The following is a 115,343-nucleotide window of genomic DNA, read 5'->3' as shown; positions in this document are numbered from 1 at the left end:
GTGTGAAGCGTATGAATGAATATTATTTTTTTTGAGCCGGGAATTGCCTTTTTGATAAAAAGAAAAACTCACTAACATTGTTAGTGAGTTGCATGCTATTTGGCTACGCCGAGGGCGATGGCTTTATCCCCTAAGTGGGTACCGATGACAGGCCCGAATGTTCCAATGTCAATCGTTGCATCTGGATACTTTTCACGTAGCTTTTCATATTCCTGTTGAGCAAGTTCTGGATTATTTCCGTGAATGACATAAATTCTTAACTCAGATTCGTTTTCTTGACGGCGTTCCTCGATGATTTCTTCAGTACGCTGCAACGCTTTCTTTAATGAACGGATCTTTTCAGCTAAAACAATCTTTCCATCTTCAAAGGTTAGGATTGGTTTAATTTTCAATAAACCGCCGATGATCGCAGCGCCATTGGTTAAACGACCTCCACGGACCAAATTATCTAAATCATCAACAATGATATACGCATTTGTAGTATCACGAATTTGATCAACTGCTGCTAATACATCGTCTAATGGTTTTCCTTGATCACTCATTTCCAAAGCTTTTTCTACCATATACCCCATTGGGACACTTGTAATCTTTGAATCATAAGGGATAACCTGCAGTCCTTCAATGTCATCTTTGATCGCTGTCAAAGTACGGACAAAACCAGAGATACCCTCTGATAAATGAATACTAATTACCGTGTCGTATCCTTGTTCCTTAATTGAGCGATACAATTCGTAGACTTCACCTAAAACGGGTTGTGATGTTTTTGGGAAATCCTTGCTATTTTTTAGTTTCTGATAAAATTCCTCATAGCCAATATCTACGCCTTCTTCAAATGGCTCACCATCGATGATGACAGGAATTGGAATGATGAATAAATCTTTATGATTGCGCGTGCGTTCATTCAGATAAGCAGTGCTATCTGTCACGATCGCTAATTTCATAGTCGCTTCCTCGTTTCAATCAAAATTTACAATAATTATAATATAGCATATTCATAGATTGATGGGAATCAAAATCCGATTACTTCCCTAAAAACTCTTGAGCTGCTTGTGCATTTTGGTTTGTATCAACTGCTAAGGCACTGCCGGCATTAGCGGTATCGATATAAGACCATGAACCATCCACTGGTAAGGTCAAGCGATCGATTCCGACCACAGCTTTACCGAAATTGAATAGATGCGTCAAAACGTATGTGTTGGGCATATCGGTTGAAAGATAGCCCCAAATTTTTCCTGCAGCATAAGGACCGCGTAGTAAAACCAAAGGATTGATCAGCTGTCCAAAAACAGATTGCATTACTTGCTGTTGCCTGCGTACGCGTCCGAAGTCACCTTCTTCATCCATTCGGAAACGAGCATAGTTCAATAAGGTATGACCGTCCATTCGTTGCGGACCTTTACTAATAGGTGCATCAATATATGAGCTCATGTCCTTTTCAGCATCAATTTGAACACCGCGAGGGAACAAGGCATCTACGCCTTTTTCAAACGTCTGAAAGTCCACCATGGCATAATAGCGACAATCGATTCCAAAATTCTCTTTTAAGGTTTGACGGACGAGATCCGCTCCCCCATAAGCATAAGCTGCATTCAACTTGTTTTGACCAACACCAGGAATATTGACATACATGTCTCGCATAAATGAGACAAGCTTGGCTTTTCCGAAGCCATCAACTTGCAGCACCATCATTGAATCAGAGCGCCCACTGATGTTATCACGGGTATCACTACCCAAAAGCAAAATATTGCGTTTCCCATTTTCCGATGTCGCGCCATTAAACTCTTGTGTCTCAATTTTTGGCATTGAGGAATCGTGCTTTGCAGCGAAATTCCCGATACCGAAAGAAATGACAGAATACCCTAAAAGAACAACCAAAATCATAATTACCCTTCGGCGCCAACTTCGCTTTTTCTTTGGTTTCTGTTCATAAGGATTTTTGGGCTTTCGTTTAAAAGGATTCTTAAGGGGATTTCTAAATGTCGGGAATTTGACGTTGAATCCTTTTTTCTTTGGCTCTTGATAATGATCCTCATAGTAAAACTCTTCTTCTGGTTCTCTATAGGATTCTTGTGGCTCTTCATAGTGTAACGGTTCTTGGTCTGCTTTTTCGTTCTTCTTCATTTCACGACGAAAGCCAAAAGGTTTTTTCTCCTCCTTCTGACTTTCCTCATGAATCTTCTTATATTTATCCATTCGGCTCATAGTGCACCTCTTCATCTCATTACTATTATTAATAAAATAGCAAATCATCTGCACTTTGTCTTATTTTTCCCAAAAAAAATTAGAAAACCTTAACTACTAAGATTTTCTAACCTTTGGAAGATATGTTGGATAATCGCCGATCAATGTGACTGCGAAGTTTTTCTCTTTTAATTGAAGCAATACTCTGCTGAGTTTTTCTGTTTCGGGCGTTTCCAAGTCAATAATGAAAAAATATTCTCCTAGCTTTGTCTTTTGTGTGCGAGATTCAATTTTGGTTAAATTAATGCTCTCTGCTGCAAAAATAGCTAAGCATTGATACAATGCGCCCGGATGATCCGAAGCTAAATCAAATAGAAGAGTAGCCTTATTTTTCCCTTGAGGTAAATCTCCTGTTAGGGGGTGTTCCCCGAGTACCCAAAAACGCGTTTCATTTTCACTGATGGATTGAATGTTTTCTTGGACAATCGTTAACCCAAACTGTTCCGCTGCGTCACGGGACCCGATTGCTGCATAGCGCTGGTTCGGATGATCAGCGACCTTTTGAGCTCCTTGTGCTGTAGAACCGATCTGCTCAATGTCTACAGTAGGAAAGTGCTTCATCAGAAATACTTGAGATTGTGCTAAGGCTTGCTGATGGCTACAAATAAGCTCAGTTTTCTCCCAAGTTTCAGCATGCGCAGGATGGACCATTAACTGCTGCTGGATAGGAAGCACGATCTCTGCTTGAATTGTCGGCAGCGTTTGGAAAATTAGGTCAAGAGTCGGTAACACAGAACCTTCAATCGTATTTTCAATGGGAACGACACAATAGTCTAATGCTCCTTTACGTTGCTCTTCCAATAATGCTGTAAGGGATTCATAGGGCAGGAGGACTTCATCATTGAAAAAATTTCCTGCCGCGCTATAGGTAAATGAGCCCCTAGGTCCCAAATAACCAACTTTCATTATGATGCAACCTCAACCTGCTGAATGATTTCACTAACAATATCCTTTGGCAGTTTTTCTGAAGTATCTACAGTAATTTTGGCAAGTTTTTCGTAAAGCTTTTCTCTTGAAAAGAATAAACGCTTCAAATCTCCATCATCATTTTTAATCGCTAGTGGTCGAACATTCACCTTGTCTTCCCGAATTCTTTTGACCAGTACATTTGCATCTGCTTTTAGATAAACAACTAATTTATCGGACAAAACTTTTTGATTTTCCTTTTGAAGAATCACGCCGCCGCCTGTAGCAATGACAGATTCTTCATTCAACGCTTCCTTTAAAAGATTTGTTTCATGTTCTCGGAAAGAAGCTTCTCCGTGTTCTTCAAAATATTCGCTGATCGGCTGACCGATCCGTTCAACTAAAACATCATCCATGTCTACCACACGGGCATTTAACGTCGTTGCAAGTTCTTTACTAATCGTAGTTTTTCCAGCTCCCATAAAGCCGATCAAGACAATTGATTCCATTAGGCATTCTCCATTCATTTTGAGTACTTTATAATTAAAAACATCAACCTTCATTTTTTACTAAAGCTATATCAATGACGCTAGATCATTAAAAAAGTTTGGATAAGAGATATTAATCGCTTCAGGATTATTGAGTTCTACGATATCATCTGTCAATAAAGCGGCGATTTGAAGCATCATACCGATGCGGTGATCCCCGTGACTATCAACAGTGCCGCCATGCAATGGTGTTGGACCATGAATAATCAGGCCATCCTCTGTTGTTTCGATGTTTGCTCCTAATTTGTTTAATTCTTGAGCCGTTGCGTCGATCCGATTGGTTTCCTTTACTTTTAATTCTTCCGCGTCTCGGATGACTGTCGTTCCCTCTGCTTGAGTTGCTGCTAATGCGATTACTGGAAGCTCATCAATCAAGCGGGGAATAATTTCTCCCTTAATCTCCACAGCCTTTAACGGTGCTGCTTTGATTTGTAAGTCTGCTGCCTGATTTTGCGAATCAACCGAGCCTTCTTGAATATCTGCACCCATTTCTTGTAGCACATCTAAAATTCCTGTTCGTGTAGGATTGATTCCCACGTGCTTCAATTGAAGGTCGCTATCGGCTAACAAAGTAGCAGCGACTAGATAGAAAGCAGCCGACGAAATGTCTCCAGGAACAGTTACTTCCTGCCCGACAAGCTGTTGTCCGCCTGACACAGTAATTGTTTTATCCTCTACCGAAATGTTTCCGCCGAATTGTTTGATCATTTCTTCTGTATGATTGCGTGATTTTTCTTTTTCAATAATAGTAGTCAAACCTTCAGCCTGTAATGCTGCGAAAAGAATCGCAGATTTTACTTGTGCACTCGCGATGGGCATTTCGTAGGTGATCGCTGATAATGGACCTCCTTCAATTTCAATCGGAGGAAATTCACTGCCTTGTTCTCCTTGAAGATTGCCTCCCATCATTCTCAACGGTCCCATGACACGTTCCATCGGTCGACGATTCAAGGATGCATCGCCAGCGATTTTCGAATGAAAAGTTTGGCCGGCCAATATTCCTAAGACCAAGCGCATTGTCGTGCCGGAGTTTCCAGCGTCTAAAATCTGCTGGGGTGCTTGTAGATGCTTAAAGCCTTTTCCTTCAATGCTTATCACTTCGCCGTCATCGTCGATCGTAACACCTAAGGCTTTAAAGACAGCGACGGTGCTCAGACAATCCTCCGCTCTTAAAAAATTATGAATTGTTGTCTTCCCATGACTGATTGCGCCAAACATAATGCTGCGATGTGAAATAGATTTATCTGCTGGTACAGTCAATGTACCACTTAGCCCTGATTTATTTTTCAATAGTTTCATTTGTTCAACTCCTTCTGCGACAACGAAAATCTGCTTCCTCGATTAATAATTGTCCCTTTTCCAGATCTGCTTGATTTTTGAAAGAAAGTTCTAAAACACCGAAGATATCTTCACGTGTTTCTTGAATTTTCAGATTAATGATGGAAATGTCTGCATTACTAATGATCGTCATGACTTTGGCAATTGCCCCAGCGATATCAGGAATATCGATATAAAGGTCATAGAACGCTGGAATTACACCACGATCTTTTGATGGTAAATGATCCCGCGAATGCTTTGCCTGACTAAAGAAGTCATAAATGGCCGGTTGGTCCTCTTGAACCAAGCTTTCTCTGATTTTGGACATTTCCTCTTGCCAGCTGCTGATTAAATCTAATAGGATCGTGCGATTTGTGAGCAAAATATCTGTCCACATCTGTGGATCAGAGGAAGCGATACGTGTAATATCTCGGAACCCGCCTGCTGCGAGCTGAGTGGCGCGAGGATGCTCCTCTGTCAGTTGATCGCTCATTTTTACTAGACCTGACGCGACAATGTGTGGTAGATGGCTCAAAACGCCAACAATTTCATCGTGAGACTCAGGCTCAATCACAACGAACTTCGCTCTGGTCGGTTCTAGTACCGCCATTAGCGGTTCAACGTTTGCCCCTTCAGGCGGTGTCAAAATGTAATAAGCCTCTTCGAAAAGATTTGGATTTCCAGCCTTCACCCCTGACTTATGAGAACCAGCCATCGGATGTCCTCCGATAAAGGTAAATGGCAGGCTTTTCGCTAACTTCATGACTTCATTTTTTGTACTGCCTGTGTCTGTTACGATCACGGTTTCTTTTAGCGGCAAACGTGCCAGCTCGTGCAAATAATGCAAGGTGGATAAAACGGGTACGGCTAAAATAATAATATCCATCTCAGGTGCTCTTTCAATAGAAGCAATTTCATCAACTAATCCAACTTCATTCGCAATTTGCCGAGTCTCTTCCGAATAATCCCAGCCAAACAGCTCAATTGTTGGTTGTTTGATTGCTCTGCAAAGCGAAGCGCCGATTAGACCAAGACCTAAGACGAACACTTTTTTTCTCATAGACGTACCCTCTCTCTTAAAAGTTTTTGATTTCCTTTCGGTATTCTGCTACCGCATGTTGTAATTCATCTATGGTATCTGATGAGAATTTTTCTAGAATTTCTTCAGCCAATACAGTTGCGACTACATGCTCCGCAACTACAGAAGCAGCTGGTACCGCAGTGCTATCAGAACGCTCCACACTTGCTTTATAAGGTTCCTTCGTATCAATATCTACACTCATGAGTGGTTTGTATAACGTTGGAATGGGCTTCATGACTCCTCGGACAATAATCTGTTCTCCATTAGTCATTCCGCCTTCAAAGCCACCAAGATGATTCGTTGTTCGGCTGTAGCCTTCATTCCATACGATTTCATCCATGACCTTGGAGCCTGGTTGATGAGCTGCTTCGAATCCGATACCGAACTCTACTCCTTTGAAAGCATTGATGCTCATCATGATTTGGGCGATCTTTCCATCTAATTTTCGATCCCATTGAACATAGCTGCCTAATCCTGCAGGAACGTTGTCTGTTCGCACTTCAACGACACCACCAATGGTATCTCCTGCCTTTTTCGTTTGGTCAATCAATGCCTTGACCGATTCCTCTACTGATTCATCGACCATATTGACTTCTGAAGCAGCTGTTTTTGCTTTGATCTCGTCAACACTTAATTCTGCTGGGATGGCAGCTTCGATCCCACCTAAAATGGCTACGTGACTGGCGATCTCGATATCTACTGCCGCTAGAATTTGCTTAGCAAGGGCGCCAATCGCTACTCGCATCGTTGTTTCACGAGCGGATGAGCGTTCTAGCACATTTCTTAAATCACTGTGATGGTATTTCATTCCGCCAACAAGGTCCGCGTGTCCTGGTCGTGGTTTTGAGACCCGACGCAATTTTTCTTCTTTTTCAGCCACTGGCTCAACAGACATAACCTTCTGCCAATTTTTCCAATCACGATTTTCAACGATCATGGTAATTGGAGAACCTAATGTTTTGCCGTGACGGACCCCAGAAGTGATCCGAACTTGGTCTTTTTCGATCTTCATTCGTCCGCCGCGTCCATATCCGCCTTGCCTTCTAGCTAAATCTTGGTTTATTGCTTCAACAGAAAGTGTTAGTCCTGCTGGAACACCTTCGATGATCGTAGTTAATTCTGGTCCATGAGATTCTCCAGCTGTTAAGTAACGCATAAACTACTTCCCTTCTATTAGATACTCTTTAAATTCTGTTAGTTTTATTTTTTGGATGTACGCTTTTCCTATCTCTTTTAGCAATACGATATTCAAGCTGTCCCCTCGTGCCTTCTTATCATGAGTGATGGCTGTATAGAACTTCTCAGCATCCCAAGGCTGATAGGCAACCGGTAATTGATACTTTCGATTCATAGCAATAATTTGGTCTGTAATACCGGTAGGAGAAAGGTTCTTTTCCTCAGCGGTTTCTGAAATTTTAACCATTCCGATTGCTACCGCTTCGCCATGACTGATTTCTCCATATCCTGCGGTGTTTTCAATCGCATGACCAATTGTATGACCAAAGTTCAGCAACAATCGAGAGCCATTATCAAATTCGTCTTCTTCTACAACAGTCTTCTTGACGTTCAAGGCTTTAAGAATGATGGCTTCACTATGAACGAGAAGGTCTTGGATTCCTGTTAGTTCTTCAAGATCTTTCCATAATGAAGCATCACTGATCGCACCGCATTTTATAATTTCTGCTATCCCTTCACGTACGCGAAGCTCAGGCAAAGTGGTCAATGTTTCTGGATCAATCAATACTCCGTCAGGCTGAGCAAAGGTACCAATCATATTTTTTGCTTTGCTTGAGTTAACCGCCGTTTTACCTCCAATACTAGAATCTACCTGTGCCAATAACGAAGTAGGTATTTGGACAAAGGCGATTCCTCGCATGTAAGTGGAGGCGACAAAGCTAGCTAAATCACCAACAACACCTCCACCTAACGCGATCACCGCATCGCTGCGAGTAAACTGTTCATCGGCTAGAAATTCATAAAGTTTGTTTGCCATATCCAATGATTTACTGTTCTCTCCAGCTGGTACAGCGTAATGACAGACTTCATAGTTCTTTAACTGCTGAAGGATTTTTTCACCATAAATAGGAAAAACATGCTCGTCACTAATAATTGCGATCTTTTTATTTTTCCAAAGAGAAGCGATCCAGTCTCCGACTGACTCTAATCCATGACGCTTGACGATAATCTCATAACTTTTTTCCGGTAAAACTATCTCCATCAATGGTTCCCCCTATTTAATGAGTGAAGGTTCTTTGGTTAAGTCTTTGATTTTTTGCATTGCTTCTACTAGTATCTCTACTTCGCTCATCATCGTTAAGTAATTCTTCTCATTTAATGATTGTTCACCGTCAGACCAAGCATGCAGTGGGTCTGGATGAATCTCTACGATCATCCCATCTGCCCCACTGGCAACGCCTGCACGAGCCATTGGTGCAACAAGATCCCAAACACCTGTACCATGACTTGGATCAACAATGATCGGGAAATGACTCAATTTTTTAATCAAAGGAACCGCACTTAAATCAAATGTATTCCGTGTTGCTGTTTCGTACGTTCGAATCCCACGTTCGATGAAAATAATTTTTGAGTTTCCTTGAACAGCGATGTATTCCGCAGCGTTCAACCATTCTTGAATGGTTCCTGAAATCCCGCGTTTCAAGCCGATTGGTTTGCCGGTTTTTCCGACTGCCTCTAACAAGCGGAAGTTTTGCATATTGCGAGCACCGATTTGAATGATATCTGCGTATTGGCAAACAACATCAATATGTGCTTCATCCATAACCTCTGTGATGACTTTTAATCCATGAGCATCAGCGGCTTTACGCATAATCTTCAAGCCTTCTTCTCCCAAGCCTTGGAAAGCGTATGGAGAAGTCCGAGGTTTGTAAGCACCACCTCGCAGGATTTTTGCCCCACCGGCTTTTGCCATGCGAGCTGTTTCCATGATTTGTTCTTCACCTTCAACGGAACAAGGGCCTGCCATTGTTACAAAACTACCGTCACCGATTTTCACTCCATCAACGTCTACTACTGTATCTTGCGGATGAAATTCTCTTGAAGTTAGCTTGTAGGTGTTCGAAATAGCGACGGCCCGTTCAACGACACTGTATGCTTGAAACGGAACATTTTGAATAATCTTTGGATCTCCTAGCAGCCCCAATACTAGGCGGTCTTTTCCGTGATTGATTTGTACACCTAATCCTTCTTCTTTAATACGGGATAAAATAGGAGATAATTCTGCTTCTTGAATACCTTTTTTTATAATTAAGATCATAGTAATAACTTCCTTCACTTTTTATTTTTTGATTGTTTCTTCCAATAACGGTTGGATTTGTTTAACAGGCATTTCCTTGCCTGTCCATAATTTGAAAGCGGCGGCTCCTTGATACAACAGCATTCCTAAGCCGTTCACTGCTTTTGCACCGGTGGCCTTCGCAGCTTTTAATAACTGGGTTTCAGCTGGATGATAAATGACATCAAAAACTGGCAGGTCTTTTCTTAATAATGACGGATCGGGTAACGGCATTTGCTCTGTCTTTGGTGCCATCCCAATATTCGTCGCATTGATCAATAGATTGCTTGCGGCTAATGATTCACTTAATTGTTTTTCATCGGCTAAATCATGCAGTTGGATCTGACAGTGGGTCTCCTCCGCTATCATCGCCAATTTCGGCTCAATTTTTTGATAGAAGTCATCTTTAATGTTAAAAACATCAATGGCCTCTACCCCATCAATCGCGGCTTGTGTGATAATTGCTGTTGCTGCTCCACCAGCTCCGAGAATCGTCATTCTCTTGCCAATGATCTTTATCCCGTTTTGTTTCAAGCTTTCCATGCAGCCGATACCGTCTGTGATATGACCAATTAATTTGCCGTTTTGATTCACAATGGTATTGATCGCTCCAATCAATCGTGCGGCTTGGCTTAACTCATCGACGTACTTGACTGCTTCCATCTTGTGAGGCATCGATAAATTGATTCCCAGCATGTCAAGATCGCGAATGGCTTGAATACTTTGGCCAAGTCGTTCTGGCTGAACATCAAAGCTCAAATAGACTGCGTCAACCCCCGTTGCTTGGAACGCTGTTGTATGCATCATTGGTGAAAAGCTATGTCTTGCTGGTAATGCATACAAACCGGCTAACCGCGTTCTTCCTGAAATTTCATTTTCCATCTTCCCTCACTCCTATTCCTAAATAATTTTTTTGACGTAAACACGTTACCGATCGTCCTTCGAATACGATTCCTTTACTCTGTTAAAAGAGAAAGTGTTCCTTGTATCCTTCATAATAAAGATTGCTTAACCTTCAATCAGCGATTTTAAAAAAACGAAAAAGGCCCACTGTAGAAAATCTACAATGCGCCTAGTCTCCCATAAAAGATACCAAAGAAAAAGCCACTATAGATTTTCATCTATGTGGCGTTAAGTCGAACTTAAAATCCTTAGCCATCATAGATACAAACTTGTTGTCGTTTGCATCCATGAATCATGAATACAAACCTATCTAAAATAGCTAAAGTAATAATTATTCAGTTGTGTGTGCGTACTCTTATTCGTATTCATAAAAATCGCTCCAAACTGATTTAAGATTGAACTTAGTATAGATTTGTTTTTCTAATAAGTCAACCCATTATTTTAATTTTCTGTAAAAAAAGTTTATTTACATTACTTCAGCTACTGTCTCGCTCTCTTCAAATAGCAGGAATAAATCTGCCAACGTCATTCGTTTTTTCTCTTCCCCATGAATATCTTTAATGATCTCTCCCTTTTCCATCACGATCACGCGATCGCCGTAATGTAGAGCATCCTCCATTTTATGGGTGACCATTAAACAGGTGAGGTTTTCTTCTTTGATTCGTTGGTCTGTCAGCAGCATCAATTGTTTGGCTGTTTTAGGATCAAGCGCAGCTGTATGTTCATCTAATAGCAATAAGTCCGGTTTTGTGATCGTCGCCATCAGTAAGCTTAAGGCTTGCCGTTGACCACCAGAAAGAAATCCGGTTGGTGTATCTAAATGGTTTTCTAGTCCATTCCCAACTAATTTACACAATTCGCGATACATATCTTTCTTTTGATTCAATTGTCGCTGACGTAAGCGTCTTTTTTGTCCGCGTTTTTCAGCTAAACCTAGATTTTCTGCGACTGTTAAGCGGGGTGCTGTCCCCATCTTAGGGTCCTGGAACACGCGAGAAATCGAGGTAGCTCGTTGTTCTTCTGAAAGCTTAGTCAAATCTTTCCCCATAACAGAAACCGTTCCGCTATCTAATTGCAGGCTACCAGAAATACTATTGAAAAGGGTACTTTTCCCAGCGCCATTTCCGCCTAAAACCGTAACGAACTCACCCGGGGCAATCGACAAGTCCACATTATTTAGAATTTTTCGTTTATCGTTTACACCATTACTAATTGTTTTGCTGGCTTTTTTTACCTCTAATGCATTCATCCGATCACTCCTCCTTCTCCAAGCCGGTTTTTAAATTCAATGTTTCTTTTAAACGCGGGATCATCAAACACAAAGCCAAAATGATTGAAGAGAAAATCTTCAAGTACGTAGTATCTAATCCAGCTTTGATAATGATCAAGATCAATAGTTGATAAATAATACTTCCTAAAACAATAGCCACTAATCGTTCAATAAATGTGACTTCGCCGTATAGAACTTCACCGATGATGATCGAAGCTAATCCGATAACGATCACCCCAACACCTTTTCCAATATCCGCATAGCCGTCATTTTGAGCAATAAGTGCTCCTGAAAGTGCAATGACACCATTTGATAGGGTTAAACCGATCACTTTCATGCGATTCGTATTGATACCGATGGAACGAGCCATGTTTTCGTTATCACCGGTGGCGATGTAGGCTTGTCCGAAATCTGTAAAGAAGAAGAACAATAATAAAGCAACGATGATCACAATTGCGATCAAACCTAACAGAACAACATCAAAATGGTCGGGTAAATTTAAATTGGTAAAAAAATCTTGAATCTTCGGCTGTTTTAAAAGAGACAAGTTCGGTGTCTGCATGATAAACAGCATAACTGAGTTCAATCCAGACATCACTAGAATTCCAGCTAAAATGACCGGGATTTTCCCTTTTGTATACAGCATACCGGTAACAAATCCGGCACACATTCCAGCAACGATCCCTAAAAGAGTTGCGAGAATGGGAGACACACCATTCGTGATCGCGGTCACACAAACGGCACCGCCTAATGGAAATGATCCCTCAGTTGTCATATCTGGGAAATTTAAAATTCGGTAGGTCATAAAAATGCCTAAACCTAAAATTCCCCATAAAAATCCTTGTCCTATTGCTGAAATTACCATTTGTCTACTCCCCTTTAACTACTTCTGCTTGTTCTTTGATTTTCTCTGGAATCGTAATTCCTAATTCTTTTGCTTTGTCTTCATTAATGATCATGTCTCCATAATCAATCACATTCACTGGTGTATCAGCTGGTTTTGCTTTGCCGCTTAAAACATCTGCCGCCATTTTTCCAGTTTCCACTCCTAAGTCAAATTGATTTTGTCCTACTGTCGCGATACCACCTTCTTTTGCCATATTGTCCACCGAAACAAAGACAGGTTTTTTCGCTTTATCGGATTCATTGATCAAAGTCTGGAAGGCACTAGCGATCGTGTTGTCTTGTGGAATATAAAGATAGTCTGTTTCTTGGCAAGCCTGTTGTGTAATCTGTGCAATATCATTGCTTGAGCTGATCGCATATTTTTTTACCGTCAATCCGTCTTTTGTTGCACGTTTTTCCGCCCGTTCAATTTGTGACTTAGAATTTTCTTCAGAAGATGAATAAATCATCCCGACTGTTTTAGCATCGGGGAACATTTCTTTTGCCATATCCAACTGTTGATCTACTGGAGTTAAATTGTTAACCCCTGTCACATTGCCGCCTGGTTTCTTTAAATCGGTGACTAATCCAGCACCAATCGGGTCACTGATTGCTCCCATAATGATCGGTTTATCGCTGGTTGCATTTGCTAGTGCTTTTGCGGCCGGTGTTGCGATACCAACTAGGACGTCAGAATTCTTTTCTAATAGCTGCTGACTCATGCTGTTCAACTTGCTTTGATCGCCTTGACCGTTTAAAAATTCGATTTTGATGTTCTTCCCGTCTTCATAGCCTTCTTCCTTTAGTCCTTCAATCACGCCATCCTTGATTTGATCAAGAGATGGATGACTGATAAATTGCAGGATGCCTACTGTCTGCATTTCTTCTTTTTCTTCACTCGCATTCGTCTGGCGCGACCCCATTTGATAAGCGAATACTCCGATTAATACGACAGCTAATGCGATAATTGATCCAATAATTCCTTTATTTTTCATTCTTTATTCCTCCGATTTTTTGTTTTTTGTTCGTAAATGGTAATACTGCGAAGAGCAGAAATGACAAAAAAGACAACTACCCAAAAGTCCACGGTAGTTGTCTTAGAAAAAACAAAAACCGCATAGATGGTCTCTATGCGGGAATAAGCATCAGAAAATATCCAGCATAGATACAAAATTTAGAAGTTGTCTAAACGTTGTATCTATGAGTGAATTCATAAATACAACTTATCTACGCCAGTTTTGCCAGCTATTCAATTGATTAGATAAGTTTGCGTGTCTCATGAATGTCACTCCTTTTTTTATGTTGAGGTTAGTTTATCGGAAATAAAAACAGCTGTCAACTCTTTTTATTAAAAAAAGCTCATTTATTTTATTTGAATTCTCATTTTATTTTTTAAGATCCCACATAGGTAATCGATTCAATTCTGGGATAAACTCATTGTTTAAGTCTTTTAAGCTTTCAACGACAAAGCGATTTTTCTCTTTGCCATTATGGAAAAAAATAAACGTGACTTGACGTGGGTCTAACTGATAGTTCTTGGCAATGGTTTCACTGTCATACACAATTGGGTAATAATAGAATTTGCGATTTAGCATGGTCTGTTGAGTTGGGTCATCAAGAACTGTCATAACATTTTCAAAAGAGGTTCCCTTTGGTTGACTGAACATGATGGAGATCGCTTTGGTATCCTTGATTTTCTGATCAACGGTTTGGTAGTTTAACGGAATCAAGTGATCTGACTTCAAAGAATCAAAGACCAATTCGTCTAATTGATCTTGTCGAATCGTTTTTTGAGCAAAGGCTGCAGAGGCAGAAAAAATGAGCGCAAAAATAACCAAGCTTATGGCGATCATTAAGGAACGACGCTCATTTTCTGAAACAATAATGATAAATTTACGCCAAAAAGTAAGTGTTTTATCTTTAGTTTTTGCTAAAAATCGGTCCATGAGTCGCCCTCCTTGCTTATCATTATATTATTTTTCTCTTAAAACCGCTACCATCAAGGACAGATTTTGTTTTTTTCTTTCTTCGATCAGATTTTTCGTGTTCTATATTGGATTGTTAGCGTTTTATTTTAATGCTATTATAATAATGACAACTTAAATTGAGGAGGTTTTTTGATGAGCAGTATTGAACATTTTTCACGTAAAGAGATCACGAAAAGTAATCGTCTATTTTCTAGTATTCGCAGTGTCATCGAGACAGCGTTTTATGGGAATAATGTCACACGTATTCGCCATCTTACAGATGCGTATGCGTTAGCAAAATCAAGCCCGGGTACCATCACTACCGATCTTGATGTCGCTTATACGAGTAGATTGCAGCTGCCGACTGATGCAAAAGTCCTTGTGACAAATGACGGTAAAATTGTTGGACGAACGGCTGCAGCGCGTCGTATTATTGGTCAGCAGGGAATCGATAATGCCTTTTACAGTGAATTGCTGAGAGAAGCCGTCTTCAAAGCACGTTCGAAAAAGTTTTATTCTGGCGAAGTCATTGTGGGGCTGGATGAAGAATTCACCGTAAAATCACACCTAATGGTCCCGGCTGACTATAGTCCAAATCTTTACTCTTATTTACTGAATTTTCAAATTGGTGATGCTAAGCATCTGTTCTATCAACAATCTGATGAGATTCATACAGGAGATATTTTTATCTTTGCTGATCCTGATTGGGAGCATCCTGATTTTCCCGATGGCGTGGTTGTTATTGACCCTCTCCATAATTGCGCTGGAGTGCTAGGGTTACGCTATTTTGGAGAATTGAAAAAAGCGACTTTGACCTTAGCTTGGGCAACCGCTCATCGAAATGGTTTTATCGCCTGTCATGGCGGTATGAAGCAATATTTGCTAGAGGATAAAAAATATACGATGGCGGCATTTGGCTTGTCAGGTTCTGGTAAGTCTACCATCACACTAGCAAAACCTAAAAATAAAGGTGAAGTACATGTTCTTCACGATGATGCTTTTGTCATTTCGAAAAAGAAAGGTTCAACGACTGCTTTGGAGCCAGCCTATTTTGATAAGACTCAAGATTATCCAATGACGAGCGAACAAATAAAATATATAGTAACGGCACAGAATGTTGGCGTTACCTTAGACGAACAAAACAAGAAGGTTCTAGTCACAGAAGATATTCGCAATGGGAATGGCCGCAGTATAAAAAGTCGGTATGCTACACCGAATCGGGTCGATCATATCGCTGAAAAAGTAGATGGCCTTTTCTGGATCATGAAGGATGATAGTCTGCCGCCAGTAATAAAAATTGAAGATCCTTCCCTTGCGGCTGTTTTTGGTGCGACTCTTGCCACGAAACGTTCAACGGCTGAAAATGTTGTTGGTGAAGTTACAGATCAATTAGTGATTGAACCATTTGCCAACCCTTTCCGCTGCTATCCGTTGCAGGAAGATTATCAAGACTTTAAGGACTTGTTCCAAAAACAAAAAACAGCTTGCTTTATTTTAAATACTGGTGATTTTAAAGGACGGAAAGTGACACCGGATGAAACCCTCGGCAGTATCGAAAAAATCGTTGATGGAACTGCGGAATTTAAGCCATTCGGCCCTCTGAAAAAAATCAGCTATTTGCCAGTCAAAAAACATGAGCCAGATTTTAACAGCCATCATTACTTGATTCATTTAATGACAAGGCTTGAGACGAGACTCGCCTTTGTTCAATCTCGTAAAACCTATCAGGGTGGCTATGATCGTTTGCCTAATGAAGCAGAACAACTACTCCTTCAGCTACTTGACGAACTTCATAGTTATAAGGAATCAATAAGCGTTTAAGAGAACAGGGATTACGCCAATGACTTATTTGGTCATTGGCGTTTTTTTGTTTATAATAGATATACTATGAATAGAAATGAGGGATAAAAAATGTCCTTTGATGGAGTTTTTACCCACGCAATGGTCCGAGAGCTGAAAGAACAGCTTGTTTCCGGAAGAATCTCCAAGATTCACCAGCCTTATGAAAATGAAGTTGTCCTAGTGATTCGTGCACGTGGAAAGAATCGACGCTTATTACTTTCAGCTCACCCTAGTTATGCACGTATCCAATTGACAGAGATTGCTTATACGAATCCCGACAATCCACCCAATTTCGTTATGATGCTACGGAAGCATTTGGAAGGAGCAATTCTAGAAGATATTCATCAGGTTGATAACGACCGCGTGGTTCATTTTACTTTTAGTAAGCGAGATGAATTAGGTGACTTGCAAAACATCGTCCTCATTGTAGAATTGATGGGACGTCATTCAACCATCGTCTTACTAAACAAACAAACTGGCAAAATTTTAGATGCGATCAAACATATTGGGCATTCCCAAAATACTTATCGTTCCATTCTGCCTGGCAGTGAATACGTTGAACCGCCTAAACAAGAGCAGCTAAATCCTTTCCATGCGTCTAAGGAACAGGTCTTCACCCTTCTGTCTACAGCAGAAACACTGGATAGTCGATATTTACAGCAGAATTTTCAAGGCCTGGGCAGAGATACTGCAGAGGAATTGATCTATCAATTTTCCGAAAGACCTAATGAAAAAATGGCGGTATGGGAGACTTTTTGGCTGAAAATCCAAAAAGAGATTCAGCCGACGTTAGGTGTGAAAAATAACAAAGAATTCTTTGCCCCTCTAGTCTTTGAAACGTTTGAAAAAACGGAAACATTCTCTAGTTTGAGTGAGTTGCTCGATGCCTTTTATGGAGAAAAAGCGGAAAAAGATCGGGTTAAACAGCTAGGAAATGATCTGATTCGTAAAGTAGATAATGAAATCAAACGCAATCAGACTAAACTCACAAAACGTGAAAAAACGCTGAAGGATTCTGAAAATGCAGAAGAATATCGTCGTGACGGAGAGTTATTGACCACCTTCATGGCACAGGTACCACGAGGTGCTGAAAGTGTTGAGTTAGAAAACTATTATGAAGAGAACACACCCATTACGATTAAGCTGAATCCAGCATTAACACCGAACCAAAATGCGCAGAAATACTTCCAAAAATATCAAAAGTTGAAAAACGCAGTCAAACTGATCTACGATCAAATAGCGGAAGCAAAAGATGAGATCGCCTATTTAGAGACTGTCCTTTCTCAGTTAGAAATTGCTGGTCCGATGGATATCGAGGTCATCAAGGAAGAACTTGTCGCCAGCGGCTACCTGAAGAAAAAACGCAGTAAGAAAAATCGGAAGCAAGCCCCTTCCAAACCTGAACGCTTCGTTGCCAGTGACGGAACAGAAATATTAGTAGGAAAAAATAACCTTCAAAATGATCAACTAACGTTAAAACAAGCACGTAAAACCGATGTTTGGCTTCATGCGAAAAATATTCCAGGCTCTCATGTCATTGTAAAAAGTGAGAATCCTAGTGAAGAAACCCTGCTAGAGGCTGCTGAGTTAGCCGCTTATTTTTCCAAATTCCGGCAATCTGCGCAAGTACCGGTGGATTATGTCGCAGTAAAGCATGTTCATAAGCCGAATGGCGCAAAACCCGGGTTTGTCATCTATGAAAATCAAAAAACATTGTTCGTTACACCTGAGGAAGCGGTCGTTGAGCAATTGCGAAAAAACGGAACAGCCTAGCTTGGCTGCTCCGTTTTCTTTGTTTTCTTCGTTGTAATTTTTACCCCTAAAATCTCTAGGAAAAAATTGAAAATCGGAATACCGACGATCAATCCCCAAACACCTAAGAATTTTTCACTGAACAATAAAATAACGAATGTATAGAATATTGGTAACTTCGTCCGGCTGGACATAAACTTCGGATTCAAAATATACGCTTCAATGCAATGCACTACAACAATTAGGAGCAGTACATAGATGACTGTCTGGAGACCACCTGTTGAATAGGCAATCAACGTTAGCGGAATACAAGAGAAAATTACTCCTGCGACTGGAATCAGACTCAAAAAGAAAATCATAATAGCCAGCGTAGGCAATTGAGTGAAACCAATTAATCCAAGTCCTATGGTCGTAATAACTGTGTTCACTATTGCAATCAATAATTGAACCTCTACGACAACACCAAACGTTTCAACGAATACCTTCGCAAAGTAATACAAGTCTTGGAAAAACCAAGCGTACTCACTACTCAAAAAGTTTCTTGAAAATAGAATTGTTTTCTCCTTTTCTACCATAAAAAAGAAGCTCAAGATGAAGGACATGATAAAGGCAATCGCCAAACGACCAACATTTTGCAATTGTTCAAGTAGAATCCCTGCACCGCTTTCTACCTTATCTTGCCAATTGTGATTCTTGAAGTAATTCGAGATAAAGTTCGTTACGACGTCTGAATTAAATTCCTTATGCTGATAAAAATGTACGATGGAATTATAGGTTGATACGACTTGATTGATCAGGATTGTCGAGTATTTAGAAACCAATAAATACAATAGCCACAACTCAATCAAGTAAAGCACTGTAGCCAATAAGAAAGTTGGTGCCTTGATGTAGCGCTGAATAAATTTGACAATTTTTACAGAGATCAAGGTGAAAATGAATGTCAGCAAAATGGGCGTCATAAAGTCCCTGACTAAAAACAATACTAAGATCACTAACGCCAGTACAGTGAACCTACGCAATCGGGTGTTGTTTAAAAATTTTTCATACATTAGATCCCCTCTTATTCTTAATGATATATTTAGTTTCATAAGAAAAAATCGATCTGATATCTTTTCAGAAACTACTGAAAATAATATACCATTAAACTTCATTTTCGGCTTCTAATATACTTAGAAAAGAGGCTTTCGCAAAACAGTGTTGTGTAAGAGGCGTAAAAGTTTACGAATGCACAAAAAAAGCATCGTTGGATGCTTTTTTTTGTATTCATTAATTCAACCAGTTTTCTGGATCTTTACGCCATTTCTTCAATAATTCAAGCTGTTCATGATTGATGTATTTTTCTTGAAGCGCACTTTCGATCAAAGTAGAATAATTGGTCAAGGTAACTAATGGCATCTCTGCCGCTTCAAAATTATTTTTTCCTTTAGCTAATTCATAAGTGAAGATCGCTGCCACTCCTAGAACATCTGCGCCTTCTCTTTTAGCTGCCGCCGCTGCTTCTAAGACGCTTCCACCAGTTGAAATCAAATCTTCAATCACGACCATCTTCTGGCCTTCTTTGATGCGTCCTTCAATCTGATTTCCGCGTCCGTGATCTTTGGCTTTGCTGCGAATATAAACCATTGGTAGATCTAAAATCTCAGCGACCCATGCAGCGTGAGGAATTCCTGCTGTTGCTGTTCCTGCGATTACCTCGACATCTGGAAATACTTTTTTAATTTTTGCTGCTAATCCTTGAGCGATCGCGCGACGAACTTCTGGATAGCTCATCGTTACACGATTGTCACAGTAAATTGGCGATTTTAGTCCGCTTGCCCATGTAAAAGGTTCATCAGGACTTAAGGACACTGCTTCAATTGATAATAAATCTTTGGCGATTTGTTCTGCGATCATCTATGCTTCACCGTTCCATTCTTTTTTGATTTGTAAATAACTTTGATAAGGATCTTCTGCTTGCGTAATCGGTCTTCCAACAACAATATAATTAGAACCAATCTTTCGCGCTTTTTCGGGTGTCATCACGCGTTTTTGATCCCCCACACTGGCTCCTTGTGGACGAATCCCCGGTGTTAAGCAGATAAAATCATTGTTTGTCGCTTCATGGATTTTTTTTACTTCATGTGCGGAGCAAACAACCCCGTTTAGTCCTGCTTTTTCTGTGCACTTTGCATAATGCAAGACACTTTCTTCTAGGCTAACCGAAATTAGCTGATCCTCATGCATTTGCCCTTCACTAGTTGAAGTCAACTGCGTCACTGCGATCAATTCCGGTACGTTTTGATTTTCTTTTGTTCCCTCGATCAAGCCCTGCTTAGCCGCCTGCATCATTTCTATGCCGCCAGCCGCATGAACATTCGTGATTTTTACCCCCATTTTTGCGATTCCGCGCATCGCTTTTTGTACAGTGTTAGGGATATCATGAAGCTTCAAATCAAGGAAGATATCATGTCCCTGCAGACGTAAAAATTTAACGATTGCTGGACCTTCTTGATAGAAAAGCTCCATGCCGATTTTTACGAATAATTTTTCGTCAAGCGGAAAGTGAGTCAAGAATTTCTCGATTTCCTGCTTCGAAGCAAAGTCAAAAGCGATAATCGGTCGTTGTTCCATCAGAACCCTCCCTTTCTCATTTTAATGTATTTACTTTTCTTTGCAGAAAAATAAGTCTGATTTTCGATCCGCATACCATTCAACTAGATTTCTGTCGCTGATCTTGGATAAACGAATCGTTGGATTTCGCTCTATGTTAACTGCGAAAAGTTGAACTGGCAACTTCTTGTCTTAGCTGCTCTAAGGATTCAATTCCCAGCTCCGCCATACGGATTGGCAACTCTTCGATTAGTTTCGGGCAAATATATGGGTCAGTAAAGTTAGCAGTTCCAACTGCGACCGCACTAGCACCTGCCATAAACATTTCCAGCACATCATCCACTGTTTGAACACCGCCCATTCCGATGATCGGCAACTCGCTGACTGCGGCCACTTGATTAATCAGGCGGATCGCTACAGGTTTGATTGCAGGACCTGACAAGCCACCCGTCCGATTCGCCAAAATTGGCTGACGAGTTTTCAGATCAATGCGCATACCCAATAACGTATTGATCATAGTAAAGCCATCTGCGCCGCCTTTTTCAATCGCTTTTGCAATAGGTACGATATCTGTAACATTTGGACTTAGCTTGACATAAACAGGAACCGTCGCCACTTCTTTAACTGCCTTCGTTAAACGATAAGCCACTTCTGGATCTGTTCCAAAAGCAATTCCTCCGTGTTTAACATTTGGACAAGAAATATTTAATTCGATCGCTTTGACATTAGGAGCATCACCGATTTTGGCGCACACCTCTACATAGTCCTCTTCACAAGCACCTGCTACATTTGCAATGATTGGCAGCTCTTGGTATTTTTCCAAACTCGGTAAAATATCCTTCAGCACGACCTCCATGCCAGGATTTTGCAGACCAATAGCATTCAACATGCCGCTTGGTGTTTCTGCAACTCGAGGTGTCGCGTTTCCAAAGCGTTCTTTGGGCGTGGTTGCCTTGATCATGATGGCGCCTAATTGATTCAAATCGTAATAATCTGCATACTCTTTACCGAATCCAAAGCAGCCGCTTGCCGGCATAATTGGATTTTTCAAGTCTAGTCCAGGTAATTTGACTGCAATACTCATTAAAAGATGACCTCCCCTGCTTGGAAAACGGGACCGTCTTCACATACTTTGACACTTTTATTTTCATCTTCAGGTACATGACAGACACACGCGTAGCATGCGCCCATCCCGCAGGCCATACGAGATTCTAGCGAAAGTTGTACATTCCCGACGTTTGAATATAATTGTTCCACTGTTTTTAACAAGCCGTTATTTCCACAGGCAAAGACAGCATCTGGCTGCTTAGACTCTGCCATTAAAAGATTTCCAACATTCCCCTGAACACCAAAGGTTCCGTCATCCGTTGAAAAGTGTGTCTCACCAAGCAGCTGAAATTCCTCATCATAATACACGACTTCCTGTGTACCAAAACCTAGAAAGTGTACCACCTTCACGCCTTTTGCCTTTAACTCTTTAGAAAGCTGATACAAGGGTGGAACGCCAATCCCTCCACCGACAACGAATGCTGTATCCCCGGCCTTCAGCTCGTCGATCTCAAAGCCATGACCTAATGGCCCCATGACATCTAGCTTTTCTCCAGCCGACATTTCAGCAAAATATTTCGTTCCATCTCCTTCAACACGATAAATGATCGTACAGGTTCCCGCTTCTTGATCGTATTGATTAATGCTGATTGGGCGACGTAATAACAAATCACTTCTCGGTACACGAATATGCAAGAACTGCCCTGGCATAGTCATTTGTTGAACCATTTCTCCAGTTAAAACCAACTCATAGATTCTCGGTGCTAACTCTTGTTGACGAACAATCGTCATCATTTCCTGCTTCATAACGGCCTCCCTATAAATCGACAGAGTGAAGCGTGCTTCACTCTGCAAAAATTAAATTTCTTGAATTGAAAACGCCCGTGATTCCATCACTCGTAAAATTGCGTCCGCTGTGTCTAGTGAGGTGAACAACGGTACGCCATGCTCAACGGCCTCACGACGAATGATAAAGCCGTCTTCTGACGCGTTTTGGCGATTTTTATCCATCGTATTGATTACAACTTGTGCTTCGCCGCTGCGAATCAAATCAATGACATTGTTTTCGTCTGATTCGGAAATTTTGGCGATTGTTTTTGCATTTAAACCATTTTCTTCTAAGAATTTAGCGGTGCCTGCGGTAGCACTTAAGCTATAGCCCACATCTTTGAAGCGTTTCGCTAAGTCTAAGGCCTCTTCTTTGTTTTCGTCGGCGACAGTAAATAAGACAGCGCCGAAATCAGGTAAGTGTAAGCCTGCCGCAGCAAATGCTTTATAAAGAGCTTTAGCCAAACTTCGATCAGTTCCCATGACTTCACCAGTGGACTTCATTTCAGGTCCTAAGTAAGTATCAACCTTCTGTAATTTCGTGAAGCTGAAGACTGGTGCTTTGACATGTACCATCTCGCTTTCAGGATACAATCCGTCTTGATAGCCTAATTCCTTCAAGCTTTGACCAAGGATGGCTTTCGTTGCGATTTGAGCCATCGGAATATTTGTAATTTTACTTAAAAATGGTACTGTACGGCTAGCTCGCGGATTGACTTCAATCACAAAGACTTCATCGTTGTGGATGACGAATTGAATATTCATCATACCGATACAGTTCATACCAAGTGCTAGACGACGAGTATAATCTTCGATGGTCGCTTTCAACTCATCTGAAAAAGTTTGTGGTGGATAGACGGCCATTGAATCGCCAGAGTGAACCCCAGCACGTTCGATATGTTCCATAATCCCTGGAATCAGAACCGTTTCACCGTCACAAATCGCATCGACTTCACATTCCTTTCCGATTAAGTAGCGATCCACTAAAACTGGGTGCTCTGGTGAGGCTTTCACAGCATTCGCCATGTAATCTTCTAAGTCTGATTGGTTCTCAACGATTTCCATTGCTCGTCCACCTAGTACATAGCTGGGACGTACTAAAACTGGGTAGCCGATTTTTTCAGCGATCTTCACTGCTTCTTCAGCACTTGTCGCCGTGTCACCTGGCGGCTGCGGAATTGATAAGCTTTGAAGAACTTGCTCGAATTGATCCCGATCTTCTGCTCGGTCCAAGTCCTCGATGGTTGTCCCTAGAATTTTAACCCCGCTGTTTACGAGCGGCTCTGCCAAGTTAATCGCCGTTTGTCCGCCAAATTGGACGATAACACCGATTGGCTGCTCCAACTCCACAACATTCATTACGTCTTCTAGCGTCAAGGGTTCGAAGTACAGCTTGTCTGAAACTGAGAAGTCTGTTGAAACTGTCTCAGGGTTGCTGTTCATAATGATCGCTTCGTAGCCAGCTGCTTGAATGGCTTTTACTGAATGGACTGTCGCGTAATCAAACTCCACTCCTTGTCCGATTCGAATGGGGCCTGATCCTAGAACTAGGACTGATTCCTTATCCGAACGAACACTTTCATTTTCGAACTCGTATGTGCTGTAGAAGTAAGGCGTTTGTGATTCAAACTCAGCTGCGCAGGTATCAACCATTTTATACACTGGAACAATCTTTTCAGCGATTCGGAAATCGCGAACTTCTGTTGCAGTCATGTTCCAAAGCTGGGCGATTTTCACATCGGCAAAGCCATTTTGTTTTGCTTGCTTCAGCAGGTCGATGTCCTTCTTATTTTGCGCTAATGCCGTTTCAAGCTCAACCACGTGGAGCAGTTTGTCTAAGAAGAACAAATCAACTTTAGTCAGCTCATTGATTTCTTCGATGGAATAGCCGCGGCGAATTGCTTCGGTTAAGTAGAACAGTCGATCATCCTGGGCTTTGACCATTTTTTCTGTCAATTCATCGTCGGTAACGTCGCTTAACTCTGGTAATTCCGCATGGTAGGTGCCGATTTCCAGTGAACGAACAGCCTTCAGCAAGGATTCTTCAATGTTACGACCGATCGCCATGACTTCCCCGGTGGCTTTCATTTGTGTACCGAGCACTCGTTCACCGCTTTCGAACTTATCGAAAGGCCAGCGAGGAATCTTTGCAACTACGTAATCTAATGCTGGTTCGAATTCTGCGTAGGTCGTTTCAGTTACTGGATTTTTCATTTCATCTAAAGTCAGCCCAACTGCAATTTTCGCAGCCAGCTTCGCGATTGGATAACCAGTCGCTTTACTTGCTAGGGCAGACGAACGGGAAACTCGTGGATTTACTTCAATGACATAATAATTGAAGCTATGTGGATCGAGCGCTAGCTGCACATTACAGCCGCCTTCGATTTTCAATGCGCGGATGATCGATAATGACGCATCTCGAAGCATTTGATATTCATAATCCGACAAGGTTTGACTTGGTGCAAAGACGATCGAGTCACCAGTATGAACCCCCACTGGGTCGAAGTTTTCCATATTACAAACGACGATTGCATTATCTGCGGAGTCTCTCATTACTTCGTATTCAATTTCTTTAAAGCCAGCGATTGATTTTTCAATCAAGCATTGAGTGGCTGGGGAAAGTTTTAAGCCATTTTCAGCGACTGTACGAAGTTCTTCTTCATTGTCGCACATACCGCCGCCGGTTCCGCCTAAAGTAAAGGCTGGGCGCACGATGATCGGATAGCCGATCGTATTGGCGAAAGCCACTGCCTCTTCGACTGTGTTGACAATCTCAGATTCAGGAATTGGCTGGTTCAATTCTTCCATCAGCTGTTTGAATAAGTCGCGATCTTCCGCTTGATCAATTGCCGATAATTTTGTTCCTAGCAATTCGATCTTCAACTCATCTAAAATACCTGAATCGGCTAATTCCATCGCCATGTTCAAGCCTGTTTGTCCGCCAAGTGTTGGTAGAATCGCATCTGGCAGTTCCTTGCGCAGGATGCGGGAAACAAATTCTAAAGTAATGGGCTCGATATAAACGGTATCCGCGATTTCTTGGTCGGTCATGATCGTCGCAGGGTTTGAATTCACTAAGACAACTTCATAGCCTTCCTCTTTTAACGCTAAGCAAGCTTGTGTGCCGGCGTAATCAAATTCCGCGGCTTGTCCGATCACGATCGGTCCAGAACCGATCACCATGATCTTTTTAATATCTGTACGTTTTGGCATTTATGCTTGCTCCTTCCATGCATCCATCATTTCCATAAATTCGTCAAATAGGTGAACCCCATCATGAGGACCTGGTGCAGCGTCTGGATGATACTGCACGCTGAAAGCTGGATAATTGCGGTGTCGAACACCTTCAATGGTTCCATCATTGACCTCTACGTGTGTGACCATTAATTTCTCTGGATCGATCGTTGCTTCATCGACTGCAAAACCATGGTTCTGTGAGGTGAAGTCGATTCGTCCTGTTGCGATTTCTCGTACTGGATGATTCAATCCGCGATGGCCAAATTTCATCTTGTAAGTATCCGCGCCGTTTGCCAATGAGAACAGCTGGTGACCAAGACAGATACCAAAGATCGGAACCTTTCCTTGAATTTGCTTGATCATTTCGATTGCCTCCGGAACATCTTTTGGATCGCCAGGGCCATTCGTCAGCATGACGCCGTCAGGGCAAAGATCCAAAATTGTTTGCGCATCCGTGTTGTAAGGCATCACCGTCAAATTACATTCGCGACGTGATAGTTCCCGCAGGATACTATGTTTTAGACCGAAGTCAATGACTACTACATTGCGTCCAACACCTGGGCTGGGATAAGGCGTCACTGTTGAGACTTGTGCAACCTGATTGGTCGGTAAGACGGTCGCTTTTAGTTGATCAAAGGAGTGCTCGAATTGATCGGCTGGGTCTACGATACTGCCTTTCATTGTTCCCACACTGCGTAATTTTTTTGTTAAAGCTCGTGTATCGATCCCAGCAATACCAGGAATCCCTTTACGTTTCAAAAATTCATCAAGAGTCATTTGATTCCGCCAGTTGCTAGCTAATCGTGCATGCTCTTTAACGATTACGCCCTTACAGGTCGGCGCGATTGACTCATAGTCATCACGATTGACTCCGTAATTTCCCACCATTGGATAGGTGAATGTGATAATTTGCCCATTGAAACTTTGATCGGTAATGGTTTCCTGATAGCCTGTCATACTTGTTGTGAAGACAACTTCACCTACGACATTCGCTTCAGCGCCAAAGCCTTCCCCTTCAAATACCGTGCCATCTTCTAAAATTAAAAGTCTTTTCAACGTTTTAGTCCTCCTTGTTGTATACCAACTGACCATCCACGAAGGTCATCAGTGTCGCACCCTTGACTGACCAGCCAGTGAAAGGTGTATTCACTCCTAGTGATGCAAATTTTTTATCATCAATTTTTTCTTCATGATTTAGATCAAATACCGCGATATCCGCTGGCTGACCGATATTTAAGGTGCCAACAGCTAATCCGAAGATTTCCGCAGGCTTAACTGCCATCCAATCAATCACTTGTTCTAATGTAAAGCGTCCTGTTTCAACAAAGTGAGTGTAAATCAATTGAAAAGCTGTTTCACTGCCGACGATCCCGAATGGCGATTTCAAAAAGCTTTGGTTTTTTTCTTCAAAGCCGTGTGGGGCATGATCCGTGGCGATGCAATCAATGGTTCCATCAAGCAGTCCTTCGATCAAAGCTTCACGGTCTTCAACTCCCCGCAGTGGCGGATTCATCTTCCAATACCCGTGATCCTCAGGGATATTTTCATCGACTAAGATCAAATGATGTGGAGATACTTCAGCGGTCACATGTACGCCAGCTTTTTTTGCATCTCGGATCACACGAACACTTTCTTTCGTAGATACGTGACACACGTGATAATGAACGCCTGTTTCTTCTGCTAGGATCAAATCTCTTGCGATTTGTGAGGACTCTGTTGCACTTAAGATACCAGGTAGATCCAGCTTCTCACTGACTTCTCCTTTGTGCATTACCCCGCCGAATAATAAGGATTCATCTTCTGTGTGGGCAACCAATGCCATATTGTTTTCTGCTGCTTCCTTCATTGCTAGATACATGGTTCCTGCTGTCTGTACACCCACTCCGTCATTGGTAAAGGCGAAGGCCCCTGCGGCTTTCAGACCTTTTTGATCGGTCAAGGTCTCGCTGCGAAGCTCTTCTGTAATCGGAGCATATTGGTGAACTTTTACCACAGCATCCTTTTCAATGATTGCTTTTACATCGTTAAACTTTTCTACTGTATCAGGAACTGGGTTCAGGTTAGGCATTGCGCAAACGGTAGTATAGCCGCCGCGAGCCGCTGCTTTTGAACCATCCTTGATTGTTTCTTTATAGGTAAAGCCGGGTTCTCTTAAATGAACATGAACATCAACTAAACCTGGTGTAATCAACTGATTGTTTGCGTCGTATGTTTGATCAAACGTGATGTTCGAAAAATCTTTCCCGATTCCAGTGATAATCCCATCTTCCAGCCAAAGATCACAGGCCATTGTTTGATTGTCTTTTGTTACGATCTTGCCATTTTTAATTAATGTTTTCATTTTATCTGCCCCTTTACGATTTTCCTCTTAGTACTGCTTCTAAAATTGCCATCCGAATAAATACGCCATTGGTCATTTGTGGTACGATTCGTGACTGTAAGCTTTCAACTAAACTATCAGCAATTTCCACATCGCGATTCACTGGTGCGGGATGCATGATGATGGCTTTCTCCTTGAGCTGCTTGCCTCGTTGGATCGTCAAGCCGTACTTCTCGTGATACTCTTCTTTCGAGAAACTTTCCTGACCGTCATGCCGTTCGTGCTGTACACGCAAAAGCATCATGACATTGACTTCTGGTACAAGCTCATCCAATGGACGATAAGTGCCGTAGACGTCGAAGCTTTCGTCATACCACTCCTCTGGACCAGAGAAGAAAACTTCTGCGCCAAGTCGTTTCAACATTTGCATATTTGATTTAGCAACTCGCGAGTGCGTGATATCTCCAGCGATCGCCACCTTCAATCCGGCAAAACGTCCAAACTCCTGATAAATTGTCATTAGGTCGAGCAGACATTGTGTTGGATGCTGTCCGCTGCCGTCTCCACCGTTTACAATCGAGCATTGGATCGTTTTACTTTGGATTAATTCATCATAATAGTTTTCATCGCCATGTCGGATGACTGCCACATCTACTCCTAAAGCAGACATCGTCAAGACAGTGTCGTACAAGGTTTCACCCTTTTGAACCGAGCTAGTTTTGGCATCAAAGTCAATCACATCTAGTCCGAGTTTTTTCTCAGCGACTTCAAAGCTCTTATGGGTCCGGGTACTGTTTTCAAAGAAAAGATTAGAGACAAAATATTGGACCTTGTACGGCGTCCATCGCGCCCCTTGCTTGAATTGCTGCGCTCTTCGAATGAGTCCCATCACTTCTTGATCGGTCAATGCTTCGACTGTCAATAAATGCTTCAGACTAATTTCTTCAGACTGGATGATCATGAAATTTCCTCCTATTCAAAACGTTCGCTTGTTTTTTAGTTGTATCTCATTGATTTCCCGTGCAATGCATGAGGGTCAATCAATTCCTATTATTTTTCACTACGTGCTTGCTCTGGCAAGATCAGATTCAGGATGATTCCTAAAACAGTCGCTAAGGCCATTGCTGATAAAGTAAACGTTCCTGCTTCAAAAACCAATCCGCCGATACCGATAACCAGAATGGTTGAAGCGATCAACAGATTCTTTTTGCGGTCAAAATCGATTTTGTTTTCGATTAGAATTTTTAGACCACTGGCAGCAATTACGCCAAACAAGATGAAGCTGATGCCAGAGATTACCGGTCCAGGAATACTTAGAATCAACGCACTTAGCTTACCTACAAAGCCTAGTAAGACTGCGAAGACCGCTGCACCGCCGATAACGAACACACTGTGAACCCGTGTGATAGCAAGTACACCGATATTTTCACCGTAACTAGTTACAGGTGGTCCGCCCACAAAACCGGCAACGATTTGAGCCAAGCCGTCGCCCATTAATGTCCGATCCAATCCGGGATCTTCGAAAAAGTTTCGTTTCGTTAGTTTATTCAATACCATTAAGTGTCCAATGTGTTCTGTCATCGTTACAAAAGCAATCGGCGCCATGGTGGTGATCGCGTTAACGTACAGTTTTGGCTGGTAGCTGACAAATGGCACGCTGAAAGCAGGCATCGCCAGCCATTTAGCATCAATGATAGGTTGATAGTCGATGATGCCGAATATCATGGCTGTGACATAGCCGCCGATGATCCCCAGTAAGATAGGAATCAGTCCTAAGAAACCAGTGAAGAACATGTTGAAGAATATCGTTAAAGCCAAGGTAATCAAAGCAACCATTACATATTTAAAGCTGTACTCACCATTGTTATACATTGCATTTTGAGCCGCGTTACTGGCTAAACCTAGCCCGATGACCATAACCACTGGTCCAACGACAATCGGCGGTAAGATTTTATCCAACCAGCCAGAGCCGATCTTTCGAATAATGAAGGAAACAATTAAGTAAACCAAACCGCAGGTCAGTGCGCCTTGCGCAACTGCTGGGTAGCCATCACTCTTCATCAATAGCTTCATCGCCGCGATAAAAGCGAAGCTGCTTCCTAGATAGGCGGGGATTTTCCCCTTTGTAACAGTCAGGTACACCAAGGTTCCTAAACCTGAACTTACTAAAGCGATACTTGGATTAATGCCGACTAGAATCGGTACTAAAACGGTCGCGCCGAACATCGTGAATAAATGTTGAATACTTAATCCGACCCAGTGACCTGCACTTGGGCGGTCGTGAATATCTAAAACAACGTCATCATTGTGAAACTCTGCCATGAAACTTCCTCTTTCTAGTGTCTAAACAGTCATTATTTTTCGTCTTCTTTTTGAATCAAGATGCGATCTTGTCCATCGTTTTCTTCCATTTCAACGACGATTTCTTCTGTTAAGGCCGTCGGGATATTTTTCCCGACGTAGTCTGCACGGATCGGTAGTTCACGATGCCCGCGGTCCACTAAGACTGCTAAAGAGATGCGGTTAGGACGGCCTAAGTCGATCACTGCATCAAGGGCCGCGCGGATCGTTCTGCCGGTGAACAATACATCGTCGACTAAGATCACTTCTTTTCCTTCAATCGAGAATGGGATGTCTGAAGAGTGCAGTTCCGGTTCAGCTTCTGATACCTTCACGTCATCACGATACAAAGTAATGTCTAACTCTCCCACTGGTACCTCGATGTGTTCTAATTGTTTTAGGCGTTCTGCGATTCGTTGAGCGATGAAGATCCCGCGTGTTTTAATCCCGATCAAGACAATATCCTGAACCCCTTTATTTCTTTCGATGATTTCGTAAGTGATTCGAGTTAATGCTCGTTTCATTGTTACCTCATCTACTACCTCTTTTTTATACATCCTGTCTCCTCCTTATTCGTTTTAAATGAAATCATTTTTCAGGAAAAACTAGTTCAAATCGAATGTCGTATACTCTTCAACTAAAATGTCTACTCGGAGGATCAGCTCAGCTTCTAAAAACTGGCGTTCCTCTTGAAGAAGTAAAAGGTGAATCAACATTCTATTTTTACAATAAAAAAACTCCTACCCGTAGTTAGGTAGGAGGAATGTTATCGACTTCGTCAAAATGATAGTGTTTACCTAGGCGCACCTAGTCCAAACCACTATCTACTTCCTTCTTAGCCTCACGGGACTACTCTTAAAGGATCAATATTAAGTTATTTATTTCTTGCTAAAGACACTATACTATTCCTTAATTAAGAAATCAATCTTTTTCTTTCAACTGTTTCAAAGTTTTTTTGAATATCTCTGGCAAAGGTGCTTCAAAGACCATCATTTCACCAGTTGTCGGATGTTCAAAGCCTAGTAATTTTGCATGAAGAAACTGACCGTTTCCCTTTAATGTTTTTTTCGGTCCATACAATGGATCGCCTGCTACTGGATAACCAATGTATTGCATGTGTACTCTGATTTGATGCGTTCTACCAGTTTCAAGCTGCAGCTCGATCAAGGTATACCCTTCAAAACGCTTCAACACTTCAAAATGTGTCACCGCTGGTTTTCCATCTTCGATCACTGCCTGCATCTTCCGATTGACCTTTGAGCGGCCGATCGGTGCTTCAATTCGACCTTTTTCATGAGGAATCTCACCATGAACTAGCGCCACGTATTTTCGCAAAGAGGTCTTATCCTTGAGCTGCTTCGCTAACGCTTCGTGGGCCTGATCATTTTTTGCCACCATCAGCAATCCGGAAGTGTCCTTATCAATGCGGTGCACGATCCCCGGTCGAACCACATCGTTGATAGTAGACAGATTTTTAATTTGATACAATAAGCCGTTGACCAAAGTTCCTTGAGAATGTCCAGCAGACGGATGAACCACCATGCCTTGAGGTTTGTTTACGATGACCACATCATCGTCTTCATAAACGATATCTAACTCAAGATTTTCTGGCACGAGATCCAGTTCTTCCGGTTCTGGAATCTCGATCAAGATTTTATCCCCAGCATTAACCTTATAGTTTGCCTTGATCACTTTTCCATCAATTGATACATGCTGTTCCTTGATCCATTGCTGAATTTGTGAACGAGAATAGTCTGCTAAGCGATCATTTAAAACCTTATCGATTCGACCTGTTTCATTTTTTACGATTATTTCAATTTGATTATCCATTTTTCTTGTCTCTCTCATCTAATAGAATATAAATAAAGATCATGATTACTCCCGCTACCAAAGCCATGTCAGCGATATTAAAGATCGGAAAGTTAATAAAATCTAACCGAAACATATCTACGACATACCCCAAACGAAAGCGATCAATGAAGTTTCCAATGGCACCGGCCAAAAAGAAACTTAAGCCTAAAGTCAACCACTTGCTCTCATGCAGATGCTTTACTAAATAATAAACAACAGCAACCACTGCCACTATAGTAATGATGATAAAAAAGATTTGCTGTCCTTCAAATAAGCTAAAGGCACCACCCGTATTCCGAATGTGCGTCAGTGATAAAATATTTGGAATAATGGTTTGGCTATCGCCAAAATTGTATTGGCTGACGATCCACCATTTGAACCATTGATCCAGTGCGACAATTCCCGCACTAATAAGTAAGTAAATGCCTAACAAAACTATTGCTCCCCTTCTTGACTAAAAATATCTCTTGGACGGATAATCCCCAGCAGATTTCCATCTGAATTGCCGTTTTTCGTAATTAGAAGCGCTTCTAGAACCGCTTCTGTTTGAAACATTTTCTCCGCTTCAGATACCGTTGTATCTCCAGCAATAAACTTAAAATTCGCCCGTTTTCCGTTTGCCAACAATAAATCTTCGGCAACTAGCCCCTTAAGACTGACAGAACCATTCAAACTTGCTTGAGCGAAATAAAACCCGATGGTACGCAGAGTAATCAAGCCCATGAATTTTCCTGAATCATAGACGGGAAACTGAGAAAACCGCTTCTCTGTAATGATCTTCATCAGTTCGACTAATGGCAAATCACGTTCAAAGCCAGTAACCTTTTTACCAAAGCGAGGCAGCACTTTTTCTGGTCTTAATAGCTGCTCCTCAATTTTTTTAATCCGATCAACCGCCCACTCATTAGGTTCCGCGATTACAAAATCGTCCGCGACTTGATCATGGACGATTGCATTTCTCAACTGTGCCAATTGGAGTAAATCATTTTCACTGTCTCCAATCAAATTATCATGGCGTTTTGATAGACGGCGCACGGCTTCACTGAAACTCATGTTTACGGGATTCCCCAACTGACGTTTCAATTCCTTCTCAATCCGATTAAATGCACTTAAAAAAATATCTGCTCGTTCTCCCATTCCGTCTCTCCTTGTTTTGAAAGAATACACCTTTAGCTTCAGTATAAGTGAAAAAAAGCGGGATGAAAAGCCTGAGGTAATATGAAACGCGCACTGCTCGTTCTGATGATTAAAAAAAGCTTTACTAGACAAGACTTGAAAACACGACAAATAGCCCGTCTTTTATACGGACTCAATGTTTATTTATTTTTTCTTTATCAAGTGCTCACTTCGACAGAGTAAACACTTTATTTATAGATTATTTAGTCTGGTGGTTGTTTTACTCGATCGGCTTCATCTATGTCTTTCAATCGAAGAATCAAAACAATTTTTGCAGGATTGGTCTGATCATCAATTCCAGCATCCTCTAAAATAGCATCGTCTGGAATAACCGAAGAGATGACGGCTAATAATTGCTCTTCCTCCAGCTTCAAGGGATCGATTCCCTGAGGCATTTCAATTGAACGCATGAAAAGACCGGATTCGATGGTTTCCTCTGAAATGATTAAATCTTCTGGCAGGTTAAGTGTCGTCGGAGATGAAACTGCATTGAGCTCTTCAGTTCTTTCCATCGGCTCCTGCTGTGTTTCTGTTGTTTTATCGAAAATAACCGTTTCTATTTTTTCGACAAATTTTGCAGTGACCACATTTTCAAACAATTCAGCATCTTCCTTATCAAAAACCGTTAGCACGGTCAATTTTTCTAAGGACTTTTTGATTTCTTCTGGTGATTTATCCAGATTTGGATTTTTTAAACTCCAGCGATGATTCTTACCGTTGCTATTTTTAAATGTAGCCGCTAATCTATGCATGCCTATTCCTCCCTCCAGTTACGTATTTTTGAATCACTTAAGCTGTCATGAGCCGACTAGTCCCTTCAAAGGCATTTTGAAAAACCGCGTATACAATTTTTCGATCTTCTCTTTGACAAATGTTTTAACTGGAAAGAGTCGAATCGAAAGAACGCGCCACTCCTTTAACGTAAAATAGTCCTTGAAAAAAATATAGTAACTGCGCAGAGCACGTGTCGGTTTACTTTCAAAAAAGATTTTTCTAACAAGATCCCTTAATACAAAACTGAAATCCTCTTTCCCAAGTTCATCTCTTACTTGAAGCGCTATCAAAAATTGAATCGTATCTTGCTCATCCCGGGTTTGATAATAGTAATTCTTGATTCTTTTTTCTAAGGTTTTCCGTTTTAATGTGTAGACTTGATGGCAGCTTAATAATTTTACTTTTTCCACTAGAGTTCCTCCTTCCCATCAATTTATTTATATAAAACAGCTTAAATGCTGGATAATAGTCTTTTTAAAATCAGAGTAGTTATTTACAAAGCTACTTTACCTCTTTTCCTTCAAAAAATTAATTCCTAAAAATTAATAATTATTTAAGTATAGTAATTTTCACGTGAGAATCATTGATAGATTAAGGATATTGGCAATAAAAAAATCCTCAAAAATGTATTGACTTCCCATGTACTGAGCATTAAAAGTCAAAAAAGCCTCAGGAATAACAAAATTCCTAAGACTTTTCTTTCTAATTTGATGGCTATCAACGATTTTATATGAACGAAAATGAGTGAACAGTCGATATTAATTGGTGCTATCCGTTATTTTTATTTAGTACAGACTGAATAATCTCGATACCATCCTTCAGCTCTTGTTGACTGATAGTTAACGGCGGTAACAACCGCAACACATTTTTTCCTGCTTTGATTGCTAATAAGTTTTGCTTTTTTAATTCTTGTACCGTTTGCTTCAAGGTTTCTGGTGAATCTAACTTGATTCCGACCATCAAGCCTTTTCCACGTACATCTAGAACTTTTTCTGACGTATCTAATAGCTTTGAAAGTTCTCTCATTAGATAGCTACCCTTTTCTGCTACTGAAGCAAGAAATTCTGGTTGATTAATCTCACTCACAACGCAATCAGCAACATTCATGGCCAGATTATTGCCTCCAAAGGTCGTTCCGTGTGTTCCTGGTCCAAAGGCGTCGGCAAGTGCTGCTTTTCCAAGCATCGCACCGACGGGAATCCCATTAGCCAATGCTTTCGCAATCGTGATGATATCTGGTTCGATTTGATAATCTTCAAAGGCAAAAAAGGTTCCTGTTCTCCCCATTCCGGTTTGAATCTCATCAATAATCAATAGACTGCCATTTTCCTTGCACAATTGCGCTACTGCTTGCAGCCATTCCTTTTCGGCAGGGATAATGCCGCCTTCGCCTTGAATCACTTCTAGCATTACCGCCGCAACCTGTTCATTTAGTTGCTGCTTCAACGGTTCGAGCTGATTATAGGGAAGATACTCAAACCCCTCAACGATAGGGAAAAAGCCCGCCTGCAATGCCGGCTGTCCGGTAGCACTCAAAGCGCCATATGTGCGTCCATGAAAAGATTGCTCAAAGCTCAAGATTTTCGAGCGACCTGTGGCTTTTCTGGCTAATTTGATTGCCGCTTCGTTTGCTTCAGTTCCGCTATTGCAAAAAAAAGCGAGATAGTCTTTGCCCATTGTCAGTTTTTCTGCCACTTTTTCTTGTAAGTTGCTGGTATATAAATTAGAACTGTGCCATATTTTTTCTGCTTGTTGAGTAATGGCGGCCATCACTTTAGGATTCTTATGTCCTAGATTACTGACAGCTATTCCGCTCATAAAATCTAAATATTTCTCGCCATTCTGATCGAAAACATAACTGCCAGAGCCGTCGACTAAGTCAATCTCATCACGGGCATAGTTGGGAAACAAGTGGCTCATGCAAAAACCTCCTCCTTTGTGATGATTGTTCCTGCCTTTTCAATACAGTTGGTGATATGAACCTCTGCTACACCGTTCTCTAAAGCTGAGATGGCACTATCTAATTTAGGAATCATTCCTCCAGTGATGACTTTTTCGCTTTTCAGGTGCTCGACCTCGGAGCAAGAAATGTTTTCAAGCCACTCTCCGTCCTGTTTCACTCCTGGAACATCCGTCAATAAATACAACGCTTCAGCTTCTACTGCTTCAGCGATCTTACAAGCAGTATCATCAGCATTGACATTTAGCCATTGTCCACAAGAAGTCATTCCTAGCGGGGCAATGATAGGAATATAATTTTTGTGCAGCACACTTTCGATGGCCGTGGGATTCACTTCTGTAATCTTCCCAACGTATCCTAACTTCTCTTGATCAATAAACGTTCCTTGAATCATATTATCGCTAGAAGCGTTAAGCCCAATTGTCGCAAATCCTTGTTGCTGAAATAAGGTCGTAATGGTCGGCTGCACCTGTCCAATCAACACCATTTGAGTAATCTTTAACGCCTGCTCTGTCGTCACACGCAGACCGTCTTTGATTGTGACTGGAATATTCAAACGGTCCATCATTTCAGTGATATAATAACCACCGCCATGAACCATAATCACCTCATGTCCCTCAGACTGCCAAGCTTCAATTTGTTCGAAGAAATTTTTTGTTAGATTATCACTGGCAACACCGCCTATTTTAACCACGATTTTTCCCATAGTTTTTCGCTCCTTCATTTGTCTTGCTTTTCTTACGTGTGATACAATGCGTTCACTTCGACATATTTATATGTCAAATCGCATCCCCAAGCTTTTCCGCTTTGTTCGCCGATATTCAAATCAACAGTGATACATATTTTTTCTTTCTCAAGTGTTTGTTTCATCGTGATTTCATCAAATTCTTGGGGCTGACTGTGCTTCAATAATTGCTGATCTCCGATCCACATATCGATTTTTTCTGGATCTGTATGGGACCCCGCATATCCTACAGCGCAAATGATTCGTCCCCAATTAGGATCTTCGCCGAACATCGCGGTCTTTACTAAACTTGAGCCGACGACTTTTTTTGCAACTAGTCGTGCCTCTGTTTCATTAAGCGCGCCAACGACTTGGACTTCGATCAATTTGGTCGCTCCCTCACCATCTTTTGCAATCATCTTGGCTAATGTTTCGCTGACCAATTGAAACATCTCAAGAAATTTTTTATAGGCTTCGGTATTCTTTTCGATCATCGAATTTTCTGCTAGCCCATTGGCTAAAAGAAGAACCATGTCATTGGTAGAAGTGTCACCGTCTACTGTAATTTGATTAAACGTGGTTTCTGTTTTGTCAGCTAACATTTCCTGTAGCAGAATTTCTGAAATTTGGGCGTCCGTTGTAATGAAGGCTAACATCGTCGCCATATTCGGATGGATCATGCCTGATCCCTTTGCTACTCCGGCCATCGTTACTGTTTGTCCGTTAATTTCATCTGTTACCACAATTTCCTTAGTTGCTGTATCCGTGGTTAAAATGGCTTCATGAAACGCATATGGTGCTTGATTCTGCAAATCAATCTGATTAATCCCAGATTCGACTGTTTCCATCGGCAGCTGTTTACCAATAACGCCGGTAGAAGCTACAGCAACATTTTCTTGTGAAACACCTAAATGTAAACCCGTGAGAGCTTGCATTTCTTTCGCATTTTCTAAGCCGAGTGTTCCCGTACATGCATTAGCAATCCCCGAATTAACAACGACTGCTTGAATCTTTTGATTCGTCATTGCTTCTTTTGTAACAAAAATTGGTGCAGCTTTTACTTGATTGGTGGTATAAACAGCGGCTGCGTTAGCTGGTACTTCAGAGAAAATAACACCTAAATCTTTTTTTTCTTTTTTTAGTCCTGCATGTAAGCCAGTTGCCTTAAATCCTTTCGGGCTGGCGATTGTTCCATCAATGATTTGCATACTCTTCACACTCCGACTTTTTTTATGGATAAATAGGTACAAGGTTCAAACCGGTTGTCTCCGGCCAGCCTGCTAAATGATTCAAATTATGAACCGCCTGTCCAGCAGCTCCCTTTACTAAATTGTCTAATACCGTTACTACTGTGATGATGCTGGTCACCTCGTTATAGGCGACGCCGATGTCACAGAAGTTTGATCCGATAACTTGACGCAAATTAGGATAAACATTTTTATTCTGTACACGAATAAATGGCATATCTTGATAAAAAGTTTGATAATTTTCCCATAACTCCGTTTGCGTCAACTTTTTCTTGCTCCTAGCATAACTGGTGATAAATATCCCTCGGGTCACAGGAATCAATGAGGTCGAAAATTGGATGGCGGGAATGTTCTCATCCCACCTTTGTAATTGCTGCATAATTTCTGGTATATGTTGATGACTATTCATCTTATACAAAGTCATATTCTCATTGGCATTCACGAAATGTGTAGACTCAGATAGATTCTTTCCTGCTCCAGACAGTCCAGACTTTGCATCGACAATGATCGAGTCTGTCTCAATCATCTTTTGCTCTACTAGCGGTGCTAATGATAATAAGGCACCAGTAGCATAACAACCAGGATTTGCAATCAAAGTAGAGCTCGGTTTTGAATAAAAATCAGCTAATCCGTAATGAGAATTCTTTAGAATATCAACGGGAGCACCTGTATTTTTATACCATTTCTCATATTGACCTTCGCCTTTTAAGCGAAAATCACCCGATAAATCAATCACGGGGAAATCCGCATCAACAAATGCGGTTGCAATTTCCTTTGAAATACCTGAGGGAGTGGCAAAAAAGACCAGTTCTGCTCGCTTCATAATATCTGCTGGATCGATCGGTTCCAAAGGAAGGTCTAATAATTGCTTTAGGTGAGGCAGATAGTCGTTTATTTGCTGACCATTCTGAGAATGACTATGAATTGAGACAATTGTTACTTTAGGATGCTGCAACAAAAGACGAACTAGTTCTATTCCACTATATCCAGTCACTCCGATTATCGAAACTTTCATGCGAACCCTCCTTAAAAATGTATAATAATACGAATAGAAAACTACTATTTCTGATGATTATACGTGTAGTACTTATACAAGTCAATGGTTTTTTATAAATAAACATCCGTATATACGAAATATTATGCACTTTTTGCTTATTTTATGCAAAAACACGCTATGGGGCATTGATTTGTCTATCAATGCCCCATAGCGTGTTGATTATTTTTCTAAAAATCGATTCTTCTTCCTTCTTCGGCAGATTGATAAGCCGCATAGATCACTTTGATTGTATCGTAAGCCAAGTCTAAATCAGATAAAGGCTGACGATTATAGGCGATCGCTTCAACAAAATCTTGGAACTGATTTAAGTATCCTCGTAATACCTCTTCAGCAACAAAGACTTTATTCCAGCCCGTTTTTTCAGTCAACATTTCTGAAATATAAACATCCTCTAAGCCATCTTCATCTAAGAAGTAAGTGGATAGATTGTCCGCAGGTGTAATGTTGTTGATTAAAGCACTATCGTTTGTGTAAACTTCTACGTAGTTTTTCACGCCGCCCAAGGTATTATCGTTTGAGATAGAGATCGCTTTTGTTCCATCACTAAAGGTAATGACCACACTCGCGAAATCTTCAGTATCGACAGAATTTGCCGGAAAGTAACGTTTATCATGGGGATTCAGATTTGGCGCTAAGCGTCCAGTTTCTGCAGTTACGCTTTGGATTTTAATTTCTTCTTCATGAGCTTTCGCTTCCACCTGCTTAAGAAACAGCATGCCGCCAATTGGATGGCTGCCTAATCGGATCAATGAACCACCGCCGGCTAACTTCCAGTATGCAGAGGCAGGGGATGTGGATGATCGGATGCTTTCTTCCCCCTTCATATACATAATTCTGCTTTTTTTCTCCTCAAGGATCTTAGCAGAATGTAAGATATTTGGTGAATATACATAGTTTTCAGCATACATGAATAAACGATCGGATGCCTCAAATTTTGTTTTAAATTCCTCGATCTCACTAAGTACTCTTTGATACATTTTTTCTTTAGGTACTTTTAGTCCAATCGGTTGTTCATCGCCTTCTTCACCAAAATAGCCTGTTAATGGTTTTTCGCAAATGACATGTTTGTTCGCTGCTACAGCCTGATACGCAAGTGGTACGTGTGTAACTGGCGGTGTGATGATATCAATTGCTTCCACTTCTGGATCAGCAAGTATTTCCTCATACGTGTCTGCTACTTGTTCAATGATAGGCCATTTATCGCAAAGCTCCTGCGCTTTTGCACGGTCATTATCATAAACATATTTAATTTTTAACTCTACCCCGCTAACCTTTGAATAAGAATTGGTATGAAAGTTTCCAGCGAATCCTGCTCCGATAATGGCGATACATACTTTTTTCATTTTATACCCCTTTCGACTTTTGTTACTATTACTATAGGAAGAAAAACAATCAGAAACAATCGCTTTCATTCTAAATATTCATAACAAAAGTGGTATGATTATAGTAAATATAGAAACAGTTGGAGGCAGTGCATGAATACTTATCACTTAGAAATATTCTGCCGCTTAGCAGAAGTCGAGCATTACGGTCAAGTATCGGAGGAATTTGGAATCGCTCAACCCTCCTTAAGCCGAATTATTCACCGCTTGGAAGAAGAGCTTGCCGTTCCCTTGTTCGAACCTGTAGGAAGAAATGTCAGGCTTTCAAAAGCAGGGAGAATGTACTATCCGCGAGTGAAGCGATCTCTAGAAACCTTAGACAAAGGCATGAATGAAATTCTAGACTTTGTTGACCCCTTACATGGAACCATTGATTTAGGATTTATTTTTTCTATAGGTCCAGAGATTGTTCCGAATATTTTACAAACATTCCGAAATATCGAGGCCAATCAGCAGTTCCAATTTAGATTCTGGCAAGGAAATACCCCACGTTTGATTCGTTTTCTTCATGACGAAATTTGTGATTATGCTCTTTGTTCCTATTTAAAGGATCAACCAGAGATAACATTTACCCATCTTTTTGACCAAGAGCTGGTAGCGATTGTCGCAAATGACCACCCACTAGCACAAAAAGAGTGTATCGATTTTGCTGAATTGGCGAATGTCCCTATGGTTTTAACGAGAGACAAGACTTTTTATATTGAGAACTTATTTCGTCAACAAAAAATCCCACTTGTTACAGCTTGCCACGTTGAAGAAGATCAATCGCAGGCTGGTCTCGTGTCGGTTGGGTTTGGTGCTGCGATCCTTCCCTACAATGAGTTAATGGCTCATTTTGATATTAGTGTCTTAAGATTTACAGTTCCACTTGTGAGACCGGTCTATTTGGCGGAGAAAAAAGGCATTCGACTTAATCAAGCAGCCAATACCTTCCTTCATTTCTTAAAGACAAAAGATTTCCAAGAAAAAAAAGACTGAATCGTTGTATGATTCAGTCTTTTGTATTGTTAAAATAGGCCGATTGCATTGCCTTTTTCATCGACATTCATATTTAGAGCCGCTGGTTTTTTCGGCAATCCAGGCATGGTCATGACGTCTCCGGTTAAAGCGACTACAAAACCGGCTCCAATTTTTGGTACGAACTCACGAATCGTCACATCGAAATCAATCGGTGCACCCAATTTGCTTGGATCGTCTGATAAAGAATATTGAGTTTTTGCCATGCAAACAGGCAAACGATCCCACCCATATTTTTTAAAGGTTGCTAATTGTTGTTGTGCCTTTTTACTATAGATAACTTCATTTCCACCATAAATTTCACGGACGATTGTCTCAACTTTTTCTGTTAGGTCATCGTGTTCTCTGCTGAAGATTGAATGAAAGTCGTTTTCTTCGTTGGCAATTGTATCGACTAACGTTTTGGCCAAATCAATCCCGCCATCCGGTCCTTTTTCCCAAACACTAGCCAATTCAACTTTAACATCTTCCTGCTCACAAAGTTCTTTCAACAGTGTGATTTCCTTTTCTGTATCACTAACAAATTCATTGATTGCCACAACAACTGGTAAGCCGTATTTACGCATATTGCGAATGTGCTTGGCAAGATTGCTAAACCCGTCTTTTAAGGCATCAAGATTTTCAGCACTTAAATCCGTTTTTGCAACGCCTCCGTGCATTTTCAAGGCACGAATAGTTGCAACGATGACTACGGCATCTGGTGCTTTTCCTAAGCTCGGCACTTTGATATCTAAGAACTTTTCACCACCAAGATCAGCGCCGAAGCCTGCTTCTGTCACCACATATTCTCCACAATGTAAAGCAGCTCTTGTAGCTAAAATACTGTTACAGCCGTGAGCAATATTGGCAAACGGACCGCCATGTACAAAAGCTGGTGTTTGATAGATTGTTTGAACCAAGTTTGGTTTAATCGCGTCTTTTAGCACCAACGCTAAAGCTCCCTCTACCTTCAGGTCACCCACTGTCACCGGCTCACGATCAAACGTGTAGGCAACTACGATATTGGATAGGCGACGTTTGAGATCTTCGATATCTGTTGCAAGACATAAAATAGCCATAATTTCACTTGCTACAGTGATATCAAAACCGTCTTCACGAGGAACCCCATTGATTGGTCCACCTAAACCTACAGTAATATGACGAAGTTCACGGTCATTCAGATCAACGACACGTTTCCAGATCACTCGACGTGCATCGATGTTCAAATCATTTCCTTGATGAATGTGGTTATCAAGCAACGCTGATAATGCATTATTAGCTGTCGTGATCGCGTGCATGTCTCCTGTAAAATGGAGATTGATGTCTTCCATCGGCAACACTTGCGCATATCCGCCGCCAGTTGCGCCTCCCTTGATTCCCATAACGGGCCCTAATGAAGGCTCACGTAGGGCAATCACTGTTTTCTTTCCGATTTTATTTAGTGCATCCCCTAAACCGATAGTCACAGTTGATTTTCCTTCGCCTGCCGGAGTTGGATTAATAGACGTTACAAGAATCAATTTTCCTTCTGGATTTTTTTTCATCCGTTCTAAAGCATCAAATTCAATTTTTGCTTTATACTTGCCGTGTAATTCCAGATCATCAAATGATAAGTTGATTTTTTCTGCGACCTCCGTAATAGGCGCTAAAGTCGTCGCTTGAGATATTTCAATATCCGTTTTCATAAAAACTCCCTTTCCCGAACGTTATTCAGAAAAATACACTTTTTTATTCGTTCCTTCTTATTATAACGAATTATCCTGAGAAAAACATCACTTAGATTCGTTAATCTTATTGATTCGCAATTTTTGTTTCCATCACGTATAATAAAACCAGCAATTGCAAAGGGGTGTTGTGTAATGAATAATGGCATTGTTAAATGGTTTGATGAAAAAAAGGGGTATGGCTTTATTACCTATGAAGAAAATCAAGAAGTTTTTGTGCATTTCACCGCTATTGAGGAAGATGGATTCAAAAGTTTGGACCCTGGTGACGAAGTAACGTTTGTAATTGTAGAAGGCGCTCGCGGGATGCAAGCGGCTCATGTAAAAAAGAAATAAACGAAAAGATCAGTCATGACTGATCTTTTCGTTTTCTTTGATGTCAATTTCAGGATAAAATACAGCAAAATCTTTCAAAAAAGCGTCTCTTCTTTTTTTTCTCATTGCAAAATGAAACGTTGCTCCACTTAGTCCCTTCCGTTGAATGATGATTCCATCTTTACAAAGGGCTAAATAATCAATGTGTTCTTTAAGAAGTGTTTCTCGTCTCCAAAGTCTAGAGTACCTTACCTTTATTCCCGTCTCTTCTAAAACTAAATAGCGATGGAGACCAACCACACCACTCAAGACGGCGATACCAATAACGATATTTCCCTGCAAGTAGGGATGTGTCTTTTCTAATGTCAAGATTAAACCATAAAAAAGAATGATAAAGGTCACCGACCAATAGATGATACTGATCGATAGTTCCGGTTGCCAAAAATAGCGTTTTTTCTCCATTCATATACTCCTACTCTAAAAAAAGGATGATCCTTATGTTAAAAGTTTATACCGATGCTGCCACGAATCTAGAAAAAAGCGGCGGCGGTGTTTTAATCATTTCTGAAAAGCAACAGCAGCTAGCATTTTCATTACCTGAAACAAATAATCATCAGGCTGAACTAGCTGTCATTCTCTATGCGCTACATTATCTGATCGATCACAAGTTAAATGATCAATCGGTTTTGCTTTATTCCGATAGTAAAACTGCAATAAAAATTTTAGACCAAGGACAGACAAAAAACAAGCTCTTCCTGCCATATTTATCAGAGTTTAATGAAATTGCTCCGCAATTTCCACTATTAGTGCTTCAATGGATTCCTGAAGCAAAAAATAAAGGGGCGGACAATCTTGCCCGCCAAGGTTTACGAAAAAAATTATAAAACCGGTGAAAGCAAACGAGAAAAGCGTTGTTTGAAGTTCAGCCAATGGGACTGACTCGCGATCATCTCATCTGTTAATTCGATACATTCCTTCATGTCTTCTTCAAAGATCGTACGGAACAGCTGGGCAATCTCTGGATCATAGATAAAGCTGCTGACTTCAAAGTTCAGTTCGTAACTGCGAATGTCTTGATTCGTTGAACCGAAGGTGGCTAATTCATCGTCGACCACGATTGTTTTTGAATGAATAAAGCCATCAGCATAATGGTAAATCTTGACTCCGCGTTGGTGTAAATAATTAGCATAATACTGTGTTGCTCGATAAATAAAAGGATGGTCTGGCATATTGGGAATCATAATCCGGACATCAATACCAGAGCGAACAGCAATCAAAATAGCTGATATCATTGTTTCATCGGGGACAAGATATGGACTTTGAATCCAAACACTCTTCTCTGCTGCTAAAATCAAGCGGACAAACCCATCTTTGATGATCTGTTCGCTGGAATCTGGACCATCTGCCACGATTTGCATAGGGACACCCTTTTCAATCTTTTTCTGTGGCAAAACAAAATATTCAGGTAAATAGCTCATGCGCTCCGACTTACTAGAAACGGAAGCATTCCAGTCACGAATAAAGATTTCTTGAAGGGTAAAACTTGCCGTCCCTTCAATTCTCCCATGAGTATCTCGCCATCTGCCAAAGCGTTTTGATTCTCCCAGGTACTGATCCCCTACATTGAATCCACCGGTCCAGCTGATCTGTCCGTCAATGACGACGATTTTTCGATGTAAATGATAATTTAAGCGGGTTTTTGCTAAAATGTTCTTTGATGTGATAAACGGAGTGACTTTACCGCCGTTTTTGATAAGCGTTTCAAAAAACTTTTTGTTGGTTTTTGGAGAGCCCCAAGGATCATAGATCATTTTGACCTGGACTCCTGCTGCCGCCTTTTCCTCTAAAATACGCAAAAAACGATTACCGATTCGGTCATTGAAGAATGCATAGTACTCTACATGAATCGTACTTTGAGCAGCTCGTAAATCTTCAAATAAACGTTCAAACTTTGCCGTCCCATCTAAAAAGAACTCCAGCTCATTGCGAACAGCTAAAGGGGATTCGTCCAAATTTTGGAAATACTTTACTAAAGATTTCGCCGCCGGATACAACTGATCCGGTTCATTGTAATCCACATGACGATTGTCTTCCTGAATGATCTCATTGATTTCCTTTACGCGCTTTTCATCCTCTTGTTCAAACCGATACATAGTCTCGCCATCGATTCCCCGTCCACAAAAAGCATAAATTAAAAATCCGATCACAGGTAAAAAAATCAAGGTCAATAGCCAGGCCCAGATCGTTGTAATATTCCGCGGTTTACGAAAAACGGTAATTATCGCACCCACAGCATTGGCAATAAAAATTAAAAAAATAATTTGCTCAATAATTCCCAAGTGGTCCCCTCTTTTCAACAAAAAATTCTCTCATTTGAATTATACCCAAATCACAGTAGTAATAAAAGAAACACGCTACAGAATAGTCATTTTCTCATAAAAAAAGACAACATCACTAAGATGCTGTCTTTAGCCGTCGATAATTATGCCAACCAGTTCGCTACTTCTGCTAGTGCATCAGATAATCCAGCTGGATTCTTACCGCCTGCTTGTGCCATGTCTGGACGACCGCCACCGCCACCGCCAACTTTTGGTGCAATTGCTTTGATCAAGTCGCCAGCCTTCAACCCTTTTTCATTCGCTGTAGGACTCATAGCCGCTAATAAATTCACCTTTTCCCCTTGAACTGTTCCAAGAACTAAGACGTCGGATAAGGCTTTTTGTTTCCATTGATCCGCCAATTGCCGCAGCTGATTCATATCTTTGACGTTAACTTGTGCTGTAATCACAGTGGTTCCATTGATTTCCTTCACGTCTTTGAAGACATCTCCGGCCTGTTGGTTCGCCAATTTTGTCGCTAGTTGTTCATTTTCTTTTTGTAATTCTTTTACTTGCTGTTGTAGCTGTTCTGTTTTGGTGACTACTTCTTTGATTTGTGGTGATTTCACGATTTGTGCAACCTGCATCAACTGTTCTTCTTCATCTCGGAAGGCTTCATATGCCTCTTTGCCTGTCAATGCTTCGATCCGACGAACACCGGCGCCAATACCAGATTCAGAAACGATCTTGAACAGGCCGATGTCTTCAGTGTTCACCACATGCGTTCCGCCACATAACTCGATAGACCAGTCACCAATATTCACCACACGAACATCGTGACCATATTTTTCGCCAAACAGGGCCATCGCACCCATATTCTTGGCAGTATCGATATCTGTTTCAATCGTTACGACTGGAATAGCCTCCCAAATTTTTTGGTTAACGATTTTTTCCATTTCTTTCAGTTCAACTGCCGTAACCTGACCAAAGTGAGTAAAGTCAAAACGTAAGTGGGTATCCGTTACTAATGAACCCGCTTGGTTCGCATGATCGCCTAAAACTTCTTTTAGTGCTTTATGCAATACGTGAGTCGCCGTATGGTTTTTTATCACTTTATTACGAAAAGCAGCATTTACTTGTAGGAAGTATTTATCTCCTTCGTTTAATGATTCAAGAACTTCTACAGTGTGCAACGCCTGACCATTTGGCGCTTTTTGCACATCTGTTACATTGGCAATGATTTTGCCTGATTGGTCAACAAGGATTCCTTTATCCGCAATCTGTCCACCCATCTCAGCGTAAAAAGGTGTCTCAGCAAAAATGACTTTGGCTTCTCCTTCCTCCACTGTGGAGACCATCGCATTGTCTTGTAGGATAACAAGTAATTCACTTTCAATTTCTAAATGATCATACCCGACAAACTTGCTGTCAACTTTGATATCACCTAATAACGCTGTTTGAACACCCATGGATTTTTCTGTCGTACGAGCTGCACGAGCACGTTCTTTTTGAGCCTGCATCTCTACTTCGAAGCCTTCATGATCAACTTTTAGCCCTTCATCTTCAGCAACCTCTTCCGTTAATTCCACAGGGAAGCCGAATGTATCGTAAAGCTTAAAGATGACTTTTCCATCAAGCGTTGTCTCGTTTTTGTCCTTCAGATCCGCTAAAACATCATTCAACATGGTCAAGCCATCGTTGATTGTTTCATGGAAGCGTTCTTCCTCAGTACGAACAACTTTTTCGATAAACGCTTCTTGTTGTTTAACCTCTGGATAGTAGCTCACCATAATTTCACCGACAACAGGAACTAATTTATACAAAAAGGCTTGGTCGATCCCAAGTTTTTTTCCATGCATGACTGCCCGACGTAATAAACGACGTAGGACATAGCCGCGTCCTTCATTTGATGGAAGCGCACCATCGCCAATTGCGAATACTAAAGAGCGAATGTGGTCAGCGATAACTTTAAAGGAAATATCTAATAATTTATCTGTTCCATATTTTTTACCACTTAATTCTTCAACTTTACCGATAATCGGTAAGAACAGGTCTGTTTCAAAGTTAGTTGGTGCATCTTGGATGATCGAAACCATTCGTTCAAGTCCCATACCCGTATCAATATTTTGATGAGGCAATGGTTCATACGTCCCTTGTGGCGTATGGTTAAATTCTGAAAAGACCAAATTCCAGATTTCTAGATAGCGTTCATTTTCTCCGCCTGGATAGTTTTCTGGATCATCTTCAGCTAAGTCGTTGAATGATTCTCCGCGGTCGTAGAAAATCTCTGAATCAGGACCGCTCGGACCAGCGCCTAGATCCCAGAAGTTGTCTTCGATCTCAACAACATGATTTGCTGGAATACCAACTTCCTCTAACCAAATACGTTTTGCTTCCTTGTCCTCTGGATAAACTGTGACATACAATTTATCCGGATCAAACCCGATCCAATCTGGCGAAGTCAAGAATTCCCATGCCCATTCGATCGCTTCTTCTTTAAAATAGTCACCAATAGAAAAGTTTCCAAGCATTTCAAACATCGTATGGTGACGGGCAGTTTTCCCGACATTTTCGATATCGTTTGTGCGAATGGATTTTTGTGCATTCGCGATGCGTGGATTTTCAGGAACGACACTTCCATCAAAATATTTCTTCATGGTGGCAACACCTGAATTGATCCACAATAATGTTGGATCATTTACGGGAACTAATGAGGCACTTGGTTCAATCATGTGCTCTTTCGTTTTAAAGAAATCTAAAAACATTTGGCGCACTTCAGCGCTTGATAATTTTTTCATCTATTCTCCTCTTTTCTAAAAAAAATAAAAACTACCACTGCAGTCAAGGACGAAAACTCGCGGTACCACCTTGATTGCAATGATAGTTTGATCATTACCTCTTCAGCTCGTTAACGCTGAGCAGCGTTGATTTTTCAATCAAATAATTGTGGGAGCAATTTATTCTTCGCCACGTGCAGCTTTCAGCAATCGTGCACTTTCTGTGGAGGCGTAAGGAACAAACCATATCCTTTTATGAGTATAGGAAAAAGTTTGCCAAAAGTCAAACTAGATCTTGATTAAAATCGCTTTACGATACAAATAATCACTCGGCGATAATACTTTTTCATGGAGCATCGTCGTATTGTTGCTAAAATAGCTCGACAAAGGAAGAAAATCAACAATTGGAATGCCCACATTGTTTTTCTTATTCGTCAATTTTAAAACACCTGGATCTTCCGTGATCTCAAAACGTTCCATGGAAGTATCGAAATACAGGCCAAACATATTCTCCCTTTCCATCATCTTGCGAACCTTTTTTCCTCGGTAAGGGTCCTTCACATTCAAATCATTTCCCCAGCGGAATAGACGGCGGCTGCCCGCCCCGTTGACATACTCCCACTGATCCTCCGTCAAAAGATCAAAATTCTTCTTCCGAACTTTTTTCCTCAAGCTGCTATAGGTATGTTGCTCATGACTAAAAACAAAATAACTGTCTGAATGGGGCACCATTTCAATATACCAACGGTCTTCTTTCAAGACATTTCTAGGAAAAGACCAGGTCATGCTCTCTTCTGGTGTCAAATTCGGAGAAAGTACCTCTTTGATTTCTTCCTCATACATAGAAAATTGATCGGCTTCACCAGAAAAACTTCCTGTTACTGCATCGTAGATTCCTAAATAATTAGTTCCAGCGGGTAACGCATGTCGTTGAACGAACATTGGTGGAATTTTAACTTTTCGCAGACTTGTGGTTTTATCATTGATTAATTCCCCTAAAGAATCCACGTCAAAAAAATTGTACTGTCCACGTAACTCTTCAGGAATTGTGATTTCCTGAGAGTTTGGTGCAGTTTCTAATAGAGACAAGCCCTTAGTGCCCAAATTCCATCCTAAAATTGCATCTTTATTTCCAGGAATAAAAACAAATTCCTCTTCATCAATTAACAATTGGAACGTTTGACACTTAATCCCGTATAAATCAAAATCTTTTAATTCAATATCTGAAATCTTCATCAGCGGGTTAACAAAATGAAGTAATAACTGGCTTAGTAAGGTACGTTTTTCTTTGGGATTCAATCGTTTCCAATAGGACCAGTCTAGTTGATCGAGTAAGTTCATAATTCTTTCTGCCTCCTCCAACATCATATGCTAGAATTATACCATTATCATAATGAAATGAGGATTAAGATGAAAAAATATTTTGGCGCAACACCAGAACTTCAGGCTGCTGCTTTTTATTTGCGCTATCAAGTTTTTGTTTTAGAACAAAATATTTTACCAGAATTGGAATTCGATCAATTGGATACAACAGATCGACAATATCTTGTTTTCTTTGATGATCAGCTACCAGTGGCAACCGTTCGTTACCAAAAATTGGATTCTTTCACCTTGAATCCCGATCGCTTATGTGTCCATCCCGATTATCGAGGTCGCGGATTGGGTGCTGAATTGCTGCAATATATTGAAAAGCGAGCTAGTAAGGACGGATGTTGTTATTCCGTTCTCTCTGCGGAGATCAGCGCACAAAAATTTTACGAACAACAAGGTTACCAAGTTGTTTCTGACGTTTTTGAAGAAGATGGGATTCCATGTATCAAAATGCAAAAAGAGCGACTGTCCAAAGATTAGCGGACGTCGCTCTTTTTGTTAAGAATTCGAGCGCTTTTTATTTTTACGTACACTGCGCTCTTCCTGCCGGCGTGCTTGCCGACGTTTTTGTTTGTTTGATTCTGAAATTGCTCGATCAATTTTCTTTTTGTATCCAGGTTTGATTTTTTTCTTGGATTTTTTTACTAAACCAATCAATGTTGGATCTAGCTCATCCTTTGATTTCTCACGTTTCTTTCGTCGATTGCGGTCGTAGGTATCGACGATTTCTCCATTTTTTATTTCTTTTGGTTGGAAAGTAACGCCAGTATTTTCTATCAGACTAACGTCGTTTTCATCACTTGGACCATACAAGGTAATCGCTGTGCCTGAAAGTCCGTTTCGTCCCGTTCTTCCAACACGGTGAATAAAGAAATCTAAATCTTGAGGGATTTCAGCATTGATAACATGTGACACCCCTTCAATATCGATTCCCCGTGCGGCTAAATCGGTTGCCACAACATATTGGAAGTCTAAGTTTTGTACTTGACGCATTACCCGCTTACGTTCTCGTGGTGAAATATCCCCGTGAATCTTCGCCACTTTTAATCCTTGAGATTTCAAGTAGTCGCTGATTTCATCGACATGCTGTTTGGTATTCGCGAAAACAATGGCCAAATAAGGGTGCCCAATGGTTAATAACTGATAGATCAGACGATTTTTATCTTGCCCTTTTGTTGAAATCAACCAGTTTTCAATCGTATCGGAAATCACGGCTTTAGACTTGATTTCTTCAATCACTGGATTTTCCATATATTTCAAAAGAAACGGACGTAACTTCTCAGGAATCGTTGCAGAAAAAACTAGCATTTGAAGATGTTTCGGTAACCGACCAGCGATTTGATCTACTTCAGCTAAAAAGCCCATATCCAGAGTCATGTCTGCTTCGTCAACAACAAAATATTCTGCTGTATGAACCTTCAATGCCTGTTCGTTCATCATGTCTAAAATTCGACCGGGTGTCCCAATTGCTACATGAGGCTGATGAGTGGATAGCTTTTCTATTTGGCGTTGTTTATCAGTGCCGCCAACAAAATTAGTCACTCGAATTTCAGTTGGTGAAAATTGGGCGATTTGAATCGCTGCCTGATAAATTTGTGTTGCCAATTCACGACTTGGAGCTGTAATAACAATTTGTACCTCATCTTTTTCAGGATCAATCTTATCCATCAAAGGCAATAAAAATGTATGTGTTTTTCCTGATCCAGTTTGTGATTGTCCAACAACATTTTTTCCTTTTTTGACTAAAGGAATTAATTTTTCTTGAACCGCCGTTGGTTCAGTAAACCCTTTATCCTTAATAGCTTCAAGAATAAACGGCTGGAAATTGAATGATTCAAAAGTTCGCATGTTATACCTCTTTCTTTAACGTACTAATCGTATACGTGTGACTCGCTTTATCATGGAATAGGCGGTTTTTTCTTCTTATGAGAGCATACAATAAGTTGAAAAGAAATAAAAGCAAAATTCCTAAACTCATAAAGCCAAATGTAACATAAGCAATAAATATTGAGTGATTGGCTGTTGATAAATGGTTCATCGTAAAATTAAAAATCTGCAACAGTCCATTAAGGAAAAGATAAAAGGCGCTATACCGCTTCACTAAACTCCAAAACCGAATATGCTCTCTGTTCTTTTCTATCACTTTGATACGGACCACTTTTTTTCCAATGGTTTGCCCATTCCAAAAATACATAACCAGCATGAAGTATAACACAACTTCCAAAGTGAAGCTGACAAATGGATAACTTAATAAGACTTTTATGTCACTAGGTAGATTGGTTCCAATAAGACCAACAAGACTACTGAAAAAACCAATAACCATCCAGTCAATCACCATTGCTACAAAGCGCCGCAACAGAGAAACTTGCTGTCCTTTAATATACGATTCTGAATCAAGCTCGTTCCTTGTTGGTAGAAAGAAAGTAAAGAGTGGCGCACAGGCGAAGCCGAAGGTTCCACCTAATGTGTTGTGAAATAAGTCATTGACATCAAATAGACGATACGGGCGTGGATAAATAAAGTATAGTCCACTCAATTGAGTCAATTCGAAAAATAAGGACAAACAAAAACTAGCCAAAATCGTCTTCCAAAGTGAAAATTTGAAATAGTACCGACAGTACACACCAAATGGAAATAACAGGAAAATATTAAAAACCGGTTCAAGAAACACACTTTGTTTCATTGCCGGCAAATACGTGCTTGGATTATTCAATTGCAGTACTGTTTGATTCATGAAGTTGTGCCAAGATTGAAAAAGATGAAGCTCGTATCTCGGACCGGTCATCTGTGCTACTGCATCAATGCTTGGAAGAGGCAAAATGACCAAATAATAAGCAGATAGTAAATAGAAGACAAAGGAATAAAGAATCAGACTTCTCAATTTACCTAATTGTCCATATTTGCGATAGTAATAAATTAAAAATGGTGCAGTAATGATCATTGCCAAAAAAGGGAAAGTTATCACTGCTGCTTTAATAGGAAAAATATAACTGTTCATAAAACTCCCTCATCTTATTAAAGAACTGCCGACTATTCGAATCAGCAATGCTTTTTTTTGTGTTGTGGTAAAATGGAATCAGCTCTGATTTATCATGAATTTTCAAGGAGGTTTTTTTATATGCTTAATCCGCTTTTTGCGTTTGGCGTTCCCGCAGCCCTGATGGTTGCCTATATGATTTTCTATTTTTTAAAACGGATGAAAAGTAGCGAATATCGACGGTTTGCCTTGACATTGATTTCAGTTTTTTTGACAACTTTTAGTTATCAAGTTTACAACTACAGTCAAACTGTGGTCTCACTTACTTCAGCAGAAAGTTTTCAAAAGAACTTTGGATACAGTCAAGGTCGCTTAATCGTCCCATTCGCTCTCGGCGCAATTCTTACGGTCATCAATGTTTACTACCTTTTCCGTCAGTTTAGAAAAAAAGAATAACAGGGACTCCTGTTATTCTTCCAAATCAAAGAATTTGATTTCGACATTCTCAAGTAACTTCAAGGTATTCAAGTCTAAGTTGACCCACTCTTTTGATGCTGGTTGATAATTATTATCCTCAAACGACATTTCGATTTCATTCAAAAGTTGTTCGGGCGTTCCAAAAAAGCTTCGTTCTTTTTCAAGTAAAAGACTAATCAATGCTGGATTTTCTACTAAGAAATAATCCTCTTGGTATTTATATAAAATTACCTGGTAGGTCTTATTCGTAAGCTTGCAACGAATAGCGAATAATCCTTCAGACAATTTTGGCATTTTTTCTAAAACTTCTTCGGGACTCAAGAATTCACGATGTAGCATTCAGAGTTCCTCCTAACCAAGAAACATTATAGGAGAAAAAGAAGAACACTGGAAATAATATGTCTTGTCTCAAGGATTTTTTTACTTTTTTCTGAAGATTCTCCCTTTACTTTTATGATAAATTCCACTCGGTATAAAAAACTTCTAAAAAATTTTCCATAAATTTTTTTCTTCGTTCTGCTTCTAATTTTCCAGCTTTTGTATTCATCGTTTCTGGTAATTTGAAAAGCTTCTCATAAAAATGATTAATTACCGTACTTTTTTTACGATACTCCTGTTTACTCTTGAACTCTTGCGGTAATATAGCCGGATCATATAATGGGCTATCAGTATGCCCCCCATAATAAGCCGTTCGTAAAATACCGATCGCTCCTAAGGCATCAATACGATCCGCGTCCTGAACGATCTGTCCGGCTACAGTCAAATCAGCTTTTCCTTCTTCGATCTCCTTCGAGAAAGACATATTTTCAATGATTTCAAAAATTTCTTGAATCTCTTTTGTAGAGAAATCAAGTTCTTTTAAAAACTTTTTAAGGTTCCTTTTTTCCAACCCAACGTCAGCGACGACTTTATCATCGATAATATCATGAAGATAGCTCGCTGCTTCAATAATCAAAGTATCAGATATACCTTCTTGTTCAGCCAGTTGATTGGCTATTTTGGCCACGCGCTCCACATGATAAAAATCATGTCCGCTATGGTCGCCCCCAAGTTTTTCTATCGAATAATGGCGAATTTCTTCTACTTTATTCTTCTGCATCTAATCTCGGCTTTCTGGGTGGACGTTCGCCCCAATATTGAAATAGATCTGTTCGTAACGCCCCATTATATAATTTTCTTTTTTTGGTTGCTTTAGCGCCATAGAACTCTTCAAAGGCCAGATCACTTGTAAGAATATATTTGCTCCAGGTTTTTAGCGGACGAAAGACATCTCCCATCTCTCGATAAAGTTCACGTACCTGTTCTTCCTCTCCTAGACGCTCGCCGTATGGTGGATTTGCTACAATTACACCGTAGTCTTTTTCGGTCTTAAAGTCTTTGACAGCCTGTTGCTTAAATTGGATCGAATCCCCTAAACCAATTTCTTCTGCATTTGCTCGAGCAATTTCGATCATGCGACCATTGATATCTGATCCAGCAATATCCAATTCGATATCATAGTCAGCAGCATTATCAGCCGCTGCCCGTACTTTTTCAAATACAGAGGAATCAAACCAATCCCACGCCTCGCATGCAAAATCACGATTGAAGCCAGGAGCGATATTGTGTCCAATCAAGGCAGCTTCGATACACAATGTTCCAGAACCACAAACAGGATCATAAAAAGGACGATCTTTACGCCAATTTGTCAGCATCACTAATGCTGCAGCCATATTTTCTTTCAGTGGCGCGCCACCCTTTTCTAACCGATAGCCGCGTTTAAACAAACTTGGTCCAGTAGTATCTAAAGTCAGGACAACATGATCCTTTAATAAAGCTACCTCTAATTGGAACAATGCCCCTGTTTCAGGTAATGGTACACGAGCTGGACGATGATAGACCTCACGCAAACGCTCCACGATAGCTTTTTTAGTGATCGATTGGCAGTCAGGGACGCTGTACAGCTTCGATTTTATTGAGCGTCCCGCAACTGGGAATTCTGCATCCAACGGTAAATAGTCTTCCCACGGAATTGCCTTTACTTTTTCAAATAATTCATCAAATGTAAAAGCATCAAATTCATCGACAATAATTTTTACACGATCCGCTGTTCGTAACCATAAATTAGCAGTAGCGATTGTCTCCAAGTCTCCTTTAAATCGTGCCCGTCCATTTTCCACTTGACACTCGATGCCAAGTCCTCTTAATTCTTTGCCCACTAGAGCCTCTATACCAGCGGCAGCTGTGGCAATTAAATTGTATTGTTTTTCCATAATATCTCCTTTGAACCTCTTCTTAGTTATCATTTATTGTTTTTGTTATCTATGAGGGGCAATCTTGAATTTTCCAATAAAAAAACCTTCACAACAAAGTTGGAAGGCACACCCTGAATTGCTGCAATTTTCTGTAAGCCATGTTTTGTACGGCGATCCACTCAGGGAAGCGTGATCGTCGTGGTAATCATCTATCTCCGACATTAATGTCGTCTCTTTCATCGTTCATTTCCTTAGAAAAAGCGCCCCTACCATTGTTTGGGTTGCTCGCTCGAGGGGTTTACCGCGTTCCACCATTTTGATTTCTCAAAATGCTTCGTCACTGTGGCACTTTCAAGAATACTCAGGCATAGATTCCTCCTTAGCCTTTTTTTCTGCCGTTACTTCAAAAGAAGTACCTTAGCTTATGGTTTCGCTAAGCACGAACACTACAGACATCTCAGTCTGTGCGAGCATGGACTTTCCTCAGCCTGCGCAAAGCAAACCGCGATCACCCAAAAATTGCATCATTCAAATTTAAAATTGACGAGTTTTTTCAATGTCGCTCTCATCTTGAGTATAATTTTGACCAAAGTCCGAAGATGTTTGTGCAGAGGCTTGTTGGTCAAGCTTCTTACCAAATACTTCTCTTTCAAGATTCGATAAACGTTTCAAGATGTCAAAGTTTGTTACCGCTGAACTCTTAGGCGCAGCTTCTTTTACACGTGAAGGTGCTGGCTGAGCTTTTGACAGTTGTTCAACTTTTGCTTTCAACCGATCGTTTTCTTCTCTCAACGTTAATAATTCTTTGTTATAAGCTTCATAATCTTTAATTACATTGTCCAAAAATTCATCAACTTCGATAGGATCGTAGCCGCGCATTTTTGTTTTAAATTCTTGCTCCAAAATATCGTTAGGAGTATAGATTACATTCGCCATTTTTCCACCTCATTAGCTCTAATCTTAATTTACTTTCCTATACATTCTAGCTGATATACCAAAGGAAATCAAACACTATCCCCAAAGTATGAGGAATTTTCTAAATCATCCATCGTGATCGTAAGTAAATCATAAGAATTTCTCTCCTGAAATTTCTCTACATCCTTTAGAAAAAATTTGGTTTTACCAGGATACTCTGTATCATAAACGATAAGCGCTGCGTCCGTGTGCTGAAGCAGAAAGTTTACATGATTTTTAAATTGTATTGGATTTTGATACGGGTGATGACTGACAGAATCAACGAAATCAGCCGTTTGTACCAGCTCATTCAAAAATAATTGATTGTGTTCTTTCCAGTTACTTCCGAATCCTTCAAAGGGAAAAATAATAGCTAATTTTATCTGAGGATAGTCCTTTTTGAGTTCATTGACGATTTGCCCTGTCCAAATCTCTGTGCCAAGACTGCCGCTAATCATCACCCATTCCAGACCATTTTCAATTAACGCAATCAGTTCTCGTTTTAAAACATTCTTAATGACTTGTACCTTTGGATCTTTCTCATTGAATATTCCCAATTCATAGCTTTGATATCCTGTTACGTATAATCGCTCTATTGTTTCATTCATTGCATTTTCCTTACTTTCACTTAAAAATAAAATATCTTTCGAAAAAATTTGCTATAATAGCTAGCAGGAGTGTGATAAAAATGACCTTTCATTACCCTAACGGTCAGTTGTTTTCACAAAAAAATCCACGAGAACGTACATTAAAAAAGGAGACGACGTTTGCGAATCGCGGGATGCGCTTTGAAGAAGCAATTAATCAAAGCAACGAATACTACTTAACTCATAATAAGGCAGTTGTCCATAAAAAGCCAACGCCGCTTCAGATTGTTAAGGTCGACTATCCCAAACGAAGTGCAGCAGTCATTAAAGAGGCCTATTTTAGACAGCCTTCTACTACTGATTACAATGGCGTTTATCGCGGATACTATCTAGATTTTGAAGCGAAGGAAACGAAAAACAAAACCTCATTTCCGCTGAAAAATTTCCATCAGCATCAAATCACTCACATGCAGCAATGCATAAAGCAAGAGGCGATTTGTTTTGTTTTGCTATGGTTTTCAAGCTTGAATCGTTGCTTTTTTCTTTCTGCTCAAGAACTGGTAAACTATTGGAACGAGCAAGAGAACGGCAAAAAATCAATACCACTTACAGTAATAGAAACAGTTGGTATCGAGATCACACCGCAAATTGCCCCAAGAATCCCTTACTTGGCAGCGGTGGAACAATATCTTGAAAAAAGGAGTTAATCAAATGGCTAATCCCTCACGTTCGCAAAAGAAAATGCGAACTGCACAAGGAAAAAAACCTGCATCAAAGAAGACAAAAAATCGCCATATTGGGTTGAAAATCGCGATTGCAATTGTGGGGTTACTTTGTGTAGCTTTACTAACGGGCATCGGCGTCTTCTTCTTCTACGTGAAAGATGCGCCAACTTTAAGCGAAAAGAAATTGGACGCAACAGTATCTTCAAAACTATATGACAAGGATGGCAATATTTTTGAGGATTTAGGTGCTGAGAAACGCGAAAAAGTCAGCGCCACTAAAATACCGCAGGAATTAGATGATGCGATTGTTTCGGTGGAAGACCGACGCTTCTTTAAACACAACGGCGTTGATCCAGTTCGAATCATGGGTTCGTTATTCCACAATATTACGAATAAAGGCGGACTTCAAGGCGGTAGTACATTGACGCAACAGCTTGTAAAGCTTTCGTTCTTCTCAACAAAAGCTTCAGATCAAACACTAAGGCGAAAAGCACAAGAAGCCTGGTTAGCAATACAGCTTGAGAAAAAACACTCGAAACAAGAAATACTTACTTACTATATTAATAAAGTCTATATGGCAAATGGCCTCTACGGGATGGAAACTGCTGCTGAAACCTATTTCGGAAAAGAACTACAGCATTTAACTATCGCTCAGACCGCCTTGTTAGCCGGCATGCCGCAAGCACCCAATTCATATGATCCTTATAAACATCCTGAAGCGGCGAAAGATCGACGAGATACAGTGCTTTACACAATGTTGAATAATAAGAAGATTACTCAAGACGAATATGATAAAGCAACAAAAGAACCGATTGATCAAGGTTTACTACCACTGGAATCTGACAATCAGGAACGAAAAGTTGCCGATAATTATGTCAAAGAAGTTATTGCTCAAGTAGAAGATAAAACAGGGAAGAACGTTTACACCGACGGTTTAGATATTTACACGAATTTAGATACGGATGCTCAAAATCGACTTTACTCGATCGTAAATGGTGATGAATATGTTCAATACCCGGATGAAGAGTTACAAATTGCCGCCACACTCGTTGATAGTAAAACTGGAAATGTGACTGCTCAAATTGGTGGTCGCAATATCGCAGACGATGTCTACTTGGGGATGAACCGAGCAGTAAATACCAATCGTGATTTTGGTTCGACAGTTAAACCAATTACCGATTACGGTCCACTTTTTGAATACAAACAACAATCAACTGGGACGCTAATCAAAGACGAACCTTACTATTATGAAGGAACTAAAACGGAAGTTAAAAACTGGGATTTGACGTACCAAGGAACAATCTCCTTAAGACGAGCTCTATATGATTCACGTAATGTTCCTGCTGTAAAAGTCTTTAATGAAGTTGGAGCAGATAATGTTGCGAAGTTTCTTAAAAAATTAGGTATTCAGTACAAAGAAATTCAGCAAGCTAACGCCATATCAAGTAATACTGAAACGCAGGATGGTACCAAATATGGTATCTCTACTGAAAAAATGGCTGCTGCCTACGCGGCCTTTGCTAATGGCGGGACTTACAACGAACCGCTTTATATTAACAAGATTAAATATCAAGATGGTTCTGAACAAACATTTGAAAATGAAGGTAAAAAAGCCATGGAACCTTATACGGCCTATATGATTACTGACATTTTGAAAGATGTGATTACTAAGGGAACTGGATACAAGGCTCAAATTCCGAACTTGTTTCAAGCCGGGAAAACTGGGACTTCGAACTATACAGATGATGAACTAGCCAAAATCCCTCATTCTGGATCAATTTCTCCAGATGTAATGTTTACTGGCTATACGCCTCATTATTCATTATCTATTTGGGCCGGCTATGATAACAGAATGACACCAATCACCACTCAATCCGAAGGTATCGCTCAAGATGTTTATCGCGAAATGATGAGCTATGCCTCAGAAAATGTTTCAAATGAAGATTGGGTCATGCCAAATGATGTTTTAAGAATTGGAAATGAACTTTATGTAAAAGGAGCGTCTTCCGTTCCAGTACAACCTAGCTATTCTGTCCAAGGCTCTTATTACAATAACAGCAGCTATTCCAGCGAAACGACTACTCAAAGCAGTAGTGTTGAATCTGAAACCAGTGCATCGGAGTCATCAACAGTGGTTCCACCAGCAAGCAGTAGTGAAGCACCACCAAGTTCTGCACCTGATCCTACACCAACACCGTCTTCGTCTGCTGAACAGCAACCATCACAGCCGTCATCAAGTGCTAATCAGCCTGACCCGGCACAGGCACAACGAAATTTACAGCCTAGTTCTGGTAATTAAAAAAAAGCCACTCGAATTATTTTCGAGTGGCTTTTAATCTCTCTTTCCCATCTTGGCACATATCTAATAACGGACAAATTTCGCATTTAGGTGCGCGTGCGGTGCAGTGATAACGTCCGAAGAAAATGAGTGTGTGATGGCTTTTAACCCATAAGTCTTTTGGTATTTTCCGCATTAACGTGGCTTCTACTTCCGTTACAGAAGCACTTAATTTACAAATCCGTAAACGTTTAGTTACTCGTTCTACATGGGTATCCACAGCTATGGCAGGTACACCGAACGCATCCCCGAGCACTACATTGGCGGTCTTACGGCCAACGCCAGGCAACTTAATTAACTCTTCGCGAGAATTAGGGACAACGCCGCCGTAATTATCTAACAGCATCTGTGCACAGGCCTTAATATTTTTTGCCTTGTTCCGATACAAACCAATTGTTCTAATCTTTGCAATAATCTCTTCAATAGGTGCTTGAGCCAAAGCTTCAGGTGTTGGATAGGCCGCAAATAGTGCCGGTGTCGCTTTGTTCACAGAAACATCTGTTGCCTGCGCACTTAAAATGACTGCAATTAATAATTGAAAAGGTGATTCAGAGTGGAGCTCTCCCACCGCATCGGGAAACATTTCATACATTCTTGACATAGCTTCCATTGTTTTCTCTTTGCTAAGCATCTGGATCTTTCCCTTCTAACCAGTTATACAAAGACACTTTAGGAAGTTCTTCAGAATGATTCTGTTCTTCCTTTTGAAGTAAAATTTGTTTTCTTCGGCGCTGTTCCTCTTCAACCTGCACTTTTGATCGAATATTTTTTTTCTCCCAACTTTGTAAGACTGTTTCGATATATTTAAAATTATACGCCTGATTTAAAACAGCTTCTTGTAATGCCAACTCAATCAATGAAGGCGAGTAATGATCCTCATTCAACCAATAGCCAATTTTTTGGTATTCAATGGGTGACAATGGGCGGCCAAACTCCTGCTCGAAAGAACGCAGCATTTTCTTTTGTGCGGCCAAATCATTCTTCTCCTCCGCTTCAAAACGCTCTTGTTCTTTTAGTATGTTTAATTTTTCATATGCTGGCATCAAATTATAACGATCACTTTGCTTTCCAGATTCGTCCAAAGCTGTTTCAAGGGTGACAAACTCTTTTTCAACCAAGCTATTTAACACACCATAAATTTTTTCAATGGTATCACCCATATTTTTAGCGATTATTGTTAAATTCGGAAAATCTTCTCCTGCTTGATGTGCAGCATGAAGCTGAAGCCAGAGCATAAATTCGTTTGTATCTAAACCGAGTTTTGTATAATTTTTTAAGAGCAGATTTGAGACGGTCGTTTCTCCTCCTGCTAAATAATCCTCTAATGAAATCATTTTAAATCCTCCGTTCCCATTTTAGTTTACACTAAAAAAAAAAGAAGTCCAATCCTGGAAAACGAATTATAAAGAAACAAAAAAACAGGAAGGTTTCCCTCCCTGTTATGGTTTATTCTGCTTCTGCTAAGGCTGCTTGAGCTAAGATATTTAAGTAGTTCCATGGGCGATCGAAGTGGGGTTGGAAGAAGAAATCTTGTAATGCTAGGTCTTCCAAGGTCATGCCATTTTGGATAGCTACTGACAATGTATTGGCTGATTGCGTAATATCATATTTAGAAAGGAACTGTGCACCTAAAATTTTGTTTGTTCCCTTTTCAGAGACAATCTCCATTAAGACTTTTTCAGTCGTCGGCATAAATTCTGGACGATAGTTGTCTTCGATAACAGTCACATTTGCATCAATTCCATTCAATGCAGCACCTTCTTTTGTCAATCCAGTTGAACCAATCGTCCAACCAAATAGATATAGTCCAGATGTTCCTTGTGTTCCACGATATTTCATTTTTTGTTCAACTAGATTTTGTCCAACTAGCATCCCTTGACGCACAGCGTTTGTTGCTAATGGGATATATTGTTCTTGTCCTGTTGGATTGTAATGAACAACCGTAGAGTCTCCAGCAGAGAAAATATCAGGATTGCTTGATTGCATGTATTCGTTCACTTTGATTGCGCCGCTTGGCAGCATATCAACCTTATCCTTCAATAAATCTGTATTTGGTCTGAAGCCGACACATAAAATGACCATATCTGCATCAAACTCTTGACTTGCTGTCACTACTCTTGTCACCGCACCAGATTCGTCGGCAACAAATTCATTGACGTTTTCACCCAAAGCTAATGTTACACCGCGATCCACTAATTCTTTTTCTAAAAGATTTGTGAAGGGTTCGTCCAAGTATTTGTTCAAAATTCTAGATAGACCATCAATCAAGGTTACTTGTTTACCGGATTCAGCAAAAGCCTCGACTAATTCAATTCCGATATAGCCTCCACCTACTACTACTACTTTTTTAGCATCCTTTGCTTGCTCAATGATGACATTTGCCTGGTTGTAGTTTTTACATAGCAATACATTTTTGGATTCAATTCCTTTGATTGGCGGAATAATTGGCCAAGAACCTGTTGTTACTACTAATTTATCATAATCTACTATTTTTTCTTCGTTTATTTTTAAATCCTTAGCTGTTACTTTTTTCGCATCTGTATCAATATTTGTTACATCGTGTTCCATGTTCACTTTTGCACCTAGGGAGGTTAATTCTTCAGGATTTGAGTAAAACAATCCTGCTGGATCCTTCACTACTCCTCCGACATATAAAGCGATTCCACAAGATAAGAAAGAAATGTTATCGTTCCGCTCAAATACAGTAACCTCTGCATCTGGGTGGTTTGCTAAAATATTTTTAACGGCTGCAGTGCCGGCATGTGTACATCCTACTACTACTACTTTCATCATTGTCCCTCTTTCATTTGATAATTTTTTGTTTGCAATCTTTTGCACAAGGACAGTATAACAGAATTCAAATTCTGTCTAAATAAATTTGCTCACGAATAAACATTTTTATCTTCCTAAGAGAAATTATGTAAGCGTAGTTAGTAAAAAATGCTTTAGAAGCCAGTCAGATAAAGCAAAAAAAGCTGAACAGAATTTCTGTTCAGCTTTTTCATTTTGAATGAAAAACATGATTATAGTTCGTTAAATGTGTTTACAACATTTTCAACAGTGAAACCAAACTGTTCTAGTACGTAATCACCAGGTGCAGAGGCTCCAAAATGATCGATTCCGATCATTTTACCTTCTGAGCCAATGTAACGTTCCCAGCCAAATGGTGAAGCAGCTTCAATTGCTACGCGTTTTGTTACTGCTTTTGGTAAAACGGATTCCTTGTACGCTTCATCTTGTGCTTCGAATAGATCAAAGCTTGGAAGAGAAACTACAGAAACATCTTTCCCTTGAGCCTTTAATTCTTTTTGTGCTTGAACAGCTAGATCTACTTCAGAGCCCGTTGCGATCAAAATACCATCCGGTGTGTTTGATTCAGCTTTAGATATGACATAGCCACCTTTAGCGACTCCATCTTTAGCCATTTCTTTGCTGTTTGGCAAGACTGGTAAGTTTTGACGACTTAAAACTAAGATAGTAGGCTTATTTTTTGTTTCTAATGCTTGAATCCAGGCTGCAGAAGTTTCATTACCATCAGCAGGACGAATGACTTGGACATTTGGCATACAACGAACACTAGCCAATTGTTCGATTGGCTCATGTGTTGGGCCATCCTCCCCAACAGCAACAGAATCATGAGTCAATACATAAATAACTGGTAATCCTTGAATCGCCGACATTCTAACAGCAGGGCGAAGGTAGTCGGTAAAGACGAAGAATGTTCCGCCGTATACACGTGTACCACCATGTAAATGAATACCGTTCATAGCACTTGCCATTGCAAATTCACGAACACCAAACCAAATATTGCGACCTTCATAAGATCCAGGTTGGAATTCAGCTTCATCAGCAATCGTCGTGTTGTTTGAACCAGATAGGTCAGCTGATCCACCCCAAATGTTTGGAACTGCTTTTGCAATTGCCTGAATAGCATCTTTACTTGATACGCGACTCGCTTGAGCTGTACCTTCCTCGTAAACTGGTAAAGCTTTTTCCCAGTTTTCTGGTAAATCGCCTGCAAAGGCCATTTTAAATTGTTTGGCTAACTCAGGATGAGCTTTTTCGTAATTTTCGAACATCGCATCCCATTCTGCTTCTGATTTCGCGCCCTTATCGTTGATTTGCTCTTTGAAACGTTTGGCAACATCTTCAGGAACAGTAAAGTCAGGATATTCCCAGCCATAAACAGTTTTTGCCACGTCAATTCCTTCTTGACCGAGAGGAGCTCCGTGGACTGCAGAAGTCCCTTCTTTAGGTGAACCAAAACCAATGACTGTTTTAATTTCGATTAATGTAGGTTTTTCAGTTTCAGCTTTTGCTTCGTCAATTGCTTTTGAGATGGCTTCTAAATCATTGCCGTCTTTTACTAAGATATGTTGCCAACCATAAGCTTCGTAGCGTGCACCAACATTTTCAGTGAATGCCTTTGAAGTAGGTCCATCCAAAGAAATATCATTTGAATCGTATAAAACGATTAATTTGCCAAGCTTCATGTGACCTGCCATTGAACTTGCTTCGCCGGAAACGCCTTCCATTAAGTCCCCATCGCCACATAGTGCGTAGGTGTAGTGATCCACAACGTTAAAGCTGTCACGGTTGTATGTCGCAGCCAAGTGTGCTTCAGCCATTGCCATTCCGACAGAAGTTGAGATACCTTGACCTAAAGGACCTGAAGTTGCTTCAACCCCATCAGTATGATGAAATTCTGGGTGTCCTGGTGTTTTACTTTCCCATTGACGGAAATTTTTCAAATCATCAATCGTTACTTGATAGCCTGCAAGGTGTAACAAGCTGTACAGCATTGCAGAACCATGACCTGCCGATAAAATAAAACGGTCGCGGTTTGGCCAGTTTAATGAAGTCGCTGGATTAACATTCAAATGTTTAGTCCATAAAGCATAGGCCATCGGTGCCGCACCCATTGGTAACCCTGGATGACCTGAGTTTGCTTTTTGGATTGCCTCAATACTTAACGTTCTGATTGTGTTTACACCTAGTTGATCGATATTGTCGAACAAATTACTTCCTCCTTTTTGGTCATAAATACTTTAATTACAGATTCATTGTAACCGATTTATTTTGACTTTTCAATCACTTAACAACAAAAGATTTACTTTCTGTTGTGCAATCCTTTTTTCTTTTGAATCTCTTTTAATTTCTCGGGGGTTACATCGTTTCCCTCTGGATCAACAACCTTCATCCCTTCGATATGATGTCGCATGCCGCTACGAAATGAAGAAATGTATTCTTCGCGAAGAACCTTCTGTTCATGTGCCTCTGCATCAGTTAAGCCCACTGTTTTCTTTTTCTTAGCTAATTCGTTGATCCGTGCAATTGTTTCATCGTTAATCATCTTAAGCACCTCTTTTCCCTCTTTAATTATACATAAAAAAAAATAAGTTGAAAGCACAAACAAATGCGAACGCTTGTTTGATTTGTTGCAGTAACTATGCTACACTAAAAAAAACGAAAGAAGGTGCGGGCATTGGCAAAACGAACGGAAACAAAACAACTAGAAGTTTTACGTTTCATTCATGAACGCGTTGAAGATAAAGGTTACCCACCCACTGTTAGAGAAATTGGAGAAGCTGTGAATCTTTCATCTACATCTACTGTTCATGGCCATTTATCCAGATTAGAAAAAAAGGGTTGGATTCAACGAGACCCAACAAAACCAAGAGCAATCGAATTAACCATTACAGGATTAGAGAAAATCGGAGCGACACCTCAGGTTATTCCAATGCTGGGGGTCGTTACTGCAGGTGAACCTATATTAGCTGTTGAAGAAGCATCAGATTTCTTCCCGGTTCCTCCGGATCTATCTAGCGAAGAAGGCAGCTTGTTTATGCTGACAATTCGCGGTGAAAGTATGATCAACGCTGGAATTTATGATGGGGATCATGTAATTGTCAGAAAGCAATCGACAGCGACAAATGGTGAGATCGTGATAGCGATGACTGACGAGAATGAAGCGACCTGTAAAAGATTCTATCGGGAATCGGATCATATCCGTTTACAACCTGAAAATGATGAATTAGCGCCATTAATTTTTGACAATGTATCCATACTTGGAAAAGTCGTTGGCTTGTACCGCAATCATATTTATTAATCGGAATTCACTTCCGATTATTTTTTTCTTTACAAATCGAACAAACATTCGTATAATGAATATACAAACACACGTTCGCGTATTTATTAGGAGTGATTATTGATGAAAGCAGTAAGAAGATTTGGTTTGATTATCGCTGTATTGTTACTAGGATTATTGATTGGTAAGTTAGGTTCTTTAGCTACGATCGTCATTTTTTCTGGTTTGTTCCTCGTTTGGTTTATGTTATGGGATGAGCGCAAATATGCACAACACTATGCTGAACGTTACTCTGATGAAGAAGATACTGAAGAAGACATTTATTATAAAGAACCTGCTGAAGATTTTTATTATGTGACTTATGACCATCATTATCATAAGTCTGCTTAACTTACTATACGAGCTGCTAGAGAAATCTAACAGCTTTTTTGTTGGTAAAACACAGTTCATTTGGTTTATAGAACTATTAAAAGAAGTGGGTATGACAAGATGTTTGTCATACCCACTTCTTCCAAAAATAGGTTATTAGTAGTCCATTAAGGTTAAAATATCGTATCCTTTAATTTTATCTCGTCCATGCAACTCTTCCAACTCGATCAAGAAAGCACAACCAACAACAATCCCCCCAAGTTTTTCAACTAATTCGATTGTCGCCTTAATTGTACCGCCAGTAGCTAATAAGTCATCTGTAATTAAAACACGCTGACCAGGTTTGATCGCATCACTATGGATTGTTAAGGTATCGGTGCCATACTCTTTCTCATATTCGACTTCAATTACTTCACGAGGCAATTTTCCTGGTTTACGGACAGGAGCAAAACCTAAGCCTAATTCAAAAGCAACTGGACATCCCACGATAAATCCACGTGCCTCTGGACCCACGACCATATCGATTTGTTTTTCTTTTGCATAGTTAACAATTTGTTTAGTAGCTTCACGGTACGCTTCACCATCAGCCATTAATGGCGAAATGTCGCGGAAAATGATTCCTTCTTTTGGATAATCTGGAATACTGGCAATATAATCTTTCAAATTCATTTTGGTTGTTCCTCCTAGCTTTTCAGCCAATTTCTAATTGTTTGAATATCATTCATCAGTAAAAATTCTTCACTATCAATACGAGAGATACGACTTTGATAAATCTCACTCTCTTCAAATGCACGTGTCTGTGGAGACTCGACCATTTGTAAAACGCCGTCGTCTATTGTAACAAATTTCAACTCAGAAAACACGTGAATCATGAATACTAATAATTTTTCGGGAATTCTTAAATAATTCGAAACAAATTTCAATTTAAATCGAATGTCTACACGTGGCTGCTTCATAAAGAATTTATATAGTTTAGTAAATTGATCACGAGTAGGCAAGCCATTCAAATACGCATCATCTGGACTATATAAATAAAGATAGATTCGTTCAAAATTTCCGGTAGTTAAAATTTTTTTTAATAGTTCCTTATAGTCAGGACAATCTAACACAACTAGTTGATCATAATTTGACCATTCGATTGCTGGATTATATAAAGTAATCGACTCCTGTAATTCTTTGGAGAAAAATTTCTGACTAGTTGATTGGAAGGCCAAATACAGAACTCGACCGTTTTCTATTCTTTCATTCCAGGTATATTTTGCTCGACGATCAATCACTTGAAGTCCTTCAGAAGCAAAATCAATCAAACGAAGCTGTACTTTCTTCTTACCATTCCATTCATTGATCTCTAAGTCACCGATAAAGCGTGTATCTGGTTGTTGAATTTCTTCACTATCCTTGCCAAAACCAAATCCGATAGCATCTAATTGACTCTCTTCATTCTTCAATGAAAATTTGACGTGCTGTTGTTCACTGCCGATTTGCTTAAAAGAATCTACATGCCCCTCCACTAAAAAATTAGGCGCTGGATTATCTGTTCCGAAAGGAGCTAGTTTCTTCAATTCTTCAACAAATTTCAGATTGATTTCTGATAATGCTAAAGACTTATCAATCAACAACGCAGACCCCTTGGTCAAATCGATTTTCTGTGCAGCGATGTAATCATTCATCATTTTTCTTAAGGTATCTATATTTTCTGATGGCATAGTTAATCCCACTGCAGCAGCGTGACCGCCAAAATGAGTGAATTCAGAACGCATCGTGTTTAACATGCTGAATAGATCCAACGCATCAATACTTCTACCAGAACCTTTTGCTACACCGTTTTCATCGATAGACAGAACAATTGTCGGACATCCCGTTTGCTTTAGAATGTTTCCGGCAACGATTCCTAAAACACCTGGATTCCATCCCTCTTTTGCAATTAAATGGACAGCATCACCAGGATTGACTAAGGCGATAGCCTCAGCAGTAGTTTCTTGGACTATCGTTTTACGATCTTCGTTGATTTTATTTAATTTTTCAGCTAAGTTTTGAGCGACTTCATCATCAAAGGTAGTCATCAACTCTACTGCTGGATTTGGGTCTCCTAATCGACCGATCGCATTTAATCGTGGGCCCAAACTGAAACCAATACTCGTTTCATCAACTTTTTGTAAATCAACTGAACTGACTTTTAATAATTCTAGTAAACCTAAACGTTGTGTTTGCTTGATTGCCTGCAGTCCTAATTTTACTAAATTCCGATTTTCTCCAGTCATTGAAACTAAATCGGCGACAGTACCTATGGTAACTAAATCCAGCATTTCTAAAGGAACTTCTTCTAATAGAGCCGTAGCTAACTTGAAGGCAACGCCTGCTCCAGCTAGTTCACCAAAGGGATAACTACCTTCTGGATGACGAGGATGGATAATACAATAAGCATCTGGTAAAACTGGCGGCATCTCATGATGATCCGTAACAATTACGTCAACCCCTTGAGAATTAGCAAATTCAATAGCTTCGTTTCCAGCCACTCCATTATCGACAGTGACAATTAACTTGACACCTTCATTGATTTTTTCAGCAAAAAGCTCTTTGTTCGGACCATAACCATGAATAAAACGATTCGGCAAAACATATTGAACGTTTGCGCCAATCATTTCTAAGGTTTCTAACATGATCGAAGTGCTGGTGATTCCGTCTGCATCATAATCACCATATATTAAAATAGGCTGTCCTTCCATAATCGCAATCTGAATCCGATCAACGGCCTTATCCATATCATGCATTAAAAAAGGATCGTGTAGATCATCGATATTTGCCTTCATCAACTGCTTGAACGCTTCTAACGTATGTATATCTCGATTCCATAATAGTTCAGCAAATGTCTCACTGTATCCTTGATTCGCTAGTTCCGCTTTAAAAGTTGAATCAATTGAACTAGATTCTCTGAACTGCCAATCGAAGCTTGATTTTTTCACTGTATCACTTCCCAACCGTATCAGTATAGCAAAAAAAAATCAGACAAGAAAGAGAAGAAGACCTTAGTTTCGCAACTAAAGTCTTCTTTCCTAATCATAGTAATCAATTGGTGGATTGTTTTTTTTGTCTGGCTGTCCATTCTCCATTGCTGCTAATGCTTGATCTTTATCTTTCAGTAAGCTTTCATAGTTAGCCTTTAGCACAGCTATCTCATTTTCTTTTTCTCGCTGATAAGCCGCTTTTTCTTCTTCTAATTTTTGTTCATTGTTCGTTTCATAGCCCTTAATTGTTTCTTTAAGCTGTTTGATTTCCTTGCGCTGTTGAAATAAGGTAGCACCAGAAGTTAATAGAACAACCAAAGCTCCAATCAAAGCAGAGCCGATAATGACTAAAACTAATGATAAATAGATTTTTTTAATCAAGAAATTAACCGGAACTTCCTGACTATTAGAAAGGGCAAAAATCACAATCAGCAAAACTAAAATAAATCCTAGTAGTACTTTCCATTGTTTTTTCATATGCCTTCCTACTTCCTATTAAATAATCCACCCTCTAAAAAATCCCCAATTTGCGGGAACATCCCATAAAAGCGACTTGCTCCTTCCATTATAAGTGGACGATTGATTTCACGAGTCGGTTTCCCCATTTTGTTGACGATTGTCTTTGCCAGCTTATGCGGGTCTAGGACAATTCCACCTAGGTTTTCTAAATAACTTCCGCTTGGATCTGCTTTATCAAAAAATTCTGTGGCGATTGGCCCAGGGTTGATTGTTGTGACAAAAACGTTTGCCGGACGCAATTCTAAACGTAAAGCATTAGAAAAGCCAAGAACCGCAAATTTCGTTGCCGAGTAAACCGTTGATTTAGGAGTCGCCATCTTCCCAGCCATTGATGCGACATTAAAAATGTGTCCTTGTCTATTATTCACCATGGCGATCGCAATTTTTTGAGTAAAGTACATCATACCTAAAACATTGACATTAAACATATTTTTCGCTATCTCTAAGTCAAAATCTACGAAGTTTTCGAACATACCAAAACCGGCGTTGTTCACTAAAACATCCACTTCACCGACTTCATCTGAGATTTTTTCAATCACTGATTCTACACTATCTGGATCTGAGATATCTAATTGAAAGGCATATGCAGCCTTACCGCTTAATTCACTACAATGTTCCTTTACTTGGCCAATTAAGTTAATCCGACGTGCACAAGTAACGACGATTGCACCACGTTTTGCTGCTTCGTAACAAATCTGTTCGCCTAAACCGGCTGAGCCACCGGTCACAACGACAACTTTATCTGTTAAATCCATGAGTTAACCTTCTTTCTTTATAATTTGGGTAAAAATTTTAAAAGCTATGAAAATGGAATATCAATGATGTCGAAATCTCGCGCAAGCTGCGTATTGGGAAAAATCTCCTGTGCTTCGGCTTCCAATTCCTTTGCTTCCTTCGCAAGATACCTTGCAGAAATATGCGTCAACATAAGTTTTCTTGCCTTTGCTTCTTTCGCAATTGATGCTGCCTGCTGCGTTGTTGAATGGAAATACGCACGTGCCAGTTTTGCTTCATTTTTATTAAAGGTGCTCTCGTGAACAACCACATCACTGTTTTTCGCAAATTCGCTAGATCTAGCTGTAAACCGAGTATCACCAAAAATAGTGACCACTCGTCCGTGTTTACTTTCACCAACAAAATCTTTTCCGTTTATCGTCCGGCCATCTGCTAGTGTGACGGTTTGGCCTTGTTTCAATTTTCCGTATATTGGACCAGCAGGAATGCCTAATTCAGCAAGTTTGTCTACTTGAAGCATGCCTTCGTGATCCGCTTCTGTTACACGAAAACCAAAGCTTTCAATTCCATGATCCAGTAACATGCACTCCACGGTAAATTGCTTATCTTTGAAAATTACGCCCTCTTTCAACTCGACAAATTCTAACGGATAAGCCAGATGAGTCTTTGTTACCTGTAAGGATGTACGCACATAATTTTCTAAACCAGCAGGACCGTATATAATAATCGGTTCCTCGCCACCTTGGAAGGAGCGACTACTCAATAATCCAGGCAAACCAAAAATATGGTCCCCATGTAAATGAGAAATAAAGATTTTTTCTATTTTTCGAGGTTTAATGTTTGTTCGTAAAATTTGCATTTGAGTTCCTTCGCCGCAGTCAAATAACCAAATGGCATTTCGCTCATCTAGCAATTTCAATGCAAGACTGCTGACATTTCGATGTTTCGCAGGCACACCTGCGCCTGTTCCTAAAAATTCTAGTTCCATATTTCTCCTGACTTTCTATCAAACTATTATTATTCTAGAAGAAAGTCTAGCTTTCCGCAATCTAAATAGGAAAAAACTCATTCGAACCGATTAATTTTCAGAATTATCTTCCTTCTCAGCCTTTTCTTTTGATGCTTTCGCCATTTCTTGAGTCTTTTTCACTTCTGCTTCAACTTCTTCGTATTCCAAACGTGTGATCTCGCCGCCTAATTCCATCATAATTAATTGATTTAAAGGGCGATTATCTTCTTCCTCAGCGATTAACAATAAGGCGGTATCACCTTCACCAATTTTATCTATCAAAAATTCAAATACTCCCGTAGCTTCTCGAACTTCTTTCGCGTCTTGAGTAGCTCCGATCATTCCGCCGGTAAACCAGCCGAGCAAAATACCGATGGGGCCGCCAAGTATTCCAACCATCATACCGATCAACCCACCCGTTGAACTTTTGTTGCTGCCAGTAAAGTCTAAAAAGTCTTCAATTTCAAATTTGTGTTCACCGTCATCTGAATGATGGACTACTGCCATTTGTTCGCCTTTAAAAGACTTGTTCATATGAAGACGTTTAGCCTTAGAAAACGCCTCGTACGCTTTGGACTCTACATCAAAATTCATAATGATTACTCGTTTTTCCATTTAAAATCGCTCCCTTATTCTTTTGACTTTAGTTTAGCAATAAATAAAGGTTTTGGAAAACAGAACGAGTTTCATCCGCATAATTTAATTATGTAAACAACGTTACTTCAATAAGCTTATTAGTTGAACAATTGGTTCTTACCTAGAAAATCATTGGTTAACGATAGAAAAAAACAAGTACCCTCTTTTGGAAACAAAGGAGGATACCTGTTTTCATTCACTGCAAAACTAATTTCCAGTTTTAATTTCTTCCATAATACGATCATCAACTACATAGTGATCAAAGAATACTTTGGATAATTGATATCCTTCGCCCCAATTTGTACGAATAACATCGTATTCTACACCATCAATTTTCAGTTTATTCCGTAAATGTTTAATTATAGTAGATAGACGTGTCATGTGACTTGCTGAATCACTATCACCCCAAATTTTAACAGCTAAATCATTTCGGCTAATTGGAGCCTCTTTAGTAGAGATTAAAGTACTTAACATCTCACGTTCTGAACGAGTCAAATTCCATAATGGGATTGGACGTTTTTCCTTTTCGCTTTCTTCTTTTTGAGTTCTCATTCCAAAACCAATTGAATAAACAGATTCTTTTAACGTTTTCTCAGCAAGTTTCTCTCTTAACCCGCTAAGTGTTTCGTCTTCAAGTAACCACTCATCAACGCCTTGTGATTCCCATTCTGATTTCTCCTCTTTTTGAGGCATCCGATCAGTTTCACGGATAATCGTGAACTTCTCGCCAACTTCTTCAAGAATGACAGTTAGTTCCTGATCAGAAATTGTTTCACTAACGATTAATACATCAAAAAAGTTCATTACTTCTAATGGCACTTGTTTTGCTTGGAGCATCGTTAGTAATTTAGCTGAACTTAAAACTTCAATGTTTAATCGTTGTAGTTTTTCAACTAAAGGTCTCTCAACTAAGATATTGTGCGTTAAAATTAATACTTGCATCACATTATTCCCCTTTTTTATTATTAAAAATAAGTTTCCGACAAATTGCGTAAGGAAAGTTTTATTAATTAACAATATAATTATTACTTCTTACACTGTTAGTTTACACTGCCATTCACTCGAGCGCTACCGAAAAGCTTATATTTCACCACTCACAATTAGAATTATTGATAAAATTTTTGGGTTAAAAAAACTTTTCCTAGATAAAATAATTCAATTATCATTTTTAAACAACACTTTTTTCAATCATTCATAAAAATTTAGAACATATAACATTCGTATTTTTTAAGGGCTTTATTAACAAAATAAATTGATAACGCAAGATGAGTATCGTTTTCATCCCTGTATACCTAACTTTCATTTTCTGTTTAATATGATTCATGAAAAATTCAATCAAATTTTTTAACTATTTTCAAATTGAGATAGTGTTAAAATAGTTCATAAAATGTTTGTGAAAAAATATAGATAAATAACAGTAAAAATAACACTGATTTATTATCAAGAATTTCGAATTTTGTTTTTTAACTTGTCAAAATTCTTCAATCAAAAATTTCTCTTAAAAATAAATTAATATTTTAGCAAACCTTTCTCCCGGATTTTCGAAAAACACGTCAATTATCGATAATTAAAACACTTTCATTTTATTTTCAGCACACAAAAAAGTACTGCAAAATGACTTGCAGCACTTTTATAAGTTATTAGTATTTTTTCTGAATACTTAGTCAACAAACTCAAATTCAAATTTATCTATGCGCACAAGATCTCCATCCTTAGCTCCACGAGCACGTAGAGCTTCGTCTACTCCCATGGAACGAAGTTGGCGAGCAAAACGCATAACAGTTTCATCATGATCAAAGTTCGTCATTTTGAAGAGTTTTTCTAATTTCTCTCCGCTTAATACCCAAGTTGCATCTGGTTCGCGAGTAATAGTAAACTCTGGTTCATTGGATTGGAATCCATAATTTACAGTATCTTCTTCAACTTCTTCATCATATAATAAGAATTCTGGTGTAACTTCTAATAAATCAGCCGTCGCATTCAGTAAATTGTCTAATCCCTGTTTTGTAATGGCTGAGATAGCAAAAACTGGAATATCTTCCGCGAATTCATCTTCCTTATCTTTCTTAAGCTGTTCCTTGAACTCTTTCAGATTATCTTCTGCGTTTGGCATGTCCATTTTATTCGCAACAATAATTTGAGGACGTTCCAATAAACGTAAGTTGTGTGTGCTTAATTCCTTATTGATTGCTTGATAATCTTCATAAGGATCTCTGCCTTCCATTCCACTCATATCAATGACGTGTAAAATGACGCGCGTACGTTCAATATGACGTAAAAATTGTGTGCCCAAACCAACTCCTTGCGACGCACCCTCAATCAAACCTGGCAAGTCAGCTGCCGCAAAACTGCGACCATCACTAGTTGTGACCATTCCTAAATTTGGAACCAAGGTAGTGAAATGATAAGCACCAATTTTAGGGCGTGCTGAAGAAATTACTGAAAGAATTGTTGACTTTCCAACAGATGGAAAACCAACTAATCCGACATCCGCTAAAACCTTCAATTCTAATTCTATATTTCGCTCTTGTCCGGGTTCACCGTTTTCGGCTAACTCAGGCGCAGGGTTCCGAGGGGAGGCAAAACGAGTATTTCCTCTTCCTCCTCTTCCACCGTGTGCAACAATCAACTCTTGACCGTTTTCAATTAAATCGCCGATCAAAGCTCCTGTGTCGGCGTCGCGAACAGTAGTCCCCGGCGGCACACTCACATAAGTATCTTCTGCACCTCGTCCGTGCATTCCTTTACTCATTCCATTTTCACCTGGAGTTGCTCTGAAATGGCGGTTATAACGGAAATCCATTAATGTACGCAATCCTTCATCGACGACTAAAATGACATCGCCGCCTCGTCCGCCATCCCCGCCTGCAGGGCCGCCATCTGGAACATATTTTTCTCGACGAAAGGCGACCATCCCATCCCCGCCTTTACCGGCTTTGACATCAATGGTTACTTGATCTAAAAACATGGACATTTGGTGTCCTCCTTATCTCTATATATTATTGACTACTGAATCTCCACACTAAACAAAGTCTTGTATATTGTAGCTAGATTGAACGAAAAAGTCCATTCTTATTGATAGAAGCTTAAAAAAATTATTGAATTCTCGCGTTTTTTTGCTTCCAAGTATTATCTTTTGACAAAAATTTTGATGCGTTGCACAATAAAAAATGTAAGGCGTCAAGCTTTGCTTGATATAAAAAGGAGGAACTTTTGGTTATGACAGTAAAAGTAGGTATTAATGGATTTGGACGTATTGGTCGTTTGGCTTTCCGTCGAATCAAAGAAGTGTCTGACGATATTGAAGTAGTAGCAATCAACGATTTAACAAGTCCTACAATGTTGGCACAATTATTACAATTTGATTCAACACATGGCACATACCCTGGAACAGTTACTGCAACAGAAGATTCAATCGTTGTTGACGGCGAAAAAACTCGTGTATATGCTGAACCAGATGCAAGCAAAATCCCTTGGGTAAAAGAAAACGGTGTTGACATCGTACTAGAATGTACTGGTTTCTATACATCTGAAGAAAAAGCACAAGCTCACTTAGATGCTGGTGTAAAACGCGTCGTTATTTCAGCTCCTGCTGGACAAATGAAAACAATCGTTTATAACGTAAATGATGATACTCTAGATTCAAATGATAAAATTATTTCTGCTGGTTCTTGTACAACAAACTGTTTAGCACCTATGGCTTATTTCTTAAATGAAGAATTTGGGATTGAAGTTGGTACAATGACAACTGTTCACGCATACACATCTACTCAAATGTTACTTGATGGACCAGTTAAAGGCGGAAATCTACGTGCTGCACGTTCTGCTGCAGACAACACTATTCCTCATTCAACTGGCGCTGCTAAAGCAATCGGCTTGGTAATTCCAGAATTGAATGGAAAATTACAAGGTCATGCTCAACGTGTTCCTGTTGTTGATGGTTCATTGACTGAATTGGTTTCTGTACTTAAAACTAAAGTAAATGCAGACCAAGTAAACGAAGCAATTAAAAAACACACCGTTGATAACCCATCATTTGGTTATGATGATCGTGAAATCGTTTCTGGTGATGTTATCGGTACAACTCAAGGTTCAATCTTTGACCCAACTCAAACTGAAGTAACTTCAGCGGGCGACTACCAATTGGTTAAAACAGTTGCTTGGTATGACAACGAATATGGTTTTACTTGCCAAATGATTCGCTTATTAGAAAAATTTGCTAACTTATAAAAGTTTGCTCAATTTTTAGGAGATCTTTTAGATCTCCTTTTTTTATTGCCCTTATTTAATAAAATTTTTGAAGCAAAAGTCACTGATTTTTCATAGGAAGTGAGTTAAAAGTTTGTTATCATAAGAATGATAATAAGTTCAAAAGGAGAATACTATGCAATTCAAAAAATTAATGATTGGTGCAACTCTTGCTTTATCAATCGGCTTATTCGCTGCTTGCGGAAGCGATAACTCTACGAAAGATACACAGGAAAGTGCCGCAAAAACTACTGAAACTAGTGTAGATTTAAACAAACTGGAGCTACCTCAGCTAAATGACAAAGTAACTGATGATGAGTATTTGGTGGAGCTTGTAACCACTGAAGGAAATGTTAAAATCAAGCTTTTCCCTAAGCAAGCGCCAAAAGCGGTAGAAAATTTCGTGAAGCATGCAAAGGATGGCTACTATAAGGATACTCCCTTCCATCGTGTGATTAAAGACTTCATGATTCAAGGTGGCGATCCTAAAGGGGATGGCACCGGTGGAGAAAGTATTTGGAAAAAAGGATTCAAGACAGAAGATTCAAAACAGCTTTATAATATTCGTGGTGCACTTTCCATGGCACGTGCAGAATCTCGAAACAGCAATGGGAGCCAATTCTTCATTGTAACCAATAATGAAGATGTTAGTGATGGCTTAGCGATTCAATATTATCCAGAAAAAATCATTGAGCAATACAAAAAGGGCGGCGCCCCTCAATTAGATGGTGAGTATACAGTCTTTGGTCAAGTAACTGAAGGCATGGACGTTGTTGATAAAATCGCAAATGGTGAGGTCAAAGATAGTGATTCTGGTGAGAAATCTACACCAGTGAACCCTGTCAAAGTAACAGAAGTAAAAGTTTTGCAAGAACCTAAAAAATAGTAGTAGCAAAAGAACCAAAAACTCTTCATTTAGAGCTTTTGGTTCTTTCTTTGTAATTTCTATTTTTTCTGTTCCTTATCTCCCACAATAAAAGTGAATTCACATTCAGTTACCACTTTATCCTCCACTGTTGCCCATGCTTTAGCAGTGCCTACTGGTCCCTTCACTTTTTGAATATCAAAGTTCAAAAATAGCGTGTCTCCTGGTCGAACAAATTCTAAAAATTTTGCATTGTTGATACCGCCAATGTAGGCAGTTTTCCCCTCAAAAGCCGCTGATTTTAAAATTAGCAAGGATCCTGCTTGAGCTAGCGCTTCAACAATCAAAGTTCCTGGCATTATTGGCTCCCCTGGAAAATATCCCTGGAAAAAGTCTTCATTCATCGTCAAATTTTTAACGGCGGTGATATGTTTTTCATCCTCGAACTCTGTAACAGCATCTAAATAATAAATGGGAAAGCGATTTGGAATCGCAGCCATTATTTCTTCGACAGTCATAATTTTCTCCATTTTGCACCTCTATGAATATTTTATTTGATTATCAAACTATCATATTCTTACAGTTTAATCAAGGTCTATGCAATTATTCAAAAAAATAGTTTGACAATCAAAGCTTTTTCCAACATAATGAGAGCATATTATTTTTTATATTATTTAGGAGTGTGTCATTTAATGTCTATTTTATCTGGAAAGAAAATAATCGTAACAGGCGTAGCCAATAAAAAAAGTATTGCTTGGGGATGTGCAAAAGCTATCGCCGATCAAGGCGCAGAAATCATCTACACATATCAAAATGATCGCATGAAGAAAAATTTAGTGAAGTTAGTTGGTGAAGATGCCAACATGTTTGAGCTTGATGTAGCTAGCGATGAAAAGATCGAAGCTGCCTTTGATTCTATCAAAGAAAAATTTGGTTCAATTGATGGATTGGTGCACTCTATCGCCTTCGCTAACAAAGAAGAATTATCTGGAAATGTAACTGAGATTACTCGTGACGGCTTCCAGTTAGCACAAGATATCAGTGCATACTCTTTACTAGCGGTTTCAAAATATGCGGCGCCTTTAATGACTGACGGCGGCAGCATCGTGACTATGACTTACATGGGATCTGAACGTTCTATTCCTAATTACAATATGATGGGAATTGCAAAAGCTGCTCTAGAAGCCGAAGTTCGTTATTTAGCGACTGAGCTAGCACCTAAAAACATTCGTGTCAATGCGATATCTGCTGGAGCCATCAAAACTTTAGCAGTAACAGGTGTAAAGGACTATCAATCGCTTTTGAATTTATCTGAAGAACGCACGCCCGATAAAATTGCGGTAACCATTGAAGAAGTTGGAAATTCTTGTGCTTTCTTACTTAGCCCATTAGCTACAGGTATTATCGGTGATGTTATCTACGTTGACAAAGGGGTTCATCTAAGCTAATAGCTTGCGACTCATTGTTTTTGAAAACTGATAATTCTATTCCATGACTTAACAAAAAGCTGCCCATTATGCATAATGGACAGCTTTTTTGTTAGGTTAAAATATTTCCAATATTCCCATCAACATCGCAAAAAAGAGACGCTTTACTGGGGATTTAATCGTACTTCTTAAGTAATGAATGTGCGCCAGACAATACCATAGAATAAAAAATAGGAAAACCAACACCCCTAAAACAACCCAAACAATATTCATTCTTTCTCCTTCAGAAAACTAAACTTCAAAAATCCACCCTTCTGGTGCTTCTACATCTCCAAACTGTATACCAACAAGTTCGTCATATAATTTCTTCGTCACAGGTCCTGTTTCCTTCTCACTATAGAACACATGGAAATCATCGCCATTTTGAATTCCGGCTATTGGTGCGATTATTGCCGCAGTACCACAGGCACCTGCTTCAGTAAATTTGTCCAATTCATCTAAACGAACGTCTCCTTCGATAGCCTCTAATCCAAAACGTTCCTTAGCTAAATGTAACAACGAATATTTGGTAATACTTGGTAAGATTGATGGTGATTTTGGTGTAATAAATTCATTATCACGAGTAATTCCAAAAAAGTTCGCCGATCCGACTTCCTCTATCTTAGTGTGCGTCGCAGGATCAAGATAAATACAGTCAGAAAAATTGCGATCATGAGCGATTTGACCAGGTAGTAGACTTGCCGCATAATTGCCGCCGACTTTAGCCGCCCCTGTACCAAATGGTGCCGCACGATCATATTCCGATACAATAAAGTTACTTGGTGTCAGCCCACCTTTAAAGTAAGGTCCTACTGGCATACAAAATACCCCAAATAAATACTCTGGAGCTGGGACGATCCCAATATTTGGGCCTACTCCAATCAAATATGGACGAAGATACAATGTTGCACCAGTTCCATATGGAGGAACGTATTCTTCATTGGCGCGTACAACCTGCTTAACTGCATCGATGAATTTATCTTCTGGAACAGCGGGCATTTGCAGACGCTCCGCACTCTTATTCAACCGCTTTGAATTTTCGTCTGGACGGAACAAATTGATTTTTCCATCTTTGCGCCGATAAGCCTTTAATCCTTCAAAACATTCTTGTCCGTAATGGAGACATGTCGATCCTTCATTAATGGTGATCGTATTATCCTCAGTTAATACGCCCTCATCCCATTGACCATTTTTCCAACGAGAAATATAGCGGAAAGGTGTTTTAATATAATCAAACCCCAATTCTTCCCATTTTACATTCACCATTCTATCATCCCCTTCTTATTTAAATGTTAGTCTATCACTTTCTCTGATCGTTGTCATGAGTTTTTTCAATTGGGAAGAAATTATGATTTTTCCTTAGTCGACAGAATAGAGAAAGATTGTTACACTATTTTTATTACTTTATTGAGGTGGCTTATGTTTTTATTTACAACACAAACAATCGACTCTAGCAATACAAATGTTGTTGATCAAGCAACGGAGCAATTGTCCGCATGGCAAAAATATTGGCACGCAATTGATTGGGATCGCGTATTTTCTATTTTGATTCAAAAAGGACTGACGATTTTAGCGGTTCTTATTCTGTTTTACTTGATTCGAAAAATCGGTAATTTTTTGATCAATCGGTCCTTTGATCGACAAAAGAAAAAAATCGCAGACAATGTAACTAGGATCGAAACCATCCATACTTTGACACTTAATGTTTTCTCCTATACATTATTTTTCTTCTTTCTCTATTCTATCTTAGATACATTAGGTATTCCGGTGGGCTCATTATTAGCGGGAGCTGGAATTGCCGGCATCGCTATTGGTTTAGGTGCTCAAGGCTTCACTAACGACATTATTACTGGTTTTTTCATAATAATGGAGCAGCAAATCGATGTCGGAGATTATATTCGCTTGGTGAACCTTAATATAGAAGGAACTGTGACCTCTGTTGGTATACGAATGCTGCAAATGAAGGCGGCTGACGGTACTGTGCACTTTGTTCCTAATCGAAATATCACTACCATTAGTAATCTTTCTCGTGCTCATATGCAAGTAAAAGTGGATGTTCGTATTCAACCAGATGAAGGATATGATAAAATCAGTCAATTAATTGATAAAGCCAATCAAAAACTTGCGAAAGATTTTAAAGACGAGATCTTTGATGGACCCACACTCTTTGGTATGGTTGATTTAGGCAATAGCAACTACGCCATCCGTACGATTCTATATGTCACAAATGGAAAACAATATAAGCTTCAAGAGGAATTTTTGACCACCTATGTAAAAGTTCTAAATCAGAATGGTTTTACGATTCCAAATAATCCAATAACAATAGGAAAATAAAAACATCGACCCATGATTAACTTCATAGGTCGATGTTTTTATTGAGTAAATGGGTTTCCATATTTGTCACGATAGCCATAATAACCCAAACGGTATAAATCAACTTCTTTTTTTGCTTGAATCAGACTATCGCTGGTCAATTGAAGTGCATATTCTGTGAACTCTAACGAAGCTGTTCCATTTGCTGTGACTAGGTTACGATCACTAACGGCTTGTCTTTCATAAAAATTGTCTGGAGTTTGATAGTTAGGAAAGTCATGCCACAAGAAACGTGCATTTCCAGTGTGCTTGTACCCCTCAAGAAAACCATGCTGAGCCAAATAATCAACTGCCCCGCAGATTGCAGCTACAGGTAATCCGCGTGTCATTTGATTTTGAATGATTTGATAAAGCTCTTTGCTATGAATGTTCCAAGAGTTGCCGCCAATCAATACTAAAAGATCATAAACTTGATCGATTTTTGAAAAATTCAAATCAATTACTGTTTGCAAACCGCCAATTGACTCTACTTTTGGTAAATTCGAAGCCGTTTTTATTTGCCAATCCTCACGCTGGTTAAGTAGACTCAGTAAATAGGCACCTTCCCAATCGGCATATTGATCTAGCAAAACAAATAATGCTGTTTTCATACTATCTCTCCCTTCCGCTTTGTTTAGTATCTTCAGTTTAACAAAATCGGAAAGGGAAATCTCTGAGATTTTATTAGTTTATTTCTTTTTTACCAACTAGCTTTTTTTACACCAGGGATTTGGCCTTTATGAGCCAGTTCTCGGAATTTGATTCGAGACATACCAAATTTACGCATATACCCTCTTGGTCGTCCATCAATCAAATCGCGACGCTTTAATCGATTAGGGTTAGAATCTCGAGGTAACTTTGCTAATCCTTCGTAATCACCTGCCGCCTTTAAAGCCATACGTTGTTCTGCATATTGTTCTATAAGTGTCTGTTGCTTCTTCATTTTAACAACTTTAGATTTTTTTGCCATTGCTTTCTCCTTTTTATTTACTATATCCATTGAACTTAATCGTAATCATTACTGTTTAAACACTATGACAAATTACCACGCTTAACAATTTTTGTCAATAAAACTGTCCTTATCTAGTTAGGTCTTACTATAATTCGAATAAAAAAGGACCTTTTTACAGGTCCTGTCGCTTTATGAATTTGCATGAATAATAATCTTAGCTTCCGGATTTTTTCGTTCAAACGAATGAAATGTATAGTTCACTGCCTTTAATATCTCTCTGCGAGTAACAATCCCACAAAAGACACCCTCTTGGTCTAAAACAGGGAGAAAAGATGAATCTACTAGAAGATGTAAAACGTCTTCTAACTCAGCGTCTGGTCTCATCACAGACACGTCTGTTTTCATCACATCAGCTACCGTTAATTCTTCTAAATTGGATGTATCAATACCATCGATTCCCAACATTTTTTTTACAATATCATTCAAACTCAATAAACCAACAAAATGATCCTCTTTGTCTAAAACCGGAATAGTTGAATAACCAGCTTGAGACAACAGTAATAGTGCATGTTCTAAAGGATGTTCCTTCATTACATTAGCAACATTCTCCGCGGGAATCATCATGGTTTCCTCGTGTTCTCTCATTAATTGTTCAATCGCGGGACTAATCATATGGCGCCTCCGTTCTAATATCTTCACTTTATTTTACCTTATCGATAAAAAGAAAGCGTTGTTTACCCAAATATTTAATAAAAATTAGGAACTAACGTTCAAAATTAGCCACTAACTCCTCTATCGGTTGATGCGCGCGATTATAAAATTGTATAGAATAACCGTCTTTCTCACTATCAATAATCGCATAGCTAGGAATTTGTATAGGGCCGCGCGGTTGAGAAATACTACCAGGATTTAAAAATAATATATGATTATCAAGCTCAGCTACAGCTTGATGAATATGACCAAACAAAGCGATATTTGCTCCAGCTTCCTGCGCTTGCAACGCAAGCGTGGTTAATCCAAAACGTACATTTGATAAATGACCATGGGTCATATAGATAACGTCATCGCCGATAGAAAGGATTTGTTCTTTCTTATATGCAGGATCATAATCGCAATTCCCCGTAACAACAGTAAAATGCTGCCACAATTCATCATTAGCTTTTAATTCCGAATCACCACAATGAAACATTTGATCAACCATTCCAACATAGCGATTGACAATTTCCACTAAAATATTACGATCTCCATGATTATCGCTGACAACTAAATACTTCATTTATTTTCCTCCAACCAATCTTTCCAAACTTTTTCCAGCTGTTTGACCGCCATTCCGCGATGACTCATCTCATTTTTTTCTTCACTTGATAATTCCGCAGAAGTCTTTCCATATTCCGGCACAATAAATAACGGATCGTAACCAAAACCATTGTCTCCTTGGGGGATTCGACCAATACGTCCATTCCAATCAGCTTCAACTACTAAACTCTCCTTTTGGGGAGCAGCAAAAACCAGCGTGCAGTGGAAATGGGCAGTTCTTTTGTCATCTGATACATCAGTTAACTCATGCAATAATTTAGCATTGTTAGCCGCATCACTTTTTTGTTCTCCGGCAAATCGAGCAGAAAAAATTCCAGGCATCCCGTTTAATGCATCAACAACCAAACCAGAGTCATCGGCCAGAACAGGCTGCTGTAATAGTTGGGCAATCGTTTCTGCTTTTAACCGTGCATTTTCTTCAAATGTTTTCCCTGTTTCTTCAACATCAGGCAATTCTGGGTAATCTAAAAGTGTTTTTGTTTGATACCCCTCTTTTGCGAACAAGGCTGAAAATTCCTTGGCTTTTCCTGGATTGCGAGTGGCGATAACGATAGTCTTCTCTTCTGTTTTAACTTCAGAAAAAAGTGCTTCTTTTTGATAAGCAATCAAATCCTCAATACCCGCTTTTCCATGTAAAATCAAGGCATTCAGTTCGTCGTCATCAAATGTCGCCTCTTCCCCAGTACCTTGTATTTCTACAAAGCGTCCAGATTCCGTCATGACTAGATTCATATCAACAGCTGCTGAAGAATCTTCTTGATAATCTAAATCTGTCACGACTGTTCCGTCAGGTAGTATTCCAACGCTAATTGCTGCTAAATGTTCCTTAATTGGATCTTCTGTTAACTCTCCACTAGCTAATAACTTGTTGATCGCCAAACGTAAGGCGACAAATCCACCAGTGATACTGGCTGTTCTAGTTCCACCATCTGCCTGAATGACGTCGCAATCTACAATGATGCTTCGTTCACCCAATTTTTCCAAATCGATCACTGCCCGTAAAGATCGACCAATGAGACGTTGGATTTCCATTGTTCGTCCAGATAGTTTTCCTTTGGCACTTTCACGTCGATTTCGAGTATTAGTTGCTCTAGGCAGCATGCTGTACTCTGCTGTTACCCATCCAGTCTCGCTCCCTCTTAAAAATGGTGGCACAGATTCTTCTAGGGTTGCTGAACAGATCACTTTTGTGTCCCCGAATGAAATAACAACGGACCCCTCTGGATGCTTAAAAACGCTTGTTTCAATTTTTATCGGTCGCAATTGCTGAACCGTTCTTCCATCATGTCGCAAATTATTCTCCTCCTAGATTTATATGAGTCACATCTAAATTCGTAATATTTAACCATTCCCCTGCAATATCCTTAAACATTTTTGGAGAACCTGTCGTATAAAATTTCCGTGTTTTCGTTTCAGACTGTTCATAGTTATTTAAATTGAAATAGTCCAATAATGTACTCACATCATTAACAGTTTCTGCACCTGAGTCAATCAACGTTACGTTCTGCCCGATTACATTTTGAATGATTGGACGTAACAATGGATAATGGGTACACCCTAGAATCAAAGTATCCAACTTTTCCTTTTTCAAAGGAGTTAATGTTTGAGAAACAATTTTTTTCGCTACCGAGCTATTAAATTGATTACTTTCAACAATCGGTACAAATTTTGGGCATGCTAAACTAGAAACATAAGTATCAGGAGCTTTTTCCTGTAGTTCGTGTTTATAAGAACCACTTTTTACTGTTCCAATGGTTCCGATAATTCCCACGCGCCCATTTTCGCTTGCCTTTAACGCTGCGCGAGATCCTGGCTGTATAACACCGATTACGGGAATATCTACGGTTCTTTTAATTTCTTCCAAAGCTACTGCCGTCGCTGTATTACAAGCGATTACTAGCATTTTTATATTTTTTTTCAATAAAAAACGAGTCATCTGCCAGGTAAATTCAATGACTTGCTCAGCTGGTCGAGGACCATACGGACAACGTGCCGTATCTCCAAGATATAAAATTTCTTCATTTGGCAACTGGCGCATTGCTTCTTTGACTACAGTCAAACCACCAACGCCAGAATCAATGAAGCCAATCGGTCTTTCATTTGACAAAACGCTCATCCCAATCTAGTTCAAAGTATCACCTTATTTTCCACTTTTTGACGAAATATTTCAAGCCCTAGAACCTACTTGGCAAAAAGCGTTTTCTTTTGAATGAAAAACAATCGGTGCTAAACTTATATATAAGAGAGGCGGGGATAAAAATGGATAAAAAAGAACTTATGGAAAACTTGGGTAAAGTTTCTGCTGGGGATCGTAATCAAGATCCGGCGATTAAAGCAACCGAAAATAATACTGAGAAAAGAAAAAATGATGCGTCAGATGAGCATGAACCCGGTATCCTGGAAAAGCTTGGAAAAACTCAAGCCGGTGCTGTCTATGAAGATCCAGCGATGAAGGAAACTGAACGAGAAACAGAAAAAGAGAAGGAATAAGTTTCATTCACCAAGCAAACCAATGATTGTGAAGATTGACTTAATTTATCAGAACGATAAAAAGCGAAGATCACTGTTTAGACAGATCTTCGCTTTTTGGCATTTCTAAATTAATAATTGTATTTACTTGCCTCTAAAAAGTTAGAAAGAAGAGACAATAAGTAACAAACAACAAAATACATTGCTGTCATGGCAATAAACATTGGAATAACGTAATTAGTATTTTGTCCATAAATGATTTTTGCATTATGAGTCAATTCCGGTAATGAAATGATAACCGCTAGTGATGTATCTTTGATTAAAGAAATCAATTGACTTAAAATTGCTGGCAACATTGATTTAAATGCTTGCGGCATGACAATCATCGTCAAAGTTTGCACATACGTCAAACCAGAAGACATCCCCGCTTCTGTCTGACCGCTAGGCACAGCATTAAGTCCTGCACGAAAAATTTCAGATAACATCGCCGATTCGAAAATTGTCAAAGCTGCAACGGCTGCCCAGAAAATATTCAGTTTAATACCGATCTGCGGTAATGCAAAATAAGTGAAAAATATAATCAGCAACAACGGCAAGTTTCGAATAATATCCACAACTATTCCTAAGGCTTTTGAAAGAATAGGAATATCACTGTAACGAACGGTCCCAGCGATTCCTCCGAGAATCATGCTGAAAATGATTGAAACAACAGAAACTTGGATCGTTACCCACAGCCCGTCTAAAAGGAAACGCAAATTAATCCATGAAAAAGCATCACTCATATTTTATTCCCCTTCCTTTCTAGGCATTCGACCAATGCTTATCTAAATAGTTCATCAGATAAGACAGTGGCAACGTTAAAATCAAGTAAAATAATCCAACAATAATGTAAGTGTCGAAGGTATTGAATGTTGTACTCGCAATCAAATCCCCTTGGTACATTAAATCTAAACCTGCAACCATCGCTAAAATAGAGGAGTTTTTAATCAAGTTGATGAATTGATTTCCTAAAGGTGGTACAACAATTTTAAATGCTTGTGGCAAAACGATAAAACGCATCGTTTCTGCGTAAGAAAATCCCGAAGATAAGCCTGCTTCCATTTGTCCTTTCGGAACAGTCTGGATTCCAGAACGAACGGTTTCCGCAATAAAGGCAGACGTGTATATCGTCAGCCCGATAGTTCCCGCCTGAAAACCATCAAAACTATAGAAATACATCGGTGCCACAACGTAAAAGAACATTACGATGATCAGTAGAGGAATGTTTCGGAAAAAAGCCACGTAGGCCTTTGCTAAGCTGCGAATGATCCGATTGTGAGACAATTGCAGGATCGCCATCAGGGTTCCAATGATTAAACTGAAGACCAACGCAAGTAAACTTGCATAAATTGTAAATTTAAAGCCGCTGATGAAATCAGCTGAAAAAGTTTGGAATAATTGTGCCATTAGAACTGTGCCCCCTTCTTCGCCCGTCCATCTGCATCCTCAGGGAACCATTTTTCAAAAATTTCATTATAAGTACCATTGTCATGCATCTTGTGCAAGGCAGTATTAACTTCCTTCAAGAAATCATCTTGTCCTTTATTAATAGCAATTCCATAGGGCTCATTAGTGAACGTACCACCCGTCAATTGGTAGTTATCATTCTCCGAGGCCATACCAAGTAAAATGGCATTATCCGTTGTCATCGCTTGTCCTTGTCCAGATTGTAAAGCTGTAAATGCTTCAGCATAGTTCTCTAATTCAAGAATCTTAGCCTCAGGAGCATGTTTACGAATATTGATTGTAGACGTTGATCCTTTAACGGCTAGTACAGTGTCATCAGCTGTCAAATCTTTAATATCTTTGATATGACTACCTTTCTTAACTAATAAAGATTGTCCTGCGTCAAAATAAATATCGGAGAAATCAACTTCCTTTTTTCGGTCCTCCGTGATTGTCATTGTAGCAATAATCGCATCAATGTTTCCGTTTTTTAATAATGGAATTCGCGTTTTCGAAGTAACTTCAACGAATTCTGCTTTCCCATCCTTACCAAGAATTTCTTTAGTAATAGCCTTAGCAATATCAATGTCAAATCCTTCGACTTTACGCGTGTTTATATCCATCATTCCAAATAGACGAGTGTCATATTTCACACCCCATGTGATGGTTGGTTCCTTTTGAATTCGTGTTGCAATATTCTCGTTTGCGACACTCTCTCCTTTACATCCTGACAGCACTATCACAAGCAGCATCGGAAGAAATAAAAAGGAGACTAATTTTTTTATCTTCGACATAAGCCGCCCTCCTAGTGATTGATTACTTTGCTAACAAATTGCTGTGCGCGTTCTTCTTGCGGTTTTTCAAAGAAGCCTTTGACGTCTCTTGTATCTTCCAATACCTCGCCATCGGCCATGAAAATGATCCGATCTGCCACCTCTTTCGCAAATCCCATTTCGTGTGTTACTACAATCATTGACATGCCATCGCGAGCGATCTTCTTCATTACATTCAAAACGTCGCCAATCATTTCTGGATCGAGTGCAGAGGTCGGCTCATCAAAAAGCAGCAAGTCAGGATTCATCGCTAATCCTCGGGCGATGGCGATCCGTTGTTGCTGTCCTCCAGATAACATAGACGGATAAGAATCTTTCTTATCCAGCATGTCCACTCGATCTAATAATTTTTCAGCAGTTCTTGTCGCTTCTTCTGTAGACTGCTTTAAAACCTTGATAGGTGCTAACGTAATATTTTCTAACGCAGTTTTATTTGGATAAAGATTAAAATGTTGGAAGACCATTCCGATATTTTTTCGGATATCCTTTAACTTGACTTCCTTACTATGTAAATTTTTGTCATTTACAAGCAACTCTCCAGAAGTTATGTCTTCAAGACCATTGATACAGCGTAACATGGTACTTTTCCCCGAACCAGATGGTCCGATTACTACGACAACTTCTCCTTTTTCAAAGGTTAAGTTAATATTTTTCAAGGCATGAAACTTTCCATAATATTTTTCTACATGCTTAAATTCAACCATTGGCATGTCATACCACCTCATTTTCCTTAGCATTTTCTAATTTTTCCAACGTAAGTTTAATTATAAGCTAAGTTTTTTTACTTTGTAAAGAAAAAAACTCAACGACAAAAACTTTTTTTACGATTCCTACTATTTCTATGTTATATTTCCTCACACGTAAGCCGTTTGTACTTTTGATAAAAATGATGATTAGAGTTGTCATGTTTAGAAAAAAAAGGTAGTATTTGAAGAGACTATTGAAAGAATTTTTTACGAAAAGGTGAGTTAATGAAAAATATCATTTTGACTGGTGATCGCCCAACAGGACAATTACATCTGGGACATTACGTTGGATCACTAAAAAATCGTGTTCTAATGCAAGAGGACCCTGAAAATAAATTATTTATCATGATAGCTGATATGCAGGCTTTGACAGACAATGCCAAAAATCCAGAAAAAGTTTCCTCGAATGTTTTACAAGTCGCACTAGATTATTTAGCGGTTGGATTAGATCCTAAACGTTCAACCTTATTCATCCAGTCTCAAATCCCTGAATTAGCTGAATTAACAATGTACTATTTAAATTTAGTAAGTGTCGGTCGTGTTCGACGGAACCCGACAGTGAAATCTGAAATCGAACAAAAGAAATTTGGTGAAAGTGTTCCCACTGGTTTCTTCATCTATCCTGTTTCTCAAGCTTCCGACATCACTGCTTTCAAAGCAAACCTTGTCCCCGTGGGAGAAGATCAAAAGCCGATGCTTGAACAAACACAAGAAATTGTTCAAAGCTTTAATCATACGTATGGAGAAGTTCTTGTTGAACCTAAAGGAGTCTTTCCAGAAAAAGGACAAGGTAGACTACCTGGCATTGACGGAAATGGTAAAATGAGTAAATCTCTTGGAAATGGTATCTATTTGGCCGATTCTGCTGATGTTTTAGCAAAAAAAGTCATGAGCATGTACACGGATCCAAATCACATTCATGTGGAAGATCCAGGTCAGGTTGAAGGCAATATGGTATTCACCTACTTAGATGTTTTTGGTACAGACAAAGAAAAAATCGCTGAATTAAAAGAACATTATCGTCGCGGTGGTCTTGGAGACGTGAAAATTAAACGTTACTTGATCGAAGTGCTTGAGGCTGAGTTTGGTCCAATTCGTGCTCGTCGAGAAGAATATGCAAAAAATCCAGATGCGATTATGCAAATGTTAAAAGAAGGCAGTGAAAAAGCGCAAGCAGTCGCTGCAGATACCTTGACAGAAGTTAAGCAAGCGATGGGGATTAATTATTTCAATTAGTCAGATCAATTTTTAGAGGCTAGTTATAAATAGAAAAACACTCGCGAAATCGCGAGTGTTTTTATTCGGCTTAATGATAAAAATCGAATCGACCCTTCGCCATGACCTCTTTTACGCCGCCTGTCTCAAACAGCGAGCGATCCATGATAGCCTTTTTAATAAATGACGCAGGATAAGCTGTCACCTCTGTTTTTCCTACAACACCAAATGCATGAGTATTCCCAATAGAGGCTACAGAACCTAGTGATTTAAATGAGAACGGCTTGCTTGGTTGTCCCTTCATTTGATTTAAAATATCTTTCCCAGCATATGACCCCATCTTTAATGCAATCTGTGCAGTTGTTGGGTAAGGTCGATTGCTTGATGGATCCATTACAGCAGAAACATCACCTAACAAATAAACGTCATCATGATTTGGGTCAGTTAAATTGGGTTTTACCATCACACGGCCACGACGTTCCTCAAAGCCTGAATCACCAATGACTTGACTTCCGCTAACTCCTGTAGTCCAAATAATCGTTTTCGCTTTAAGTGCGACTAAGTCATTTTCATCTTCTTTAGAATTTTGATAAATCACTGCACCCGGTTCAACTTTTTTAATTGGTTTACCTGTTAGTAATTGAACATCCCACTTATTCAGATGATCAAGACAATACTGCCCTAATTTTTCGCTGAACATTGGTAAAATTTTGTCTACTGCTTCTACACAATAAATTTGTATATCTTCAGGTTTTACGCCGGCAATGTCCGCAAAAGACTTGCTTCCTTCAACCAATGCTCCGACCAATTCAATTCCTGTAAAACCTGCTCCACAAACGACTATTCGTAGATATTCTTCATTCTTCGTTTCTTTGTATTGCTTCATTTGTTCAATAATGTGTTTATGAACTTGATCCGCTGTTTTTACGTCCACCATCTCAAGAGAGTTTTCTTTTACACCTGGGATACCGAAAGATTCAGATTGAAATCCTAGGGCTACAATTAAGTAATCATAGGTCAGTGTTTGATTTTCTAAGTAAACCTTCTTTTCATCGGCATCAATTTTTTCAACTGTGTCTTTAATAAAGGTGGTTTTTTTAGGATTTACTACGTCTTTTATTGCATAGCAAATTTTTTCATCAGGCTGCGTGCCAGCTGCTACTTCATGCAAACTAGTTGATTCATAATGATAGTCATTCCGATCCACTAAGCTAATATGAATATCTGCTCCTGATTTTTGTAACACATGCAATGCTCGCAATCCTGCGTAGCCCGCGCCTAAAATGACTATTTCTTTCATTTCTATTTCCTCCTTTAAAATAAAAACGTCAATGCAAAACTAATAACTTGTGCAGTAGCACCTACCGCCAAAATACGTACAGCGCAAATGAACGTTTCACGTTTAACTTGTCTTTTTGTAAATATTCGAACCTGCTTATAGATAAACGGTGCAACTAAAAATGTCCCCAGCATTGACCATGGGGCAATCTTGACGCTCACAGAAAGTAGAATCGCCAAAAAAGCAGCTACATTCATTCCTACAAATAAACGAATAGCTTGTGGCTTTCCTAAATAGTGAACCAATGTAAAGCGATTGTTCTTTTCGTCTTCTTCTACGTCACAAATATTGTTTGCCAGCATAAGATTTGCGATCCATAGTGTATTTGGCAGTGAAATAAGAAAGATCTCGCTCAAATTCGCGAAATTCCATTGAAACACCTCATACGTATTCAAATAGACACACAAAATTGTAATCATAAACCCCATCGTTAATCCTGAAAAAACTTCACCTAATGGAAGACTAGATAGTGGCTTGGGACCAGATGAATAAAAAATTCCTACACCATAACAAAATAACCCCATCACTAAAAAAGGCCACCCGACTATAAAAGACATACCGATACCGATCAGTGCTGAGACAATGATCATTCCCATCATCATTCGGAAAACCAGTTTTAAATCTAAGCCCTCTCTCCCAATGATATTGGTTTTTTCTCGATAGTCATGAATTTCCGTCGCATGGTGATAGTCATTATAGTTGTCCAAAATATCAACAGCCATGTTGAAAATGACCATTGCGACAAAATATAATAGGACTAGACCTAAATGAAGTTTGTGAAAATTATACAGGCTAAAACAAATCCCAATAAAAAAAGGCAGGATGCTCGCAGTTTTCGCTTTAAATTCCACGAGTTCCAAGAAAACGGTTAAATTCATCTCACCCAACTTTCTTAAATTTCTTTTTCATGTTCATTATGCTATTTTTATACTTTTTGTTCAAAGGATTTGCTTGTCCTTCATGTGTTTTCTTTCACGAAACGCTAATTAAGCATTCTAGTAGTTTTTCTGGTACTCATAGGATAAAATGGAAATGAAAACGTTGTAAGAAGGAGCACCTATGTTGGACTACTGGAATGAATACCCAAAAATACAGGAAAATCTAATTCAAGTTAAGAAATTGATCTCGCAAAGACTTGTTATTAATAATAAATCGATTGAAGAGGCCATTACTAAATTTTCTTCTACAGGAGGAAAAATGATTCGTCCGGCACTCTTTTTTCTTTTTGCCGATTTTGGAGAAAAAAAACAACAGGAACAATTAATAAAAGTCGCAGCTTCACTCGAACTGCTGCATTCTGCAACACTCGTCCATGATGATATTATAGATGATTCACCAACTCGTCGAGGGATGCCCTCTGTTCAATCTCGTTTTGGCAAAGACGTCGCAGTTTACACCGGAGATTTTATGTATACTAGTTATTTTGAGTTGCTTGCTGAATGTATGAGTGAGACCCCTTTTTTATTGAAAAACGCTCAAGCGATGAAAAAAGTGCTTCAGGGAGAACTAACACAAATGACTTGTACGTTTAATCCGGATCAATCAATTAACGATTATTTACGAAATATTAATGGAAAAACAGCTGAATTAATCCGACTTAGTTGTCAAGAAGGTGCCTACTTTGGTGGATCAGATAAAAAATTGCAGGCTCGTGCAAAACGAATAGGTTCTGCGATAGGATTGGCTTTTCAAGTCTACGATGATATTTTAAACTTTTCTTTGGAGCTTGGCGATGAGCAAAAACCGATACTTACAGATGTACGACAAGGGATTTTTACATTGCCTTTGCTCATTGCAAGAGATAACTGCCCAAAAGTTGTCCGTCCATACTTAGAACAACCAGAAAACCTATCGCAAAAAGAATTGATCCAATTAGCCTTTTATGTCGATAATTTTGATGGAATAACTGGTGCATTGAAGTTTGCAAGAAAATTGACGAATAAAGCTTTAAATGAAATTCAAGAACTCCCCGATGGTGACAATAAAGAGATTTTAAAGAAAGTTGCCGCACAATTGTTGGAACGTTCTTATTAATTAGAAGGCTCTTTAATTTATAGTTTCCAAACGTATGAACATTGTCCTCCGTTTGTATGTTTGGATTCTTTTTTTATTTTCTTTTGCATTCAATCATTCTAAACAATGCTTTTTCTTCCATTTTTTACATGGTAGAATAAGGAATGAAAACGCATAAGGAGTAGTGATGAATGAATACGCACGAACTTTATCAAAAACTGGAGCTGTCTCCTGTCATTGCCGCAGCAAAAAATCCAGAGGAATTGGAGGCTGCCATAAATTCTGAAAGTGAAGTCATTTTCATCCTTCAATCTCACCTGATGGAGCTGTCAGAACTATCGAAAAAAATAAAGGACAGCGGAAAAGCAGCCATTTTACATGCAGATTTGGTTAAGGGCCTGTCTTCTGATGAGAAAGCGGTTGATTACATTAAACAATCTACTTCTTTTGATGGCATTATTTCCACAAAACCTGCCTTCATTCGTCACGCAAAAAAACATGGGATGTTAGCTATTCAGCGTTTCTTTCTTCTAGATTCTTCTGCTTTGGCAAATGTTAATCGTCAATTAAAATACACAGAAGCAGATTTAGTTGAGGTACTCCCGAATGTCTCACCAAAAATTATTAAGGAAATAGTTGCTCACTCAAAAAAACCAGTAATCGTTGGCGGACTAATTCGTGATAAAGAGGATATTATGGGCGCTTTAGGCGCAGGAAGTTTGGCTGTGTCAACGACAGAAAGTTCGATTTGGTCGATTTAGCGATTGTTGAATATTCCCGAAGGTGTTATAATACAGGTAATTAAATAGTGGCTAGAGATAAAAAGAGTATAGCGATAAACGTCAACAGACATTGGCGTTTATTAACTGTGCTCTTTTTTGTCGTCTTTCAAATGAGAATTTGTAACAAGTAGCTCAATTAATAGGAGGAAAAATCTATGTATGATGTAATTGTAATCGGTTGCGGTATTGTCGGTGCTGCAACTGCCTACGAACTAAGCAAGTACAAGCTAAAAACACTTGTTCTAGAAGCGGAAAATGATGTTAGTTTAGGAGCCACAAGAGCCAATAGTGCGATTTTGCATGCAGGCTTTGATCCGGAACCAGGAAGTCTCATGGCAAGATTGAATGTTGAAGGTGCAGAACGTGCAAAGGAACTATGTAAAAAGCTTTCTGTTCATTACAACCAAATTGGTTCGTTGGTCGTTGCTTTTTCTCCTGATGAACTTGAATTGATCCGTGAGCTTTACGATCGGGGCGTAAAAAATGGTGTAAAGGATTTAGAACTTGTCGATAAAAAGGCTTTGCACCAGATGGAACCAAATCTTTCTCATGAGAGCCTTGGTGCTCTCTATGCCCCTACTGCAGCAATCGTCAATCCTTGGGAGTTTTGTATTGCACTAGCAGAAACCGCTGTAAGAAATGATGTAGAGCTTGCTTTAAATAGCCGAGTATGTGATATAAAGAAAACAGAGGACGGCTATAAAGTGATCACCAACAACGGTTCTTATCAAACACGCTACGTATTCAATGCTGCAGGTGTCCACTCAGATGAAATACACAACTTGATTGCTGAACCTAGTTTTGAAATTACACCAAAACGTGGAGAATACTATTTGCTAGATAAGTCTGAAGGAACCGCCGTTAATCATGTTATTTTCCAATGCCCTTCTAGTATCGGAAAAGGAGTGTTGATTAGTCCAACTGTTCATGGAAACTTAGTCGTCGGTCCAAATTCAGAAGCTGTTGCGAAAAATGATCTAGATAGCGGTAGAGATACTGGAAATACGATTTCTGGCTTAAAAACAGTGGCTGATTTAGCAAGAAAATCTCTTCCTGATCTTAACTTGCGTCAATCTATTCGAAATTTTTCTGGGGTGCGGGCAAATAACAGTGCTGGAGATTTTATTCTTCAAGCGGCAGCTCCTGGCTTTATTGATCTTGCCGGCATCAAATCACCTGGTCTAACCTCTGCTCCAGCAATTGCAGTGTATGGTATTGAACTTTTAGAACAGTCAGCTAACAAGCGGTTTCCAAAAAAGGAGCATTATATTGATTCACGAGAAAAAATTGTCTTTGATGAATTGAGCCTCGAAGAGAAAAATAAAGTAATTTCAAGTAACAATTCTTATGGAAGAGTAATTTGTCGCTGTGAAAGCATTACTGAGGGAGAAATTAGAGCTGCTGCAAATTCCCCTATTCCTCCAGTCTCTCTTGACGGCATAAAAAGACGATGCAATGCAGGAATGGGAAGGTGCCAAGGAGGGTTTTGCGGTCCCCGAGTTGTTGAAATCTTGGCTGAAGAGCTACACAAAACACCACTAGATATTTTACAAGATCGTGAAGGAAGCAATATTTTAGTCGGTACAACGAAAGGAGGTCGTTAATATGCATGACTTGATTGTAATTGGTGGCGGTCCTGCAGGATTAGCTGCTGCTGTTGCGGCTTATGAAAATGGCGTCAACGATATTTTAATAATTGAACGTGATCAAAAGCTTGGTGGTATCTTAAATCAATGTATTCATAACGGCTTCGGTTTGCACTATTTTAAAGAAGAATTGACGGGGCCTGAATACGCGGCACGCTTTATAGATAAAGTTCAAGCTACAGATATTGATGTATTGCTAGATACAATGGTTTTAGAAGTCACTGAAGATAAAGAAGTTCATATTGTGAATAAAGATCAAGGGTATCAAATTTTAAGAGCTAAGTCGATCGTGTTAGCTATGGGATGTCGTGAGCGTACTCGCGGAGCGATAGGTATTGCCGGCAGTCGGCCCGCTGGTGTATTTACCGCAGGTACTGCACAGCGATATATCAATATGGAAGGATACCTAGTTGGAAAAAAAGTAATCATTTTAGGTTCTGGTGATATCGGCCTTATCATGGCGCGTCGAATGACTCTTGAAGGCGCAGAAGTATTAGCATGTATTGAAGTAATGCCCTATTCCGGTGGATTAACCAGAAATATTGTTCAATGCTTAGACGATTATGACATCCCTCTTCTCCTTTCACATACGATTACTGAAATTCGCGGAAAAAATCGAGTAGAGCAAGTAGTAGTCTCTGAGGTTGATGAACAACGCCAGCCTGTTCCAGGTACAGAACAAATAGTTGATTGCGATACAATTTTACTTTCTGTTGGTCTAATTCCTGAAAACGAGCTTAGTCGCGATGCAAAACTCCATTTGGATTCCAGAACGAGCGGTCCCTTTGTTTATGAAAATATGGAAACATCGACTCCCGGCATCTTCGCCTGTGGAAATGTAGTTCATGTTCACGATTTAGTTGACTTCGTCACAGCTGAAAGTATAAAAGCAGGAAGTTCTGCTGCTTCCTATATTTTAGAGCAAGAAAAAGACCTGACAAAATGTCTTACTATAAAAAATGGGACTCACGTCACATATGTTGTTCCGCAGAAGATTCGTGATGAAAATATTGATCGCAGAACGGAGCTATTTTTCCGGGTCAATAAAGTATTTGACGAAAGTCAAATACTGATTAAGTCTCAAGGTGAAGTTTTGGCTAAACAGAAAAAGAGCTATATTGTACCAGGAGAGATGGAAAAAATAAAATTATCAAAAAAAGTGTTAGCTAAAGTTACCAACGGCGAAATAGAAGTTTGCGTTGAGGAGGTGTCAAAAGGATGAAACAATTCATTTGCATTATGTGTCCAAAAGGCTGTCATTTAACAGTTGATGAGTCCAACGATTACAAAGTGACAGGTCATAGTTGCAATAAAGGAGTCAAGTATGGAAAGGCTGAAGCCACAAATCCCGTGCGTGTGGTCACCTCTACTGTAACTGTAAATGGCGGAAATAGTCCCCTTTGCTCAGTAAAAACAGCAGATGGAATTCCTAAAAAAGCAGTATTGGATGCGATGAAAGAAATAAATAATGTGGAATTAAAGGCACCTGTAAAAATCGGTGATATTGCAATCAAAAATCTTTTAAACACTGGTATTGATGTGGTTGCAACAAGTAATATTCAGGCGAGTTAGTCACTAAGCGATAGTTATTCCTTCAATGGAATTAAACTTAATTTCTGATAGGTAAAATAAAAAAAGGGACCGTGTATTGTCATTAGCGTACTTTACACAGCCCCTCTTTTTATCTTATTCATTTTTAACGCTATTCATTCTTTTTAACGAATAACCGCTTGAAGCTTATCTTCTAAATTCTTAGTGACCTTCGCCATAATGCGATTGATTTCTTCATCTGTCAATGTTGATTCAGGATTTACGAAAGTCAAATTATAAGCCATGGATTTTTTACCAGGTTCAATATTCGCACTTTGATATACGTCGAAAACGTTCAATTTCGTCAAGAACTTGCCCGCTGCGGCTGTAATTACTTCGCTGATATCTGAGTTAGAACTAGATTCACTGACCAACATCGCGATATCACGACTGACTGCTGGATATTTTGATACAGCTTCATAGACCAATGGTGATTTTTCTAGTCCAATCAACGCTTCTAAGTTCATTTCGGCGACATAGGCTGATTTCAGTTCATAGTTAGCAGCAATTTTTGGATGAACTTGACCAACAAATCCAATCAACTCTTCCTTCAAATAGATTCCAGCTGTCTGTCCTGGATGCATTTCATTCATTTGAATAGCTTTGTATGAAATCACATTAGTTAAGCCTAATCCCTCAATCAATGATTCGACCATTCCTTTGACTGTGTAGTAATCACAGGCTTCGGGTTTTGCGGCCCAGGATTTATCTACTACATTTCCCGTTACTGCGATGGCTACATGATTTTGTTCAATTGGTAAATCCTTTTTAGGATCGTGATTTTGATAAAAAACATGACCAATTTCATAAAAGGCAACATCATTATTCTTACGAGCCGTGTTATAAGATAAGTCCTCTAGTAAACCACTGATTAGATTTAATCTCATGGTTGAGCGCTCCTCACTCATTGGCCAAGCAACACGAGTCACTTTACTTTCATTTAACAGAAATTGTTGCGCTTTTGCTTCCGTTGTTAAGGCATAGCTAATGGCTTCGGATAATCCAGCACCTTCTAAAAGGTTTCGAACTTTTCTTACGGCTTTTTGTGATTCAGTTAAAAAGCCTGCGACTGTTTGACCTTCTGGCAATGTCGAAGGTAAATTATTGTAACCATAAATTCGTGCGATTTCTTCCATTAAATCTGCTTCGATCGTAATATCCCAACGGCGAGGCGGCACACTGACAGTCGTTACACCATTCGTTTCTTGGGAAGAAAAACCAAGTGCTTTAAAAATATCATTTATTTGTTCTTGAGTCAGATCCGTCCCTAAGAAACGATTGACATTTTCAAGTGTTGTACTAACTTCGACATTTTGAGGATGTACTTCGCTTCCTTTTACTGTCCCTGCCAAAACTTTTCCATCCGCTAATTCAGCAATCATCGCGGCAGCTACTTCACCTGCTAAACTGATATCCCCTTGATTGATTCCTTTTTCAAAACGCATGGATGATTCGCTTCGTAAATTATAACTTTGTGAAGTGCGACGAACCAATGTATGATCAAACATCGCCATTTCCAACGCGACTGTTGTTGTTTCATCAGAAATTTCTGAATCCAGCCCCCCCATTACACCAGCGAGAGCAACTGGGATCTCACCATTCGTAATAACAATATTTTCTGGATTCAATGTCCGTTCAACGCTATCAAGTGTAGTGAAGGGTTCATTTTCTTTTGCCCGACGAACCATAATCTCGTTGCTGCCTAATTTATCATAATCGAAGGCATGTAAAGGTTGACCAAACAATAATAAAATATAGTTTGTTACATCTACGACATTACTGATTGGACGAATCCCTTCATTCATCAATCGATTTTGCAGCCATTGTGGACTCGGTCCAATTTTAACATCTTCAATAATACGAATTTCGTAGTGAGGAGCATCTTTCTTGTCGGTGACAGACACCTTTATTTTGTCACTAGCCTTTTCTTCTGCTTCTCGTAATTCTACAGCCGGGAAATTTACTTCCTTATTATAGATTGCAGCCACTTCATGTGCCACACCACGAATACTTAGCGCATCCGCGCGATTTGGTGTAATAGATAAATCAATAATCGTATCATCCATTTCTAAATATGGAAAAACAGGTTCTCCTGCAATCGCGTTTTGTGGCAAGTAATAAATGCCTTCAGCATATTCTTTAGGAATGACTGAGTCGCTATAGCCAAGCTCTTGCAATGAACAAATCATGCCATTAGATACTTGCCCACGCATTTTCCCTTTTTTGATTTTCACATTTCCAGCAATCCGCGAACCAGGCATTGCAACAATAACTTTGATTCCCGCTTTAATATTGGGTGCCCCACAGACGATTTGAGACAGCTCCTCAGCCCCGACATCAACCTGGCAAATTGACAAATGATCGGAATCAGGATGTGGAATACATTCTTTTACATCCCCCACTACGATTTTTTTCAACCCATCTTCTGGTGATTCTAGCCCTTCAACTTCAATTCCAGTTAAGGAAAGACGATCCGCTAATTCTTTTGGTGCGACATCTTTCACATCGACGTATTCATTTAACCATTTATATGAAACTAACATTGCTACTTACTCCCCCTTGAACTGTTCCAAGAAACGAACATCGTTTAAATAGAAATTTCGAATATCATTTACTCCATAGCGCAACATCGCAATTCTGTCTGGACCCAATCCAAAAGCAAAACCTGAATACTCTTTGGAGTCGATCCCTGACATTTCCAATACATTAGGATGAACCATTCCAGCGCCCAGAATTTCGATCCAGCCAGTATACTTGCAGACGTTACACCCTTTACCACCACACTTAAAGCAGCTTACATCTACTTCGACTGATGGTTCAGTGAATGGAAAATAGCTTGGACGCAAACGAATACTACGATCTGCCCCAAATAATTCCTTCAATAATACTTCTAATGTTCCCTTTAAATCTCCCATCGTAATTCCTTTATCAACGACCAAACCTTCGATTTGATGGAATTGATGACTATGTGTCGCATCATCCGTATCACGACGAAATACCTTCCCAGGTGAAATCATCCGAAGTGCACCCTTAGAAAAATCATGTTTTTCCATTGTACGTGCTTGAACCGGTGAGGTATGCGTACGCAGAAGTACATCATCAGAAATATAAAAAGTATCTTGCATGTCTCGTGCAGGATGATCCTTAGGTAGATTCATTCGTTCAAAATTGTAATGATCGGATTCGATTTCTGTCCCTTCGACAATTTGATAGCCCATACCGACAAATGTATCTTCTATTTCTTCCATGATTTGCGTCAAAACATGGCGTGTTCCATGAGCCGGTTGTTTTCCAGGTAATGTTACGTCTAAAGATTCAGCGGCTAATTTCTTTTCTAGTGCTAGTTCTGTTAAGGCCGCCTTACGTTCCTCCACGGCTTGCGCCAAAAGATCGCGAATTTCGTTCGCAAATGCTCCTACTTTTGGTCGCTCTTCTGCTGAAAGATCCCTCATCCCTCTTAACACTTCAGTAATTGGTCCTTTTTTCCCAAGGGTTTCTACACGAATAGCTTCAACTGTAGAAAGTTCATCAGCTGCGTCAATTTTGGCTAACGTCTGACTTTTTAATGCTTCTAACTGCTCTTGTAAACTCATTGTTTTCTTCCTTTCCCTATTGCTTAAAAAAGATAGAAGCTTCAAAATGAAGGTCTACCAATTTTTTTAATACACTTAATAAATAATAAATTTGTATCAATCGGAGAGTTGTAAACTCTCGATGAGTATCAGTAAAAAATACAAAAAAGACCTCGTTCCACAAAGGAACGAGGTCTCGCGATACCATCCTAATTCGTCAATAGATTATAGCACATTGACGCTCTCACTTTTTAACGGCTATGCCGGTCTTTCGACAAGCTCCAGAAGTGAACTTCATCTTTTCTTTTCTTAGTCTGCTTCCAGTCAACGACAGACATTCCCTTGTAAGATCTAAAAAGATTACTCTTTTCCATCAACGCTTTTTCAACTATTCAATTGACTATCACAATACTACAAGAAATCTAAAAAATTATCAACTACATTCTTCATCTGTAATCCAAGTATCGCCCCATTGATGTATTTCGTTCATTACGTTTTTCAATGCCTCGCCTTTTTTCGTTAGACAATAATCCATCCGTTTTTGGCTTCCGCAAGCAATTACGCGACCAACAATGCCTTCTGCTTCTAATTCTTTTAAGCGTTCGGTTAATACTCGATCACTAACATCTGGAATCAGCGCAGCAATATCAACGAATCTTTGAGGTCCACCTTCTAACAATACATCAATAATTAAACCATTCCATTTTTTACCTAAAATTTGGAAACCTTTCTCAAATTTGGGACAAAGTGAAAAGTCCATTACTTCTACTTGTTCCATAATTCTCACCTCGATAGAGAGAGTATAGCACATCACTTACCTTTTATAAGTATAACTTGCCTATCCCTAAGGAGTTTTTAACAAATCAACGGCCTTGTTACCTTGCAAAAAGATTAAGTAAGCTGCTTCAACTGGTTTTTGTTTTGCTTTTTCTAATGCATTCTTATATAAATTTATTTGTCCACGATAGCGGTTAACAAGCTGCTGTTCCCTTCCGGCCGTAAAATAATCGGTTTTTAAATCATACATGAATAGTTTGTCTTCAAATTCTAAATACCCATCAATAATCCCATGAATTAAAATCTCGTCTTGATTTTGATAATCGTTGAATAATTGATTGGCGGGCAGCAGCATAGCAAAGGGTTCTTCTCGATGCAATCGATCAGAATGTTGAATCACAAATTTACCGATATCAGACCCAAAAAAATTCATAATAGAGTCAATCGATATTTTTTCCGCTATTTCCTTAGTCAAGGTCTGCCGTGAAACTAACTCGGAAATTAGTGACTCAACTATTTCTCGCTGTGGTTTTTCATGTAACGGCAGCAATTGCATGATTAGGTGAGTGGCTGTCCCTATTTCGGTGGCAGAGACTTCTTTTTTTGTCCCTAGAAATTTGGGTTCGCCTAGCTCGTTTTCAGTGAATCGATAGTGGGTTCCTACAGGTGTTGGAGTCTGCTCCAACGTCTCTCGATTGTCAGGGTCATCGTATAATCGCTTTAACTCCGATACAGATTGATAACTCGTTGTTTTAGTCGCCTCAGGATACGGGTATTTAAACAGCAAGCGTTCTTTCAACGATTGGATGTTGATAGATCCTTGAGGGATTTCCAACGTTTTAATCTCTGGCAGATAGCTTTGTACAGCTTCTGCTATTGTTTGTGGATCAATAAAATCTAGCTTAAAAGCTGCCGGATGCTGCTTCAAAAGAGCAGGCTGAGTTATCGCATATTCCTTCTGATAGTTTTCCATATCTGAGTGTCTAAATAGAGTCATTCCAACCCAGTCAAAGAAGCTATCGTTTTGGCCCTCTCGGAGCCCTGCATCAAGTACCACGTTTTCATTTAGAGCACTTTTGCTCCAAGTTTTATAGGCTGCTTCTTCATCATCATAAGAACCAACTAGAAATAACTTTTGCTCTGCACGAGTCAAAGCTACGTAAAGTTTTCTCATTTCTTCTGACAACAGCTTGTTCAAATTTTTCTGCTTCACCGTTTGGAATAAAAGTGTATCTTTTCTAATTCTTGTATCGGGAGTCAATAGTTTCACACCCAATCCTAAACGTTCGTCAAAGACATAGTTTCTTCGCGTATCCTGTACATTAAAGCTTTTGCTCATATCCATCAAAAAGACTACTGGAAATTCTAGACCTTTACTGCCATGAATTGTCATTACTCGTACCGCATCCTGCAGTTCTTCTGTTGGCGGTTCTCCCAGGTCCTTGTCTTTTTCCTGCATTTTTTCAATAAAACGAATAAATTGATACAATCCTCGGAAACTACTGCGTTCATAATCCTTTGCACGTTCGATTAGTGCTAACAGGTTGGCATGTCGCTGTTGTCCAGCAGGCATCCCTAAAACATAGTCCAAATAAGCGGTCTCGTTATAGATTTTAATTAGTAAGTCTGCTAACGCTTCTCTTCGAGCAAACTCACGCCACTCATTCAATTGGGCCAAAAAGATCGTCAATTTTTCTGCTGTCGCATCCTTATTGTTTTGCAGATAGCTTTTAACCGCTTGATAATAGTCCTTTTGCGGTAAAGCTAGACGAACCTGTGCCAGCTCTTCTTCCTGCAAGCCAACGATTGGTGATCGTAAAACGGCGGCTAAAGGAATATCTTGATACGAATTATCGATGATCTGCAATAAGGAAATCATCACCCGCAATTCAGTTGATTGAAAATAATTTTGTGTATCATTAATAGATAGGGGAATCCCTAATTGTTTAAAGACTTCTAAAATCGTTAAATTATTACTTCTAGTAGGCGTCAATAATACGATGTCCTCGTACTGTAAGGGGCGCATGGCTTTTTGCTTTTTATCATAAATTTCGAACTTCTGATCTATCAATGAGCGAATCTTAGTAGCAGTCATGAAAATCTCGCCCATTGCTTTATCTTCAATCCATTCAGGAGCTTCTCCATTTTTTTTATAAACCAGCAGCTCTGGAGAGAAAGAATCGGTCTCGGGAAATCCAGTAAAACCATTGATCAATTCTGCTTGCTTATCGTATTCAATTTGTCCAACCGCCTGATCCATTAATTGAGTGAAGATCAAATTCGTAAAATCCAACACTTCTTTGCGTGAACGGAAGTTTTCAGCTAGAATAATTCGACGACCGCCTTCTTCATCGGCAAAATCATGATACTTCTGAATGAACAAGGTAGGGTCTGCTAAACGAAACCCATAAATTGATTGCTTCACATCTCCAACCATAAAGAGATTTCCCGGATTTTCAGTACTTAAATGACGTAAAATAGTTTCCTGCAGCTGATTGATGTCTTGGTATTCATCCACTAAAACCTCAGCAAATCGATTCTGATAATAACTTTCAGCCGGTTTGTGTCCAGCTATTTCCGTTTGCAAAATCTGCAGGGTAAAATGCTCTAAATCATTAAAATCAAGCATGCCCTTTTCTCTTTTTTTGGCTGAGTACTCCTCAATAAATCGTTTTTCAACTCGAACTAGTTCTTCTACAAGTGGCAGTGCTTCTTGCATTCGTGTTACCTGTTCTTCCGGTGAGACAGCAAAATACATCTCTTTGAGCTTTGTCAATCCTTGCTTTGCTTGGTCACGATAATTTTTGCACTCAACAATAATATCGCCATAAAGCACCTTGACCTCTTTTTTTCTTGGTGAAGGATAGGCTGGGAATTTCATCGTCTCAAAGATCTTAAACGCATCAATTAAATGGTCTTCAACTATTGCTTGTTCAATCTGTTTGACGACCCCTAATTCATTCTGAGCCAAATCAGTAATTTTTTGTAATTCTTCCGTTCCTTCACTCGCACGAATCATCCAATGATATGTCTGGCTGATTTCTCTCAGTGTATTCAATACTTGAGGGCGAATCAATTTACGATACAAATCTGACTCTGCCAAATCTTCTACGCGATAATTTTCAATCAAACCCTCTAACCAATGAAAAGGCGCAGGATTCGCGCGAGCAAAATCATACATTGAAAGGATTAAATCTTCTAGTCCGCTATCGCTGCGATCATTTGAGAAATTTTCTGTTAATCGATAAAAAATTTCCTGATTTTCTTCATAAAAAGACTCTCGCAGCTCATCCCAAACATCTTCTTTCAACAAAATGGTTTCAGTATCATCCGTTAACATTCGATAGCTTGGATCTAAATCAATCAAATAGAAAAAGCGCTGAATAACCTTTGAACAGAAGGAATGTAAGGTTGAAATATTCGCCATTGGTAACAATGTTAATTGACGGGTGAAATGATTTTTTAATGTCTGATCCGTCTCTTCATTGATTGCTTCTTGTAATGCGGACTGGATTCGCTCTTTCATTTCACTAGCAGCGGCTTCGGTAAATGTCACAACAAGAAGCTGATCGACTGAAAGCTGTTGTCGCTTGATTTTTTCAATCACCCGTCGAACAAGCACCGCCGTTTTTCCAGATCCAGCAGATGCAGAGACTAAAAGATTCGTTCCTTGATCAAAAATCGCCTGCCACTGAGCATCGGTATACATTTCATTTGGTGCTTTTGGAGGGATAGGAAAATTAGTTGTCATGCAGTTCTTCCTCCATTCGTTTCAAGACTTCTTCTTTCGAAAGCTTCTCTAATCGATGATAATTATTTTCCTTCAACATAGCGTCAAATTTGCAGACACTGCGGAACGGACAGTATTGGCAAGCAATGCGCTGATTGTCTTTATAAGTCGGATTCAACTTGATCTCACCTGAGACAATTTGATTTCCTGCTTCTTGAATTTTTTCTCGATTGTATTTTCGCAGCAGGTCAATTTCAGACAAGTCATAAAATTTATCTCTGGATTGAGGCACAGCCACAATTTGCCCATTCTTATCTTTCTTAATAGGAAACAGCAGAGAGTTTTCTTTTTCCTCTAGGCTTTGATCCAACTGATCATAAAGCTCTGGTTCCTTTGCAAATAAGCCATCATATTGATAAGCCTTTAGCATATCCCTTTCTATATTCTTAGGTTCTTTTAGAACAGGATTATGAACATGCAGATAGTATGCTCCAGCGGGCTTGATAGCTTTGCCGCTCGATTGACTGAAATCTGTGACTGCGACATCTAGATAAGTAATTAACTGAAGTGCAATTCCGTAATAAGCATCTGCCACGTTAAAACTATGTGGACTAGACTTATAATCAATCACGCTTAACCAATCGTTTTCAGCACTTTGTAGTTGATCCAAACGATCGATTTTCCCTCGGATAGCCACTTCTCCGCCATTCGACAAGGGCAAATTAATTCCAGGGATTCCCTTTTGTCCGCCAATTGAGCCAAAGATAACCTCCGTTTGCTGCGGTTCAAATTTTGTTCGAGCTCCTTGGTTGACCAATCCCCAACTGACTTTTTGGATCGTTCGGGATAATTGATAGCGAATATAATTCATTCGCGCCGAACTAGATAATATTGCAAATTTTAGTTCGCCGAAAATTTCCTTTAAAACCTGATCTGCTAAATTTGTCCGCTCTTCTTCATTTAACTCAGAAAGACGCAGACCTTGTTCCTTTATCAACCGGAAAAAATAATCCAACGCTTCATGATAAAAATCCCCAGCCGCAGCAGGCGTCAATCCATACACAGTACGTTCTTTTAATCCAAGGCCAAAATTAGCAAAATACTTATACTGACAGTTATAGAAGTTTTCAATTCTGGAAACAGAAACATATAGATTTTTCCCATACAAACGCTCTGCTGTCTCCGGTAATAATTCACGAGGAACGTTTAGATCCTGTAAACTTTTAAAGACTCGCTGCGCCATTGAAGACAATGAACTGTTTTGAATAAATTTTTGCAATTCTCGCCAAGCTGGCAAAAAGGCACGATTCTCATCTTGAGCAAACCGGTTTAAGGCAATCAAATCAGATAGCAATGTCCGCATTGTTCCTAGATGATTCTCCGGATCACTCATAAGTCTTAACGGCTCATTTTCTTGAATCGGTAATTTCAATCCTTGACTAAGCTGTCTTAAAAAAGGAGATATTTCCAGTTTCTTTTCACCTTCAACTGTTGTAGCCATACTCAGATACAGCTTTTCACTAGCAGAAAGGAATACTGAATATGCTAAAAAAGGTTCGCGATTAACTTTTGACCCATTGCTTTCTGGTAAAAACTTTCCTTCCGGCAGATTTTGATTGAAAGCAGAACGCTCCTCTGCTGTTAGTAATCCCTTGTCATCAAAACGAGCCGGAAAATCATTGCTGTTCAATCCGATTGCAAAAGTAACTTTCGTTTGGTCAATTCGAGCCAATTCTAAATCATTGACTCGCACCTGATCTATGGCCGTAGGGATTTTTCCATAAGTCACATTCATCAAACCAGCCAAAAATATTTCTTGGAACGTTTCCCAATCAAAGGAATCTTCCCCATAAATAAGTACATACTCATCCAATAAATCTAGCAATGCCTGCCACGTCTGCTCGTGATTTCGCGCTTTATCTAAGCTTCCTTTGGCAACCTCTTGATCACGCCAAAAGAGTAGCTGACGTTTCACACCACTGGCTTCTAAAAAATGATAGAAAAACGTCGCCGCTTCTAACCCATTTTTCGAATTTTTTATTTTTTTGAAGAAAACTGGAATCACCTGCTGTACAGAACGTCGTACCTCATTGGTTGTTGCTTCTAATTCCTTCGCGTCATTAAAAACATCTGCTTCAAAATCATAATCAACAAATTCCCAATCAGCTTCCTTTGTCCAAGCGCTCCCGCGAAAGTTATAAGCCAAACAAACATTTTCTGTTTGATCAATCTTTTCTCTGTATTCTTGTTGCAGATTGAACCAAGTATCCGCCGTCCAATCAAATGGGGCAAATAGCTCCGTACGCAACATGCGAAATACATCGTTGATCCGATAATGATAACTATCAGTCAAAAATAATGCTTGTAAGAATTCTATGAGAGGATGAGCGGCCATCTCCTGTGTCTCATCTAAATAGAACGGAATATCTAATTTATTGAAGAGATCCGGTAAAATACTATTATAAGCTTGTGAGTTGCGCAATAAAATTTGAATATCTCTATAACGATACCCTTCATCTCTAACTAATCGACGAATTTCTTCACCTGTTTTACGAATCTCATCAGCTAGGGTACTAAATATTTTTATCTGAACTTGATCATTTTGTTCTAAGTTCCTTCTCTTTTGATTGGCCCAAAATTCACCCACCTGATTGAAAACGGTTTGGTTCATTTGTGCGAACTGATCGGGACGCACAGGAATTTTATACGCATCAGCACTCTTTTTTAATTGAAAATATGTCTTGCCTGGTTCAGCAAATAAGTTCAAGGGATTGGGTTCTTCACTTGGATAAGGCCGATCTAATTCTAAGGAAACCAATAGTTCCCCACACACCATTAACTCATTCAAAACACCCAGTTCGCGTGCATTAAAACGTGTGAACCCACTAACAATAAAAAGATTATTTGACATTTTTTTAGTACTCAGATACTGCTGCAATAATTGCAGTGGGTCATCATTTGCTACTTTGTACTTGAACAGCGCCTCTTCATATGCGGAGAAAACTTTTTTTAAGTCCTGTAGTTTTAATACCTGATCCTGATCGTTTCCATTTTCAACTAAATCTTCTACAGTTACATTTCCAATCTGCATCTCCTGATAAAAACGAACGAGCTGTTGAATGAAGCCTGCTTTGTTGACTTCGCCACGAAAAATTGTTAACTCCTCTCGCTGTTCATGAAGAATTTTTCTTAGAATCATAGCATTTCCAGCTTCTGATAAAATATTCCCAGGAATCTGACCGTTCTTCTGCAAAAAATACCATGCTAGTCGTTGAAAGCTGAATACCTGCGTACGAATCGTACTGAATTCAACCGCTTTGTTGTCTTGCTTCATCGCAGATAAAAGACGAATTTCTTGCTCAAATTTATTGTAATTGGGGACTAAAAAGAACACTCGATTTTCTGAATTCTGTTCTAGCCAAGCTTGCGCCGTCTGAATCATTCGTTCTGTCGCGTCGTTCTGTCCAGCACCTAACAAAAATTGTAATGGCATCGTTTCCCCTCATTTCTTTTGAATAGATTACTCGTATATTATAACAGTTCAAGCAAAAAGTCGCATGACGAAAGATACAGATGAAGTATTCCAAAGTAAAAAAAGACTAGCCATTGCTAGTCTACAGTACCGAATCGGTTAAGTGGCCAAAAAACAAATTTAACATCAGCCATGATGTCTTTTTCTTTAATCATTCCAATAATTCGACTATCCTTCGAAATCCGACGATTGTCTCCTAAAACAAATAATTCGCCATCAGGAACCTTCTCTGATCCTGTTAATTCTTTCAAATTGAAATCATACGTTAGTGGCTGTCCATCAGTTAATTTTCCTTTGAACTCATCTAAATATGGCTCATCATATTTTTTGTTGTTGATATAAAGCTCATCATTTTTATATTCTATGATATCCCCTGGCAAACCGATAACACGTTTGATGTAATTCTTTCCTTCATCATCAGGTGCCGGAAAAGTCACAATGTCAAAACGTTTAATATCAGTATTTTTTAAGGCAATGACTCTTTCTCCGTCTATCAATGTAGGATCCATTGAATCTCCTTTAACTACGACGGGGGTAAAAACAAAATGACGCAAACCAACTAAGATAACTGCTAAAATTAAAAACCAAATAATTGATTTTCCTACTTCCTTTATATTCATTTATGAGCCTCCATTATACTCTTCGTTAATTTAGTTTATCATATTCTTAAGCACTTATTGAAAAGTATTCCCTTCCCCTTAAAAAAAAATTACTCTTCTGTGAGCATAATCCTTTCCTTACTTTTTGTAAGATGTTAAAGTATTCCTTGTCAACAAGAACAAAACAAGAAAAGGTGGAATTATTATGTCTCAATTTTTAGACTCATTAAAAGATCGTCGTTCATTTTACTCTTTAGGACGTGACGTTCAACTAACAGAAGAAGAAATCACAGAATTAGTTAAGGACTCTGTTAAAAACAGTCCTACCGCTTTTAATGCACAATCACCTCGTGCAGTCATTCTTTTTGGTGATGCTCATGAAAAATTATGGAATATCGTTGAAGAAGCGTTAAAACCATTAACACCAGCAGAAGCATTTCCTAACACACAAGCGAAAATTGCTAGCTTCCGTAATGCTTTTGGAACAGTAATGTTCTTCAAAGAAACAGATACAGTGAAAAACTTGCAAGAACAATTTGCTTTATATGCAGATAACTTCCCAGACTGGGCAGAACAATCAAACGGTATCGCAACTGCAAATACTTGGACTGCGCTTAATGCAGCTGGTCTTGGAGCAAACTTACAACACTATAATCCAGTAATTGATGATGCTGTTGCAAAAGAATGGAATATTCCATCAAACTGGCAATTACGTTCTCAATTAGTCTTTGGGTCTAAAGATGGCGAAGCCAATGAAAAAGAATACTTGGCAGATGAAGAACGCTTCCGCGTATTCCATTAATCGAAATTTTAAAAGGAGCGATGCTGAATAAATCTGCATCGCTCCTTTTTTACATAAAAAAGATGGCGTCTCCGCCATCTTATTTTCCATTCTTGTCTTGATCGTCTTTTGTCAAGATTTCTAATGTGCTGCCTTCATTAAGGTGTGTGGAAAGAAAAACGACAAATTCAGTCAATGAATAGTCAAAGGTCAATATCGGTCCACGACGCTCTTTGCGAAAATAATTCAACTTAATCAAACCATTTTCTTCTTGGAATAATACGACTCGTTCGATCTCATTTAATGGAATGCCTCGATTATCTAGACTAAAAAGGATTAAACTGTCTTCTGTAAACCCCTTTTTATCTAATAAAAAACTTAACATGACCAAGGCGGCCAAGACTGTCTGCACTCGACCATTTAAATCTTGCCAACTTGTAAAGCCAATCCATAAAATCAATACTGTTAAAAAAAGATAAAAAGGATATTGCCTGCGCTGCTTAAAAACTGGAACAATAATGTCTCTACGTGCCAACAATAAGAACACATACAAAACGATCGTAAAAACGCCTAATAACAATGTAAATATATTCAAAAGAACCGCCTTCTAACTTGGAATGAAATTAGAATATTTTACCACGACCATGTTAGATTTGTCATCTCGCTGCTCTTGATCAACCTCTTCGCATTGATTTATACGTACAACAGCACAATTTGTCATCTTGGAAATAACTTCGCCTTCCACGCATTCTTCGAAACCAATCGGATGGCAACGATAAGTTCTTCCAAGTTCAATTTCTTCTTCATTCATAAGTAAGCCCTCCAGTATCGACATTCATTTGTTCGTCTAGCTTTTGGATCAATGTTATTCGCAATTATACCTAAGTCTGGAATGGTTTACAATCGAAAATTTCACTTCGTTAGCAAAAAGAAAGTAAATCAGGTAAAATTAGCTACAGAGGGGGGATCTTTTATGTCAAATTTTATCGATTCGATTAAGAAATACGGTTATTTAAGAAGTGCTTGCTATTTGATTCTTGGAATCGCTATTCTCTTTTCACCACGGAGCGTTTTTAAAGGAATTGTTTACATTATTTTCTTCTATTTATTGATTATGGGGATTTTACAAATCATCCGTGGCCTACAAGCAAAAAAATATACTGGTAATGTCGGCTTTGAGACAACTAGCGGAATCCTACGAGTTATAGTTGCTTTTGTCGTTCTTTGGTTCTCAAAAGGGATCATAAGCATTTTACCGATGTTTTTGGGATTCATTATCTTAATTTTTGCTATTGGTCAGTTTATGCAAAGCTGGACGGCAAAAAGAAATGGTTTTCCAGTTACTGGTCAGGTTGTCTATAGTGCCTTGATGATTCTTGCTGGTATTTTTCTTCTGTTCAATCCTTTTAGTAGTTTAATGATTCTCTTCCAAATTTTTGGTTTCTTGTTAATTACGATGGCTGTTTCAGAATTTATTAATACTCGCCGCTTTAATCAATAAAAAATTGTTTCTATTATAAGAAACATTTATACTGAATATATCAAAAGAGAACGAGGTCACTATGAATACTGCTACTGAACTTTATCAATTCACTAAAAAATACGGTATTAACTACAACACCAATGAAGAAAAGGGAATTCGTTTGTATAACAATTTCTTACAAGCCTTTCCTAAAATAAACTTTTCCTTTTCTTTCATTGGCTTTCACAAGTATGAGAGTCTTAAAAATCAAGAAGGCTTAACTGCTTATGGCATCTCCGGCAACACATTATATGCTTTAAGCAAACAAAAATCCTATAAATACAATCTTTATCAATGTAGAGAGATTAGCGGTAAGAAGAAACTAAACGGCATCCGACTGTCCTTAGTTTTTGATGCTGAAATCCTTTCTATCAATTTAGGTTTCGCTGATGGGAATCTTGTTTTGAATGCTTTAAAGCAAGCTGGAAATAAGTAGTCGAGACATTTTATTTGAAGAATAGAGAAACTAGCGTTACAATATTTTCTGTTCTTACTGGGATATGGCCAAACTGGTAAGGCGCCTGACTCTGAATCAGGAGAGTGTAGGTTCGAGCCCTACTATCCCAATAAACTCATTTAAAAAAACGTTTTTGCTTTTTTAAAGCAAAAACGTTTTTTTATCTGGAAATTTTTTAAGATTTCACTACCATTACGTTGCAATTCGCATGATTGACTACATACGCTGTTGTCGAGCCGACTAAGGCCTGTTCAACAGCCCCCCTACCTGTTGCCCCCAGCATAATAAGATCCACTTGATTTTCTAGCGCATAATCAATGATTTTTCGTTTGGGATTTCCCGAGTCAATCTTTGTCTCATAATCAAATTGACTGATGTTTGAATTGGCAATCAATTGTTCAAGCTCGATCTCTGCATTATTTAGATGAAACTTAAGGGAATCATTGATAAATGCTGGATCGCCAATCGAGAACTTATAATCGACTATTGTAAGAATAAATAATTTTGCGTTATTTCGTTCTGCGACACTTAATGCTTCCTTAAATGCGTCCGTTGATGATTCTGAACCGTCAACTGCCACAAGTATTTTCTTATAACTTTCTTTCATTGAAATCGCCTCCCATACCTTCATTATACCTCAAGTCGCTCCTTCTAGAAAATTAAAGAGCATGATCATTCTTTTTGCTAATTACGAGTTATTTCCCTAATAAAAATTATTTTTTTAGTATTTCCTGTAATATTTTTATGATAAAATAAATTGAGCAACAACTTCCCCGCCAGTCACTAGTTTCAACGACTGGAATTGTTGCTCTTTTTTTAGTCATCTAACCTCTTGTTTTTTTATTAGTTATGGTCTAATATAATTAGAAAAAAATGAGAGGGTGAGTATATGGATAATCGCCTGACACAAACCTCCAGCTTTACTGATGGTGTTAGAGCCTGTCTACCCACGATTATGGGTTATTTAGGAATTGGAATTGCAATGGGAATTGTTGGAAAATCAGCGCATCTTGCAGTTTGGCAAATATTTTTGATGTCCACGCTAGTTTATGCTGGCAGTGCGCAGTTTATTTTATGCGGCTTATTATTGTTAAGCGCCCCAATTCTTTCAATCGTATTCACTGTTTTCCTTGTCAATTTACGTCATCTTCTCATGAGTCTCTCTGTCGCTCATTATTTCAAAGACGATTCTTTATTAAATGGGATGGCTATCGGAACATTACTGACCGATGAATCTTACGGGGTGCTAATGACAACTCTTGCACAAGAGAAAAAAGTATCGAGTAACTGGATGCATGGCTTGAATATTACAGCCTATCTGGTCTGGATACTATCAACTGTTATAGGGGCTTTACTAGGGAATTTCATTCCTGACCCAACTATCTTTGGGTTTGATTTTGCACTCACCTCGATGTTTCTTGGGTTGTTCCTTTTTCAAGTACAACTACCATTAAAAAAGCAACGGGCAAAGACCGTACGAATTTTAGCTGTGACAATCATTACCTTATATCTGTTAATGCGGATTGCATCAGCTGAATTATCAGTTATTATTGCAACATTGTTAGGCTGTTTGACGGGGGTGATGAGTAAGGATGAGTAATTCTTACTATTTATTGACTCTCTTAGGTTGTGCAGTCGTCACTTGGGTTCCTCGCGTATTGCCATTTGTTTTGACAAAAGCAATAACACTGCCGCCCACTTTCGAAAAATTTTTAAGTTATTTGCCGATGACCATTTTAACGGCGCTACTTATGCAAAGTTTACTTAATTTTCAATCAGGTCAATTTCCGACATTGCGCTTTCCTGAAGTTTTTGCTTGTATACCAGCACTCATTGTCGGCATTCGCACGAATGATCTAATGAAAATTGTCTTGACAGGTGTTCTTGGCATCGCTCTTTTACGATTGCTTTAAATGACGTCTGTTATAGAGCTTATTTCTGGTTTTACTTACATCGCTGATGTAATATATAACAAAATAATAGAAAAAGGAGTAATTCTCATGAAAAAGATCGCTGGATATTTCTTTGAAAAGCCCTTAGTTTTAGAGGAGAAAAAGCCTTTCGAAATCCATCTTCCAACGGACACTTTGTATGATGGGAACGAACCTATTTTGGAATCAGATCAAAAGATTCTATCTGAAATAGGGAAAAAGTATGACTACCCAACAGAGCAGCTTCATAGTTTTTTTGTTATTTCAGAAATTACTGATGCCAGCTAAAAAGGCTTTTAATACTTAGTCAACTCTTGGGTAATCTTTGGGTAAAGTTTATACTTTTTAACCTTTAAAAAAGCTCTCGATGAATCTTAATTTCATCGAGAGCTTTTTCATATTATTGTGGCTCTATAATTTCTAGGACTGATAGA

Annotated in this window: 111 protein-coding genes, 1 tRNA gene, 1 other RNA gene and 1 other annotated feature; of the genes, 29 read left to right on the top strand and 84 right to left on the bottom strand. The window is 39.3% G+C overall.

Translation table 11 applies throughout. The features are described 5' to 3' along the window. Nucleotides 1-95: 95 nt before the first annotated feature. From RV13_RS04775 to RV13_RS04710, 14 genes are all read right to left on the bottom strand, one after another. Nucleotides 96-941, bottom strand: coding sequence for a DegV family protein (locus RV13_RS04775; RefSeq protein WP_010744852.1), 846 nt, complete (start codon nucleotides 939-941; stop codon nucleotides 96-98). Nucleotides 942-1,020: 79 nt separating this feature from the next. Then, nucleotides 1,021-2,202 carry an LCP family protein gene (locus tag RV13_RS04770; RefSeq protein WP_010744851.1) on the bottom strand — a complete coding sequence of 394 codons (1,182 nt, stop codon included), beginning with the start codon at nucleotides 2,200-2,202 and terminating at the stop codon, nucleotides 1,021-1,023. 96 nt (nucleotides 2,203-2,298) lie between these two features. Continuing rightward, nucleotides 2,299-3,147, bottom strand: a complete 849-nt coding sequence (gene pheA / locus RV13_RS04765) for a prephenate dehydratase (RefSeq protein ID WP_010744850.1) — start codon at nucleotides 3,145-3,147, stop codon at nucleotides 2,299-2,301. Further along, nucleotides 3,147-3,656, bottom strand: a complete 510-nt coding sequence (locus RV13_RS04760; RefSeq protein ID WP_010744849.1) for a shikimate kinase — start codon at nucleotides 3,654-3,656, stop codon at nucleotides 3,147-3,149. Before RV13_RS04760 ends, pheA begins: the two co-directional genes overlap by 1 nt. 66 nt (nucleotides 3,657-3,722) lie before the next feature. Then, on the bottom strand, nucleotides 3,723-4,994 hold the full coding sequence (gene aroA / locus RV13_RS04755) for a 3-phosphoshikimate 1-carboxyvinyltransferase (protein ID WP_010744848.1): 1,272 nt from the start codon (nucleotides 4,992-4,994) through the stop codon (nucleotides 3,723-3,725). A gap of 4 nt (nucleotides 4,995-4,998) precedes the next feature. Continuing rightward, entirely contained in the window at nucleotides 4,999-6,072 is a 1,074-nt protein-coding gene (locus tag RV13_RS04750) for a prephenate dehydrogenase (protein ID WP_010744847.1), read from the bottom strand. Between the two features lie 16 nt (nucleotides 6,073-6,088). After that, entirely contained in the window at nucleotides 6,089-7,249 is a 1,161-nt protein-coding gene (gene aroC / locus RV13_RS04745; protein WP_010744846.1) for a chorismate synthase, read from the bottom strand. 3 nt (nucleotides 7,250-7,252) lie between these two features. Further along, nucleotides 7,253-8,311 carry a 3-dehydroquinate synthase gene (aroB, locus tag RV13_RS04740; RefSeq protein WP_010744845.1) on the bottom strand — a complete coding sequence of 353 codons (1,059 nt, stop codon included), beginning with the start codon at nucleotides 8,309-8,311 and terminating at the stop codon, nucleotides 7,253-7,255. A 12-nt stretch (nucleotides 8,312-8,323) separates the two neighbouring features. Further along, nucleotides 8,324-9,367 carry a 3-deoxy-7-phosphoheptulonate synthase gene (aroF, locus tag RV13_RS04735; protein WP_010744844.1) on the bottom strand — a complete coding sequence of 348 codons (1,044 nt, stop codon included), beginning with the start codon at nucleotides 9,365-9,367 and terminating at the stop codon, nucleotides 8,324-8,326. A 21-nt stretch (nucleotides 9,368-9,388) separates the two neighbouring features. Then, nucleotides 9,389-10,267, bottom strand: a complete 879-nt coding sequence (gene aroE / locus RV13_RS04730; protein ID WP_010744843.1) for a shikimate dehydrogenase — start codon at nucleotides 10,265-10,267, stop codon at nucleotides 9,389-9,391. Nucleotides 10,268-10,754: 487 nt separating this feature from the next. After that, the gene (locus tag RV13_RS04725; RefSeq protein WP_010744842.1) at nucleotides 10,755-11,537 is read right to left on the bottom strand and encodes an ABC transporter ATP-binding protein; all 783 of its coding nucleotides are present in this window, start codon (nucleotides 11,535-11,537) and stop codon (nucleotides 10,755-10,757) included. 4 nt (nucleotides 11,538-11,541) lie between these two features. Further along, entirely contained in the window at nucleotides 11,542-12,423 is an 882-nt protein-coding gene (locus RV13_RS04720) for an ABC transporter permease (RefSeq protein WP_010744841.1), read from the bottom strand. A 4-nt stretch (nucleotides 12,424-12,427) separates the two neighbouring features. Then, nucleotides 12,428-13,438: a tryptophan ABC transporter substrate-binding protein gene (gene trpX, locus RV13_RS04715; protein WP_010744840.1), complete on the bottom strand. Its 1,011-nt coding sequence runs from the start codon at nucleotides 13,436-13,438 to the stop codon at nucleotides 12,428-12,430. 390 nt (nucleotides 13,439-13,828) lie between these two features. Beyond that, nucleotides 13,829-14,389: a hypothetical protein gene (locus RV13_RS04710; protein WP_010744839.1), complete on the bottom strand. Its 561-nt coding sequence runs from the start codon at nucleotides 14,387-14,389 to the stop codon at nucleotides 13,829-13,831. A gap of 174 nt (nucleotides 14,390-14,563) precedes the next feature. Between RV13_RS04710 and RV13_RS04705 the strand changes: the two genes are divergently transcribed. Beyond that, nucleotides 14,564-16,231: a phosphoenolpyruvate carboxykinase (ATP) gene (locus tag RV13_RS04705; RefSeq protein ID WP_010744838.1), complete on the top strand. Its 1,668-nt coding sequence runs from the start codon at nucleotides 14,564-14,566 to the stop codon at nucleotides 16,229-16,231. Nucleotides 16,232-16,321: 90 nt separating this feature from the next. Continuing rightward, nucleotides 16,322-18,025: a fibronectin-binding protein EfbA gene (efbA, locus tag RV13_RS04700; protein ID WP_010744837.1), complete on the top strand. Its 1,704-nt coding sequence runs from the start codon at nucleotides 16,322-16,324 to the stop codon at nucleotides 18,023-18,025. On the opposite strand, the gene RV13_RS04695 is transcribed toward efbA, so the two are convergent. The 21 genes from RV13_RS04695 to RV13_RS04595 all read right to left on the bottom strand — a co-directional run bounded on the left by RV13_RS04695 (nucleotide 18,022) and on the right by RV13_RS04595 (nucleotide 40,497). Next, entirely contained in the window at nucleotides 18,022-19,053 is a 1,032-nt protein-coding gene (locus RV13_RS04695; protein ID WP_010744836.1) for an AI-2E family transporter, read from the bottom strand. The genes efbA and RV13_RS04695 overlap by 4 nt on opposite strands. 217 nt (nucleotides 19,054-19,270) lie before the next feature. Continuing rightward, complete coding sequence (gene pyrE / locus RV13_RS04690) at nucleotides 19,271-19,897, bottom strand: orotate phosphoribosyltransferase (protein WP_010744835.1); 627 nt, start codon at nucleotides 19,895-19,897, stop codon at nucleotides 19,271-19,273. Continuing rightward, entirely contained in the window at nucleotides 19,898-20,614 is a 717-nt protein-coding gene (gene pyrF, locus RV13_RS04685) for an orotidine-5'-phosphate decarboxylase (protein ID WP_010744834.1), read from the bottom strand. Nucleotides 20,615-20,750: 136 nt separating this feature from the next. Then, nucleotides 20,751-21,677 (bottom strand): dihydroorotate dehydrogenase, encoded by a 927-nt coding sequence (locus tag RV13_RS04680; RefSeq protein WP_010744833.1) that lies wholly within the window; start codon nucleotides 21,675-21,677, stop codon nucleotides 20,751-20,753. Next, nucleotides 21,677-22,465, bottom strand: coding sequence for a dihydroorotate dehydrogenase electron transfer subunit (locus RV13_RS04675; RefSeq protein ID WP_371085512.1), 789 nt, complete (start codon nucleotides 22,463-22,465; stop codon nucleotides 21,677-21,679). Before RV13_RS04675 ends, RV13_RS04680 begins: the two co-directional genes overlap by 1 nt. Nucleotides 22,466-22,498: 33 nt before the next feature. Further along, entirely contained in the window at nucleotides 22,499-25,681 is a 3,183-nt protein-coding gene (carB, locus tag RV13_RS04670; RefSeq protein ID WP_060789288.1) for a carbamoyl-phosphate synthase large subunit, read from the bottom strand. After that, nucleotides 25,682-26,761 (bottom strand): carbamoyl phosphate synthase small subunit, encoded by a 1,080-nt coding sequence (locus tag RV13_RS04665; RefSeq protein WP_010744830.1) that lies wholly within the window; start codon nucleotides 26,759-26,761, stop codon nucleotides 25,682-25,684. 4 nt (nucleotides 26,762-26,765) lie between these two features. Further along, on the bottom strand, nucleotides 26,766-28,046 hold the full coding sequence (locus RV13_RS04660; RefSeq protein ID WP_010744829.1) for a dihydroorotase: 1,281 nt from the start codon (nucleotides 28,044-28,046) through the stop codon (nucleotides 26,766-26,768). A gap of 13 nt (nucleotides 28,047-28,059) precedes the next feature. Continuing rightward, nucleotides 28,060-28,986, bottom strand: a complete 927-nt coding sequence (locus RV13_RS04655; RefSeq protein WP_060789287.1) for an aspartate carbamoyltransferase catalytic subunit — start codon at nucleotides 28,984-28,986, stop codon at nucleotides 28,060-28,062. Between the two features lie 89 nt (nucleotides 28,987-29,075). Further along, complete coding sequence (locus RV13_RS04650; RefSeq protein ID WP_010744827.1) at nucleotides 29,076-30,347, bottom strand: solute carrier family 23 protein; 1,272 nt, start codon at nucleotides 30,345-30,347, stop codon at nucleotides 29,076-29,078. A gap of 32 nt (nucleotides 30,348-30,379) precedes the next feature. Then, nucleotides 30,380-30,922, bottom strand: coding sequence for a bifunctional pyr operon transcriptional regulator/uracil phosphoribosyltransferase PyrR (gene pyrR, locus RV13_RS04645; protein ID WP_010744826.1), 543 nt, complete (start codon nucleotides 30,920-30,922; stop codon nucleotides 30,380-30,382). Between the two features lie 364 nt (nucleotides 30,923-31,286). Next, nucleotides 31,287-32,195 carry an RluA family pseudouridine synthase gene (locus tag RV13_RS04640; protein WP_010744825.1) on the bottom strand — a complete coding sequence of 303 codons (909 nt, stop codon included), beginning with the start codon at nucleotides 32,193-32,195 and terminating at the stop codon, nucleotides 31,287-31,289. Then, nucleotides 32,188-32,649: a signal peptidase II gene (gene lspA / locus RV13_RS04635; protein ID WP_010744824.1), complete on the bottom strand. Its 462-nt coding sequence runs from the start codon at nucleotides 32,647-32,649 to the stop codon at nucleotides 32,188-32,190. The genes RV13_RS04640 and lspA overlap by 8 nt, the downstream gene beginning before the upstream one ends. A gap of 2 nt (nucleotides 32,650-32,651) precedes the next feature. After that, a complete protein-coding gene (locus RV13_RS04630) occupies nucleotides 32,652-33,353 on the bottom strand; it encodes a CBS domain-containing protein (protein WP_010744823.1) in 702 nt (233 codons plus the stop codon). A gap of 242 nt (nucleotides 33,354-33,595) precedes the next feature. After that, on the bottom strand, nucleotides 33,596-34,144 hold the full coding sequence (locus RV13_RS04625) for a DUF2922 domain-containing protein (protein ID WP_010744822.1): 549 nt from the start codon (nucleotides 34,142-34,144) through the stop codon (nucleotides 33,596-33,598). A gap of 45 nt (nucleotides 34,145-34,189) precedes the next feature. Further along, on the bottom strand, nucleotides 34,190-34,576 hold the full coding sequence (locus tag RV13_RS04620; protein WP_010744821.1) for a hypothetical protein: 387 nt from the start codon (nucleotides 34,574-34,576) through the stop codon (nucleotides 34,190-34,192). A gap of 358 nt (nucleotides 34,577-34,934) precedes the next feature. Next, nucleotides 34,935-36,086, bottom strand: a complete 1,152-nt coding sequence (argD, locus tag RV13_RS04615) for an acetylornithine transaminase (protein ID WP_010744820.1) — start codon at nucleotides 36,084-36,086, stop codon at nucleotides 34,935-34,937. Then, nucleotides 36,083-36,832 carry an acetylglutamate kinase gene (gene argB / locus RV13_RS04610; protein ID WP_010744819.1) on the bottom strand — a complete coding sequence of 250 codons (750 nt, stop codon included), beginning with the start codon at nucleotides 36,830-36,832 and terminating at the stop codon, nucleotides 36,083-36,085. The genes argD and argB overlap by 4 nt, the downstream gene beginning before the upstream one ends. Nucleotides 36,833-36,864: 32 nt before the next feature. Continuing rightward, complete coding sequence (gene argJ / locus RV13_RS04605) at nucleotides 36,865-38,058, bottom strand: bifunctional glutamate N-acetyltransferase/amino-acid acetyltransferase ArgJ (RefSeq protein WP_010744818.1); 1,194 nt, start codon at nucleotides 38,056-38,058, stop codon at nucleotides 36,865-36,867. 22 nt (nucleotides 38,059-38,080) lie between these two features. Further along, on the bottom strand, nucleotides 38,081-39,112 hold the full coding sequence (gene argC, locus RV13_RS04600; RefSeq protein ID WP_010744817.1) for an N-acetyl-gamma-glutamyl-phosphate reductase: 1,032 nt from the start codon (nucleotides 39,110-39,112) through the stop codon (nucleotides 38,081-38,083). 209 nt (nucleotides 39,113-39,321) lie between these two features. Next, on the bottom strand, nucleotides 39,322-40,497 hold the full coding sequence (locus RV13_RS04595; RefSeq protein ID WP_010744816.1) for a Gfo/Idh/MocA family protein: 1,176 nt from the start codon (nucleotides 40,495-40,497) through the stop codon (nucleotides 39,322-39,324). A gap of 132 nt (nucleotides 40,498-40,629) precedes the next feature. On the opposite strand from RV13_RS04595, the gene RV13_RS04590 reads away from it, so the two are divergent. Further along, nucleotides 40,630-41,514: a LysR family transcriptional regulator gene (locus RV13_RS04590; protein WP_010744815.1), complete on the top strand. Its 885-nt coding sequence runs from the start codon at nucleotides 40,630-40,632 to the stop codon at nucleotides 41,512-41,514. 29 nt (nucleotides 41,515-41,543) lie between these two features. On the opposite strand, the gene RV13_RS04585 is transcribed toward RV13_RS04590, so the two are convergent. Continuing rightward, on the bottom strand, nucleotides 41,544-43,217 hold the full coding sequence (locus tag RV13_RS04585) for a formate--tetrahydrofolate ligase (RefSeq protein WP_010744814.1): 1,674 nt from the start codon (nucleotides 43,215-43,217) through the stop codon (nucleotides 41,544-41,546). A gap of 174 nt (nucleotides 43,218-43,391) precedes the next feature. On the opposite strand from RV13_RS04585, the gene RV13_RS04580 reads away from it, so the two are divergent. After that, on the top strand, nucleotides 43,392-43,592 hold the full coding sequence (locus tag RV13_RS04580; RefSeq protein ID WP_010744813.1) for a cold-shock protein: 201 nt from the start codon (nucleotides 43,392-43,394) through the stop codon (nucleotides 43,590-43,592). A gap of 9 nt (nucleotides 43,593-43,601) precedes the next feature. Here RV13_RS04580 and RV13_RS04575 read toward each other — a convergent pair whose 3' ends face one another. After that, nucleotides 43,602-44,033 carry an EbsA family protein gene (locus RV13_RS04575; RefSeq protein ID WP_010744812.1) on the bottom strand — a complete coding sequence of 144 codons (432 nt, stop codon included), beginning with the start codon at nucleotides 44,031-44,033 and terminating at the stop codon, nucleotides 43,602-43,604. 35 nt (nucleotides 44,034-44,068) lie between these two features. Here RV13_RS04575 and RV13_RS04570 point away from each other — a divergent pair, with 35 nt between their 5' ends. Continuing rightward, a complete protein-coding gene (locus RV13_RS04570; protein WP_010744811.1) occupies nucleotides 44,069-44,455 on the top strand; it encodes a ribonuclease HI family protein in 387 nt (128 codons plus the stop codon). Here the strand turns inward: RV13_RS04570 and cls are convergent. The 3 genes from cls to RV13_RS04555 form a co-directional block, all read right to left on the bottom strand. After that, nucleotides 44,450-45,910, bottom strand: coding sequence for a cardiolipin synthase (cls, locus tag RV13_RS04565; RefSeq protein WP_010744810.1), 1,461 nt, complete (start codon nucleotides 45,908-45,910; stop codon nucleotides 44,450-44,452). The genes RV13_RS04570 and cls overlap by 6 nt on opposite strands. Nucleotides 45,911-46,053: 143 nt before the next feature. Continuing rightward, nucleotides 46,054-48,687: an alanine--tRNA ligase gene (gene alaS, locus RV13_RS04560; protein ID WP_010744809.1), complete on the bottom strand. Its 2,634-nt coding sequence runs from the start codon at nucleotides 48,685-48,687 to the stop codon at nucleotides 46,054-46,056. Between the two features lie 267 nt (nucleotides 48,688-48,954). Beyond that, nucleotides 48,955-50,007, bottom strand: coding sequence for a DUF7278 family profilin-like fold-containing protein (locus tag RV13_RS04555; RefSeq protein WP_010744808.1), 1,053 nt, complete (start codon nucleotides 50,005-50,007; stop codon nucleotides 48,955-48,957). Nucleotides 50,008-50,076: 69 nt separating this feature from the next. Here RV13_RS04555 and RV13_RS04550 point away from each other — a divergent pair, with 69 nt between their 5' ends. Then, nucleotides 50,077-50,517 carry a GNAT family N-acetyltransferase gene (locus RV13_RS04550; RefSeq protein ID WP_010744807.1) on the top strand — a complete coding sequence of 147 codons (441 nt, stop codon included), beginning with the start codon at nucleotides 50,077-50,079 and terminating at the stop codon, nucleotides 50,515-50,517. Nucleotides 50,518-50,535: 18 nt separating this feature from the next. Here the strand turns inward: RV13_RS04550 and RV13_RS04545 are convergent, their stop codons facing one another. Beyond that, complete coding sequence (locus RV13_RS04545) at nucleotides 50,536-51,885, bottom strand: DEAD/DEAH box helicase (RefSeq protein WP_010744806.1); 1,350 nt, start codon at nucleotides 51,883-51,885, stop codon at nucleotides 50,536-50,538. 1 nt (nucleotide 51,886) lies between these two features. Further along, complete coding sequence (locus tag RV13_RS04540; protein ID WP_010744805.1) at nucleotides 51,887-53,035, bottom strand: VanZ family protein; 1,149 nt, start codon at nucleotides 53,033-53,035, stop codon at nucleotides 51,887-51,889. A 120-nt stretch (nucleotides 53,036-53,155) separates the two neighbouring features. Here RV13_RS04540 and RV13_RS04535 point away from each other — a divergent pair, with 120 nt between their 5' ends. Further along, nucleotides 53,156-53,470 (top strand): hypothetical protein, encoded by a 315-nt coding sequence (locus RV13_RS04535; RefSeq protein ID WP_010744804.1) that lies wholly within the window; start codon nucleotides 53,156-53,158, stop codon nucleotides 53,468-53,470. Between the two features lie 12 nt (nucleotides 53,471-53,482). Here RV13_RS04535 and RV13_RS04530 read toward each other — a convergent pair whose 3' ends face one another. The 6 genes from RV13_RS04530 to RV13_RS04505 form a co-directional block, all read right to left on the bottom strand. Continuing rightward, entirely contained in the window at nucleotides 53,483-53,830 is a 348-nt protein-coding gene (locus RV13_RS04530; protein WP_010744803.1) for a hypothetical protein, read from the bottom strand. A gap of 112 nt (nucleotides 53,831-53,942) precedes the next feature. After that, a complete protein-coding gene (locus RV13_RS04525) occupies nucleotides 53,943-54,590 on the bottom strand; it encodes an HD domain-containing protein (protein ID WP_010744802.1) in 648 nt (215 codons plus the stop codon). Then, a complete protein-coding gene (locus RV13_RS04520) occupies nucleotides 54,577-55,743 on the bottom strand; it encodes a THUMP domain-containing class I SAM-dependent RNA methyltransferase (protein ID WP_010744801.1) in 1,167 nt (388 codons plus the stop codon). Before RV13_RS04520 ends, RV13_RS04525 begins: the two co-directional genes overlap by 14 nt. A gap of 129 nt (nucleotides 55,744-55,872) precedes the next feature. Next, nucleotides 55,873-56,245, bottom strand: an RNA gene (gene rnpB / locus RV13_RS04515) — RNase P RNA component class B. Between the two features lie 14 nt (nucleotides 56,246-56,259). After that, a complete protein-coding gene (gene gpsB / locus RV13_RS04510; RefSeq protein ID WP_010744800.1) occupies nucleotides 56,260-56,661 on the bottom strand; it encodes a cell division regulator GpsB in 402 nt (133 codons plus the stop codon). Nucleotides 56,662-56,729: 68 nt separating this feature from the next. After that, a complete protein-coding gene (locus tag RV13_RS04505) occupies nucleotides 56,730-57,287 on the bottom strand; it encodes an SLOG family protein (RefSeq protein ID WP_010744799.1) in 558 nt (185 codons plus the stop codon). A gap of 80 nt (nucleotides 57,288-57,367) precedes the next feature. Between RV13_RS04505 and recU the strand changes: the two genes are divergently transcribed. Continuing rightward, nucleotides 57,368-57,973, top strand: coding sequence for a Holliday junction resolvase RecU (gene recU / locus RV13_RS04500; RefSeq protein ID WP_010744798.1), 606 nt, complete (start codon nucleotides 57,368-57,370; stop codon nucleotides 57,971-57,973). 4 nt (nucleotides 57,974-57,977) lie between these two features. Continuing rightward, nucleotides 57,978-60,290 carry a PBP1A family penicillin-binding protein gene (locus RV13_RS04495; RefSeq protein ID WP_010744797.1) on the top strand — a complete coding sequence of 771 codons (2,313 nt, stop codon included), beginning with the start codon at nucleotides 57,978-57,980 and terminating at the stop codon, nucleotides 60,288-60,290. A gap of 16 nt (nucleotides 60,291-60,306) precedes the next feature. On the opposite strand, the gene nth is transcribed toward RV13_RS04495, so the two are convergent. The 5 genes from nth to RV13_RS04470 form a co-directional block, all read right to left on the bottom strand. Continuing rightward, complete coding sequence (gene nth, locus RV13_RS04490) at nucleotides 60,307-60,960, bottom strand: endonuclease III (protein ID WP_010744796.1); 654 nt, start codon at nucleotides 60,958-60,960, stop codon at nucleotides 60,307-60,309. Further along, a complete protein-coding gene (locus tag RV13_RS04485) occupies nucleotides 60,953-61,663 on the bottom strand; it encodes a DnaD domain protein (RefSeq protein WP_010744795.1) in 711 nt (236 codons plus the stop codon). The genes nth and RV13_RS04485 overlap by 8 nt, the downstream gene beginning before the upstream one ends. Nucleotides 61,664-61,775: 112 nt before the next feature. Then, nucleotides 61,776-63,119 carry an FAD-dependent oxidoreductase gene (locus RV13_RS04480; RefSeq protein WP_010744794.1) on the bottom strand — a complete coding sequence of 448 codons (1,344 nt, stop codon included), beginning with the start codon at nucleotides 63,117-63,119 and terminating at the stop codon, nucleotides 61,776-61,778. Nucleotides 63,120-63,352: 233 nt separating this feature from the next. Next, complete coding sequence (gene tkt, locus RV13_RS04475; protein WP_010744793.1) at nucleotides 63,353-65,347, bottom strand: transketolase; 1,995 nt, start codon at nucleotides 65,345-65,347, stop codon at nucleotides 63,353-63,355. 92 nt (nucleotides 65,348-65,439) lie between these two features. After that, nucleotides 65,440-65,682 (bottom strand): DUF896 family protein, encoded by a 243-nt coding sequence (locus RV13_RS04470; RefSeq protein ID WP_010744792.1) that lies wholly within the window; start codon nucleotides 65,680-65,682, stop codon nucleotides 65,440-65,442. 132 nt (nucleotides 65,683-65,814) lie between these two features. On the opposite strand from RV13_RS04470, the gene lexA reads away from it, so the two are divergent. Together lexA and RV13_RS04460 are read left to right on the top strand one after the other, a co-directional pair. Continuing rightward, nucleotides 65,815-66,438: a transcriptional repressor LexA gene (lexA, locus tag RV13_RS04465; RefSeq protein ID WP_010744791.1), complete on the top strand. Its 624-nt coding sequence runs from the start codon at nucleotides 65,815-65,817 to the stop codon at nucleotides 66,436-66,438. Between the two features lie 102 nt (nucleotides 66,439-66,540). Continuing rightward, the gene (locus tag RV13_RS04460) at nucleotides 66,541-66,807 is read left to right on the top strand and encodes a hypothetical protein (protein ID WP_010744790.1); all 267 of its coding nucleotides are present in this window, start codon (nucleotides 66,541-66,543) and stop codon (nucleotides 66,805-66,807) included. 135 nt (nucleotides 66,808-66,942) lie between these two features. Here the strand turns inward: RV13_RS04460 and RV13_RS04455 are convergent, their stop codons facing one another. From RV13_RS04455 to obgE, 8 genes are all read right to left on the bottom strand, one after another. Next, nucleotides 66,943-67,455: an adenine phosphoribosyltransferase gene (locus tag RV13_RS04455; RefSeq protein WP_010744789.1), complete on the bottom strand. Its 513-nt coding sequence runs from the start codon at nucleotides 67,453-67,455 to the stop codon at nucleotides 66,943-66,945. 14 nt (nucleotides 67,456-67,469) lie between these two features. Next, nucleotides 67,470-69,749: a single-stranded-DNA-specific exonuclease RecJ gene (recJ, locus tag RV13_RS04450; protein WP_010744788.1), complete on the bottom strand. Its 2,280-nt coding sequence runs from the start codon at nucleotides 69,747-69,749 to the stop codon at nucleotides 67,470-67,472. Nucleotides 69,750-69,839: 90 nt separating this feature from the next. Beyond that, nucleotides 69,840-70,268 carry a LapA family protein gene (locus RV13_RS04445; protein WP_010744787.1) on the bottom strand — a complete coding sequence of 143 codons (429 nt, stop codon included), beginning with the start codon at nucleotides 70,266-70,268 and terminating at the stop codon, nucleotides 69,840-69,842. An 8-nt stretch (nucleotides 70,269-70,276) separates the two neighbouring features. Then, on the bottom strand, nucleotides 70,277-71,065 hold the full coding sequence (locus tag RV13_RS04440) for an SDR family NAD(P)-dependent oxidoreductase (protein WP_060789286.1): 789 nt from the start codon (nucleotides 71,063-71,065) through the stop codon (nucleotides 70,277-70,279). 44 nt (nucleotides 71,066-71,109) lie between these two features. Continuing rightward, nucleotides 71,110-72,033 carry a ribonuclease Z gene (rnz, locus tag RV13_RS04435; protein WP_010744785.1) on the bottom strand — a complete coding sequence of 308 codons (924 nt, stop codon included), beginning with the start codon at nucleotides 72,031-72,033 and terminating at the stop codon, nucleotides 71,110-71,112. A gap of 90 nt (nucleotides 72,034-72,123) precedes the next feature. Continuing rightward, complete coding sequence (locus tag RV13_RS04430) at nucleotides 72,124-72,669, bottom strand: DUF456 domain-containing protein (protein WP_010744784.1); 546 nt, start codon at nucleotides 72,667-72,669, stop codon at nucleotides 72,124-72,126. A gap of 228 nt (nucleotides 72,670-72,897) precedes the next feature. Further along, nucleotides 72,898-73,632, bottom strand: a complete 735-nt coding sequence (locus RV13_RS04425; RefSeq protein ID WP_010744783.1) for a winged helix-turn-helix domain-containing protein — start codon at nucleotides 73,630-73,632, stop codon at nucleotides 72,898-72,900. Nucleotides 73,633-74,350: 718 nt separating this feature from the next. Next, the gene (obgE, locus tag RV13_RS04420; RefSeq protein WP_010744782.1) at nucleotides 74,351-75,664 is read right to left on the bottom strand and encodes a GTPase ObgE; all 1,314 of its coding nucleotides are present in this window, start codon (nucleotides 75,662-75,664) and stop codon (nucleotides 74,351-74,353) included. Nucleotides 75,665-75,909: 245 nt separating this feature from the next. On the opposite strand from obgE, the gene gap reads away from it, so the two are divergent. Further along, nucleotides 75,910-76,920: a type I glyceraldehyde-3-phosphate dehydrogenase gene (gene gap, locus RV13_RS04415; protein ID WP_010744781.1), complete on the top strand. Its 1,011-nt coding sequence runs from the start codon at nucleotides 75,910-75,912 to the stop codon at nucleotides 76,918-76,920. 154 nt (nucleotides 76,921-77,074) lie between these two features. Further along, a complete protein-coding gene (locus tag RV13_RS04410; protein ID WP_010744780.1) occupies nucleotides 77,075-77,824 on the top strand; it encodes a peptidylprolyl isomerase in 750 nt (249 codons plus the stop codon). Nucleotides 77,825-77,883: 59 nt separating this feature from the next. On the opposite strand, the gene fabZ is transcribed toward RV13_RS04410, so the two are convergent. Next, nucleotides 77,884-78,333 carry a 3-hydroxyacyl-ACP dehydratase FabZ gene (fabZ, locus tag RV13_RS04405; RefSeq protein WP_010744779.1) on the bottom strand — a complete coding sequence of 150 codons (450 nt, stop codon included), beginning with the start codon at nucleotides 78,331-78,333 and terminating at the stop codon, nucleotides 77,884-77,886. Nucleotides 78,334-78,495: 162 nt separating this feature from the next. Between fabZ and fabI the strand changes: the two genes are divergently transcribed. Beyond that, entirely contained in the window at nucleotides 78,496-79,251 is a 756-nt protein-coding gene (gene fabI, locus RV13_RS04400; RefSeq protein ID WP_010744778.1) for an enoyl-ACP reductase FabI, read from the top strand. 270 nt (nucleotides 79,252-79,521) lie between these two features. Here the strand turns inward: fabI and RV13_RS04395 are convergent, their stop codons facing one another. Further along, on the bottom strand, nucleotides 79,522-80,535 hold the full coding sequence (locus tag RV13_RS04395; RefSeq protein ID WP_010744776.1) for a branched-chain amino acid aminotransferase: 1,014 nt from the start codon (nucleotides 80,533-80,535) through the stop codon (nucleotides 79,522-79,524). A 153-nt stretch (nucleotides 80,536-80,688) separates the two neighbouring features. On the opposite strand from RV13_RS04395, the gene RV13_RS04390 reads away from it, so the two are divergent. After that, nucleotides 80,689-81,603, top strand: a complete 915-nt coding sequence (locus tag RV13_RS04390) for a mechanosensitive ion channel family protein (protein ID WP_010744775.1) — start codon at nucleotides 80,689-80,691, stop codon at nucleotides 81,601-81,603. Between the two features lie 38 nt (nucleotides 81,604-81,641). On the opposite strand, the gene RV13_RS04385 is transcribed toward RV13_RS04390, so the two are convergent. The 6 genes from RV13_RS04385 to racE form a co-directional block, all read right to left on the bottom strand. Continuing rightward, nucleotides 81,642-82,232 (bottom strand): DJ-1/PfpI family protein, encoded by a 591-nt coding sequence (locus RV13_RS04385; RefSeq protein ID WP_010744774.1) that lies wholly within the window; start codon nucleotides 82,230-82,232, stop codon nucleotides 81,642-81,644. 89 nt (nucleotides 82,233-82,321) lie between these two features. Beyond that, nucleotides 82,322-82,591 (bottom strand): 30S ribosomal protein S14, encoded by a 270-nt coding sequence (gene rpsN, locus RV13_RS04380; RefSeq protein ID WP_010744773.1) that lies wholly within the window; start codon nucleotides 82,589-82,591, stop codon nucleotides 82,322-82,324. Nucleotides 82,592-82,762: 171 nt separating this feature from the next. Then, the gene (gene cbpB, locus RV13_RS04375; RefSeq protein WP_010744772.1) at nucleotides 82,763-83,245 is read right to left on the bottom strand and encodes a cyclic-di-AMP-binding protein CbpB; all 483 of its coding nucleotides are present in this window, start codon (nucleotides 83,243-83,245) and stop codon (nucleotides 82,763-82,765) included. 91 nt (nucleotides 83,246-83,336) lie between these two features. Further along, a complete protein-coding gene (locus tag RV13_RS04370) occupies nucleotides 83,337-83,849 on the bottom strand; it encodes a metallophosphoesterase (protein WP_010744771.1) in 513 nt (170 codons plus the stop codon). Further along, the gene (gene rph / locus RV13_RS04365; protein WP_028020584.1) at nucleotides 83,846-85,183 is read right to left on the bottom strand and encodes a ribonuclease PH; all 1,338 of its coding nucleotides are present in this window, start codon (nucleotides 85,181-85,183) and stop codon (nucleotides 83,846-83,848) included. The genes RV13_RS04370 and rph overlap by 4 nt, the downstream gene beginning before the upstream one ends. Nucleotide 85,184: 1 nt before the next feature. Next, the gene (gene racE, locus RV13_RS04360) at nucleotides 85,185-86,006 is read right to left on the bottom strand and encodes a glutamate racemase (protein ID WP_278758400.1); all 822 of its coding nucleotides are present in this window, start codon (nucleotides 86,004-86,006) and stop codon (nucleotides 85,185-85,187) included. Between the two features lie 143 nt (nucleotides 86,007-86,149). Between racE and RV13_RS04355 the strand changes: the two genes are divergently transcribed. Continuing rightward, nucleotides 86,150-86,380, top strand: a complete 231-nt coding sequence (locus RV13_RS04355; RefSeq protein ID WP_010744768.1) for a hypothetical protein — start codon at nucleotides 86,150-86,152, stop codon at nucleotides 86,378-86,380. A gap of 110 nt (nucleotides 86,381-86,490) precedes the next feature. Here RV13_RS04355 and RV13_RS04350 read toward each other — a convergent pair whose 3' ends face one another. Genes RV13_RS04350 through RV13_RS04335 form a run of 4 tightly spaced genes read right to left on the bottom strand, consistent with a single transcriptional unit; the run spans nucleotide 86,491 to nucleotide 89,387 of the window. After that, the gene (locus RV13_RS04350; protein ID WP_010744767.1) at nucleotides 86,491-87,141 is read right to left on the bottom strand and encodes an amino acid ABC transporter permease; all 651 of its coding nucleotides are present in this window, start codon (nucleotides 87,139-87,141) and stop codon (nucleotides 86,491-86,493) included. Nucleotides 87,142-87,160: 19 nt separating this feature from the next. Continuing rightward, complete coding sequence (locus RV13_RS04345; RefSeq protein WP_010744766.1) at nucleotides 87,161-87,805, bottom strand: amino acid ABC transporter permease; 645 nt, start codon at nucleotides 87,803-87,805, stop codon at nucleotides 87,161-87,163. After that, on the bottom strand, nucleotides 87,805-88,638 hold the full coding sequence (locus RV13_RS04340; RefSeq protein ID WP_010744765.1) for a transporter substrate-binding domain-containing protein: 834 nt from the start codon (nucleotides 88,636-88,638) through the stop codon (nucleotides 87,805-87,807). The genes RV13_RS04345 and RV13_RS04340 overlap by 1 nt, the downstream gene beginning before the upstream one ends. Before the next feature lie 11 nt (nucleotides 88,639-88,649). Beyond that, entirely contained in the window at nucleotides 88,650-89,387 is a 738-nt protein-coding gene (locus RV13_RS04335; RefSeq protein ID WP_010744764.1) for an amino acid ABC transporter ATP-binding protein, read from the bottom strand. Between the two features lie 261 nt (nucleotides 89,388-89,648). On the opposite strand from RV13_RS04335, the gene trpS reads away from it, so the two are divergent. After that, nucleotides 89,649-90,659 (top strand): tryptophan--tRNA ligase, encoded by a 1,011-nt coding sequence (trpS, locus tag RV13_RS04330; protein WP_010744763.1) that lies wholly within the window; start codon nucleotides 89,649-89,651, stop codon nucleotides 90,657-90,659. Between the two features lie 70 nt (nucleotides 90,660-90,729). On the opposite strand, the gene RV13_RS04325 is transcribed toward trpS, so the two are convergent. Continuing rightward, nucleotides 90,730-91,938 (bottom strand): NAD(P)/FAD-dependent oxidoreductase, encoded by a 1,209-nt coding sequence (locus RV13_RS04325; RefSeq protein ID WP_010744762.1) that lies wholly within the window; start codon nucleotides 91,936-91,938, stop codon nucleotides 90,730-90,732. Nucleotides 91,939-91,952: 14 nt separating this feature from the next. Beyond that, complete coding sequence (locus tag RV13_RS04320; protein ID WP_010744761.1) at nucleotides 91,953-92,855, bottom strand: prenyltransferase; 903 nt, start codon at nucleotides 92,853-92,855, stop codon at nucleotides 91,953-91,955. Nucleotides 92,856-93,036: 181 nt separating this feature from the next. Here RV13_RS04320 and RV13_RS04315 point away from each other — a divergent pair, with 181 nt between their 5' ends. From RV13_RS04315 to RV13_RS04295, 5 genes are all read left to right on the top strand, one after another. Further along, the gene (locus RV13_RS04315) at nucleotides 93,037-94,011 is read left to right on the top strand and encodes a polyprenyl synthetase family protein (RefSeq protein ID WP_060789285.1); all 975 of its coding nucleotides are present in this window, start codon (nucleotides 93,037-93,039) and stop codon (nucleotides 94,009-94,011) included. Between the two features lie 170 nt (nucleotides 94,012-94,181). Then, the gene (locus tag RV13_RS04310; protein WP_010744759.1) at nucleotides 94,182-94,751 is read left to right on the top strand and encodes a glycerol-3-phosphate responsive antiterminator; all 570 of its coding nucleotides are present in this window, start codon (nucleotides 94,182-94,184) and stop codon (nucleotides 94,749-94,751) included. A 176-nt stretch (nucleotides 94,752-94,927) separates the two neighbouring features. Then, nucleotides 94,928-96,376: an NAD(P)/FAD-dependent oxidoreductase gene (locus RV13_RS04305; RefSeq protein ID WP_010744758.1), complete on the top strand. Its 1,449-nt coding sequence runs from the start codon at nucleotides 94,928-94,930 to the stop codon at nucleotides 96,374-96,376. A 1-nt stretch (nucleotide 96,377) separates the two neighbouring features. Further along, nucleotides 96,378-97,640: an NAD(P)/FAD-dependent oxidoreductase gene (locus tag RV13_RS04300; protein ID WP_010744757.1), complete on the top strand. Its 1,263-nt coding sequence runs from the start codon at nucleotides 96,378-96,380 to the stop codon at nucleotides 97,638-97,640. Next, nucleotides 97,637-97,990 carry a DUF1667 domain-containing protein gene (locus RV13_RS04295; protein WP_010744756.1) on the top strand — a complete coding sequence of 118 codons (354 nt, stop codon included), beginning with the start codon at nucleotides 97,637-97,639 and terminating at the stop codon, nucleotides 97,988-97,990. The genes RV13_RS04300 and RV13_RS04295 overlap by 4 nt, the downstream gene beginning before the upstream one ends. A 143-nt stretch (nucleotides 97,991-98,133) precedes the next feature. Here RV13_RS04295 and pheT read toward each other — a convergent pair whose 3' ends face one another. The 6 genes from pheT to lepB all read right to left on the bottom strand — a co-directional run bounded on the left by pheT (nucleotide 98,134) and on the right by lepB (nucleotide 110,239). Then, nucleotides 98,134-100,551, bottom strand: a complete 2,418-nt coding sequence (gene pheT, locus RV13_RS04290) for a phenylalanine--tRNA ligase subunit beta (RefSeq protein ID WP_010744755.1) — start codon at nucleotides 100,549-100,551, stop codon at nucleotides 98,134-98,136. 6 nt (nucleotides 100,552-100,557) lie between these two features. Further along, nucleotides 100,558-101,601 (bottom strand): phenylalanine--tRNA ligase subunit alpha, encoded by a 1,044-nt coding sequence (gene pheS / locus RV13_RS04285; RefSeq protein WP_010744754.1) that lies wholly within the window; start codon nucleotides 101,599-101,601, stop codon nucleotides 100,558-100,560. 160 nt (nucleotides 101,602-101,761) lie between these two features. Then, nucleotides 101,762-101,966 (bottom strand) — a binding site (T-box leader). Between the two features lie 47 nt (nucleotides 101,967-102,013). Next, on the bottom strand, nucleotides 102,014-102,358 hold the full coding sequence (locus tag RV13_RS04280) for a winged helix-turn-helix transcriptional regulator (protein WP_010744753.1): 345 nt from the start codon (nucleotides 102,356-102,358) through the stop codon (nucleotides 102,014-102,016). Nucleotides 102,359-102,424: 66 nt separating this feature from the next. Then, nucleotides 102,425-106,108, bottom strand: a complete 3,684-nt coding sequence (addA, locus tag RV13_RS04275; protein ID WP_010744752.1) for a helicase-exonuclease AddAB subunit AddA — start codon at nucleotides 106,106-106,108, stop codon at nucleotides 102,425-102,427. Then, nucleotides 106,098-109,580: a PD-(D/E)XK nuclease family protein gene (locus RV13_RS04270; protein ID WP_028020586.1), complete on the bottom strand. Its 3,483-nt coding sequence runs from the start codon at nucleotides 109,578-109,580 to the stop codon at nucleotides 106,098-106,100. The genes addA and RV13_RS04270 overlap by 11 nt, the downstream gene beginning before the upstream one ends. Before the next feature lie 116 nt (nucleotides 109,581-109,696). Further along, nucleotides 109,697-110,239, bottom strand: a complete 543-nt coding sequence (gene lepB / locus RV13_RS04265; protein ID WP_010744750.1) for a signal peptidase I — start codon at nucleotides 110,237-110,239, stop codon at nucleotides 109,697-109,699. A gap of 184 nt (nucleotides 110,240-110,423) precedes the next feature. Between lepB and RV13_RS04260 the strand changes: the two genes are divergently transcribed. Beyond that, complete coding sequence (locus RV13_RS04260) at nucleotides 110,424-111,020, top strand: nitroreductase family protein (RefSeq protein WP_010744749.1); 597 nt, start codon at nucleotides 110,424-110,426, stop codon at nucleotides 111,018-111,020. A 79-nt stretch (nucleotides 111,021-111,099) separates the two neighbouring features. On the opposite strand, the gene RV13_RS04255 is transcribed toward RV13_RS04260, so the two are convergent. Both RV13_RS04255 and RV13_RS04250 read right to left on the bottom strand, forming a co-directional pair. Then, complete coding sequence (locus tag RV13_RS04255) at nucleotides 111,100-111,594, bottom strand: hypothetical protein (protein WP_010744748.1); 495 nt, start codon at nucleotides 111,592-111,594, stop codon at nucleotides 111,100-111,102. 12 nt (nucleotides 111,595-111,606) lie between these two features. Then, nucleotides 111,607-111,810: a hypothetical protein gene (locus RV13_RS04250; protein WP_010744747.1), complete on the bottom strand. Its 204-nt coding sequence runs from the start codon at nucleotides 111,808-111,810 to the stop codon at nucleotides 111,607-111,609. A gap of 162 nt (nucleotides 111,811-111,972) precedes the next feature. Between RV13_RS04250 and RV13_RS04245 the strand changes: the two genes are divergently transcribed. From RV13_RS04245 to RV13_RS04235, 3 genes are all read left to right on the top strand, one after another. Then, complete coding sequence (locus RV13_RS04245; protein WP_010744746.1) at nucleotides 111,973-112,500, top strand: HdeD family acid-resistance protein; 528 nt, start codon at nucleotides 111,973-111,975, stop codon at nucleotides 112,498-112,500. Between the two features lie 61 nt (nucleotides 112,501-112,561). Beyond that, complete coding sequence (locus RV13_RS04240; protein ID WP_010744745.1) at nucleotides 112,562-112,957, top strand: hypothetical protein; 396 nt, start codon at nucleotides 112,562-112,564, stop codon at nucleotides 112,955-112,957. A 58-nt stretch (nucleotides 112,958-113,015) separates the two neighbouring features. Beyond that, nucleotides 113,016-113,088 (top strand) — tRNA-Gln (locus tag RV13_RS04235). A 65-nt stretch (nucleotides 113,089-113,153) separates the two neighbouring features. Here the strand turns inward: RV13_RS04235 and RV13_RS04230 are convergent. After that, entirely contained in the window at nucleotides 113,154-113,585 is a 432-nt protein-coding gene (locus tag RV13_RS04230) for a universal stress protein (protein ID WP_010744744.1), read from the bottom strand. Between the two features lie 282 nt (nucleotides 113,586-113,867). Here RV13_RS04230 and RV13_RS04225 point away from each other — a divergent pair, with 282 nt between their 5' ends. The 3 genes from RV13_RS04225 (at nucleotide 113,868) to RV13_RS04215 (ending at nucleotide 115,197) form a co-directional block, all read left to right on the top strand. After that, complete coding sequence (locus tag RV13_RS04225; protein WP_010744743.1) at nucleotides 113,868-114,578, top strand: AzlC family ABC transporter permease; 711 nt, start codon at nucleotides 113,868-113,870, stop codon at nucleotides 114,576-114,578. After that, nucleotides 114,571-114,891 (top strand): AzlD domain-containing protein, encoded by a 321-nt coding sequence (locus tag RV13_RS04220; protein ID WP_010744742.1) that lies wholly within the window; start codon nucleotides 114,571-114,573, stop codon nucleotides 114,889-114,891. The genes RV13_RS04225 and RV13_RS04220 overlap by 8 nt, the downstream gene beginning before the upstream one ends. Nucleotides 114,892-114,978: 87 nt before the next feature. Further along, nucleotides 114,979-115,197 (top strand): hypothetical protein, encoded by a 219-nt coding sequence (locus tag RV13_RS04215; RefSeq protein WP_010744741.1) that lies wholly within the window; start codon nucleotides 114,979-114,981, stop codon nucleotides 115,195-115,197. Nucleotides 115,198-115,343: the final 146 nt, after the last annotated feature.

The organism is Enterococcus raffinosus (genome assembly GCF_001886185.1).
GTDB lineage: Bacteria > Bacillota > Bacilli > Lactobacillales > Enterococcaceae > Enterococcus_A > Enterococcus_A raffinosus.
The sequence above is the reverse complement of the archived record's forward strand: the minus strand, read 5'-3'. Positions and strand labels throughout refer to the sequence as shown.

Coding starts and splice junctions, on each gene's coding strand:
- RV13_RS04775 (WP_010744852.1), bottom strand. CDS start 941: ATGAAATTAGCGATCGTGACAGATAGCACTGCTTATCTGAATGAACGC.
- RV13_RS04770 (WP_010744851.1), bottom strand. CDS start 2,202: ATGAGCCGAATGGATAAATATAAGAAGATTCATGAGGAAAGTCAGAAG.
- pheA (WP_010744850.1), bottom strand. CDS start 3,147: ATGAAAGTTGGTTATTTGGGACCTAGGGGCTCATTTACCTATAGCGCG.
- RV13_RS04760 (WP_010744849.1), bottom strand. CDS start 3,656: ATGGAATCAATTGTCTTGATCGGCTTTATGGGAGCTGGAAAAACTACG.
- aroA (WP_010744848.1), bottom strand. CDS start 4,994: ATGAAACTATTGAAAAATAAATCAGGGCTAAGTGGTACATTGACTGTA.
- RV13_RS04750 (WP_010744847.1), bottom strand. CDS start 6,072: ATGAGAAAAAAAGTGTTCGTCTTAGGTCTTGGTCTAATCGGCGCTTCG.
- aroC (WP_010744846.1), bottom strand. CDS start 7,249: ATGCGTTACTTAACAGCTGGAGAATCTCATGGACCAGAATTAACTACG.
- aroB (WP_010744845.1), bottom strand. CDS start 8,311: ATGGAGATAGTTTTACCGGAAAAAAGTTATGAGATTATCGTCAAGCGT.
- aroF (WP_010744844.1), bottom strand. CDS start 9,367: ATGATCTTAATTATAAAAAAAGGTATTCAAGAAGCAGAATTATCTCCT.
- aroE (WP_010744843.1), bottom strand. CDS start 10,267: ATGGAAAATGAAATTTCAGGAAGAACGCGGTTAGCCGGTTTGTATGCA.
- RV13_RS04725 (WP_010744842.1), bottom strand. CDS start 11,537: ATGAATGCATTAGAGGTAAAAAAAGCCAGCAAAACAATTAGTAATGGT.
- RV13_RS04720 (WP_010744841.1), bottom strand. CDS start 12,423: ATGGTAATTTCAGCAATAGGACAAGGATTTTTATGGGGAATTTTAGGT.
- trpX (WP_010744840.1), bottom strand. CDS start 13,438: ATGAAAAATAAAGGAATTATTGGATCAATTATCGCATTAGCTGTCGTA.
- RV13_RS04710 (WP_010744839.1), bottom strand. CDS start 14,389: ATGGACCGATTTTTAGCAAAAACTAAAGATAAAACACTTACTTTTTGG.
- RV13_RS04705 (WP_010744838.1), top strand. CDS start 14,564: ATGAGCAGTATTGAACATTTTTCACGTAAAGAGATCACGAAAAGTAAT.
- efbA (WP_010744837.1), top strand. CDS start 16,322: ATGTCCTTTGATGGAGTTTTTACCCACGCAATGGTCCGAGAGCTGAAA.
- RV13_RS04695 (WP_010744836.1), bottom strand. CDS start 19,053: ATGTATGAAAAATTTTTAAACAACACCCGATTGCGTAGGTTCACTGTA.
- pyrE (WP_010744835.1), bottom strand. CDS start 19,897: ATGATCGCAGAACAAATCGCCAAAGATTTATTATCAATTGAAGCAGTG.
- pyrF (WP_010744834.1), bottom strand. CDS start 20,614: ATGGAACAACGACCGATTATCGCTTTTGACTTTGCTTCGAAGCAGGAA.
- RV13_RS04680 (WP_010744833.1), bottom strand. CDS start 21,677: ATGAGTATTGCAGTCAAATTACCTGGACTAGACTTGAAAAATCCAATT.
- carB (WP_060789288.1), bottom strand. CDS start 25,681: ATGCCAAAACGTACAGATATTAAAAAGATCATGGTGATCGGTTCTGGA.
- RV13_RS04660 (WP_010744829.1), bottom strand. CDS start 28,046: ATGAAAACATTAATTAAAAATGGCAAGATCGTAACAAAAGACAATCAA.
- RV13_RS04655 (WP_060789287.1), bottom strand. CDS start 28,986: ATGATCATCCAGTCTGAAGAAATTAGTCTGAAGCATTTATTGACAGTC.
- RV13_RS04650 (WP_010744827.1), bottom strand. CDS start 30,347: ATGGCAGAGTTTCACAATGATGACGTTGTTTTAGATATTCACGACCGC.
- pyrR (WP_010744826.1), bottom strand. CDS start 30,922: ATGTATAAAAAAGAGGTAGTAGATGAGGTAACAATGAAACGAGCATTA.
- RV13_RS04640 (WP_010744825.1), bottom strand. CDS start 32,195: ATGGATAATCAAATTGAAATAATCGTAAAAAATGAAACAGGTCGAATC.
- RV13_RS04630 (WP_010744823.1), bottom strand. CDS start 33,353: ATGGGAGAACGAGCAGATATTTTTTTAAGTGCATTTAATCGGATTGAG.
- RV13_RS04625 (WP_010744822.1), bottom strand. CDS start 34,144: ATGCATAGATTAGCGGCTACATTTAAAAATAGCAACGGTAAGAATCAT.
- argD (WP_010744820.1), bottom strand. CDS start 36,086: ATGAGCCACTTGTTTCCCAACTATGCCCGTGATGAGATTGACTTAGTC.
- argB (WP_010744819.1), bottom strand. CDS start 36,832: ATGGGAAAAATCGTGGTTAAAATAGGCGGTGTTGCCAGTGATAATCTA.
- argJ (WP_010744818.1), bottom strand. CDS start 38,058: ATGCAAATCATTGATGGAACAATCGCCAGCCCGAAAGGATTTAAGGCA.
- argC (WP_010744817.1), bottom strand. CDS start 39,112: ATGAAAGTTTCGATAATCGGAGTGACTGGATATAGTGGAATAGAACTA.
- RV13_RS04595 (WP_010744816.1), bottom strand. CDS start 40,497: ATGAAAAAAGTATGTATCGCCATTATCGGAGCAGGATTCGCTGGAAAC.
- RV13_RS04590 (WP_010744815.1), top strand. CDS start 40,630: ATGAATACTTATCACTTAGAAATATTCTGCCGCTTAGCAGAAGTCGAG.
- RV13_RS04585 (WP_010744814.1), bottom strand. CDS start 43,217: ATGAAAACGGATATTGAAATATCTCAAGCGACGACTTTAGCGCCTATT.
- RV13_RS04580 (WP_010744813.1), top strand. CDS start 43,392: ATGAATAATGGCATTGTTAAATGGTTTGATGAAAAAAAGGGGTATGGC.
- RV13_RS04575 (WP_010744812.1), bottom strand. CDS start 44,033: ATGGAGAAAAAACGCTATTTTTGGCAACCGGAACTATCGATCAGTATC.
- RV13_RS04570 (WP_010744811.1), top strand. CDS start 44,069: ATGTTAAAAGTTTATACCGATGCTGCCACGAATCTAGAAAAAAGCGGC.
- alaS (WP_010744809.1), bottom strand. CDS start 48,687: ATGAAAAAATTATCAAGCGCTGAAGTGCGCCAAATGTTTTTAGATTTC.
- RV13_RS04555 (WP_010744808.1), bottom strand. CDS start 50,007: ATGAACTTACTCGATCAACTAGACTGGTCCTATTGGAAACGATTGAAT.
- RV13_RS04550 (WP_010744807.1), top strand. CDS start 50,077: ATGAAAAAATATTTTGGCGCAACACCAGAACTTCAGGCTGCTGCTTTT.
- RV13_RS04545 (WP_010744806.1), bottom strand. CDS start 51,885: ATGCGAACTTTTGAATCATTCAATTTCCAGCCGTTTATTCTTGAAGCT.
- RV13_RS04540 (WP_010744805.1), bottom strand. CDS start 53,035: ATGAACAGTTATATTTTTCCTATTAAAGCAGCAGTGATAACTTTCCCT.
- RV13_RS04535 (WP_010744804.1), top strand. CDS start 53,156: ATGCTTAATCCGCTTTTTGCGTTTGGCGTTCCCGCAGCCCTGATGGTT.
- RV13_RS04530 (WP_010744803.1), bottom strand. CDS start 53,830: ATGCTACATCGTGAATTCTTGAGTCCCGAAGAAGTTTTAGAAAAAATG.
- RV13_RS04525 (WP_010744802.1), bottom strand. CDS start 54,590: ATGCAGAAGAATAAAGTAGAAGAAATTCGCCATTATTCGATAGAAAAA.
- RV13_RS04520 (WP_010744801.1), bottom strand. CDS start 55,743: ATGGAAAAACAATACAATTTAATTGCCACAGCTGCCGCTGGTATAGAG.
- gpsB (WP_010744800.1), bottom strand. CDS start 56,661: ATGGCGAATGTAATCTATACTCCTAACGATATTTTGGAGCAAGAATTT.
- RV13_RS04505 (WP_010744799.1), bottom strand. CDS start 57,287: ATGAATGAAACAATAGAGCGATTATACGTAACAGGATATCAAAGCTAT.
- recU (WP_010744798.1), top strand. CDS start 57,368: ATGACCTTTCATTACCCTAACGGTCAGTTGTTTTCACAAAAAAATCCA.
- RV13_RS04495 (WP_010744797.1), top strand. CDS start 57,978: ATGGCTAATCCCTCACGTTCGCAAAAGAAAATGCGAACTGCACAAGGA.
- nth (WP_010744796.1), bottom strand. CDS start 60,960: ATGCTTAGCAAAGAGAAAACAATGGAAGCTATGTCAAGAATGTATGAA.
- RV13_RS04485 (WP_010744795.1), bottom strand. CDS start 61,663: ATGATTTCATTAGAGGATTATTTAGCAGGAGGAGAAACGACCGTCTCA.
- RV13_RS04480 (WP_010744794.1), bottom strand. CDS start 63,119: ATGAAAGTAGTAGTAGTAGGATGTACACATGCCGGCACTGCAGCCGTT.
- RV13_RS04470 (WP_010744792.1), bottom strand. CDS start 65,682: ATGATTAACGATGAAACAATTGCACGGATCAACGAATTAGCTAAGAAA.
- RV13_RS04460 (WP_010744790.1), top strand. CDS start 66,541: ATGAAAGCAGTAAGAAGATTTGGTTTGATTATCGCTGTATTGTTACTA.
- RV13_RS04455 (WP_010744789.1), bottom strand. CDS start 67,455: ATGAATTTGAAAGATTATATTGCCAGTATTCCAGATTATCCAAAAGAA.
- RV13_RS04445 (WP_010744787.1), bottom strand. CDS start 70,268: ATGAAAAAACAATGGAAAGTACTACTAGGATTTATTTTAGTTTTGCTG.
- RV13_RS04440 (WP_060789286.1), bottom strand. CDS start 71,065: ATGGATTTAACAGATAAAGTTGTCGTTGTGACCGGTGGCTCAGCCGGT.
- rnz (WP_010744785.1), bottom strand. CDS start 72,033: ATGGAACTAGAATTTTTAGGAACAGGCGCAGGTGTGCCTGCGAAACAT.
- RV13_RS04430 (WP_010744784.1), bottom strand. CDS start 72,669: ATGGAAAAACGAGTAATCATTATGAATTTTGATGTAGAGTCCAAAGCG.
- RV13_RS04425 (WP_010744783.1), bottom strand. CDS start 73,632: ATGCAAGTATTAATTTTAACGCACAATATCTTAGTTGAGAGACCTTTA.
- obgE (WP_010744782.1), bottom strand. CDS start 75,664: ATGTCCATGTTTTTAGATCAAGTAACCATTGATGTCAAAGCCGGTAAA.
- gap (WP_010744781.1), top strand. CDS start 75,910: ATGACAGTAAAAGTAGGTATTAATGGATTTGGACGTATTGGTCGTTTG.
- RV13_RS04410 (WP_010744780.1), top strand. CDS start 77,075: ATGCAATTCAAAAAATTAATGATTGGTGCAACTCTTGCTTTATCAATC.
- fabZ (WP_010744779.1), bottom strand. CDS start 78,333: ATGGAGAAAATTATGACTGTCGAAGAAATAATGGCTGCGATTCCAAAT.
- fabI (WP_010744778.1), top strand. CDS start 78,496: ATGTCTATTTTATCTGGAAAGAAAATAATCGTAACAGGCGTAGCCAAT.
- RV13_RS04395 (WP_010744776.1), bottom strand. CDS start 80,535: ATGGTGAATGTAAAATGGGAAGAATTGGGGTTTGATTATATTAAAACA.
- RV13_RS04390 (WP_010744775.1), top strand. CDS start 80,689: ATGTTTTTATTTACAACACAAACAATCGACTCTAGCAATACAAATGTT.
- RV13_RS04385 (WP_010744774.1), bottom strand. CDS start 82,232: ATGAAAACAGCATTATTTGTTTTGCTAGATCAATATGCCGATTGGGAA.
- rpsN (WP_010744773.1), bottom strand. CDS start 82,591: ATGGCAAAAAAATCTAAAGTTGTTAAAATGAAGAAGCAACAGACACTT.
- cbpB (WP_010744772.1), bottom strand. CDS start 83,245: ATGATTAGTCCCGCGATTGAACAATTAATGAGAGAACACGAGGAAACC.
- RV13_RS04370 (WP_010744771.1), bottom strand. CDS start 83,849: ATGAAGTATTTAGTTGTCAGCGATAATCATGGAGATCGTAATATTTTA.
- racE (WP_278758400.1), bottom strand. CDS start 86,006: ATGAGCGTTTTGTCAAATGAAAGACCGATTGGCTTCATTGATTCTGGC.
- RV13_RS04355 (WP_010744768.1), top strand. CDS start 86,150: ATGGATAAAAAAGAACTTATGGAAAACTTGGGTAAAGTTTCTGCTGGG.
- RV13_RS04350 (WP_010744767.1), bottom strand. CDS start 87,141: ATGAGTGATGCTTTTTCATGGATTAATTTGCGTTTCCTTTTAGACGGG.
- RV13_RS04345 (WP_010744766.1), bottom strand. CDS start 87,805: ATGGCACAATTATTCCAAACTTTTTCAGCTGATTTCATCAGCGGCTTT.
- RV13_RS04340 (WP_010744765.1), bottom strand. CDS start 88,638: ATGTCGAAGATAAAAAAATTAGTCTCCTTTTTATTTCTTCCGATGCTG.
- RV13_RS04335 (WP_010744764.1), bottom strand. CDS start 89,387: ATGCCAATGGTTGAATTTAAGCATGTAGAAAAATATTATGGAAAGTTT.
- trpS (WP_010744763.1), top strand. CDS start 89,649: ATGAAAAATATCATTTTGACTGGTGATCGCCCAACAGGACAATTACAT.
- RV13_RS04325 (WP_010744762.1), bottom strand. CDS start 91,938: ATGAAAGAAATAGTCATTTTAGGCGCGGGCTACGCAGGATTGCGAGCA.
- RV13_RS04320 (WP_010744761.1), bottom strand. CDS start 92,855: ATGAATTTAACCGTTTTCTTGGAACTCGTGGAATTTAAAGCGAAAACT.
- RV13_RS04315 (WP_060789285.1), top strand. CDS start 93,037: ATGTTGGACTACTGGAATGAATACCCAAAAATACAGGAAAATCTAATT.
- RV13_RS04310 (WP_010744759.1), top strand. CDS start 94,182: ATGAATACGCACGAACTTTATCAAAAACTGGAGCTGTCTCCTGTCATT.
- RV13_RS04305 (WP_010744758.1), top strand. CDS start 94,928: ATGTATGATGTAATTGTAATCGGTTGCGGTATTGTCGGTGCTGCAACT.
- RV13_RS04300 (WP_010744757.1), top strand. CDS start 96,378: ATGCATGACTTGATTGTAATTGGTGGCGGTCCTGCAGGATTAGCTGCT.
- RV13_RS04295 (WP_010744756.1), top strand. CDS start 97,637: ATGAAACAATTCATTTGCATTATGTGTCCAAAAGGCTGTCATTTAACA.
- pheT (WP_010744755.1), bottom strand. CDS start 100,551: ATGTTAGTTTCATATAAATGGTTAAATGAATACGTCGATGTGAAAGAT.
- pheS (WP_010744754.1), bottom strand. CDS start 101,601: ATGAGTTTACAAGAGCAGTTAGAAGCATTAAAAAGTCAGACGTTAGCC.
- RV13_RS04280 (WP_010744753.1), bottom strand. CDS start 102,358: ATGGAACAAGTAGAAGTAATGGACTTTTCACTTTGTCCCAAATTTGAG.
- addA (WP_010744752.1), bottom strand. CDS start 106,108: ATGACAACTAATTTTCCTATCCCTCCAAAAGCACCAAATGAAATGTAT.
- RV13_RS04270 (WP_028020586.1), bottom strand. CDS start 109,580: ATGCCATTACAATTTTTGTTAGGTGCTGGACAGAACGACGCGACAGAA.
- lepB (WP_010744750.1), bottom strand. CDS start 110,239: ATGAATATAAAGGAAGTAGGAAAATCAATTATTTGGTTTTTAATTTTA.
- RV13_RS04260 (WP_010744749.1), top strand. CDS start 110,424: ATGTCTCAATTTTTAGACTCATTAAAAGATCGTCGTTCATTTTACTCT.
- RV13_RS04250 (WP_010744747.1), bottom strand. CDS start 111,810: ATGAATGAAGAAGAAATTGAACTTGGAAGAACTTATCGTTGCCATCCG.
- RV13_RS04245 (WP_010744746.1), top strand. CDS start 111,973: ATGTCAAATTTTATCGATTCGATTAAGAAATACGGTTATTTAAGAAGT.
- RV13_RS04240 (WP_010744745.1), top strand. CDS start 112,562: ATGAATACTGCTACTGAACTTTATCAATTCACTAAAAAATACGGTATT.
- RV13_RS04230 (WP_010744744.1), bottom strand. CDS start 113,585: ATGAAAGAAAGTTATAAGAAAATACTTGTGGCAGTTGACGGTTCAGAA.
- RV13_RS04225 (WP_010744743.1), top strand. CDS start 113,868: ATGGATAATCGCCTGACACAAACCTCCAGCTTTACTGATGGTGTTAGA.
- RV13_RS04220 (WP_010744742.1), top strand. CDS start 114,571: ATGAGTAATTCTTACTATTTATTGACTCTCTTAGGTTGTGCAGTCGTC.
- RV13_RS04215 (WP_010744741.1), top strand. CDS start 114,979: ATGAAAAAGATCGCTGGATATTTCTTTGAAAAGCCCTTAGTTTTAGAG.